Source organism: Citrobacter sp. wls716 (genome assembly GCF_005280975.1).
Lineage (GTDB): Bacteria > Pseudomonadota > Gammaproteobacteria > Enterobacterales > Enterobacteriaceae > Citrobacter > Citrobacter youngae.
Genome location: NZ_SZWX01000025.1, coordinates 1 through 115,343, shown reverse-complemented (window position 1 = coordinate 115,343; position 115,343 = coordinate 1). Strand labels below are relative to the sequence as shown.

General features: G+C 53.4%; 105 protein-coding genes (1 of these 105 running past the window's edge). 70 read left to right on the top strand and 35 right to left on the bottom strand.

What is annotated here, in order from left to right:
* The 5 genes from ftsY to livJ form a co-directional block, all read left to right on the top strand.
* Positions 1–1,523: the 3' portion of a signal recognition particle-docking protein FtsY gene (ftsY, locus tag FDX24_RS08455; RefSeq protein ID WP_137364129.1), read on the top strand. Its footprint begins 4 nt before the window's first position; 1,523 of the gene's 1,527 nt are visible here — the last part of the coding sequence; its start codon lies off the left edge, out of view; it ends in the stop codon at positions 1,521–1,523.
* A gap of 2 nt (positions 1,524–1,525) precedes the next feature.
* Positions 1,526–2,194, top strand: a complete 669-nt coding sequence (gene ftsE, locus FDX24_RS08450) for a cell division ATP-binding protein FtsE (protein WP_006687468.1) — start codon at positions 1,526–1,528, stop codon at positions 2,192–2,194.
* Positions 2,187–3,245, top strand: coding sequence for a permease-like cell division protein FtsX (gene ftsX / locus FDX24_RS08445; protein ID WP_048213585.1), 1,059 nt, complete (start codon positions 2,187–2,189; stop codon positions 3,243–3,245). Before ftsE ends, ftsX begins: the two co-directional genes overlap by 8 nt.
* Before the next feature lie 253 nt (positions 3,246–3,498).
* Complete coding sequence (gene rpoH / locus FDX24_RS08440; RefSeq protein ID WP_003023425.1) at positions 3,499–4,353, top strand: RNA polymerase sigma factor RpoH; 855 nt, start codon at positions 3,499–3,501, stop codon at positions 4,351–4,353.
* A gap of 271 nt (positions 4,354–4,624) precedes the next feature.
* Complete coding sequence (gene livJ / locus FDX24_RS08435; protein ID WP_140168316.1) at positions 4,625–5,728, top strand: branched chain amino acid ABC transporter substrate-binding protein LivJ; 1,104 nt, start codon at positions 4,625–4,627, stop codon at positions 5,726–5,728.
* Positions 5,729–5,886: 158 nt separating this feature from the next.
* Here the strand turns inward: livJ and panM are convergent, their stop codons facing one another.
* Positions 5,887–6,270: an aspartate 1-decarboxylase autocleavage activator PanM gene (panM, locus tag FDX24_RS08430; protein ID WP_115602373.1), complete on the bottom strand. Its 384-nt coding sequence runs from the start codon at positions 6,268–6,270 to the stop codon at positions 5,887–5,889.
* 423 nt (positions 6,271–6,693) lie between these two features.
* On the opposite strand from panM, the gene livK reads away from it, so the two are divergent.
* The 12 genes from livK to ugpQ all read left to right on the top strand — a co-directional run bounded on the left by livK (position 6,694) and on the right by ugpQ (position 17,669).
* A complete protein-coding gene (gene livK / locus FDX24_RS08425) occupies positions 6,694–7,803 on the top strand; it encodes a high-affinity branched-chain amino acid ABC transporter substrate-binding protein LivK (protein ID WP_086523487.1) in 1,110 nt (369 codons plus the stop codon).
* A gap of 61 nt (positions 7,804–7,864) precedes the next feature.
* Positions 7,865–8,791 (top strand): high-affinity branched-chain amino acid ABC transporter permease LivH, encoded by a 927-nt coding sequence (livH, locus tag FDX24_RS08420; RefSeq protein ID WP_003023435.1) that lies wholly within the window; start codon positions 7,865–7,867, stop codon positions 8,789–8,791.
* On the top strand, positions 8,788–10,065 hold the full coding sequence (gene livM, locus FDX24_RS08415) for a branched chain amino acid ABC transporter permease LivM (RefSeq protein WP_121585159.1): 1,278 nt from the start codon (positions 8,788–8,790) through the stop codon (positions 10,063–10,065). Before livH ends, livM begins: the two co-directional genes overlap by 4 nt.
* Positions 10,062–10,829: a high-affinity branched-chain amino acid ABC transporter ATP-binding protein LivG gene (gene livG / locus FDX24_RS08410; protein WP_048213581.1), complete on the top strand. Its 768-nt coding sequence runs from the start codon at positions 10,062–10,064 to the stop codon at positions 10,827–10,829. The genes livM and livG overlap by 4 nt, the downstream gene beginning before the upstream one ends.
* A 17-nt stretch (positions 10,830–10,846) precedes the next feature.
* Positions 10,847–11,560, top strand: a complete 714-nt coding sequence (gene livF, locus FDX24_RS08405) for a high-affinity branched-chain amino acid ABC transporter ATP-binding protein LivF (protein ID WP_086523486.1) — start codon at positions 10,847–10,849, stop codon at positions 11,558–11,560.
* Positions 11,561–11,661: 101 nt separating this feature from the next.
* Positions 11,662–11,943 (top strand): hypothetical protein, encoded by a 282-nt coding sequence (locus FDX24_RS08400; protein WP_061068753.1) that lies wholly within the window; start codon positions 11,662–11,664, stop codon positions 11,941–11,943.
* Between the two features lie 115 nt (positions 11,944–12,058).
* Positions 12,059–12,466: a dTDP-glucose pyrophosphorylase gene (locus FDX24_RS08395; RefSeq protein WP_137364128.1), complete on the top strand. Its 408-nt coding sequence runs from the start codon at positions 12,059–12,061 to the stop codon at positions 12,464–12,466.
* Between the two features lie 243 nt (positions 12,467–12,709).
* Positions 12,710–14,026 carry a sn-glycerol-3-phosphate ABC transporter substrate-binding protein UgpB gene (gene ugpB, locus FDX24_RS08390; RefSeq protein WP_016151119.1) on the top strand — a complete coding sequence of 439 codons (1,317 nt, stop codon included), beginning with the start codon at positions 12,710–12,712 and terminating at the stop codon, positions 14,024–14,026.
* A 100-nt stretch (positions 14,027–14,126) separates the two neighbouring features.
* Entirely contained in the window at positions 14,127–15,014 is an 888-nt protein-coding gene (gene ugpA / locus FDX24_RS08385; RefSeq protein ID WP_003837841.1) for a sn-glycerol-3-phosphate ABC transporter permease UgpA, read from the top strand.
* Positions 15,011–15,856 (top strand): sn-glycerol-3-phosphate ABC transporter permease UgpE, encoded by an 846-nt coding sequence (gene ugpE / locus FDX24_RS08380; protein ID WP_003023450.1) that lies wholly within the window; start codon positions 15,011–15,013, stop codon positions 15,854–15,856. The genes ugpA and ugpE overlap by 4 nt, the downstream gene beginning before the upstream one ends.
* A 2-nt stretch (positions 15,857–15,858) precedes the next feature.
* The gene (locus FDX24_RS08375) at positions 15,859–16,929 is read left to right on the top strand and encodes a sn-glycerol-3-phosphate import ATP-binding protein UgpC (RefSeq protein ID WP_115642737.1); all 1,071 of its coding nucleotides are present in this window, start codon (positions 15,859–15,861) and stop codon (positions 16,927–16,929) included.
* The gene (gene ugpQ, locus FDX24_RS08370) at positions 16,926–17,669 is read left to right on the top strand and encodes a glycerophosphodiester phosphodiesterase (protein WP_137364127.1); all 744 of its coding nucleotides are present in this window, start codon (positions 16,926–16,928) and stop codon (positions 17,667–17,669) included. Before FDX24_RS08375 ends, ugpQ begins: the two co-directional genes overlap by 4 nt.
* Here ugpQ and FDX24_RS08365 read toward each other — a convergent pair.
* Positions 17,666–18,106, bottom strand: a complete 441-nt coding sequence (locus FDX24_RS08365; RefSeq protein ID WP_003023456.1) for a DUF2756 family protein — start codon at positions 18,104–18,106, stop codon at positions 17,666–17,668. The two genes, ugpQ and FDX24_RS08365, sit on opposite strands and share 4 nt — an antisense overlap.
* A 118-nt stretch (positions 18,107–18,224) precedes the next feature.
* Here FDX24_RS08365 and ggt point away from each other — a divergent pair, with 118 nt between their 5' ends.
* The gene (gene ggt, locus FDX24_RS08360) at positions 18,225–19,970 is read left to right on the top strand and encodes a gamma-glutamyltransferase (protein WP_170973061.1); all 1,746 of its coding nucleotides are present in this window, start codon (positions 18,225–18,227) and stop codon (positions 19,968–19,970) included.
* A 63-nt stretch (positions 19,971–20,033) separates the two neighbouring features.
* Here ggt and yhhY read toward each other — a convergent pair whose 3' ends face one another.
* A complete protein-coding gene (gene yhhY / locus FDX24_RS08355) occupies positions 20,034–20,522 on the bottom strand; it encodes an N-acetyltransferase (RefSeq protein ID WP_137364126.1) in 489 nt (162 codons plus the stop codon).
* Between the two features lie 415 nt (positions 20,523–20,937).
* Here yhhY and FDX24_RS08350 point away from each other — a divergent pair, with 415 nt between their 5' ends.
* The 5 genes from FDX24_RS08350 to gntU all read left to right on the top strand — a co-directional run bounded on the left by FDX24_RS08350 (position 20,938) and on the right by gntU (position 26,099).
* Positions 20,938–21,975 (top strand): oxidoreductase, encoded by a 1,038-nt coding sequence (locus FDX24_RS08350; protein ID WP_137364125.1) that lies wholly within the window; start codon positions 20,938–20,940, stop codon positions 21,973–21,975.
* 123 nt (positions 21,976–22,098) lie between these two features.
* On the top strand, positions 22,099–22,794 hold the full coding sequence (gene yhhW / locus FDX24_RS08345) for a quercetin 2,3-dioxygenase (protein ID WP_016151113.1): 696 nt from the start codon (positions 22,099–22,101) through the stop codon (positions 22,792–22,794).
* A 297-nt stretch (positions 22,795–23,091) separates the two neighbouring features.
* On the top strand, positions 23,092–24,087 hold the full coding sequence (gntR, locus tag FDX24_RS08340; protein WP_003023473.1) for a gluconate operon transcriptional repressor GntR: 996 nt from the start codon (positions 23,092–23,094) through the stop codon (positions 24,085–24,087).
* Between the two features lie 141 nt (positions 24,088–24,228).
* A complete protein-coding gene (gene gntK, locus FDX24_RS08335; RefSeq protein ID WP_048213572.1) occupies positions 24,229–24,759 on the top strand; it encodes a gluconokinase in 531 nt (176 codons plus the stop codon).
* A complete protein-coding gene (gntU, locus tag FDX24_RS08330) occupies positions 24,759–26,099 on the top strand; it encodes a gluconate transporter (protein ID WP_003023477.1) in 1,341 nt (446 codons plus the stop codon). The genes gntK and gntU overlap by 1 nt, the downstream gene beginning before the upstream one ends.
* Positions 26,100–26,194: 95 nt before the next feature.
* Here gntU and FDX24_RS08325 read toward each other — a convergent pair whose 3' ends face one another.
* Positions 26,195–26,641, bottom strand: a complete 447-nt coding sequence (locus FDX24_RS08325; protein WP_003837860.1) for a hypothetical protein — start codon at positions 26,639–26,641, stop codon at positions 26,195–26,197.
* Between the two features lie 1,033 nt (positions 26,642–27,674).
* Positions 27,675–28,268 carry an NAAT family transporter YhgN gene (gene yhgN, locus FDX24_RS08315; protein ID WP_003023480.1) on the bottom strand — a complete coding sequence of 198 codons (594 nt, stop codon included), beginning with the start codon at positions 28,266–28,268 and terminating at the stop codon, positions 27,675–27,677.
* Positions 28,269–28,585: 317 nt separating this feature from the next.
* Between yhgN and asd the strand changes: the two genes are divergently transcribed.
* The 6 genes from asd (at position 28,586) to glgP (ending at position 39,333) form a co-directional block, all read left to right on the top strand.
* Positions 28,586–29,692, top strand: coding sequence for an aspartate-semialdehyde dehydrogenase (asd, locus tag FDX24_RS08310; protein ID WP_003023482.1), 1,107 nt, complete (start codon positions 28,586–28,588; stop codon positions 29,690–29,692).
* Positions 29,693–29,964: 272 nt separating this feature from the next.
* The gene (gene glgB / locus FDX24_RS08305; RefSeq protein ID WP_137364124.1) at positions 29,965–32,151 is read left to right on the top strand and encodes a 1,4-alpha-glucan branching enzyme; all 2,187 of its coding nucleotides are present in this window, start codon (positions 29,965–29,967) and stop codon (positions 32,149–32,151) included.
* A complete protein-coding gene (gene glgX / locus FDX24_RS08300; RefSeq protein ID WP_137364123.1) occupies positions 32,148–34,124 on the top strand; it encodes a glycogen debranching protein GlgX in 1,977 nt (658 codons plus the stop codon). The genes glgB and glgX overlap by 4 nt, the downstream gene beginning before the upstream one ends.
* Positions 34,125–34,137: 13 nt before the next feature.
* Positions 34,138–35,433 carry a glucose-1-phosphate adenylyltransferase gene (gene glgC, locus FDX24_RS08295; protein WP_137364122.1) on the top strand — a complete coding sequence of 432 codons (1,296 nt, stop codon included), beginning with the start codon at positions 34,138–34,140 and terminating at the stop codon, positions 35,431–35,433.
* Positions 35,433–36,866, top strand: a complete 1,434-nt coding sequence (gene glgA / locus FDX24_RS08290) for a glycogen synthase GlgA (protein WP_061068744.1) — start codon at positions 35,433–35,435, stop codon at positions 36,864–36,866. The genes glgC and glgA overlap by 1 nt, the downstream gene beginning before the upstream one ends.
* 19 nt (positions 36,867–36,885) lie before the next feature.
* Entirely contained in the window at positions 36,886–39,333 is a 2,448-nt protein-coding gene (glgP, locus tag FDX24_RS08285; protein WP_048213566.1) for a glycogen phosphorylase, read from the top strand.
* A gap of 90 nt (positions 39,334–39,423) precedes the next feature.
* Here the strand turns inward: glgP and glpD are convergent, their stop codons facing one another.
* Complete coding sequence (gene glpD / locus FDX24_RS08280; RefSeq protein WP_137364121.1) at positions 39,424–40,932, bottom strand: glycerol-3-phosphate dehydrogenase; 1,509 nt, start codon at positions 40,930–40,932, stop codon at positions 39,424–39,426.
* 197 nt (positions 40,933–41,129) lie between these two features.
* On the opposite strand from glpD, the gene glpE reads away from it, so the two are divergent.
* The 3 genes from glpE to FDX24_RS08265 all read left to right on the top strand — a co-directional run bounded on the left by glpE (position 41,130) and on the right by FDX24_RS08265 (position 43,136).
* Positions 41,130–41,456 carry a thiosulfate sulfurtransferase GlpE gene (gene glpE, locus FDX24_RS08275; protein ID WP_061068742.1) on the top strand — a complete coding sequence of 109 codons (327 nt, stop codon included), beginning with the start codon at positions 41,130–41,132 and terminating at the stop codon, positions 41,454–41,456.
* 75 nt (positions 41,457–41,531) lie between these two features.
* On the top strand, positions 41,532–42,362 hold the full coding sequence (gene glpG / locus FDX24_RS08270) for a rhomboid family intramembrane serine protease GlpG (protein ID WP_048213800.1): 831 nt from the start codon (positions 41,532–41,534) through the stop codon (positions 42,360–42,362).
* Positions 42,363–42,377: 15 nt separating this feature from the next.
* Entirely contained in the window at positions 42,378–43,136 is a 759-nt protein-coding gene (locus tag FDX24_RS08265) for a DeoR/GlpR family transcriptional regulator (protein ID WP_003023499.1), read from the top strand.
* 41 nt (positions 43,137–43,177) lie between these two features.
* Here FDX24_RS08265 and malT read toward each other — a convergent pair whose 3' ends face one another.
* Positions 43,178–45,883: an HTH-type transcriptional regulator MalT gene (gene malT / locus FDX24_RS08260; protein WP_048213563.1), complete on the bottom strand. Its 2,706-nt coding sequence runs from the start codon at positions 45,881–45,883 to the stop codon at positions 43,178–43,180.
* Positions 45,884–46,511: 628 nt separating this feature from the next.
* On the opposite strand from malT, the gene malP reads away from it, so the two are divergent.
* Together malP and malQ are read left to right on the top strand one after the other, a co-directional pair.
* Positions 46,512–48,905, top strand: coding sequence for a maltodextrin phosphorylase (malP, locus tag FDX24_RS08255; protein WP_137364120.1), 2,394 nt, complete (start codon positions 46,512–46,514; stop codon positions 48,903–48,905).
* Positions 48,906–48,914: 9 nt separating this feature from the next.
* Positions 48,915–51,002 carry a 4-alpha-glucanotransferase gene (gene malQ / locus FDX24_RS08250; RefSeq protein WP_137364119.1) on the top strand — a complete coding sequence of 696 codons (2,088 nt, stop codon included), beginning with the start codon at positions 48,915–48,917 and terminating at the stop codon, positions 51,000–51,002.
* 45 nt (positions 51,003–51,047) lie between these two features.
* On the opposite strand, the gene gntT is transcribed toward malQ, so the two are convergent.
* From gntT to gntX, 3 genes are all read right to left on the bottom strand, one after another.
* The gene (gntT, locus tag FDX24_RS08245) at positions 51,048–52,364 is read right to left on the bottom strand and encodes a gluconate transporter (RefSeq protein WP_032950402.1); all 1,317 of its coding nucleotides are present in this window, start codon (positions 52,362–52,364) and stop codon (positions 51,048–51,050) included.
* Between the two features lie 368 nt (positions 52,365–52,732).
* Entirely contained in the window at positions 52,733–53,308 is a 576-nt protein-coding gene (nfuA, locus tag FDX24_RS08240) for a Fe-S biogenesis protein NfuA (protein WP_003023509.1), read from the bottom strand.
* Between the two features lie 58 nt (positions 53,309–53,366).
* Positions 53,367–54,050, bottom strand: coding sequence for a DNA utilization protein GntX (gntX, locus tag FDX24_RS08235; RefSeq protein ID WP_137364118.1), 684 nt, complete (start codon positions 54,048–54,050; stop codon positions 53,367–53,369).
* 37 nt (positions 54,051–54,087) lie between these two features.
* Here gntX and bioH point away from each other — a divergent pair, with 37 nt between their 5' ends.
* Entirely contained in the window at positions 54,088–54,858 is a 771-nt protein-coding gene (bioH, locus tag FDX24_RS08230; protein WP_137364117.1) for a pimeloyl-ACP methyl ester esterase BioH, read from the top strand.
* A gap of 43 nt (positions 54,859–54,901) precedes the next feature.
* Here bioH and FDX24_RS08225 read toward each other — a convergent pair whose 3' ends face one another.
* From FDX24_RS08225 to greB, 6 genes are all read right to left on the bottom strand, one after another.
* Positions 54,902–55,864 carry an Rpn family recombination-promoting nuclease/putative transposase gene (locus FDX24_RS08225; RefSeq protein ID WP_101742600.1) on the bottom strand — a complete coding sequence of 321 codons (963 nt, stop codon included), beginning with the start codon at positions 55,862–55,864 and terminating at the stop codon, positions 54,902–54,904.
* Between the two features lie 194 nt (positions 55,865–56,058).
* Entirely contained in the window at positions 56,059–56,295 is a 237-nt protein-coding gene (gene feoC / locus FDX24_RS08220) for a [Fe-S]-dependent transcriptional repressor FeoC (protein WP_137364116.1), read from the bottom strand.
* A gap of 11 nt (positions 56,296–56,306) precedes the next feature.
* Entirely contained in the window at positions 56,307–58,625 is a 2,319-nt protein-coding gene (gene feoB / locus FDX24_RS08215; RefSeq protein ID WP_137364115.1) for a Fe(2+) transporter permease subunit FeoB, read from the bottom strand.
* A gap of 18 nt (positions 58,626–58,643) precedes the next feature.
* Complete coding sequence (gene feoA, locus FDX24_RS08210) at positions 58,644–58,871, bottom strand: ferrous iron transporter A (RefSeq protein WP_003023519.1); 228 nt, start codon at positions 58,869–58,871, stop codon at positions 58,644–58,646.
* 374 nt (positions 58,872–59,245) lie between these two features.
* Positions 59,246–61,579, bottom strand: coding sequence for a Tex family protein (locus FDX24_RS08205; protein WP_137364114.1), 2,334 nt, complete (start codon positions 61,577–61,579; stop codon positions 59,246–59,248).
* A gap of 98 nt (positions 61,580–61,677) precedes the next feature.
* Positions 61,678–62,151, bottom strand: coding sequence for a transcription elongation factor GreB (gene greB / locus FDX24_RS08200; protein WP_003023524.1), 474 nt, complete (start codon positions 62,149–62,151; stop codon positions 61,678–61,680).
* 225 nt (positions 62,152–62,376) lie between these two features.
* On the opposite strand from greB, the gene ompR reads away from it, so the two are divergent.
* Both ompR and envZ read left to right on the top strand, forming a co-directional pair.
* On the top strand, positions 62,377–63,096 hold the full coding sequence (ompR, locus tag FDX24_RS08195) for a two-component system response regulator OmpR (protein ID WP_001157751.1): 720 nt from the start codon (positions 62,377–62,379) through the stop codon (positions 63,094–63,096).
* Positions 63,093–64,445 carry a two-component system sensor histidine kinase EnvZ gene (gene envZ, locus FDX24_RS08190; protein ID WP_048213556.1) on the top strand — a complete coding sequence of 451 codons (1,353 nt, stop codon included), beginning with the start codon at positions 63,093–63,095 and terminating at the stop codon, positions 64,443–64,445. Before ompR ends, envZ begins: the two co-directional genes overlap by 4 nt.
* A gap of 111 nt (positions 64,446–64,556) precedes the next feature.
* Here the strand turns inward: envZ and pckA are convergent, their stop codons facing one another.
* Positions 64,557–66,179 carry a phosphoenolpyruvate carboxykinase (ATP) gene (gene pckA, locus FDX24_RS08185; protein ID WP_048213555.1) on the bottom strand — a complete coding sequence of 541 codons (1,623 nt, stop codon included), beginning with the start codon at positions 66,177–66,179 and terminating at the stop codon, positions 64,557–64,559.
* Between the two features lie 378 nt (positions 66,180–66,557).
* Between pckA and FDX24_RS08180 the strand changes: the two genes are divergently transcribed.
* Positions 66,558–68,276: a DUF4153 domain-containing protein gene (locus FDX24_RS08180; RefSeq protein ID WP_137364113.1), complete on the top strand. Its 1,719-nt coding sequence runs from the start codon at positions 66,558–66,560 to the stop codon at positions 68,274–68,276.
* 94 nt (positions 68,277–68,370) lie between these two features.
* On the opposite strand, the gene hslO is transcribed toward FDX24_RS08180, so the two are convergent.
* From hslO to igaA, 4 genes are all read right to left on the bottom strand, one after another.
* Positions 68,371–69,249, bottom strand: a complete 879-nt coding sequence (hslO, locus tag FDX24_RS08175) for an Hsp33 family molecular chaperone HslO (RefSeq protein ID WP_061068864.1) — start codon at positions 69,247–69,249, stop codon at positions 68,371–68,373.
* 24 nt (positions 69,250–69,273) lie between these two features.
* Positions 69,274–69,675 carry a ribosome-associated heat shock protein Hsp15 gene (gene hslR / locus FDX24_RS08170; RefSeq protein ID WP_048213553.1) on the bottom strand — a complete coding sequence of 134 codons (402 nt, stop codon included), beginning with the start codon at positions 69,673–69,675 and terminating at the stop codon, positions 69,274–69,276.
* 10 nt (positions 69,676–69,685) lie between these two features.
* A complete protein-coding gene (yrfG, locus tag FDX24_RS08165) occupies positions 69,686–70,354 on the bottom strand; it encodes a GMP/IMP nucleotidase (RefSeq protein ID WP_048213552.1) in 669 nt (222 codons plus the stop codon).
* Between the two features lie 62 nt (positions 70,355–70,416).
* The gene (gene igaA / locus FDX24_RS08160) at positions 70,417–72,552 is read right to left on the bottom strand and encodes an intracellular growth attenuator protein IgaA (protein WP_137364112.1); all 2,136 of its coding nucleotides are present in this window, start codon (positions 72,550–72,552) and stop codon (positions 70,417–70,419) included.
* A gap of 322 nt (positions 72,553–72,874) precedes the next feature.
* Here igaA and nudE point away from each other — a divergent pair, with 322 nt between their 5' ends.
* A complete protein-coding gene (nudE, locus tag FDX24_RS08155; RefSeq protein ID WP_048213799.1) occupies positions 72,875–73,435 on the top strand; it encodes an ADP compounds hydrolase NudE in 561 nt (186 codons plus the stop codon).
* Positions 73,436–73,547: 112 nt separating this feature from the next.
* Here the strand turns inward: nudE and mrcA are convergent, their stop codons facing one another.
* Positions 73,548–76,100: a peptidoglycan glycosyltransferase/peptidoglycan DD-transpeptidase MrcA gene (gene mrcA / locus FDX24_RS08150; protein ID WP_170971300.1), complete on the bottom strand. Its 2,553-nt coding sequence runs from the start codon at positions 76,098–76,100 to the stop codon at positions 73,548–73,550.
* Between the two features lie 120 nt (positions 76,101–76,220).
* Here mrcA and FDX24_RS08145 point away from each other — a divergent pair, with 120 nt between their 5' ends.
* The 12 genes from FDX24_RS08145 to trpS all read left to right on the top strand — a co-directional run bounded on the left by FDX24_RS08145 (position 76,221) and on the right by trpS (position 86,392).
* The gene (locus tag FDX24_RS08145; protein ID WP_048213549.1) at positions 76,221–77,000 is read left to right on the top strand and encodes a hypothetical protein; all 780 of its coding nucleotides are present in this window, start codon (positions 76,221–76,223) and stop codon (positions 76,998–77,000) included.
* Positions 77,000–77,539, top strand: coding sequence for a PilN domain-containing protein (locus FDX24_RS08140; protein ID WP_101742609.1), 540 nt, complete (start codon positions 77,000–77,002; stop codon positions 77,537–77,539). The genes FDX24_RS08145 and FDX24_RS08140 overlap by 1 nt, the downstream gene beginning before the upstream one ends.
* Positions 77,523–77,990: a hypothetical protein gene (locus FDX24_RS08135; RefSeq protein ID WP_137364111.1), complete on the top strand. Its 468-nt coding sequence runs from the start codon at positions 77,523–77,525 to the stop codon at positions 77,988–77,990. Before FDX24_RS08140 ends, FDX24_RS08135 begins: the two co-directional genes overlap by 17 nt.
* Entirely contained in the window at positions 77,980–78,384 is a 405-nt protein-coding gene (locus tag FDX24_RS08130; RefSeq protein WP_075551437.1) for a HofP DNA utilization family protein, read from the top strand. Before FDX24_RS08135 ends, FDX24_RS08130 begins: the two co-directional genes overlap by 11 nt.
* The gene (gene hofQ, locus FDX24_RS08125; protein WP_137364110.1) at positions 78,296–79,534 is read left to right on the top strand and encodes a DNA uptake porin HofQ; all 1,239 of its coding nucleotides are present in this window, start codon (positions 78,296–78,298) and stop codon (positions 79,532–79,534) included. The genes FDX24_RS08130 and hofQ overlap by 89 nt, the downstream gene beginning before the upstream one ends.
* A gap of 404 nt (positions 79,535–79,938) precedes the next feature.
* Positions 79,939–80,460: a shikimate kinase AroK gene (aroK, locus tag FDX24_RS08120; RefSeq protein WP_003023552.1), complete on the top strand. Its 522-nt coding sequence runs from the start codon at positions 79,939–79,941 to the stop codon at positions 80,458–80,460.
* Positions 80,461–80,517: 57 nt separating this feature from the next.
* Positions 80,518–81,606 carry a 3-dehydroquinate synthase gene (aroB, locus tag FDX24_RS08115; protein ID WP_048213545.1) on the top strand — a complete coding sequence of 363 codons (1,089 nt, stop codon included), beginning with the start codon at positions 80,518–80,520 and terminating at the stop codon, positions 81,604–81,606.
* 96 nt (positions 81,607–81,702) lie between these two features.
* Complete coding sequence (damX, locus tag FDX24_RS08110) at positions 81,703–82,995, top strand: cell division protein DamX (RefSeq protein ID WP_061068727.1); 1,293 nt, start codon at positions 81,703–81,705, stop codon at positions 82,993–82,995.
* 117 nt (positions 82,996–83,112) lie between these two features.
* The gene (gene dam, locus FDX24_RS08105) at positions 83,113–83,949 is read left to right on the top strand and encodes an adenine-specific DNA-methyltransferase (RefSeq protein ID WP_048213543.1); all 837 of its coding nucleotides are present in this window, start codon (positions 83,113–83,115) and stop codon (positions 83,947–83,949) included.
* A gap of 17 nt (positions 83,950–83,966) precedes the next feature.
* Positions 83,967–84,644 carry a ribulose-phosphate 3-epimerase gene (gene rpe, locus FDX24_RS08100; protein WP_040231743.1) on the top strand — a complete coding sequence of 226 codons (678 nt, stop codon included), beginning with the start codon at positions 83,967–83,969 and terminating at the stop codon, positions 84,642–84,644.
* On the top strand, positions 84,637–85,395 hold the full coding sequence (gph, locus tag FDX24_RS08095) for a phosphoglycolate phosphatase (protein WP_115642758.1): 759 nt from the start codon (positions 84,637–84,639) through the stop codon (positions 85,393–85,395). The genes rpe and gph overlap by 8 nt, the downstream gene beginning before the upstream one ends.
* The gene (trpS, locus tag FDX24_RS08090) at positions 85,388–86,392 is read left to right on the top strand and encodes a tryptophan--tRNA ligase (protein ID WP_061068725.1); all 1,005 of its coding nucleotides are present in this window, start codon (positions 85,388–85,390) and stop codon (positions 86,390–86,392) included. The genes gph and trpS overlap by 8 nt, the downstream gene beginning before the upstream one ends.
* A gap of 70 nt (positions 86,393–86,462) precedes the next feature.
* Here trpS and FDX24_RS08085 read toward each other — a convergent pair whose 3' ends face one another.
* The 6 genes from FDX24_RS08085 to tsgA form a co-directional block, all read right to left on the bottom strand.
* Entirely contained in the window at positions 86,463–86,630 is a 168-nt protein-coding gene (locus tag FDX24_RS08085; protein WP_115601369.1) for a YhfL family protein, read from the bottom strand.
* A 256-nt stretch (positions 86,631–86,886) separates the two neighbouring features.
* Positions 86,887–88,260: a siroheme synthase CysG gene (gene cysG, locus FDX24_RS08080; RefSeq protein WP_137364109.1), complete on the bottom strand. Its 1,374-nt coding sequence runs from the start codon at positions 88,258–88,260 to the stop codon at positions 86,887–86,889.
* A gap of 15 nt (positions 88,261–88,275) precedes the next feature.
* Positions 88,276–89,085 carry a nitrite transporter NirC gene (gene nirC, locus FDX24_RS08075; RefSeq protein ID WP_005121658.1) on the bottom strand — a complete coding sequence of 270 codons (810 nt, stop codon included), beginning with the start codon at positions 89,083–89,085 and terminating at the stop codon, positions 88,276–88,278.
* Between the two features lie 275 nt (positions 89,086–89,360).
* On the bottom strand, positions 89,361–89,687 hold the full coding sequence (gene nirD / locus FDX24_RS08070; RefSeq protein ID WP_005121659.1) for a nitrite reductase small subunit NirD: 327 nt from the start codon (positions 89,685–89,687) through the stop codon (positions 89,361–89,363).
* Positions 89,684–92,227 carry an NADPH-nitrite reductase large subunit gene (nirB, locus tag FDX24_RS08065; protein WP_137364108.1) on the bottom strand — a complete coding sequence of 848 codons (2,544 nt, stop codon included), beginning with the start codon at positions 92,225–92,227 and terminating at the stop codon, positions 89,684–89,686. Before nirB ends, nirD begins: the two co-directional genes overlap by 4 nt.
* A gap of 271 nt (positions 92,228–92,498) precedes the next feature.
* Positions 92,499–93,680 carry an MFS transporter TsgA gene (gene tsgA, locus FDX24_RS08060; RefSeq protein ID WP_048213538.1) on the bottom strand — a complete coding sequence of 394 codons (1,182 nt, stop codon included), beginning with the start codon at positions 93,678–93,680 and terminating at the stop codon, positions 92,499–92,501.
* A 264-nt stretch (positions 93,681–93,944) separates the two neighbouring features.
* Here tsgA and ppiA point away from each other — a divergent pair, with 264 nt between their 5' ends.
* The 5 genes from ppiA to FDX24_RS08035 all read left to right on the top strand — a co-directional run bounded on the left by ppiA (position 93,945) and on the right by FDX24_RS08035 (position 97,281).
* On the top strand, positions 93,945–94,517 hold the full coding sequence (gene ppiA, locus FDX24_RS08055; RefSeq protein WP_003023595.1) for a peptidylprolyl isomerase A: 573 nt from the start codon (positions 93,945–93,947) through the stop codon (positions 94,515–94,517).
* Between the two features lie 106 nt (positions 94,518–94,623).
* Complete coding sequence (locus FDX24_RS08050; RefSeq protein ID WP_137364107.1) at positions 94,624–94,791, top strand: YhfG family protein; 168 nt, start codon at positions 94,624–94,626, stop codon at positions 94,789–94,791.
* The gene (locus FDX24_RS08045) at positions 94,781–95,383 is read left to right on the top strand and encodes a putative adenosine monophosphate-protein transferase Fic (RefSeq protein ID WP_137364106.1); all 603 of its coding nucleotides are present in this window, start codon (positions 94,781–94,783) and stop codon (positions 95,381–95,383) included. Before FDX24_RS08050 ends, FDX24_RS08045 begins: the two co-directional genes overlap by 11 nt.
* A 31-nt stretch (positions 95,384–95,414) precedes the next feature.
* Entirely contained in the window at positions 95,415–95,978 is a 564-nt protein-coding gene (pabA, locus tag FDX24_RS08040; RefSeq protein ID WP_137364105.1) for an aminodeoxychorismate synthase component 2, read from the top strand.
* A gap of 85 nt (positions 95,979–96,063) precedes the next feature.
* Positions 96,064–97,281, top strand: coding sequence for an aspartate aminotransferase family protein (locus FDX24_RS08035; protein WP_115642762.1), 1,218 nt, complete (start codon positions 96,064–96,066; stop codon positions 97,279–97,281).
* Positions 97,282–97,320: 39 nt separating this feature from the next.
* Here the strand turns inward: FDX24_RS08035 and FDX24_RS08030 are convergent, their stop codons facing one another.
* Both FDX24_RS08030 and crp read right to left on the bottom strand, forming a co-directional pair.
* The gene (locus FDX24_RS08030) at positions 97,321–99,408 is read right to left on the bottom strand and encodes a YccS/YhfK family putative transporter (protein ID WP_101743238.1); all 2,088 of its coding nucleotides are present in this window, start codon (positions 99,406–99,408) and stop codon (positions 97,321–97,323) included.
* 51 nt (positions 99,409–99,459) lie between these two features.
* The gene (gene crp / locus FDX24_RS08025; RefSeq protein ID WP_000242758.1) at positions 99,460–100,092 is read right to left on the bottom strand and encodes a cAMP-activated global transcriptional regulator CRP; all 633 of its coding nucleotides are present in this window, start codon (positions 100,090–100,092) and stop codon (positions 99,460–99,462) included.
* A 306-nt stretch (positions 100,093–100,398) separates the two neighbouring features.
* Between crp and FDX24_RS08020 the strand changes: the two genes are divergently transcribed.
* Positions 100,399–100,803: an OsmC family protein gene (locus FDX24_RS08020; protein ID WP_043018552.1), complete on the top strand. Its 405-nt coding sequence runs from the start codon at positions 100,399–100,401 to the stop codon at positions 100,801–100,803.
* 98 nt (positions 100,804–100,901) lie between these two features.
* Here FDX24_RS08020 and FDX24_RS08015 read toward each other — a convergent pair whose 3' ends face one another.
* The 4 genes from FDX24_RS08015 to FDX24_RS08000 all read right to left on the bottom strand — a co-directional run bounded on the left by FDX24_RS08015 (position 100,902) and on the right by FDX24_RS08000 (position 105,045).
* Positions 100,902–101,771 (bottom strand): phosphoribulokinase, encoded by an 870-nt coding sequence (locus FDX24_RS08015; protein ID WP_048213534.1) that lies wholly within the window; start codon positions 101,769–101,771, stop codon positions 100,902–100,904.
* 53 nt (positions 101,772–101,824) lie between these two features.
* The gene (locus FDX24_RS08010) at positions 101,825–102,043 is read right to left on the bottom strand and encodes a YheU family protein (protein ID WP_003023615.1); all 219 of its coding nucleotides are present in this window, start codon (positions 102,041–102,043) and stop codon (positions 101,825–101,827) included.
* Positions 102,040–103,062, bottom strand: coding sequence for a hydrolase (locus FDX24_RS08005; protein WP_048213532.1), 1,023 nt, complete (start codon positions 103,060–103,062; stop codon positions 102,040–102,042). Before FDX24_RS08005 ends, FDX24_RS08010 begins: the two co-directional genes overlap by 4 nt.
* 81 nt (positions 103,063–103,143) lie before the next feature.
* Positions 103,144–105,045: an ABC transporter ATP-binding protein gene (locus tag FDX24_RS08000; protein WP_048213531.1), complete on the bottom strand. Its 1,902-nt coding sequence runs from the start codon at positions 105,043–105,045 to the stop codon at positions 103,144–103,146.
* Positions 105,046–105,177: 132 nt separating this feature from the next.
* On the opposite strand from FDX24_RS08000, the gene kefG reads away from it, so the two are divergent.
* The 4 genes from kefG to slyD all read left to right on the top strand — a co-directional run bounded on the left by kefG (position 105,178) and on the right by slyD (position 108,438).
* Positions 105,178–105,729: a glutathione-regulated potassium-efflux system ancillary protein KefG gene (gene kefG, locus FDX24_RS07995; protein WP_048213530.1), complete on the top strand. Its 552-nt coding sequence runs from the start codon at positions 105,178–105,180 to the stop codon at positions 105,727–105,729.
* Positions 105,729–107,534, top strand: coding sequence for a glutathione-regulated potassium-efflux system protein KefB (kefB, locus tag FDX24_RS07990; protein ID WP_048213529.1), 1,806 nt, complete (start codon positions 105,729–105,731; stop codon positions 107,532–107,534). The genes kefG and kefB overlap by 1 nt, the downstream gene beginning before the upstream one ends.
* A 9-nt stretch (positions 107,535–107,543) precedes the next feature.
* Entirely contained in the window at positions 107,544–107,744 is a 201-nt protein-coding gene (locus tag FDX24_RS07985; RefSeq protein ID WP_048213528.1) for a YheV family putative zinc ribbon protein, read from the top strand.
* A gap of 94 nt (positions 107,745–107,838) precedes the next feature.
* Complete coding sequence (slyD, locus tag FDX24_RS07980) at positions 107,839–108,438, top strand: peptidylprolyl isomerase (protein WP_137364104.1); 600 nt, start codon at positions 107,839–107,841, stop codon at positions 108,436–108,438.
* A gap of 198 nt (positions 108,439–108,636) precedes the next feature.
* On the opposite strand, the gene FDX24_RS07975 is transcribed toward slyD, so the two are convergent.
* Positions 108,637–108,855: a protein SlyX gene (locus FDX24_RS07975; RefSeq protein ID WP_003023639.1), complete on the bottom strand. Its 219-nt coding sequence runs from the start codon at positions 108,853–108,855 to the stop codon at positions 108,637–108,639.
* A 232-nt stretch (positions 108,856–109,087) separates the two neighbouring features.
* Between FDX24_RS07975 and fkpA the strand changes: the two genes are divergently transcribed.
* The 9 genes from fkpA to FDX24_RS07930 form a co-directional block, all read left to right on the top strand.
* Positions 109,088–109,918 carry an FKBP-type peptidyl-prolyl cis-trans isomerase gene (gene fkpA, locus FDX24_RS07970; RefSeq protein WP_252362816.1) on the top strand — a complete coding sequence of 277 codons (831 nt, stop codon included), beginning with the start codon at positions 109,088–109,090 and terminating at the stop codon, positions 109,916–109,918.
* Between the two features lie 111 nt (positions 109,919–110,029).
* On the top strand, positions 110,030–110,752 hold the full coding sequence (locus FDX24_RS07965) for a transcriptional regulator (RefSeq protein ID WP_003023643.1): 723 nt from the start codon (positions 110,030–110,032) through the stop codon (positions 110,750–110,752).
* Positions 110,752–111,138: a sulfurtransferase complex subunit TusD gene (tusD, locus tag FDX24_RS07960; RefSeq protein ID WP_005121677.1), complete on the top strand. Its 387-nt coding sequence runs from the start codon at positions 110,752–110,754 to the stop codon at positions 111,136–111,138. The genes FDX24_RS07965 and tusD overlap by 1 nt, the downstream gene beginning before the upstream one ends.
* Positions 111,138–111,497 carry a sulfurtransferase complex subunit TusC gene (tusC, locus tag FDX24_RS07955; RefSeq protein ID WP_048213526.1) on the top strand — a complete coding sequence of 120 codons (360 nt, stop codon included), beginning with the start codon at positions 111,138–111,140 and terminating at the stop codon, positions 111,495–111,497. The genes tusD and tusC overlap by 1 nt, the downstream gene beginning before the upstream one ends.
* 7 nt (positions 111,498–111,504) lie before the next feature.
* Complete coding sequence (gene tusB, locus FDX24_RS07950; RefSeq protein ID WP_003023651.1) at positions 111,505–111,792, top strand: sulfurtransferase complex subunit TusB; 288 nt, start codon at positions 111,505–111,507, stop codon at positions 111,790–111,792.
* A gap of 125 nt (positions 111,793–111,917) precedes the next feature.
* On the top strand, positions 111,918–112,292 hold the full coding sequence (gene rpsL, locus FDX24_RS07945; RefSeq protein WP_003023654.1) for a 30S ribosomal protein S12: 375 nt from the start codon (positions 111,918–111,920) through the stop codon (positions 112,290–112,292).
* Positions 112,293–112,387: 95 nt separating this feature from the next.
* Positions 112,388–112,858, top strand: coding sequence for a 30S ribosomal protein S7 (gene rpsG, locus FDX24_RS07940; protein ID WP_003023657.1), 471 nt, complete (start codon positions 112,388–112,390; stop codon positions 112,856–112,858).
* A gap of 96 nt (positions 112,859–112,954) precedes the next feature.
* The gene (gene fusA, locus FDX24_RS07935; RefSeq protein WP_003023659.1) at positions 112,955–115,069 is read left to right on the top strand and encodes an elongation factor G; all 2,115 of its coding nucleotides are present in this window, start codon (positions 112,955–112,957) and stop codon (positions 115,067–115,069) included.
* Between the two features lie 69 nt (positions 115,070–115,138).
* The coding region (locus FDX24_RS07930) for a GTP-binding protein (protein WP_000031659.1) at positions 115,139–115,343 on the top strand (205 nt) is incomplete at its 3' end.

The window sequence follows — 115,343 nt, the reverse complement described above, 5'->3', positions numbered from 1 at the left end:
CGAAAGAGAAAAAACGTGGCTTTTTTTCCTGGCTGGGCTTTGGTCAAAAAGAGCAGGCACCGGAAAACGAGACAGAAGTAAAAAACGAAGAACAACAACCGGTTACTGAAGAAGCTACCGTCGTTGATGAGCCGTCACGCGCGCAGGAAACGCATAGCGAGGCGGAAACAGAAGCCTTTGCAGCTGAAGTCGTTGAAGTCACTGAACAGGTTGCGGAAATCGAAAAACTGCAGCCGGAAGAAGAACCTGTCGCCGAACAAGCGCAGCCGGAAATTGAGCCGGTTGTTGAACCCGTTGCTGAAACTGTAGTGGAAACGCCAGCGGCGGTGGTTATCGAACACGAAGAATTACCGCTGCCGGAAGAGGTGAAAGCCGAAGACGTTTCTGCCGAAGAGTGGCAGGCCGAAGCGGAAACCGTAGAAATCGTTGAGGCGGTTGAAGAAGAAGCTGAAAACGAGCCGCAACTGACCGACGAAGAACTGGAAGCACAGGCGCTGGCCGCTGAGGCTGCTGAAGAAGCGGTTATGGTGGAGCCGCCAGAAGAACCTGCTGTAGAAGAATCGGCAGAAGAAGAGGTGGTTCAGGAGCAGGAAAAACCAACCAAAGAAGGTTTCTTTGCGCGCCTGAAGCGTAGCCTGCTGAAAACAAAAGAAAACCTCGGTTCCGGATTTATCAGTCTGTTCCGTGGTAAAAAGATCGACGATGATCTGTTTGAAGAGTTGGAAGAGCAACTGCTGATCGCCGATGTGGGCGTAGAAACAACCCGCAAGATCATTGCAAATCTGACAGAAGGCGCCAGCCGCAAGCAGCTCAAAGATGCAGAAGCGTTGTACGGCCTGCTGAAAGATGAGATGGGTGAGATTCTGGCGAAGGTTGACGAACCACTGAATGTTGAGGGTAAGACGCCATTTGTTATCTTAATGGTTGGCGTTAACGGCGTGGGTAAAACCACCACTATCGGTAAGCTGGCGCGTCAGTTTGAGCAGCAGGGTAAATCGGTGATGCTGGCGGCGGGCGATACTTTCCGTGCGGCGGCGGTAGAACAGCTGCAGGTCTGGGGTCAGCGTAACAATATTCCGGTGATTGCTCAGCACACCGGCGCAGATTCTGCGTCCGTTATCTTTGACGCCATCCAGGCGGCGAAGGCGCGTAACGTAGACGTGCTGATCGCTGATACCGCAGGGCGTTTGCAGAATAAATCGCACCTGATGGAAGAATTGAAAAAAATCGTTCGCGTGATGAAGAAGCTGGACGTTGATGCGCCGCATGAAGTTATGCTGACTATCGACGCCAGCACCGGGCAGAATGCGATAAGCCAGGCCAAACTGTTCCATGAAGCGGTGGGCTTAACCGGTATCACTCTGACCAAGCTGGATGGTACGGCGAAGGGCGGGGTCATTTTCTCGGTTGCCGATCAGTTTGGCATCCCTATCCGCTATATCGGTGTGGGCGAACGTATCGAGGATTTACGTCCGTTTAAAGCGGGCGATTTTATAGAGGCACTTTTTGCCCGAGAGGATTAACAATGATTCGCTTTGAACATGTCAGCAAGGCCTATCTCGGTGGGAGACAAGCGCTGCAGGGAGTCACATTCCATATGCAGCCTGGCGAGATGGCGTTTCTGACCGGCCACTCTGGCGCGGGTAAAAGTACCCTGCTGAAGCTGATCTGTGGAATTGAACGGCCCAGTGCCGGGAAAATCTACTTCAGCGGGCATGACATTAGCCGTTTGAAAAACCGTGAAGTGCCGTTTCTGCGTCGTCAGATTGGCATGATTTTTCAGGATCACCACCTGTTGATGGACAGAACCGTCTTCGACAACGTGGCAATCCCACTGATCATTGCGGGTGCCAGCGGGGACGATATTCGTCGTCGCGTGTCAGCGGCACTGGATAAGGTCGGGCTGTTGGACAAAGCGAAGAACTTCCCGATTCAACTCTCCGGCGGTGAACAGCAGCGTGTGGGCATCGCCCGCGCGGTGGTGAACAAGCCTGCGGTACTGCTGGCGGATGAACCGACGGGGAACCTGGATGACGCGCTGTCAGAAGGGATCCTGCGTCTGTTCGAAGAGTTTAATCGCGTCGGGGTAACGGTATTAATGGCGACGCACGATATTGGGCTGATCTCCCGTCGTTCTTATCGCCAGCTTGTCCTGAGTGACGGACACCTGCATGGAGGCCTGGCGCATGAATAGGCGTGACGCTATCAATCAAATCAAACAGTTCGGTGGACGACTGGATCGCTTTCGTAAATCGGGCGGCGCGCCGGGTGATGGCGGTCGCAACGCGCCAAAACGTGCGAAAGCGTCGCCAAAACCGAACTCGCGTAAAACCAACGTCTTTAACGAGCAGGTACGTTATGCGTTTCAGGGGGCGTTACAGGACCTGAAAAGTAAACCGTTGGCGACATTTCTGACGGTGATGGTTATCGCTATCTCACTGACGTTGCCAAGTGTTTGTTACATGGTCTACAAGAACGTGAACCAGGCGGCAAGCCAGTATTACCCGTCCCCGCAGATCACCGTATATCTGCAAAAAACGCTGGATGATGATGCGGCGGCACGTGTGGTGGGGCAGTTACAGGCCGAACAGGGCGTGGAGAAAGTGAATTACCTCTCCCGTGACGATGCGCTGGGCGAATTCCGTAACTGGTCTGGCTTTGGCGGCGCGCTGGATATGCTGGAAGAGAACCCGCTGCCCGCCGTGGCGGTGGTGATCCCGAAACTGGACTTCCAGGGTACGGAGTCGCTAAACACGCTGCGTGACCGCATCGCACAAATCAACGGTATTGATGAAGTGCGGATGGATGACAGCTGGTTTGCACGACTGGCGGCGTTAACGGGCCTGGTCGGGCGCGTTTCCGCGATGATTGGCGTGCTGATGGTGGCGGCGGTCTTCCTCGTCATCGGTAACAGCGTGCGTCTGAGCATTTTTGCGCGTCGCGATACCATTAACGTACAGAAACTGATTGGTGCGACGGATGGATTTATCCTGCGTCCGTTCCTTTACGGCGGCGCGCTGCTGGGTTTTTCCGGCGCATTTCTTTCACTGATTTTGTCAGAAATTTTGGTGATGCGCCTGTCATCAGCGGTGACTGAAGTGGCACAGGTTTTCGGAACGAAGTTTGATATCAACGGCTTATCATTCGATGAGTGCTTGCTACTCCTGCTGGTATGCTCAATGATTGGCTGGGTGGCAGCCTGGCTTGCCACGGTTCAACATTTACGCCACTTTACCCCCGATTAAAAAATCTCTGGTATAATCTTTCCCTGCACTGAGTAGTTCGCTCTGCAGGGAAAGAGCCCTGTTTTCTCTTCCCGGCGCATTCATCGTGATGTCACATTTTGTGCGTAATTTATACACATTACGACATGGAACTTGTGGATAAAATCACTGTCTGATAAAAGATTGAATGATATTCTCGTTGCTCATAAGCTCTGGCATGGTTGTTGCTATTGGTTTTTACCAACGCCAGATGACAAAGATTGAGAGGATTTGAATGACCAAAGAAATGCAAAATTTAGCTTTAGCCCCTGTTGGTAACCTGGAGTCTTACATCCGGGCTGCGAACGCGTGGCCGATGTTGTCGGCTGACGAGGAGCGGGCGCTGGCTGAAAAGCTGCATTACCAGGGCGATCTGGAAGCAGCTAAAACGCTGATCCTGTCTCACCTGCGCTTTGTTGTTCATGTTGCTCGTAACTACGCGGGCTATGGCCTGCCGCAGGCGGATCTGATTCAGGAAGGTAATATCGGCCTGATGAAAGCCGTGCGCCGTTTCAACCCGGAAGTGGGTGTGCGTCTGGTCTCCTTCGCCGTGCATTGGATCAAAGCCGAGATCCACGAATACGTTCTGCGTAACTGGCGTATCGTGAAAGTCGCGACCACCAAAGCACAGCGTAAGCTGTTCTTTAACCTGCGCAAAACCAAGCAGCGTCTGGGCTGGTTTAACCAGGACGAAGTTGAAATGGTTGCTCGTGAGCTGGGTGTTTCCAGCAAAGACGTGCGCGAAATGGAATCCCGTATGGCGGCGCAAGACATGACGTTTGACATGTCTTCGGACGACGAGTCCGACAGCCAGCCGATGGCCCCGGTGCTGTATCTGCAGGATAAATCTTCTAACTTTGCCGACGGCATTGAAGAAGACAACTGGGAAGATCAGGCTGCGAACAAACTGACCCACGCCATGGAAGGTCTGGACGAGCGTAGCCAGGACATCATTCGTGCCCGCTGGCTGGACGAAGACAACAAGTCGACGTTGCAGGAACTGGCCGATCGCTACGGCGTTTCCGCTGAACGTGTTCGTCAGCTTGAAAAGAACGCGATGAAAAAACTGCGTGCGGCGATCGAAGCGTAAACTTTCTGCCAAACTGAAAATGCTGATAAACCCTGGATGAAAATCCGGGGTTTTTTGTTTTTATCTCTCCTGCTCTCTCCTGACGTTCTATGCTTTTTGTCATCAAGTTGTTATCTGCATGTCAAATTTAGCTATTCCAAAATAATAAAAATCGGGTATGTTTTAGCAGAGTATGCTGCTAAAGCACGGGCAGCTATCCAATAATTGAAATAAAGTGCTGAACAACAACATCACAACACACGTAATAACCACAATAATGGGGATTGTCAGGATGAATATGAAGGGTAAAGCGTTATTGGCAGGATGTATCGCCCTGTCTTTGAGCAATATGGCGTTTGCTAAGGATATTAAAGTTGCTGTCGTCGGCGCGATGTCCGGTCCGGTAGCGCAGTATGGCGATCAGGAATTTACTGGCGCAGAGCAGGCGATTGCAGATATCAATGCCAAAGGCGGCGTGAAAGGCGACAAACTGGTCATGGTGAAATATGACGATGCCTGTGACCCGAAACAAGCGGTAGCGGTTGCTAACAAAGTGGTCAACGACGGGATTAAATACGTTATCGGCCACCTGTGTTCTTCCTCCACTCAGCCTGCGTCAGATATCTATGAAGACGAAGGCATTCTGATGATTACCCCAGCGGCAACGGCGCCAGAGCTGACCGCACGCGGCTATAACCTGGTGTTACGTACCACTGGTCTGGATTCCGATCAGGGCCCAACGGCCGCCAAATATATCGTTGAAAAAGTGAAGCCGAAGCGCATTGCGATCGTTCACGACAAACAACAGTACGGTGAAGGCCTGGCGCGTTCCGTGCAGGACAACCTCAAGAAGGCTAACGCTGACGTGGTGTTCTTTGACGGGATCACCGCCGGTGAGAAAGATTTCTCTACGCTGGTGGCGCGTTTGAAGAAAGAGAATATCGATTTCGTTTACTACGGCGGTTACCATCCGGAAATGGGGCAGATCCTGCGCCAGTCTCGCGCCGCGGGTCTGAAAACTCAGTTTATGGGACCTGAAGGGGTAGCGAACGTGTCGCTGTCTAACATCGCGGGTGAGTCTGCAGAAGGCTTACTGGTAACGAAACCGAAGAACTACGATCAGGTTCCGGCAAACAAACCGATTGTGGATGCGATCAAAGCCAAGAAACAGGATCCGAGCGGTGCATTCGTATGGACCACCTACGCCGCGCTGCAATCCTTGCAGGCCGGTCTGAACCAGTCTGACGACCCGGCTGAAATTGCCAAATACCTGAAAGCAAACTCAGTGGAAACCGTAATGGGGCCTCTGTCATGGGATGCGAAGGGCGACCTGAAAGGCTTCGAATTTGGCGTGTTTGACTGGCATGCCAACGGGACGGCGACAGACGCCAAGTAATTTTCCCGGCGCCTTTTGCGCTGCAGGTGCGTTGGCTGTGTTATTCAACCCCGGTCACTTACTTATGTAAGCTCCCGGGGATTTCATAACTTGCCGCCTTCCTGCAACACAAAATTCTTGGGAAAATGCGAGTAATACAACTGGCTGGGGACTGTTTTTTAGCGCTTCTCCCAGCCATTTTCCTGGGCCGTAAACCCTAACGCCTGCATAAACGCGGCCATCACGCTGCGGTCTTCAACGCCGACGTCGGCCATCCACCATGAACTCACGTCAGGGTTTTCCCGGATCACTTCTTCGATCAAATACTGGCCCACACCGCGACGGCGGGTGATATCGCGTACGCGCAATGAATCTAATGCGCCTTGCGTGCCGCTCAGGGTGACACGTACTGCGCCAAGCAGGCGCTCGTTAAAGCGTGCTGCATAGATCCGGTGCGTTTCATCTACGCTTAATGATGAGGCGGAATATTCCGGCCAGATTTTGCCAAGATCGATGAGATCCTGATCACTGAAGTTTTCTAAACGAACGATGGTCAGCTTCATTAACAGCATGTCCAAATCACAAAAGATGGAATGAGTGTACCGAAATAATTCGTCCGGATGCTTTCTCTTTTTTATGTGAATAACCAGATTAATAATTTTGTAACAACAGTAATGACAGTTTGAAACCGTAGAGATTGAAAAACAGGCAGAATAATACCCTGGAATGCAGCATTTTATTCGGCTCTTTGTACCGTTATTTTATGCTGACAAACGTGCTTTTTTTTGTTTATCTATAGCGAAAAGCAGAATATTATCTTTTCTTAATCGACTGAAAAATAGAGATTTTAGCCTGATTTTGCTTAAATGACTGCGCTAAACCATTAATGAGACTGGTAAAAATAGTGCAGTTCAAAAAAAGCACAGACTGCTTTTTAACCACATAAATACAAAATATTAATTACGTCACGAATGGGGATTCAGGTAATGAAACGGAATGCGAAAACAATCATCGCAGGGGTGATAGCACTGGCAATGTCGCACGCTGTCATGGCGGAGGATATCAAGGTCGCTGTTGTTGGCGCGATGTCAGGTCCGGTCGCGCAGTGGGGCGATATGGAATTTAATGGCGCACGTCAGGCGATTAAAGATATCAATGCCAAAGGTGGGATCAAAGGCGACAAGCTGGTCGCCGTGGAATATGACGATGCCTGCGATCCGAAACAGGCTGTTGCGGTAGCGAACAAAATCGTCAACGACGGCATTCAGTACGTTATTGGACATCTGTGCTCATCTTCCACGCAGCCCGCATCAGATATCTATGAAGATGAAGGCATTCTGATGATTTCTCCGGGCGCCACAAACCCGGAACTGACCCAGCGCGGTTACGCTCACATTATGCGTACAGCGGGCCTGGACTCCTCTCAGGGGCCGACTGCCGCGAAATACATCCTGGAGCAGGTGAAGCCACAGCGTATCGCCATCATTCATGACAAACAGCAGTACGGTGAAGGCCTGGCGCGTTCGGTGCAGGACAGCCTGAAAGCAGGTAAAGCCAACATCGTTTTCTTTGACGGTATCACCGCCGGGGAAAAAGATTTCTCTGCGCTGATCGCTCGCCTGAAAAAAGAAAATATCGACTTTGTTTATTACGGCGGCTACTACCCGGAAATGGGGCAAATGCTGCGCCAGGCACGTTCCGTCGGGCTGAAAACCCAGTTTATGGGACCAGAGGGCGTCGGCAATGCGTCGCTGTCTAACATTGCCGGTGATGCCGCTGAAGGCATGCTGGTGACCATGCCAAAACGCTATGACCAGGATCCGGCGAATAAAGCTATCGTCGATGCGCTCAAAGCTGACAAGAAAGATCCAACTGGACCGTACGTGTGGATCACTTATGCAGCCGTCCAGTCATTGGCGACCGCAATGGATCGTAGCGGTAGCAAAGAGCCGCTGGACCTGGTGAAAGATCTGAAAGCACACGGGGCTGATACCGTGATTGGGCCGCTGAAATGGGACGAAAAAGGCGATTTGAAGGGATTTGAGTTTGGTGTCTTCCAGTGGCACGCGGATGGTTCATCGACCGTCGCGAAGTAATACCTGAAGACGAGTTATCCCACCGCCCGTGTAAAACGGGCGGGTTAAGAAAGGTTACCTTATGTCCGAGCAGTTCCTCTATTTCTTGCAGCAGATGTTTAACGGCGTCACGCTGGGAAGCACCTACGCGCTGATCGCCATCGGCTACACGATGGTGTACGGCATTATCGGCATGATCAACTTCGCCCACGGCGAGGTGTATATGATCGGCAGTTATGTCTCCTTTATGATCATCGCCGCGCTAATGATGATGGGCATTGATTCCAGTTGGCTACTGGTCGCGGCGGGCTTCGTCGGCGCGATTGTGATTGCCAGCGCCTACGGCTGGAGCATTGAACGCGTGGCGTATCGGCCCGTGCGCAGCTCCAAGCGCCTGATTGCGCTAATTTCCGCTATCGGGATGTCCATCTTCCTGCAAAACTACGTCAGCCTGACGGAAGGTTCGCGCGATGTGGCACTGCCCAGCCTGTTTAATGGCCAGTGGACCGTTGGCAGTAGCGAAAACTTCTCTGCTTCCATCACCACCATGCAGCTGGTTATCTGGATTGTAACCTTCCTGGCGATGCTGGCGCTGACGCTGTTTATCCGTTATTCCCGTATGGGGCGCGCCTGCCGTGCCTGCGCGGAAGACCTGAAAATGGCCAGCCTGCTCGGCATCAACACCGATCGCGTGATTGCGCTGACCTTTGTGATTGGCGCGGCAATGGCGGCGGTCGCGGGCGTGCTGCTCGGTCAATTCTATGGCGTAATTAACCCGTACATCGGCTTTATGGCCGGGATGAAGGCCTTTACCGCAGCGGTACTGGGCGGCATCGGCAGCATTCCTGGGGCGATGATCGGCGGCCTGATTCTGGGCGTCGCGGAAGCGCTCTCCTCTGCTTATCTGAGTACTGAATACAAAGACGTGGTGTCGTTCGCGCTGCTGATTCTGGTGCTGCTGGTGATGCCGACCGGTATTCTGGGTCGCCCGGAGGTAGAGAAAGTATGAAACCGATGCATTTTGCAATGGCGCTGCTTTCTGCCGCCATGTTCTTTGTCCTGGCGGGCGTCTTTATGGGCGTTCAGTTAGAGCTTGACGGCACCAAACTGGTGGTGGATTCCGCGGCGGATATTCGCTGGCAGTGGGTGTTTATTGGTACTGGCGTGGTCTTCCTCTTCCAGTTGCTGCGTCCCGTTTTCCAGAAGAGCCTGAAGAGCGTCTCCGGGCCGAAGTTTATTCTGCCGGCGATTGACGGCTCCACCGTTAAACAGAAGCTGTTCCTGGTGGCGCTGCTGGTGATTGCTGTCGCATGGCCATTTATGGTGTCGCGCGGCACGGTGGATATCGCCACGCTGACGATGATTTATATCATCCTTGGCCTCGGTTTAAACGTGGTGGTCGGCCTTTCCGGCTTGCTGGTGCTGGGCTATGGCGGCTTCTATGCCATTGGTGCGTACACCTTTGCGCTGCTGAACCACTATTACGGTCTTGGTTTCTGGACCTGTTTGCCGCTGGCGGGATTGGTATCGGCGGCGGCAGGATTCCTGCTTGGCTTCCCGGTTCTGCGTCTGCGCGGCGACTACCTGGCAATAGTGACCTTAGGCTTTGGCGAAATCGTGCGTATCCTGTTGCTCAATAATACTGAAGTCACCGGTGGCCCGAACGGTATCAGCCAGATCCCGAAACCGACCTTTTTCGGTCTTGAATTCAGCCGTAGCGCCCGTGAGGGCGGCTGGGATACCTTCAGCAACTTCTTTGGCGTGAAATACGATCCCTCTGACCGTGTGATTTTCCTCTACCTGGTGGCGCTGCTGCTAGTGGTCTTCTCGCTGTTTGTCATCAACCGCCTGTTGCGTATGCCGCTGGGCCGTGCATGGGAAGCGTTGCGTGAAGATGAAATCGCCTGCCGTTCACTGGGCTTAAACCCTACGCGCATCAAGCTGACCGCCTTTACCATCAGCGCCGCGTTCGCCGGTTTTGCCGGTACGTTGTTTGCCGCGCGCCAGGGCTTTGTCAGCCCGGAATCCTTCACCTTTGCCGAGTCGGCCTTTGTGCTGGCGATTGTGGTACTGGGCGGAATGGGCTCACAGTTTGCGGTGATCCTGGCGGCCATCCTGCTGGTGGTGTCACGCGAGCTGATGCGTGATTTCAATGAATACAGCATGTTAATGCTGGGTGGTTTAATGGTACTGATGATGATCTGGCGTCCGCAGGGCTTGCTGCCGATGACCCGTCCACAGTTGAAGCTGAAAAACGGGGAAGCAAAAGGAGAGCAGGCATGAGTCAGCCATTATTATCGGTTAGCGGCCTGATGATGCGTTTTGGCGGCCTGCTGGCAGTCAACAATGTGTCTCTGGATTTGCATAAAAAAGAGATAGTCTCCCTGATTGGCCCGAACGGCGCGGGGAAAACCACGGTCTTCAACTGCCTGACCGGGTTCTATAAGCCGACCGGCGGGACGATTAAGCTGCGCGACCAGCACCTGGAAGGACTACCGGGTCAGCAAATCGCGCGTATGGGCGTGGTGCGTACCTTCCAGCACGTACGTCTGTTTCGCGAAATGACGGTGATTGAAAATCTGCTGGTGGCGCAGCATCAGCAACTGAAAGCTGGGGTTTTCTCCGGGCTGCTAAAAACCCCTGCTTTTCGCCGCGCGCAGGATGAAGCGCTGGACCGCGCCGCCACCTGGCTTGATCGTATCGGCCTGCTGCAGCATGCTAACCGACAGGCGAGCAACCTGGCCTATGGCGACCAGCGCCGTCTTGAGATTATCCGTTGCATGGTCACTCAGCCGGAAATTCTGATGCTTGATGAACCTGCTGCGGGTCTTAACCCGAAAGAAACCAAAGAGCTGGATGAGCTGATTGCTGAGCTGCGCGATCATCACGACACCACCATCCTGCTCATTGAGCACGACATGAAGCTGGTGATGGGTATTTCAGACCGTATTTACGTGGTGAACCAGGGTACGCCGCTGGCGAACGGGACACCGGAGCAGATTCGTAACAACCCGGACGTGATCCGCGCCTATTTAGGCGAAGCATAATGGTGGTGAGGCATAAGATGGAAAAAGTCATGTTGTCTTTTGACAACGTCAACGCCCACTACGGCAAGATCCAGGCTCTGCACGATGTCAGCTTGTATATCAACCAGGGTGAAATCGTGACGCTTATCGGTGCCAACGGTGCGGGGAAAACCACGCTGCTCGGAACGCTGTGCGGCGATCCTCGGGCAACAAGTGGGCGTATTGTCTTTGATGGTAAAGATATTACCGACTGGCAGACGGCAAAAATCATGCGTGAAGCGGTGGCGATTGTCCCGGAAGGGCGTCGCGTGTTTTCCCGTATGACGGTGGAAGAGAACCTGGCGATGGGTGGTTTCTTTGCCGAGAAAGGCCAGTTTCAGGAACGTATCAAGTGGGTGTATGACCTGTTTCCTCGCCTGCATGAGCGCCGTATTCAACGTGCGGGAACCATGTCCGGCGGCGAACAGCAGATGCTGGCGATAGGCCGTGCGCTGATGAGCCAGCCGAGGCTGCTACTGCTTGATGAACCGTCGCTGGGTCTGGCGCCGATTATCATCCAGCAGATCTTTAACACCATTGAGCAACTGCGCGAGCAGGGGATGACGATTTTCCTCGTCGAACAAAACGCCAACCAGGCACTGAAACTCGCCGACCGTGGGTACGTGCTGGAAAACGGCCACGTGGTGCTGGAAGATACCGGTGATGCATTGCTGGCTAACGAAGCGGTGCGTAGCGCTTATTTGGGCGGTTAACAGTTATCTAAATAGACAAGGGGCTCATCAGGCCCCTTTTTTATTGCGCTATGTTATTATTGATAATGATTATCAATAATAAAAATGAACATGGAGAAAGGATGACACGTTCAGGTGCCTGTATGGCTATTGGAAGTCTACTATTGGCCGGCTCATTCAGTGCGCAGGCAGTGAAAGAGCAAACTTTCGATCCGCGCGATCCTGCAATCTGGCAAGAAAAGCCGGTCAACCCGTCAGCACAATCCAACTCACCCTGCGAGGTATTCAGCAGTTCTGTGTGTCCGGGCTGGGAAGACGAAAAATCGGATATCCAGCGTGACCGTGAGCGGCGGGAACAGCAGCGTTTACAGAACGAATATGAACGCCGCTGGCGAAGAGAGTAAGACTGGAAACGCAATCATTCATACCTGCAAGGATTGCGAGTTCTGTCCCAGCATTTGTGCACTATATTCTGTATAATCAATAGCTTGATTTATATTTTATATCAATGGTAATTGCATGAATGATTCACCGCATCAAACTAATGTGCAGCCCATGCCCGCAATTGATGGCGTCACGGTTTCCTTTAATGGGCTGAACTATCTGCGTCCAGAACCCCTGCTGGATTTTGTCAGTATTAGTCCATCACCATTGCTCGCCGTAACGCCTGTAGCGCTGCTGTATTCCTCTGTGGGCGTGCTTCAGCAAGTCGATTTGCGCAAGCTGCCGGTGGAAGTCTGTGGGCGCGTGGTTTATCCCATCTCTTCGCTGAAGCTTCCTGCATTACGGGGAAAACTCATCATCAACGCCCAGTCACGGCGACTCAAGTTTCTGGAAAGCCTGGTGGCGATATCTCCGGAAGATAACATTCATGGTATGCAGATCCTGGGTCTGGCGCTGGAATTCACGTTTGCACAGCCTGCCTGATCTTACCAGGGTGACAAAACCTTCTTTATTCACCGGGTAAAGCATACCGCTACCCGGCTTTGTTGTGCACCACCCCGCATTTTCCTGTCACTACGCTTTCACCGCCTTGCCATCTGTTTGTCGCCTTACTATCTTTTTTTTGTAATAAAAAAGTTATTTTTCTGTCATTCGAGCATGTCATGTTACCCCCGCGAGCATAAAACGCGTGATATCGCGCATCCGGCACAACAAGAGAGATAACCGATGATATCGTTACGACATACAGCTTTAGGACTGGCACTTAGCCTGGCGTTTGCAGGTCAGGCACTGGCGGTCACCACCATCCCATTCTGGCACTCAATGGAAGGCGAACTGGGTAAAGAAGTTGACTCACTGGCGCAACGTTTTAATGCCGCCAATCCCGACTACAAAATTGTTCCGCAGTACAAAGGCAACTACGAGCAGAGCCTGAGCGCAGGTATTGCCGCTTTCCGTACCGGAAACGCGCCTGCGCTGCTGCAGGTTTATGAAGTGGGTACGGCAACAATGATGGCTTCGAAAGCCATTAAACCGGTCTATGAAGTATTCAAAGAGGCTGGCATTAACTTCGATGAATCTCAGTTCGTCCCGACGGTTTCCGGGTATTACACCGACTCTAAAAGTGGACATCTGCTCTCCCAGCCGTTTAACAGCTCCACGCCGGTGCTGTACTACAACAAAGATGCCTTCAAAAAAGCCGGTTTAGACCCTGAGCAGCCGCCGAAAACCTGGCAGGACCTGGCGGAATACACCGCGAAACTGAAAGCGGCAGGCATGAAGTGCGGCTACGCCAGCGGCTGGCAGGGATGGATTCAGATTGAAAACTTCAGTGCCTGGAACGGTCTGCCGGTAGCAACCAAAAACAATGGCTTTGACGGTACTGACGCGGTGCTGGAGTTCAATAAACCGGAACAGGTGAAGCATATCGCTCTGCTGGAAGAGCTGAACAAAAAAGGCGATTTCAGCTACTTCGGGCGTAAAGATGAGTCGACCGAGAAGTTCTACAACGGGGATTGCGCCATTACCACCGCGTCTTCCGGTTCTCTGGCTGACATCCGCCATTACGCGAAATTCAACTATGGCGTCGGGATGATGCCGTACGATGCCGATGTGAAGGGCGCGCCGCAGAACGCCATTATCGGTGGAGCCAGCCTGTGGGTGATGCAGGGTAAAGACAAACCCACCTACGAAGGCGTGGCGAAGTTCCTCAACTTCCTGGCGAAGCCTGAAATTGCTGCCGAATGGCACCAGAAGACTGGCTATCTGCCGATCACCACCGCGGCCTACGATTTGACCCGTGAGCAGGGCTTCTATGAGAAGAATCCGGGGGCTGATATCGCTACGCGTCAAATGCTCAACAAGCCGCCGTTGCCGTACACCAAAGGGCTGCGTCTGGGCAATATGCCGCAGATCCGTACCATTGTGGATGAAGAGCTGGAAAGCGTCTGGACCGGGAAGAAAACCCCGCAGCAGGCGCTGGATGCCGCCGTTGAGCGTGGTAATCAGTTACTGCGTCGCTTTGAGCAATCGACCAAATCGTAATGTGAAATGCCGGGTGGCGGCTGCGCCTTACCCGGCCTACAAATGCGCGTAGGCCGGATAAGCGTAGCGCCATCCGGCGCTGTTCAGGAATCAAACCTCCATGTCTTCATCCCGTCCGGTGTTCCGTTCGCGCTGGCTTCCCTATTTACTGGTGGCTCCGCAGCTGGTTATCACCGTTATTTTCTTTATCTGGCCTGCCGGTGAAGCGCTGTGGTACTCGCTACAATCCGTTGATCCGTTTGGTCTTTCCAGCCAGTTTGTCGGACTGGAAAACTTTGTTGCGCTGTTTCATGACCCGTACTACCTCGACTCATTCTGGACCACCATTAAGTTCAGTACGTTAGTCACGGTAAGCGGTCTGCTGGTGTCGTTATTTTTTGCGGCGTTGGTGAATTACGTGGTGCGCGGCAGCCGTTTTTACCAAACGCTGATGCTGTTGCCTTACGCCGTTGCGCCCGCCGTTGCCGCCGTATTGTGGATCTTCCTGTTTAACCCCGGGCGCGGGTTGATTACCCATTTTCTCGGTGAGTTTGGCTATGACTGGAACCATGCGCAAAACAGCGGTCAGGCAATGTTCCTGGTGGTGTTCGCGTCGGTCTGGAAGCAGATTAGTTACAACTTCCTGTTCTTCTTTGCCGCATTGCAGTCTATTCCTCGCTCGCTGATCGAAGCCGCCGCGATTGACGGTGCGGGGCCGGTTCGCCGCTTCTTTAAGCTGGCGCTGCCGCTCATTGCCCCGGTGAGCTTCTTCCTGCTGGTGGTGAATCTGGTGTATGCCTTCTTTGACACCTTCCCGGTGATTGATGCTGCCACTGCAGGCGGGCCGGTACAGGCGACCACGACGCTGATTTATAAGATCTATCGCGAAGGTTTTGTCGGGCTGGATCTGGCTTCTTCCGCTGCACAATCTGTGGTGCTGATGTTCCTGGTCATTATTTTGACGGTGGTGCAGTTCCGCTATGTGGAAAGTAAGGTGCGTTACCAATGATTGAGAACCGTCGTGGGCTGACAATATTCAGCCATGCCATGTTGATTATGGGGATCATGGTGATCCTGTTTCCGCTGTACGTCGCGTTTGTCGCGGCGACGCTGGACAATAAAGCGGTGTTTGAGACGCCGATGACGCTGGTTCCCGGTACACAGCTGCTGGAAAACATGAAATACATCTGGGTCAACGGCGTGGGCGTCAACAGCGCACCGTTCTGGCTGATGATGCTCAACAGTTTCATCATGGCGTTCAGCATTACGGTAGGGAAAATTACCGTTTCTATGCTCTCCGCATTCGCCATCGTCTGGTTCCGCTTTCCGTTGCGCAACCTGTTCTTCTGGATGATTTTTATCACCCTGATGCTACCGGTTGAGGTGCGTATTTTCCCGACGGTAGAAGTGATCGCCAACCTGAAGATGCTCGACAGCTATGCGGGTCTGACGCTGCCGTTGATGGCATCTGCGACAGCGACTTTCCTGTTCCGTCAGTTCTTTATGACCCTACCGGATGAACTGGTTGAGGCGGCGCGTATTGACGGCGCGTCACCGATGCGTTTTTTCCGCGATATCGTACTACCGTTGTCAAAAACCAATCTGGCGGCGCTGTTCGTGATCACCTTTATCTACGGCTGGAACCAGTATCTGTGGCCGTTGTTAATTATTACCGACGTCAATTTGGGCACTGCGGTGGCGGGTATCAAAGGCATGATTGCCACCGGTGAAGGCACCACGCAGTGGAACCAGGTAATGGCAGCCATGCTGCTGACGCTCATCCCTCCGGTAATCATCGTGTTAGCCATGCAGCGCGCGTTTGTGCGTGGTTTAGTGGACAGTGAGAAATAAAAATGGCTGGTTTAAAACTACAGGCAGTAACCAAAAGCTGGGACGGCAAAACCCAGGTGATTAAACCGCTGACGCTGGACGTCGCGGACGGGGAATTTATTGTGATGGTTGGCCCATCCGGCTGCGGAAAGTCTACGCTGTTGCGGATGGTGGCCGGGCTTGAACGGGTAAGCGGCGGCGATATCTGGATTGATAATAAACGCGTCACCGAGATGGAGCCGAAGGATCGCGGCATTGCGATGGTCTTTCAAAACTATGCTCTCTACCCGCATATGAGCGTGGAAGAAAACATGGCCTGGGGGCTGAAAATCCGCGGGATGGGCAAGGAGCATATTGCTGAGCGGGTGAAAGAGGCGGCGCGTATTCTCGAGCTGGGTGAGCTGCTCAAACGTCGTCCGCGCGAACTTTCCGGCGGCCAGCGCCAGCGCGTAGCGATGGGACGAGCGATTGTGCGTGACCCGGCGGTATTCCTGTTCGATGAGCCGCTTTCTAACCTTGACGCCAAGCTGCGCGTACAGATGCGTCTGGAGTTACAACATCTGCATCGCCGACTGAAAACCACCTCGCTGTACGTGACGCACGATCAGGTTGAAGCGATGACCCTCGCCCAGCGGGTTATGGTGATGAACAAAGGCATTGCCGAGCAGGTAGGGACGCCGGTTGAGGTGTATGAAAAGCCTGCCAGTCGCTTTGTGGCAAGCTTTATCGGCAGCCCGGCGATGAATCTGCTCGATGGGCGCATCAGCTCTACGGGTACCCATTTTGAGCTGGAGGGCGGCATGACGTTGCCCATTGGCAGAAGCGCCAGGGAGTGTATTGGGCGTAACATGACGCTGGGTATCCGCCCGGAGCATATTGCGCTAAGCTCGCAGGCCGAAGGTGGCGTGCCGCTGGTCGTCGACACGCTGGAAATGCTGGGTGCAGATAACCTGGCACACGGACGCTGGGGCGAGCAAAAGCTGGTGGTGCGACTGGCGCATCAGCATCGCCCGACGGCAGGCAGCACGCTGTGGCTGCATCTGCCGGAAAATCATCTGCATCTTTTTGATGGCGAAACAGGACAACGCGTATGAATAACTGGCCTTACCCCCATATTGTCGCCCATCGCGGCGGCGGTAAGTTAGCCCCGGAAAACACCCTGGCGGCAATCGACATGGGGGCGCAATATGGGCATACCATGATCGAGTTTGACGCTAAATTGTCGAAAGACGGTGAGATCTTCTTACTGCATGACGACAACCTGGAACGCACCAGCAACGGCTGGGGCGTGGCTGGCGAGCTGAACTGGCAGGATTTATTGCGCGTGGATGCCGGCGGCTGGTTTAGCGGTGAGTTTAAAGGCGAACCGTTGCCGCTGCTCTCGCAAGTTGCTGAGCGCTGTCGCCAGCACGGCATGATGGCAAATATTGAGATCAAACCCACCACCGGGACGGGGGCGCTCACCGGGAAGGTCGTGGCGCTGGCCGCGCGGGAACTGTGGGCGGGAATGACGCCACCACTGTTGTCATCCTTTGAAATTGATGCGCTAGAAGCGGCGCAGCAGGCGGTGCCTGAACTGCCGAGAGGTTTGCTGCTGGATGAATGGCGCGAAGACTGGCGCGAGCTGACCACGCGGCTTGGCTGCGTCTCTATTCATCTTAATCATAAGCTGCTGGATGAGGCGCGCGTGGATGCGCTGCGCGATGCGGGGCTACGTATTCTGGTGTATACCGTCAACCGACCCCAGCGCGCGGCGGAACTGCTGCGCTGGGGTGTGGACTGCATCTGTACCGATGCCATTGATACGATTGGCCCGGATTTCCAGCCCTGTTAAGGCCCAATCGTTTTTAACGGAACGTTAGGCTGCGGCGTGCTGGAGGGCTTCAGCATGTCGCCGTTCTTTTTCTCCGACAGCATATGTTGCTTATTGAGCGAGCTGTCCGGATTACGGGTTCCACTCAACATCCCACCGTTACTGTTAGGCAGCATTTGCTGCTGTCCAGGATTCAACTCGCCCGGCTGAGACTGCAGCACGCGCTGGGTGTTCGTGTTGATTTGGTTTTCCATATGCTGTTGCTGCATGCGCGTCTGCGTTTGCAACTGCTGGTTGAGCATCCCTTTCTGCTGAATCTGCTGTGATTGCATTTGGGTTTGCATACGCTGCTGACTCGGGATCTGATAACCGGGTTGATTCGGGTTATTCATGGTGTTGATGGGCTGTGCAAAGCCAGCAAACGGCAAGAGCATGGCTAAAAGTAAGAGTCGTTTCATCGCTTTTCTCCTCTCGGGGATCGTTTAAGTTTACTCCTTTCTCGCCGTTACGATGATTATTTCAGAGTTATGCACCAGGCTTAGTGGGGGCCGACCCCTGTACATCTGGAGAATAACGATGATAAAACCGACGTTTTTACGCCGGGTAGCCATTGCTGCTCTGCTCTCAGGAAGTTGTTTTAGCGTGGCTGCCGCGCCGGCTGAGCCACCGCCGGTATCCTACGGTGTCGAGGAAGATGTGTTCCATCCCGTTCGCGCGCAACAGGGGATGGTGGCTTCCGTAGATGCTTTAGCCACCCAGGTTGGGGTGGATATTCTGAAACAGGGCGGGAATGCCGTTGATGCCGCTGTTGCCGTGGGCTACGCGCTGGCGGTGACGCATCCGCAGGCGGGTAATCTGGGCGGTGGTGGGTTTATGCTGCTGCGTACCAAAGACGGTAACACCACGGCGATCGATTTTCGTGAAATGGCCCCTGCTGGCGCGACCCGCGACATGTTCCTCGATGAGCAGGGCAACGCCGATGCGAAAAAGTCGCTGACATCGCATCTGGCATCCGGTACGCCGGGTACCGTGGCGGGTTTCTCGCTGGCGCTGGAAAAATACGGCACGATGCCGCTGAACAAAGTCGTGCGCCCGGCAATGAAGCTGGCGGAAGAAGGCTTTGTGGTTAACGACGCGCTGGCCGACGATCTGAAAACCTATGGCAGCGAAGTGCTCCCTAATCACGAGAACAGTAAAGCCATTTTCTGGAAAGACGGCGAGCCGCTGAAAAAGGGCGACAAGCTGGTGCAAACGAACCTGGCGAAAAGCCTCGAGATGATTGCCGAAAATGGTCCGGATGCGTTTTATAAAGGGGCGATTGCCGATCAGATTGCGGAGGAAATGCAGAAAAACGGCGGGCTGATGACGAAAGAGGACTTAGCCGCCTATAAAGCCGTTGAGCGTACGCCGATTAGCGGTGACTATCGCGGATATCAGGTCTTCTCCATGCCGCCGCCGTCCTCTGGCGGTATTCACATCGTGCAGATCCTCAATATTCTTGAAAACTTCGATATGAAGAAGTACGGGTTTGGCAGCGCCGATACCATGCAGGTAATGGCTGAAGCGGAGAAATATGCCTACGCCGACCGCTCGGAGTATCTGGGCGACCCGGATTTTGTGAAAGTGCCGTGGCAGGCGCTGACCAACAAAGCCTATGCCAAATCACTTGCCGATCAGATTGATATCAACAAGGCGAAGCCTTCCAGCCAGATCAAGCCCGGCAAGCTCGCGCCGTATGAAAGCAATCAGACCACCCATTTCTCGGTGGTGGATAAAGACGGCAATGCCGTGGCGGTAACGTATACCCTGAATACCACCTTCGGAACCGGCATCGTGGCGGGTAACACCGGCATTCTGCTTAATAACGAAATGGACGATTTCTCCGCCAAGCCGGGCGTGCCGAACGTTTACGGGCTGGTGGGCGGCGATGCCAACGCGGTTGGGCCGAAGAAGCGTCCACTGTCATCAATGTCGCCGACTATCGTGGTAAAAGACGGGAAAACCTGGCTGGTTACCGGCAGCCCTGGCGGGAGCCGAATCATCACTACTGTGCTGCAAATGGTGGTTAACAGCATTGATTTTGGAATGAACGTCGCCGAAGCGACCAACGCGCCGCGTTTCCACCATCAGTGGTTGCCCGATGAACTGCGCGTTGAGAAAGGGTTTAGCCCGGACACCATTAAGCTGCTGGAGCAGAAAGGGCAGAAAGTTGCGCTGAAGGAAGCGATGGGCAGCACGCAGAGCATTATGGTAGGACCGGATGGCGCACTGTATGGCGCGTCCGACCCACGTTCCGTGGATGATTTAACGGCGGGGTACTGATGGTATTGCCGGGTCTGCCGTTGATGCAGGCCCGGCGAGTGCTTCCTGACGGTTTCTTACCCGTTATTTCACGCGCGCCATAAAGTACGCATCCACGTACTCGCCGTTGCGCAGGCCGTATTTCTTACCGGTGCCTTCGATCTCAAAGCCATGCTTTTTATAGACCGCAACAGCAGGTTCGTTATCCACAAACACTGTTAACTCGATACGGTCGACGCGCAGCCAGTTGTCGCACATGTCGATCATCGTACGGAGAAGCGCGCTGGCAACGCCGCGATTCTGCCAGCGGGCATCAACGCAGATACCAAAATCGGCGACATGGCTGCGGCGCGGGCGCTGCGCGACCTCAATACAGAGGTGCCCCACGACGATATCGTCAATGCACGCGACCAGTTGTTTGATTCCGACCCGTTCGGTTAGTCGTTCTTGCCACATCTCCATGGAAGGATGAGGAACCTGTAGCGTGTTGTGATACACCTCCGGCTGGGCATGGATCTGACGAATTGCGTCGTAATCTTTCTGTTCAGCGTGGCGTATCACTATCTCACTCATTCCTTATCTCCTTCAGGGTTAATTGAGTCTTTACCCTCGCTGAGAAAGAAAATTCCGTCAACTGCATTTTTTTGCAAAAAGAAGTAGACAAGTGCGAATGAGAATGATTATTATTGCTCTGCGTTCAGGGGAACCCCTACGGAGAACCTGAAAGCACGACATTGCTCACATTGCTTCCAGTATTACTTTAGCCAGCTTTTGCTGGCTTTTTTTTTGGGGTTTTGTTTCAGCCTGGCTTACTTGTCATTTTGTCCCCGGGATGATGCCGGATGGCGCTTGCGCTTATCCGGCCTACGGCTGAGACCTGGGTTTTGTAGGCCGGATAAGGCAACGCCGCATCCGGCAAAGATCCAACATTCAGTCTCCAGCCGCTTTGCGCTATGGTGTAGATAATCATCTTCAAAAGGACTGTCTCATGACCTTACACTGCGCATTTATTGGTTTTGGTAAAAGTACCACTCGCTACCATTTGCCGTACGTCCTCAACCGCAAAAATAGCTGGCATGTCGCGCACATTTTCCGCCGTAACGCCAGGCCGGAAGAGCAGGCGCCGCAGTATTCGCATGTTCACTTCACCAGCGACCTCGACGAGATCTTAAACGATCCGCAGGTGAAGTTAGTGATCGTCTGTACCCATGCTGACAGCCATTTTGACTACGCCAAACGTGCGCTGGAGGCGGGTAAAAACGTGCTGGTTGAGAAACCGTTCACGCCGACGCTGGCAGAAGCAAAAGTATTGTTCGAACTGGCGCAAAGCAAAGGGCTGATCGTTACGCCGTATCAGAATCGTCGTTTTGACTCCTGCTTCCTTACCGCCAAAAAGGCGATTGAGAGCGGCAAACTCGGCAAGATTGTTGAGGTTGAAAGCCATTTTGATTATTACCGTCCCGAGGCGGAAACTAAGCCGGGATTGCCACAGGACGGCGCGTTTTATGGCCTGGGCGTACACACCATGGATCAGATTATTTCGCTGTTCGGACGCCCCGATCATGTGGCTTATGACATCCGCAGCCTGCGTAATAAAGCGAACCCGGACGATACCTTTGAAGCGCAACTGTTTTACGGCGACCTGAAAGCCATTGTTAAAACCAGTCATCTGGTGAAAATCGACTATCCGAAGTTTATCGTCCATGGCACCAAAGGCTCGTTTGTGAAGTACGGCATCGACCAGCAGGAAACCAGCCTGAAGGCCAATATCATGCCGGGTGAGCCCGGTTTCGCTGCTGACGATTCCACCGGGGTATTGGAGTACGTCAACGATGACGGCCTGACGGTGAGAGAAGAGATGAAACCGGAAGTCGGGGACTATGGTCGCGTCTATGATGCGCTATACCAGACGCTGAACGCCGGTACGCCTAATTACGTCAAGGAATCTGAAGTTCTAACCAACCTGGAGATCCTCGAACGCGCCTTCGAACAAGCAACGCCTGCCACGATAACCCTCGCCAAATAGCGTTAATCGACTCCTCTGGGCTTGTTCATATTTTTTGAACAGAGGAGTCAATTTTCACCCTCTATGATCCCAGGCAGATTGAGTCCACACTTACTCCATCGAAAACATCTGGGGGTGAACACAATGATCTATTTACGCAAAGCTAACGACCGCGGTCATGCGAATCATGGCTGGCTCGATTCCTGGCATACCTTCTCTTTTGCCAACTACTATGACCCGAACTTTATGGGGTTCTCGGCACTGCGTGTGATTAACGATGACGTGATTGACGCAGGTCAGGGCTTTGGCACTCACCCCCATAAAGACATGGAAATCCTGACCTACGTGCTGGAAGGCGCGGTAGAACATCAGGACAGCATGGGCAACAAAGAGCAGGTTCCTGCCGGTGAGTTCCAGATTATGAGCGCCGGGACGGGGATCCGTCACTCGGAGTACAACCCGAGTAATACTGAGAAGCTGCATCTGTATCAGATCTGGATCATGCCGCAGGAAAACGGTATTACGCCGCGCTATGAACAGCGCCGTTTCGATGCCGCTCAGGGTAAACAACTGGTGCTGTCGCCTGATGCCCGCGATGGCTCGCTGAAAGTGTACCAGGATATGGAGCTGTACCGCTGGGCGTTACTCAAAGATGAGCAGTCGGTACATCAGATTGCCGCTGAACGTCGCGTCTGGATCCAGGTCGTTAAAGGCAACGTCACCATTAACGGAACCAAAGCGACCACCAGTGATGGTCTGGCAATCTGGGATGAACAGGCAATTTCTATTCATGCCGACAGCGACAGCGAAGTGTTGTTGTTTGACCTGCCGCCTGTATAAAAATACACGGCATCCTTCAAGCCGCATCTGTGTTGGCTTTATTACTCGGCCCATCCATAGGCCTCGCCCCTTCGGGGCCGCTGCAAGCAGCGTTCAAATCTGCTCCCGGCAGATTTGTCGCTCACCCCGGTCGCGTACTTAATGTACGCTCCCGGGGATTCACTACGTCGCCGCCTTGATGCAACTCGAATGATTTTGTGTATTTCTCACAATAAAAACTCCTTTTTTTCTCTGCAAAGGTTCATGCACGTCCGTGGTAAACTGGGGGAATCTATCCCTTTTTAACGCTTCAGGACGATGAAAAAGAAAAGACCCGTACTTCAGGATGTAGCCGACCGCGTGGGCGTGACCAAAATGACGGTCAGTCGCTTTTTGCGTAACCCGGAGCAGGTCTCCGTGGCGCTGCGGGGCAAAATTGCCGCTGCACTTGATGAGCTGGGTTATATTCCCAATCGCGCTCCTGATATCCTTTCTAACGCTACCAGCCGCGCTATCGGCGTGTTGTTACCGTCTCTCACAAACCAGGTTTTTGCTGAAGTGTTACGCGGCATTGAGGCCGTTACCGACGCCCATGGGTATCAAACCATGCTGGCGCACTACGGCTATAAACCCGAGATGGAACAGGAGCGTCTGGAATCGATGCTGTCGTGGAATATCGATGGCCTGATCCTCACCGAACGTAGCCATACGCCTCGTACGCTGAAAATGATTGAGGTCGCCGGTATCCCGGTGGTTGAGCTGATGGACAGCCAGTCCCCGTGTCTGGATATCGCCGTCGGTTTCGACAACTTCGAAGCCGCGCGTCAAATGACCGCCGCTATCATCGCCCGCGGGCACCGTCATGTAGCCTATCTTGGCGCACGTCTTGATGAACGTACTATCATCAAACAGAGAGGCTACGAGCAGGCAATGCGCGATGCCAACCTGGTGCCGTACAGCGTGATGGTGGAACAGTCTTCTTCCTACTCCTCCGGTATTGAACTCATCCGTCAGGCGCGGCGCGAATATCCGCAGCTCGACGGCATTTTCTGTACCAACGATGACCTGGCGGTAGGGGCGGCCTTCGAATGCCAGCGTTTAGGGCTGAAAATCCCGGATGACATGGCGATTGCCGGATTCCACGGTCACGACATCGGGCAGGTGATGGAGCCGCGTCTGGCGAGCGTGCTCACGCCGCGTGAACGGATGGGCAGCATTGGTGCTGAACGTCTGCTGGCGCGCATCCGTGGTGAAGCAGTCACACCTAAAATGTTAGATTTAGGTTTCACCTTGTCACCGGGCGGATCTATTTAAGCCAACAAGTTTGAAGTAGCTCACACTTATACACTTCGAGCACGAATGGATATTGCTTCTCTATTTATCCGGCTGGACAATGTTACCGATAACAGTTACCCGTAACAATTTCCAGATTCTTGTACCAGTGGGGGCAACGCTTTGAGCACGACTAATCATGATCACCACGTTTACGTTCTGATGGGCGTATCGGGCAGCGGTAAATCTGCTGTCGCCAGCGAAGTGGCGCATCAACTGCAAGCCGCGTTTCTTGATGGCGATTTTCTCCATCCGCGCAGCAACATCATGAAAATGGCTTCCGGTGAGCCACTCAACGATGACGACCGTAAACCGTGGTTACAGGCGCTGAATGACGCCGCTTTTGCGATGCAGCGTACCAACAAGGTTTCGCTGATCGTCTGTTCCGCTCTGAAAAAAGTCTATCGCGACCAGCTGCGCGACGGTAACCCGAACCTCTCTTTCATCTATCTGAAAGGGGATTTTGACGTTATCGAAAGCCGCCTGAAAGCGCGTAAAGGCCACTTCTTCAAAACGCAGATGCTGGTGACCCAGTTTGAAGCGCTGGAAGAACCAGGTGCGAATGAAAGCGATGTACTGGTGGTCGATATCGATCAACCACTGGACGGTGTGGTCGCCAGCACCATTGAGGTTATTAACCAGGGCAGTAAGTAGTGAGTACATTAACGCTTGTTTTAACAGCAGTAGGGTCCGTTTTATTACTGCTGTTTTTAGTGATGAAGGCGCGTATGCACGCCTTCCTTGCTTTGATGGTGGTGTCTATTGGTGCAGGTCTCTTTTCCGGTATGCCGCTCGATAAAATCGCCGCGACTATGGAAAAAGGGATGGGAGGCACGCTCGGTTTCCTGGCGATTGTGGTGGCGCTGGGGGCGATGTTTGGCAAGATTTTGCATGAAACGGGTGCGGTCGATCAGATCGCCGTGAAAATGCTGAAATCCTTCGGCCACAGCCGCGCACATTACGCGATTGGCCTGGCCGGGCTTATCTGTGCGCTACCGCTGTTCTTTGAGGTGGCGATTGTGCTGCTGATCAGCGTGGCGTTCTCGATGGCGCGTCACACCGGTACCAACCTGGTTAAACTCGTCATTCCGCTGTTTGCCGGCGTAGCGGCTGCTGCGGCGTTTTTACTGCCGGGGCCAGCGCCGATGTTGCTGGCTTCGCAGATGCACGCTGACTTTGGCTGGATGATCCTGATTGGCCTGTGTGCCGCGATTCCGGGCATGATTATCGCCGGACCGCTGTGGGGTAATTTCATCAGCCGTTACGTTGAGCTGAACATTCCTGATGATATTACCGAGCCGCACCTGGGTGAAGGTAAAATGCCGTCCTTCGGCTTTAGCTTGTCGCTGATCCTGCTGCCGCTGGTATTGGTTGGTCTGAAAACCATCGCCGCGCGCTTTGTACCGGTTGGTTCTTCAACTTACGAATGGTTTGAGTTTATCGGTCACCCGTTTACCGCGATTCTGGTTGCATGTCTGGTGGCGATTTACGGTCTGGCGATTCGCCAGGGTATGCCAAAAGACAAAGTGATGGAGATCTGCGGTCATGCGCTGCAACCGGCGGGGATTATCCTGCTGGTGATTGGTGCAGGTGGCGTGTTTAAACAGGTGCTGGTTGATTCCGGCGTCGGTCCGGCGCTGGGCGAAGCGTTAACCGGAATGGGTCTGCCGATTGCCATTACCTGCTTCGTGCTGGCGGCAGCGGTGCGTATCATTCAGGGGTCAGCAACCGTAGCCTGCTTAACGGCGGTTGGTCTGGTGATGCCGGTGATTGAACAGCTGAACTTCTCCGGTGCGCAGATGGCGGCACTGTCTATTTGTATCGCGGGCGGCTCTATCGTCGTAAGCCACGTTAACGACGCTGGTTTCTGGTTGTTCGGTAAATTTACCGGCGCAACGGAAGCACAAACGCTGAAGACCTGGACGATGATGGAAACCATCCTCGGCACGGTCGGCGCAATTGTCGGTATGATTGCCTTCCAACTGTTGAGCTGAGTCCTGTTGCCCGGTGGCGCTTGCGCTTACCGGGCCTGGAAACGAGCTCACATCCACATCGTAGGCCGGGTAAGCGCAAGCGTCACCCGGCTTTTTTACAGCACCATCACGCCATCCTCGGTTTTCAACCAACGCGGCGCTTTCAGCGTGTCGGCGAAATAGCCCACCAAATCCTGCAGCAAATCACCCGCTACTCGCTCCATATCATCAGAAAGCGTTTTGCTCATCAGCAAATGCGTCAAAAGCTGGCAGTAACGCCCCATCTGGTCTGGCTCAGGCTCGAAAAGGGGAAAACGGGTCGGGAATGTATCTACCGTCAGACTGGCCTGCAGATGCTGCGGTACAGGCTCCGTTAAGGTCGGTTGCAATAATGCGAGACAGGCCGACAAACGTGCACAAATCGCCAGCTTTTCAACCGGGTCATGGCATTCAACCAGCCCTTCGACAAAACGCTCGCAGTTATCCGCCAGCTCGGTGAAATCCGTGGCATGGCTAAAGGGCAGGGTAAATAAAGAGTGTGAAAAGAGAGGGGTAGTCGCCATAGGGCAGCCTCCAATGAGTCAAATTTTACCGCCACCTTAAGGGACCAACCTTTTGGTGGCGGGCTGAACGGAGTTGGTCCTACCGGCCTCATTGGATACCGGCGCGTCTTACGACGCCCCCGCTCGGCCCACCATTGGAGTGTACCTAAGCGTGCGACACAAAAATACTTGCGTCACCGATGAAGGAGTTCAGAAGGCTAATTCTGGCACCTGATTTTGCAGGTGCAGCGAGAAGATAAGGCTTATCCACGATGCTGACAAGAGGGCATTCCGGAAGGCGCCTCGCAGAAATGAAAATACGCTATATCAGCGACTTAAAAGCATAAGGAATACCTGAAATTACAGCGCAATGCCGTTCAGTTAAGCATGTAGGGTGAACATGTGATTATTGCTCAGGTTTCCGTTCACCTCAGTGGTGTCATTTCTTTGAAGCGCTGATACCCGTGAACGTGCAAGGGAGGCTCACCGCCTCCTCCCTTGCAACCCAGGCTCCCGGCGGGAAAATCGTCGCTGCGCGAGTTATTCGTCTTATTCCATCTGCCTGTCGGGTCGGGGCCGAGCCTGCGTCCCTGCAGGCCGTCCCCTCTGCCCGCATCCCTGCGGGCAGACCCGGTCAGCCGTCAACGCCTCATCGATTTTCAGCCGGACCGGTGTCATCGCTTCAACGCTCTGACTTCCAGTTAAATTTGTTTTGCTGTCCAAACCTGTTCAAATAAAAACGCAGATGGTCAGGTGTGGGCTGGTCCGGCTGAAAATTGCCGACGTGTTTCCGTAAGGCCGGGGGAGCCAGCATGGATGCTGGCTCAGGGCGCGTTTTACAGGGACGTTTCCTCGCGCCCGGCCCGGTAGCCTGGAGGAATAAGCGGAGGGTATTGCGCAGCAACAATTTTCCTGCCGGAGAGCCGGGATTGTTAAGGGGGCTGCGTAGCCCCCTTAACACGTTCACCGATGAAGAAACTCCAGAGAAGCAACGAACATAACGTGAACGGAACCGTTCTCCGGGTAACATGTCATCCGGTTCAAAAAGGAGAAATTACCCCTTCATCCACATCCGTACGCCGTCGAGGAACATCTGGGTGGCCATCATCACCAGAATCAGCCCCATCAGGCGCTCCAGCGCGTTCACCCCTTTCTCCCCCAGCAGACGCAAAAACAGCGACGACTGCAACAGAATCACAAACGTACCGCCCCAGGCGATCAGCAGGGCGATTACCAGATGCCCCATCTGATTAGGATACTGATGCGACAACAGCATTAGTGAAGCCAGGATTGTTGGACCCGCTACCAGCGGGATCGCCAGCGGAACGATAAACGGCTCTTCACCCGCCGGAAGCCCGGTGCTATTCCCGGTGGCGCTGGGGAAAATCATCTTAATGGCGATCAGGAACAAAATGATGCCCCCGGAGATAGAAACGGTTTCCGCGCGCAGGTTAAGAAATGCCAGAATTTTCTCGCCCGCAAACAGGAATATCAGCATCACTAACAGCGCAATGAACAGCTCGCGAATCATAATCGCGCGGCGGCGTTTTGGTTCGGTATGTTTCAATACGGACATGAAAATGGGCAGATTTCCGAGTGGATCCATAATCAGGATCAATAAAACTGCCGCTGAAATGATTTCATTCATAACTCAAATTCCCTGATAATTACCACGGACTTTCTGCTTGCTTGCGCAGCGGGATAAGTCGCATTACTGATGGCTTCGCTATCATTGATTAATTTCACTTGCGACTTTGGCTGCATTTTGTATGGTGAAGGATATGCCACCAGGACACTGGCATACATATACGCATCATCCTTCAAACTGCCTCTTTGTTGGCTTCACTCAGAAACCCCAATCGCATAGTTTTCTATGCTCATGGGGATTTCTTCGCTTGCCGCCTCGATGCATTTTGAATGATTTTACGTATAAACACAGCACACATCTCTGCAGGAAAAAACGCTATGAAAAATGTTGGTTTTATCGGCTGGCGCGGTATGGTCGGCTCTGTTCTCATGCAACGCATGGTTGAGGAGCGTGACTTCGACGCCATTCGCCCTGTTTTCTTTTCTACTTCCCAGCTCGGGCAGGCGGCACCGACATTCGGTGGAACCGCGACCGGCACGCTTCAGGACGCTTTTGATCTGGATGCGCTGAAGGCGCTCGATATCATCGTGACCTGTCAGGGCGGCGATTATACCAACGAAATCTATCCAAAGCTTCGTGAAAGCGGTTGGCAGGGTTACTGGATTGACGCGGCCTCTTCGCTGCGTATGAAAGACGATGCCATCATTATTCTCGATCCGGTTAACCAGGATGTCATCACCGATGGCCTGAATAAAGGCATTAAGACCTTTGTCGGCGGTAACTGTACCGTTAGCCTGATGCTGATGTCCCTCGGTGGCCTGTTTGCCAACGACCTGGTCGACTGGGTCTCCGTGGCGACCTACCAGGCGGCTTCCGGCGGCGGCGCGCGTCATATGCGCGAGCTGTTGTCTCAGATGGGTCATCTGTATGGCCATGTGGCCGATGAACTGGCGACCCCATCCTCTGCTATTCTCGATATCGAACGTAAAGTAACGACCCTGTCCCGCAGCGGCGAACTGCCGGTTGATAACTTCGGCGTACCGCTGGCCGGTAGCCTGATTCCGTGGATCGACAAACAGCTCGATAACGGTCAGAGCCGTGAAGAGTGGAAGGGACAGGCGGAAACCAACAAAATTCTCAACACGTCTTCCGTGATCCCGGTTGATGGTCTGTGCGTGCGCGTCGGCGCGTTGCGCTGCCACAGCCAGGCTTTCACCATCAAACTGAAAAAAGATGTGTCTATTCCGACCGTGGAAGAACTGCTGGCGGCGCACAACCCGTGGGCGAAAGTAGTACCAAACGATCGTGAAATCACCATGCGTGAGTTAACCCCGGCGGCCGTTACCGGCACGTTGACCACGCCAGTAGGTCGTCTGCGTAAGTTGAATATGGGACCGGAGTTCCTGTCAGCCTTTACCGTAGGTGACCAGCTGCTTTGGGGTGCTGCGGAGCCATTGCGCCGCATGTTACGTCAACTGGCGTAATGGTTTGTTAATGATCAAAGGGTGCTGAGTCACCCTTTTTTTTGCGTAATACAGGAGTAAGCGCAGATGTTTCATTTTTTACCAGGAGTAAGATAAAGCATTGGCTATTCTTTAAGGGTGACTTAGTACCGGAGGTATTAAGTTGTTGCCTGAAGGTGGGACGACGCAGAGAGGATGCACAATTGTGCTGCGCCGTTCAGGTCAAAAAAAGTGTCGCTACCTGATGTCGAAAATCAGTTGGAAGGGGTGACACCATAAACAGGAAGACAACCATGTCCGTTCGTATCGATAGAGACGTGATTAATGCGCTAATTGCAGGCCATTTTGCGGATCCTTTTTCCGTACTCGGTATGCACCAAACTGACGCTGGACTTGAAGTCCGCGCCTTATTACCTGACGCCACCGAAGTGTGGGTGATCGAACCCAAAACCGGACGCAAAGTCGGCAAGCTGGATTGCCTCGACTCTCGCGGTTTTTTCTGTGCTGTACTTCCCCGCCGTAAAAATTTCTTTCGCTATCAGTTGGCCGTTGTCTGGCATGGACAGCAGAATCTGATTGATGACCCTTATCGTTTTGGCCCATTGATCCAGGATATGGATGCCTGGCTGTTATCTGAAGGTACGCACCTGCGACCTTACGAAACGCTGGGCGCGCATGCGGATACTATGGATGGCGTAACCGGTACGCGCTTCTCCGTCTGGGCACCTAACGCTCAACGCGTGTCAGTGGTTGGGCAGTTCAACTACTGGGATGGTCGACGCCACCCGATGCGCCTGCGCAAAGAAAGCGGTATCTGGGAGCTGTTTATCCCCGGTGCCCAGCAGGGTCAGCTGTATAAATATGAGATGATCGATGCCAACGGTAAGCTGCGAATCAAAGCGGACCCCTACGCGTTTGAAGCGCAAATGCGCCCGGAAACCGCATCGCTTATCTGTGGTTTGCCGGAAAAAGTGGTGCAAAGCGAGGAGCGCAAAAGAGCCAACCAGTTTGATGCGCCGATTTCTATCTATGAAGTGCATCTGGGCTCGTGGCGTCGTCATACCGACAACAACTTCTGGCTGAGCTATCGTGAGCTGGCAGATCAGCTGGTGCCTTACGCCAAGTGGATGGGCTTTACCCATCTCGAACTGTTGCCGATTAACGAACACCCGTTTGACGGTAGCTGGGGTTACCAACCTACCGGCATGTACGCGCCGACCCGCCGTTTCGGCACGCGCGATGACTTCCGCTATTTTGTCAATGCCGCGCATCAGGCGGGGCTGAACGTCATTCTTGACTGGGTGCCGGGCCATTTCCCGTCGGACGACTTTGGTCTGGCTCAGTTTGATGGCACCAGTTTGTATGAACACAGCGATCCGCGTGAAGGCTATCACCAGGACTGGAACACGCTGATCTACAACTATGGCCGCCGTGAAGTCAGCAACTATCTGGTGGGCAACGCCCTGTACTGGATTGAACGCTTTGGTATTGATGCGCTGCGCGTGGATGCCGTAGCATCGATGATTTATCGCGACTACAGCCGTAAAGAAGGGGAATGGGTTCCGAACGAATTTGGTGGTCGCGAAAACCTCGAAGCCATTGAGTTCTTGCGCAATACCAACCGTATTCTTGGCGAACAGGTGCCTGGTGCGGTGAGCATGGCGGAAGAGTCCACTGATTTTGCTGGCGTTTCAAGACCGCAGGACATGGGCGGTTTAGGGTTCTGGTATAAGTGGAACCTCGGCTGGATGCACGACACGCTGGACTACATGAAACTGGATCCGGTTTATCGCCAACATCACCACGATAAGCTGACCTTCGGCATGCTGTACAACTACACCGAGAACTTTGTCCTGCCGTTGTCGCACGATGAAGTGGTGCACGGTAAAAAATCCATTCTCGATCGCATGCCGGGCGATGCGTGGCAGAAGTTTGCCAACCTGCGCGCCTACTACGGCTGGATGTGGGCCTTCCCCGGTAAGAAACTGTTGTTTATGGGCAACGAGTTTGCGCAGGGACGCGAATGGAACCACGACGCCAGCCTCGACTGGCACCTGCTGGAAGGCGGCGACAACTGGCACCACGGCGTACAGCGTCTGGTGCGCGACCTGAACCACACCTACCGTCATCACAAAGCGCTGCACGAGCTCGACTTTGACGCCTATGGCTTTGAGTGGCTGGTGGTGGATGACAACGAACGTTCGGTGCTGGCTTTCGTGCGTCGTGACAAGGTCGGCAATGAAATCATCGTGGTTAGTAACTTTACGCCTGTGCCCCGCCACGGCTATCGCTTCGGTATCAATCAGCCGGGGAAATGGCGTGAGATCCTCAACACCGACTCGATGCATTACCACGGCAGCAATACCGGCAACGGCGGTGCGGTGCACAGTGATGAAATCGCCAGTCATGGTCGGCAGCATTCACTGAGCCTCACGTTGCCGCCGTTGGCAACGATCTGGCTGGTTCGGGAGGGGGAATGACGCAACTGGCAACCGGCAACGCCACCCCCCATGGTGCAACGTATGACGGCCATGGCGTTAATTTTACTCTCTTCTCAGCCCACGCTGAACGCGTTGAATTATGCGTATTTGACGAGGACGGTTGCGAACTCCGCTACGACCTGCCGGGGCGTAGCGGTGATATCTGGCACGGCTATCTGGCCAACGCCCGGCCCGGTCTGCGCTATGGCTATCGCGTACATGGCCCATGGCAACCGCAGCAGGGCCACCGGTTTAACCCAGCCAAGCTGCTGCTCGACCCTTGCGCCCGTCGGGTCGAGGGCGAGTTAAAAGATAACCCGCTGCTGCACGGCGGGCTAAATGAACCGGATCGTCATGATAACGCCGCCATCGCGCTGAAGGGCGTGGTGGTGTCCGACCATTATGACTGGGAGGATGATGCCCCGCCGCGCACGCCGTGGGGCAATACCGTGATTTACGAAGCGCATGTCAAAGGGTTGACGTATTTGCATCCTGACCTGCCGGAAGAGATTCGCGGAACCTACAAAGCGCTGGGTCATCCGGTGATGATCGATTACTTCAAGCGTCTCGGTATTACCGCGCTGGAGCTGCTGCCGGTGGCGCATTTTGCCAGCGAACCGCGACTTCAGCGGCTGGGCCTGTCGAACTACTGGGGCTACAACCCGGTGGCGATGTTCGCGCTGCATCCGGCCTATGCCTGCTCGCCGGAGAGTGCGCTTGATGATTTTCGCGACGCGGTAAAAGCGCTGCACAAAGCGGGGATTGAGGTCATTCTCGATATCGTTTTGAACCACAGTGCCGAGCTGGATCTCGAAGGGCCTGTCTTCTCGCTGCGCGGAATTGATAACCGTAGCTATTATTGGATCAGGGACGATGGTGATTACTACAACTGGACCGGTTGTGGGAACACCCTCAACCTGAGCCATCCTGGCGTTGTGGAATACGCATGTGAATGCCTGCGCTATTGGGTTGAAACCTGCCATGTAGATGGTTTTCGTTTTGATTTGGCTTCCGTCATGGGGCGTACACCTGCGTTTCGTCAGGATGCGCCGCTGTTTACCGCGATCCAAACCTGTCCGCTACTCTCACGCGTCAAACTGATTGCGGAACCGTGGGATATTGGTGAAGGCGGGTATCAGGTGGGGAATTTCCCCCCTCCGTTTGCCGAGTGGAATGACCATTTCCGCGATGCGACGCGACGCTTTTGGCTCCAGCGTAATCTCTCGTTGGGCGAGTTTGCCGGGCGTTTTGCCGCATCCAGCGATGTGTTTAAACGCAATGGCCGCAAACCCAGCGCCACGGTCAATCTGGTGACCGCGCACGACGGTTTTACGCTACGCGACTGTGTGTGCTTCACAAATAAGCACAATGAAGCGAATGGTGAGGAAAATCGCGACGGCACTAGCAATAACTACAGCGACAATCATGGTAAAGAAGGATTAGGCGGCACGCTGGACCTGATTGAACGGCGGCGCGACAGCATTCATGCGCTGTTAACCACGCTGTTGCTCTCCCAGGGGACGCCGATGTTGCTGGCGGGCGATGAGCATGGTCATAGCCAGCACGGCAACAATAACGCTTACTGTCAGGATAACGCCTTAACCTGGCTGGACTGGCAGCAGGCAAACAGTGGGCTAACCACATTTACTGCCGCGCTGATTCATCTGCGCCGGCAAATACCCGCATTAACGGGGGATTGCTGGTGGGAAGAGGGCGATGGCAATGTTCGTTGGCTGAATAAGTACGCACAACCCTTAAGTGCGGATGAGTGGCAAAACGGCCCGAGGCAGATGCAAATCCAGCTTTCAGACCGTTTCCTGATTGCAATAAACGCCACGCTTGAGGTGACAGATATCGTTTTACCTGAAGGGGAATGGCACGCCATTCCCCCATTTGCCGGAGAGGATAATCCGGTGCTTACGGCTGTCTGGCAGGGACCTGCGCACGGACTGTGTGTGTTCCAGAGAAGATAAAAAGGAGTTAGTCATGGTGAGTTTAGAGAAGAACGATCGTGTAATGTTGGCGCGCCAGCTGCCATTAAAATCTGTTGCCCTGATCCTGGCCGGTGGCCGCGGAACCCGTCTGAAAGATTTAACCAACAAACGAGCCAAGCCCGCCGTGCACTTTGGCGGTAAGTTCCGCATTATCGATTTTGCTTTATCCAACTGTATTAACTCCGGGATCCGCCGTATCGGCGTGATCACTCAGTACCAGTCCCACACGCTGGTGCAGCATATTCAGCGCGGCTGGTCGTTCTTTAGCGAAGAGATGAACGAGTTCGTCGATCTGCTGCCTGCCCAGCAGAGAATGCAGGGTGAAAACTGGTATCGCGGCACGGCGGACGCGGTGACCCAAAACCTGGATATCATTCGACGCTATAAAGCGGAATATGTGGTGATCCTCGCGGGCGATCATATTTATAAGCAGGACTACTCACGCATGCTGATCGACCACGTCGAGAAAGGCGCGCGCTGCACCGTGGCCTGTATGCCTGTGCCGATCGAAGAAGCCAGCGCGTTTGGCGTAATGGACGTGGACGACACCGATAAAATTATCGAGTTCGTTGAAAAACCTGCCAACCCGCCAGCTATGCCAGGCGATCCGACCAAATCTCTTGCCAGTATGGGGATCTACATTTTCAACGCCGATTATCTGTATGAACTGCTGGCGGAAGATGATCTCGATGAAAAATCCAGTCACGATTTTGGCAAAGACATCATTCCAAAAATCACCGAAGCTGGCATGGCGTATGCACATCCATTCCCGTTGTCCTGCGTGCAGTCTGACCCGGAATCCGAGCCGTACTGGCGCGATGTGGGGACGCTGGAAGCCTACTGGAAGGCGAACCTTGATCTGGCTTCGGTGACGCCTGAACTGGATATGTACGACCAGGACTGGCCAATCCGAACGCACATGGAATCGCTGCCACCGGCGAAATTTGTGCAGGACCGTTCCGGTAGCCACGGAATGACGCTGAACTCGCTGGTTTCCGGTGGCTGTATTATTTCGGGTTCGGTGGTGGTGCAGTCCGTACTGTTTCCGCGCGTGCGGGTGAATTCTTTCTGTAACATTGATTCGGCAGTGTTGTTACCTGAAGTGTGGGTGGGACGTTCGTGCCGCTTACGTCGTTGCATTATCGATCGCGCCTGCATCATTCCTGAGGGCATGGTGATTGGCGAAAATGCGGAAGAAGATGCTCGTCGCTTCTACCGCTCAGAGGAAGGCATTGTGCTGGTCACGCGTGAAATGCTACGCAAACTGCAAATCAAACAGGAGCGATAATGCAGGTTTTACACGTTTGTTCAGAGATGTTCCCCCTGTTAAAAACCGGGGGACTGGCGGATGTTATTGGGGCGTTACCTGCGGCACAAATTGCGGACGGTGTGGATGCCCGCGTATTGCTTCCGGCGTTTCCTGATATTCGTCGCGGCATTCCCGATGCGCAGGTCGTGACGCGTCGGGATACCTTCGCCGGACGGATAACGCTGTTGTTCGGACATTACAACGGCGTCGGCATTTATCTGATTGATGCGCCACATCTCTATGACCGTCCCGGGAGCCCGTATCACGATACGAACCTGTTTGCGTATACCGATAACGTGCTGCGTTTTGCGCTGTTGGGTTGGGTCGGCTGTGAAATGGCCTGCGGCCTTGATCCATTCTGGCGCCCGGATGTGGTGCATGCGCACGACTGGCACGCTGGCCTGGCGCCGGCATATCTGGCGGCGCGTGGCCATCCGGCGAAATCGGTGTTCACCGTACACAACCTGGCGTATCAAGGCATGTTTTATGCAAAGCATATGGATGACATCCAATTGCCATGGTCGTTCTTTAATGTGCACGGGTTGGAGTTTAACGGCCAGATTTCGTTCCTGAAGGCCGGGTTGTACTACGCCGACCACATTACGGCGGTCAGTCCGACCTACGCGCGGGAAATTACCGAGGCGCAGTTCGCCTACGGCATGGAAGGTTTGTTGCAGCAGCGCCATCGCGAAGGGCGTCTTTCCGGCGTGCTGAACGGCGTTGATGAAAAAATCTGGAGCCCGGAAACCGATCTGCTGCTGGCGTCGCGCTATACGCGTGACACGCTGGAAGATAAGGCGGAGAACAAACGGCAGCTACAGATCGCGATGGGACTTAAGGTTAACGATAAAGTGCCGCTGTTTGCTGTAGTCAGTCGCCTGACCAGCCAGAAAGGGTTGGATCTGGTGTTGGAAGCGCTGCCGGGGCTGTTAGAGCAGGGCGGACAACTGGCGTTGCTCGGCGCGGGCGATCCGGTATTGCAGGAAGGTTTCCTCGCCGCGGCGGCGGAACATCCGGGCCAGGTGGGCGTACAGATTGGCTATCATGAAGCCTTCTCGCATCGCATCATGGGCGGGGCTGATGTGATATTGGTGCCCAGCCGTTTTGAGCCGTGTGGCTTAACACAATTGTATGGACTGAAGTACGGCACGTTGCCGCTGGTGCGACGTACCGGTGGGCTGGCTGATACGGTGTCTGATAGTTCGCTGGAGAACCTGGCGGACGGTATCGCCAGTGGGTTTGTATTTGAAGATAGTAATGCCTGGTCGCTGCTACGGGCGATCCGGCGTGCTTTCGTATTGTGGTCCCGGCCTTCGCTGTGGCGGTTTGTACAACGTCAGGCCATGACCATGGATTTTAGCTGGCAAGTCGCGGCGAAGTCATACCGTGAGCTTTACTATCGCTTGAAATAGTTATCCAGGAATCACCTATATGAATGCTCCATTTACTTATGCATCGCCCACACTCAGCGTAGAGGCACTTAAGCATTCTATCGCCTACAAGCTGATGTTCACGATTGGTAAGGACCCGGTCATTGCCAATAAACATGAGTGGCTGAACGCCACATTGTTCGCGGTGCGCGATCGTCTCGTGGAGCGCTGGCTGCGTTCTAATCGTGCGCAATTATCCCAGGAAACTCGACAGGTCTATTACCTGTCTATGGAGTTCCTGATTGGCCGCACGCTTTCCAATGCACTGTTATCGTTGGGGATTTATGACGATGTCAAAAATGCGCTGGAAGGCATGGGGCTGGATCTTGAAGATCTGATCGACGAAGAAAACGACCCGGGTCTTGGCAACGGTGGCCTCGGGCGCCTGGCGGCCTGCTTCCTGGACTCACTGGCAACGCTGGGACTGCCGGGACGTGGCTACGGTATTCGCTATGACTACGGCATGTTCAAGCAAAACATTGTTGATGGCCGACAGAAAGAGTCGCCGGACTACTGGCTGGAATACGGTAACCCATGGGAGTTCAAACGCCACAATACGCGCTACAAAGTGCGTTTTGGCGGGCGTATTCAGCAGGAAGGCAAGAAAACGCGCTGGATAGAAACTGAAGAGATCCTCGCGGTTGCCTACGACCAGATTATCCCCGGTTACGACACTGATGCCACCAACACGCTGCGCCTGTGGAATGCGCAGGCCAGTAGCGAAATCAACCTTGGTAAATTCAATCAGGGCGATTACTTTGCGGCGGTGGAAGATAAAAACCACTCCGAGAACGTTTCCCGCGTGCTGTATCCGGATGACTCCACCTATTCGGGACGCGAGCTGCGCTTGCGTCAGGAGTATTTCCTGGTCTCCGCCACGGTGCAGGATATCCTGAGTCGTCATTACCAACTACACAAAACCTACGACAACCTGGCGGACAAAATTGCTATTCACCTCAATGACACCCATCCGGTGCTGTCGATCCCTGAGCTGATGCGTCTGCTGATTGATGAGCACAAGTTTAGCTGGGACGATGCCTTTGAGGTGTGCTGTCAGGTCTTCTCGTATACCAACCATACGCTGATGAGCGAGGCGCTGGAAACCTGGCCGGTGGATATGCTGGGTAAAATTCTGCCGCGCCACCTGCAAATTATCTTTGAGATTAACGATTACTTCCTGAAAACGCTGCAGGAGCAGTATCCGAGCGATACGGGTCTGTTGGGGCGGACGTCGATCATCGATGAATCCAACGGCCGCCGGGTGCGTATGGCATGGCTGGCGGTGGTGGTGAGCCACAAGGTTAACGGCGTGTCGGAACTGCACTCCAACCTGATGGTACAGTCGCTGTTTGCTGACTTTGCGAAGATCTTCCCGACCCGTTTTTGCAACGTTACCAACGGCGTGACGCCGCGTCGCTGGCTGGCGCTGGCGAATCCGGCGCTTTCCAATGTGCTGGATGAGAACATTGGCCGTACCTGGCGCACCGATCTCAGTCAGCTCAGCGAACTGGAACAACACTGCGATTACCCGCTGGTAAATCAGGCGGTGCGTCATGCGAAGCTGGAGAACAAAAAGCGACTGGCGACGCTCATCGCGCAGCAGTTGAATGTGGTGGTGAATCCGAAATCGCTGTTTGATGTGCAGATCAAGCGTATTCACGAGTACAAACGTCAGCTGATGAACGTGCTGCATGTGATCACCCGCTACAACCGCATTAAGGCCGATCCTGACGCCGAGTGGGTGCCGCGTGTGAATATCTTCGCCGGTAAAGCGGCTTCGGCCTATTACATGGCGAAGCACATCATTCACCTGATTAACGATGTCGCGAAAGTGATCAACAACGATCCACAGATTGGCGACAAGCTGAAGGTGGTGTTTATTCCTAACTACAGCGTCAGCCTGGCGCAGGTGATTATTCCTGCCGCCGACCTGTCTGAGCAGATTTCACTGGCCGGGACCGAAGCCTCCGGGACCAGTAACATGAAATTTGCGCTGAATGGCGCGTTGACCATCGGTACGCTGGATGGTGCCAACGTCGAGATGCTGGAACATGTGGGCGCAGAAAATATCTTTATCTTTGGTAATACGGCGGAAGAAGTGGAGGCGCTGCGTAGTCAGGGTTACAAGCCGCGTGAGTATTACGAGAAAGATGAAGAGCTGCATCAGGTGCTGACGCAGATCGGCAGTGGCGTATTCAGCCCTGAGGAGCCGGGACGCTACCGTGACCTGGTGGACTCATTGATTAACTTTGGCGACCACTATCAGGTGCTGGCGGATTATCGCAGCTACGTTGATTGCCAGGATAAGGTTGATGAACTGTATCGTCATCCGGAAGAGTGGACCACCAAGTCGATGATTAATATCGCCAACATGGGCTACTTCTCGTCGGACAGGACGATCAAAGAGTACGCCGAAAACATCTGGCATATTGATTCGGTGCGGTTGTAAAACACGAGGCCGGGGGCGCTTCGCTTGCCCGGCCTACGTTTATGCACTTTTGTAGGCCGGATAAGGCGTCGCCGCCATCCGGCATTTTTATCAGGACGCCAGCGACAGTTGGCGCTTCTCAATGTACTCCGCCAGCCACTGGGTCATGCGCGACTGCTGTTCTGCATTCAGCCACATCCCTTCTTTCGTACGGCGCCACAGCGCATCGTCCGCACGACGAACCCATTCGTGGTCGACCAGATACTTCAGTTCGGCCTCATAGAACTCGTGGCCGAAGTCTTCACCTAACTCGGCAAGCGAGGTGGCTTCGCCGATAATCCATTCGGTGTTGCTGCCGTAGGTGCGAGAATAATGGCGCGCCAGCGACTCGGTCAGGAACGGGTAGCGACGGCGCAGTTTGGCCGCGTAGTCTTCGCGATCGCCGCCAATGTCACCGCCTGGCAGAATGCACTCTTTCGTCCACGCCGGACCAATGCCCTGATAGTACGATGCCAGTTTTTCCATCGCGTGCTCAGCCAGCTTACGATAGGTCGTCAGCTTACCGCCAAAGACCGACAGCAGCGGCGCTTTGCCGTTTTCATCATGGATATCCAGCGTGTAATCACGGGTGATAGCCTGCGGCGAGTCGGACTCGTCGTCGCACAGCGGGCGCACGCCTGAGTAAGTCCAGACGATATCATCACGGCCCAGCTGTTTCTTAAAGTGCGCGTTGTAGACCTTCAGCAGGTAATTGATTTCACTCTCATCAATTTTCACCGCTTTTGGGTCGCCTTTGTATTCGACGTCGGTCGTCCCGATGATCGAGAATTCGTCCATCCATGGGATGACAAACACAATACGTTTATCTTCGTTTTGCAGGATGTAAGCCTGTTTCTGGGTATGGACGCGCGGCACCACGATGTGGCTGCCTTTAATCAGGCGAATACCGTACGGCGATGGCAGGTGCATGCCGTCGTCGAAGAACTCTTTCACCCACGGGCCGGTAGCGTTGACCAGACCGCGCGCCTGCCAGGTGTGCTTTTTGCCAGTATCGATATCTTCGGCTTCCACAATCCACAAACCGTTTTCACGGCGAGCGGAGGTGGCGCGCGTGCGGGTTAACACTTCTCCGCCTTTGCGTACGACCATTTGGGCATTTGCCAAAACCAGTCGTGCATCGTCTACCCAGCAGTCAGAATATTCGAAACCGCGCACAATCTCAGGTTTCATTACGGAATCTGCGCCAAAACGCAAACCGGTAGAACCTGGCAAACTGGTGCGTTTGCCCAGATGATCGTACATAAACAGACCAATACGGATCATCCACGCCGGACGCAGATGCGGGCGATGGGGCAGACGAAAGCGCATTGGGAAGGCGATATGCGGTGCCATTTTCAACAGCACTTCACGTTCGGCCAGCGCTTCGCTCACCAGACGAAATTCGTAGTGTTCCAGGTAGCGCAGGCCACCGTGGATGAGTTTGGAGCTGGCGGAGGAGGTCGCGCAGGCTAAATCCTGTGCTTCCAGCATCAGCACGGATAATCCGCGTCCAGCGGCATCTGCCGCGATACCGGCACCGTTGATGCCTCCACCTATCACAATCAGATCTTTGGTTTCCATGCTGGCCTCTCGCACTTTCGTTATAGCTCATTAATGTTCGTTATCGAGCATAATAGCAAAGAATCGCGCCATTGGTAACATCGGATAAACAATTTACAGTGATACATATAACATTATGGTGTTTAACTGCCGTCGGGACGTACACTAAGAAGTAACATGTTCGAAAAGCGTCACCTGCAAATAAAGAAGAGAGAGCAATGGATCAGTTTGAATGTATTAATGTCGAAGAAGCGCATCAGAAGCTGCATCAGGGAGCTGTGGTGTTAGTGGATATCCGCGATCCGCAAAGCTATGCGATGGGTCACGCCCCGCAGGCGTTTCATCTGACGAACGACACGCTGGGGTCATTTATGCGTGAGCATGATTTCGACACCACCGTGTTGGTGATGTGTTATCACGGCAACAGCAGTAAAGGCGCGGCGCAATATCTTCTGCAGCAGGGCTATGACGCGGTTTACAGCGTTGACGGCGGCTTCGATGCCTGGCATCGACATTTTCCGGCAGAAGTGGCATACGGTTCGTAAGCTAACAAAGATGCAGCCTGAAACGGGCAGGATATATATACTGTCCTCTTTTGTGTGGATGAAGCGACAGCAACCATGTTGATGATTACCTCTTTTGCTAACCCCCGCGTGGCGCAGGCATTTGTTGATTATATGGCGACACAGGGCGTTATCCTGACGATTCAACAACATCAGCAAACGGATGTCTGGTTGGCGGATGAGTCCCAGGCTGAGCGCGTGCATGCTGAACTGGCGCGATTTCTGGAGAACCCGGGCGATCCGCGCTATCTGGCGGCAAGCTGGCAGTCAGGGCAGACCGACAGCGGTTTGCGCTATCAACGCTATCCGTTTCTTGCCACGTTGCGCGAACGTGCGGGTCCGGTGACCTGGGCGGTGATGGCCGCGTGTGTGCTGGTGTTTATCGCAATGAATGTGATGGGTGACCAGGCGGTTATGCTCTGGCTGGCATGGCCGTTTGATCCTACGCTGAAATTTGAATTCTGGCGTTATTTCACCCACGCGTTTATGCACTTCTCACTGATGCACATTCTGTTCAACCTGTTGTGGTGGTGGTATCTCGGCGGCGCGGTTGAAAAACGACTCGGCAGCGGAAAACTAATCGTCATTACCGTAATTAGCGCGCTGTTGAGCGGCTATGTGCAGCAGAAATTTAGCGGCCCGTGGTTCGGTGGACTTTCCGGCGTAGTGTATGCCCTGATGGGCTACGTGTGGTTGCGCGGTGAGCGCGATCCGCAAAGCGGCATTTTCCTGCAGCGTGGTTTGATTATCTTTGCGTTGATGTGGATTGTTGCCGGCTGGTTTGATTTGTTCGGCATGTCGATGGCGAACGGCGCGCATATCGCCGGGCTGGCCGTCGGTCTGGCAATGGCATTTGCTGATACTATTCATGTGCGAAAACGAACGTAATTTCAGGGAACCATAATGAAGCAAACACAACGACATGACGCGATCATCGAACTGGTAAAAAAACAGGGATACGTCAGCACCGAGGAGCTGGTGGAGCATTTCTCCGTCAGCCCACAGACGATTCGCCGCGATCTCAACGATCTGGCCGATCAGAACATGATTTTGCGCCATCACGGCGGCGCGGCGCTGCCCTCCAGCTCGGTCAACACGCCGTGGCATGACCGTAAAGCGACGCAGACGGCGGAAAAAGAGCGCATTGCCCGCAAAGTCGCCACGCAGATCCCGAACGGCTCCACGCTGTTTATTGATATCGGCACCACGCCGGAAGCGGTCGCTCATGCGCTGCTTAATCACAGCAACCTGCGCATTGTGACCAACAACCTCAATGTGGCGAATACGCTGATGGCAAAAGAGGATTTCCGCATTATTCTGGCCGGTGGCGAACTGCGTAGCCGTGACGGCGGTATTATGGGCGAAGCGACCCTCGACTTTATTTCACAGTTCCGTCTGGACTTTGGCATCTTAGGGATAAGCGGTATCGACAGCGATGGTTCGCTGCTGGAATTTGATTATCACGAAGTTCGCACCAAACGCGCCATTATTGAGAATTCACGTCATGTGATGCTGGTGGTGGATCATTCGAAGTTTGGGCGTAATGCGATGGTGAACATGGGCAGTATCAGCATGGTGGATGCAGTATATACCGACACGCTACCGCCTGCTGGCGTGATGCAGGTCATTGCTGACCATCATATCCAGTTAGAGTTGTGCTAAGCGGGTTCCAGGCCTGATACGCATAGCGCATCAGGCGTTAACTAAACGCCATACCCCATCATCTTCAGCAGTTTCTGCGCATGTTGCACCGCATCCTGGCGGTGCGCCACGCCGAGCTTTTGGTACAAATTGCGGATGTGCGTCTTAATGGTCGTCGCGGCAACAGCCAGCTCACCGGCAATCTGCTCGTTGCTGTAGCCAGAATAAATCAGACCGAGAACCTGCCATTCACGCTGGGTCAGCGGGCTGGTACGGATCAGCTCCGGGACGTCCGGGTGGGTGAGCAGGCGTTCAACGAATCCTTCATCAAAGTGGGCGAATTTGTGGCGGTGATGCTGGTTAATCTCGCGCAAAATACGCTGCGCACGATGCTGTTCAAGTTCCGGTAATGTGTTGAGCTGAATCAGCTGGCGTAACTGCTGCGCCATGGCCTCGCCTTCGATCACAAAGTGGCTGATGAACCCGGTGCGGTTCGCCAGTTGCAGGGCGTCGAGCAACACCCGCTGTGCGTCATTTTTGCGCCCCGCCTGCCAGTACAACTGATTAAGCAGCAGCAGGTTACGGTTCAGATCGCTCATCAGGCGCAGATTGCGCGCATTTTCATTCAACTCTTCCAGCACAATCTCAGCCGGTTCAAACTCGCCCAGCAGGATCTGCGCACGGGCGATGTTGCGCCATTGTCCTTGCAGGAAGTGGTTATTGGCGAATTCCGGTTTCGGCGTGTGGCGCAGCCAGTTGGCGGCTGAATTTTTGTCGCCGACCATTTGCCAGTAAATCACCCGGACTTTATCAGCGTTGGAGATCCAGTCGCTGTGATAGTGGCCATTACCCAGCAGGTTTTCCAGACGGTTGAGCAGGCTACGGGCGTTGTCCAGATCGCCACGCGCCAGCGAACACTGAACCTGCAGCGCCAGACACTGTAGCTGCTGCTGCGGCTGGAAGGTGGAAAGTAGTTCAATACCCGAGCGGGCAGACGCTTCCGCTTCGTCCAGGCGCGCCCATGCCCACAGGAGCTGCGCACGAATGCGCACCAGGAACTCGTGCATCGGCAGCTGTTCGAGGTGCTGCTCTTTGATCAGCTGGAACGCTTTTTCCTGGATTTCCCAGGCGGCCTGCAAAAAGCCCTGGGCAAACAAGATTTCACTTTGCTGAATAAGACTCCACAGGGCGTAATGCCAGACGTCATGATGGCGCGCCATTTGTTCGGTTTGCTGCATCAACGCCAGAGAACGCGTGAGGTCGCCCTTACAGTGCAGAACTTCGCCGTGTACCGAGGTGGCGACAATTCGGCTATAGAACCAGGCGATGGGTAATTCATCCAGCGCCAGTTTCGCCAGACGCTCGGCTTCATCAGGATTTCCGTCGTTAATCGCGACCTGCGCTCGCAGGGCGTTAAATTCAGCATGTAGCGTCTGTTCCATATCGCCTTTCATTTCCTGCTCAGCGCGCGCCAGCAGGGTATTCACCTCGCCGTAGCGATGCTGGCTTTGCATCAGCCAGGCTTGCAGCAGAACCAGACGCGGATTTTCCAGCAGGCTTTCCCACGGCAGAGCTTTCAATGACTCTTCAAGTAATGCCAGTTCGCTGTGGTTAAACAGCCCCCACGCATGATTGAGCAGAATGTCGCGCAGCATATGGGCGTCGCCTGCCGCCAGCGCGTGGTGGATGGCTTCGGTCGGAAAACCTTGCGCCATCCAGCTTTCAGCGGCGGCGCGGTGTATTTCGGGAAGTTCGGTAGCTAACTCCCACTGGCAACGCTGGCGTAAAAAGCTGCCAAATAGCGGGTGATAGCTAAACCATTCGCCGACATCATCCATCCGCTGCAGGAATAATCCCTGGCGCTCAATTTCCTCCAGCCGCATTTGGCCGTTTTCTTCGCCCGTGACCCGAACAATCAGCGCATCGTTCATCGAGCGCAGGATGGCGCTTTTTAGCAGGAAATGGCGGGTTCCGATATCGACGCTGTCCAGGACTTCATCGACCAGATAATCGGATAAATGGCTGGCGTTGATACCGGCCAGACGTCGTGCCGACTGGTGGGCGGAATGGTTGTTCTGACGGGCAGATAAGGCGATCAGCTGTAACGCCGTGGCCCAGCCTGCAACGTCATCGCACATGCGGCTACTTTCCGCAGCCTCAATCGGGGAGGACAGGCGACGGTCAAAGAATTGTTTGGCTTCCTGGTGGTTAAACGCCAACTGCTGACTGCCGATTTCCAGCAGTTGATCGCGTACGCGCAGGTTGGCAATGCCCAGTTGCGGTAGGTTTCGCGACAGCACGACTAATGTCAGATTCTCCGGCTGATGGCGCAGGAAAAAACGCATCGCTTCGTGGATGGCTGGATTGGAGATCAGATGATAATCATCCACGACCAGATAGAGTGGACGATGCCACTCTGCCAGTTCAATGAACAACTGGGCAAACAGTGAAGTCAGGCTGGCATACTGGCGTTTTTGCACCATGGCTTCGCTGGTGGTGCAGTGCCCACCGGTCGCCTGTTGGATTGCCGCAATCAAATAGCTGGCGAAGCGCTCTTGCTGGTTATCGCCTTCATCCAGGGAATACCAGCCTAATTCGTTCTTCCCCGCCGCCCATTGTGAAACAAGCGTTGTTTTTCCATAACCAGCAGGACTTGTTATCAGGGCAAGCCTGAAATTGTTCGCGCCGGAAAGTTTAGCCAACAGGCGCTCACGAACCACCGTATGGTCGAGTCGAACCGGACGACTTAATTTAGACGGAATCAACATAAGTTAGTCACTTCACTGTGTGAATATGGGGGAAAACGATTTTTTTTGCGCTTCGTAATTAATAGATATAAGGTCGGCCAGAACGGGATTTATTGCAAGCTAAGCGGACTTTTTGTGTGTCTGATTTTGCACTATGTCACAAATCTATACATCTATTGCAATAATTGTTTTAAAGAGTCGCAACAGGCATGGTGACTGGATCCAGCGTTATTTTTACGGGGCGGAATAACTCCTCTTCTTTTATATGGTTACTGTGGTGATGAATAAAAGTCGATGAATTTTGTGCTCGACTTAAAACTTTCATGTGAAATATCTTAAGCAGAATGTGTATTTCAGGTTAGAAACTATTTCTCCGTTTACATATTTTTTCTAAATGTCATCTTCCTGTTTGATATTGTCTGGATAATCTCATTTTGATTAATGCGAAAACCGCGATGCATTTCAGGGGTATGCGCAGAGCCTGCGTATTTATCAGCCATAATACCCCTCGTAAAGTGGCGGCGATCACATTTTAACGCTCATCCCCGCTCCTCCTCCCTACCTAATCCCTGGCAGGATGAGGAAGGTCAACAACGAGCCTGGCAAACTAGCGATAACGTTGTTTATTACCTAAGGACCTGGAATCCCTATGTCACAGCCTACTTTCAACAAAGATCAATTTCAGGCTGCCCTGACGCGTCAGTGGCAGCGCTTCGGTTTATCGTCGGCTCACGAAATGACGTCGCGCCAGTGGTGGCAGGCCGTGAGTGGGGCGTTGGCTGAGTTACTCAGCGCCCAGCCTGCGGTGAAACCGGCAAAAAATCAGCGCCATGTTAACTATATCTCAATGGAGTTTTTGATTGGCCGTCTGACGGGGAACAACTTGCTCAACCTGGGCTGGTATCAGGCGGTGAGCGACGAGCTGAAAGCACACGACATCAACCTGACCGACTTGCTGGAAGAAGAAACCGATCCGGCGTTGGGGAACGGGGGGCTGGGCCGTCTGGCTGCGTGTTTCCTCGACTCGATGGCAACGGTTGGCCAGTCGGCGACGGGCTATGGCCTCAACTATCAGTACGGCTTATTCCGTCAGTCATTTGCTGATGGGCAACAGATGGAAGCTCCGGATGACTGGCATCGCGGCAGCTACCCGTGGTTCCGCCACAATGAAGCACTGGATGTGCAAGTCGGCATTGGCGGCAAGGTCAGCAAACAAGGCCACTGGGAGCCGGGATTCATCATCACCGGTCAGGCCTGGGATCTACCGGTTCTCGGCTACCGCAACGGCGTGGCGCAGCCGCTGCGTTTGTGGCAGGCCAGCCATGCGCATCCGTTTAACCTGACCAAATTTAACGACGGTGATTTCCTGCGTGCCGAGCAGCAGGGTATCGACGCTGAAAAACTGACCAAAGTGCTGTACCCGAACGACAACCACACGGCGGGTAAAAAGCTGCGCCTGATGCAGCAGTACTTCCAGTGCGCCTGCTCCGTAGCCGATATTCTGCGCCGCCATCATCTGGCGGGACGTAAACTGCACGAACTGGCCGACTACGAAGTTATTCAACTGAACGACACCCACCCGACTATTGCGATCCCTGAACTGCTGCGCGTGCTGATCGATGAGCACCAGATGAGCTGGGACGATGCATGGACGATCACCAGCAAGACGTTTGCGTATACCAACCACACTTTGATGCCAGAGGCGCTGGAGTGCTGGGATGAGAAGCTGGTGAAAGCGCTATTACCGCGCCATATGCAAATCATCAAAGAGATTAACGAGCGCTTTAAGACATTGGTCGATAAAACCTGGCCGGGTGATGCTGAAGTCTGGGCGAAGCTGGCTGTGGTGCACAACAAACAGGTGCGCATGGCTAACATGTGCGTGGTCAGCGGCTTTGCGGTTAACGGTGTGGCGGCGCTGCACTCCGATCTGGTGGTGAAAGATCTGTTCCCGGAATATCACCAACTGTGGCCGAACAAATTCCACAACGTCACCAATGGGATTACCCCACGTCGCTGGATTAAGCAGTGCAACCCGGCGCTGGCTGCGCTGCTGGATAAATCGCTGAAAAAAGAGTGGGCTAACGACCTCGACCAGTTGATTAACCTGGAAAAATACGCCGACGACGCGAAGTTCCGTCAGCAGTATCGTGACATCAAGCTGGAGAACAAAGCGCGTCTGGTGAAGTTTATTAAAGCGCGAACCGGTATTGAGATAACGACTAACGCGATTTTTGATATTCAGATTAAACGTCTGCATGAGTACAAGCGTCAGCACCTGAACCTGCTGCATATTCTGGCGTTGTACAAAGAAATCCGTGAGAACCCGCAGGCCGATCGCGTGCCGCGCGTATTCCTGTTTGGGGCGAAAGCGGCTCCGGGTTACTACCTGGCGAAAAATATCATCTTCGCCATTAACAAGGTGGCGGAAACCATCAATAACGACCCGAAAGTTGGCGATAAGTTGAAGATCGTGTTCCTGCCGGATTACTGTGTCTCAGCGGCGGAAATGCTGATCCCGGCGGCGGATATCTCTGAGCAGATCTCAACCGCAGGGAAAGAGGCTTCCGGCACCGGCAACATGAAGCTGGCGCTGAATGGCGCCTTAACTGTCGGTACGCTGGATGGCGCAAACGTCGAAATCGCCGAAAAAGTGGGCGACGAGAATATCTTTATCTTTGGTCATACCGTGGAAGAGGTGAAGGCGCTCAAGGCCAAAGGTTACGATCCGGTGAAATGGCGTAAGAAAGACAAAGTGCTGGATGCGGTCCTGAAAGAGCTGGAAAGCGGGAAATACAGCGACGGCGACAAGCATGCCTTTGACCAGATGCTGCACAGTATCGGCAAGCAGGGCGGCGACCCGTATCTGGTGATGGCGGACTTCGCGGCCTACGTTGAAGCTCAGAAGCAGGTTGACGTGTTGTATCGTGACCAGGAAGCCTGGACCCGGGCGGCGATTCTGAATACCGCACGTTGCGGCATGTTCAGCTCGGATCGCTCCATCCGCGATTATCAGGCCCGTATCTGGCAGGCGAAACGTTAAGGAATCGCGATGGAAAGCAAACGTCTGGATAATGCCGCGCTGGCGGCGGGGATCAGCCCCAATTACATTAACGCTCACGGCAAACCGCAGTCTATTGGCGCCGAAACCAAGCGGCGTTTGCTTGAAGCCATGCATCGCACCACCGCCGCCACGCAGGTGGCGGTGACGCCAGTGCCGAATGTCATGGTTTATACCGCCGGTAAGAAAATGTCGCTGGCGGTTGAGGGAAGCGGAGAGTTTAGCTGGCTGCTGACCACTGAAGATGGCGTACAGCACAAAGGGCATGCCATCGGCGGCAAATCTTTTCACCTTCCGACGAAACTGTCGGAGGGCTATCACTCGCTGACATTGACGCAGGGCGAGCTGCGCACCCACTGTCGTGTCATCGTGGCGCCAAAGCGCTGCTATGAACCGCAGGCGCTGCTGGAGGGGCAAAAACTGTGGGGCGCATGCGTTCAGCTCTACACCCTGCGTTCAGAGAAAAACTGGGGGATTGGCGACTTTGGCGATCTCCGCGCCATGCTGGTAGATGTGGCGCAACGCGGCGGCGCGTTTATCGGGCTTAATCCTATTCACGCGCTGTATCCGGCGAACCCGGAAAGCGCCAGCCCGTACAGCCCGTCATCACGTCGCTGGTTGAACGTCATATATATCGACGTCAACGCAGTGGAAGATTTTCATCTGAGCAAAGAGGCGCAAAGCTGGTGGCAGAAACCCGCGACTCAGCAAACCCTGCAACGTGCGCGGGATGCCGAGTGGGTTGATTATTCTGCTGTTACCGCACTGAAGATGACCGCGCTGCGCATGGCGTGGAAAAATTTCTCTGCACGTGACGATGAGCAGATGGCGGCATTTCGCCAGTTTGTGGCTCAGGAAGGAGATAGCCTGTACTGGCAGGCAGCCTTTGACGCGTTGCATGCGCATCAGGTGCAAGAGGATGCGTTGCGCTGGGGATGGCCGGTGTGGCCGGAAGCTTTTCAGTCGGTAGATTCGCCGGAGGTCAAACAGTTCTGCGCAGAGCATCGTGATGAGGTGGATTTCTACCTGTGGCTGCAGTGGCTGGCGTATACCCAGTTTGCTGACTGCTGGAAAACCAGCCAGAGTTTTGCGATGCCGATTGGACTGTATCGCGACCTGGCGGTTGGTGTGGCAGAAGGTGGGTCAGAGACCTGGTGTGACCGTGAACTGTATTGTCTGAAAGCCTCAGTTGGCGCGCCGCCGGATATTCTTGGGCCGCTTGGGCAAAACTGGGGGCTGCCGCCGATGGATCCGCACATCATCACGTCACGGGCCTACGAACCCTTTATCGAACTGCTGCGCGCCAATATGCAGAACTGCGGCGCGCTGCGTATCGACCATGTTATGTCGATGCTGCGTCTGTGGTGGATCCCCTACGGTGAAACTGCCGATCACGGCGCTTACGTGCACTATCCGGTCGATGACCTGCTTTCAATTCTGGCGCTGGAGAGTAAACGTCATCACTGCATGGTAATTGGTGAGGATCTGGGTACCGTTCCCGTGGAGATCGTCAGCAAGCTGCGCGACAGCGGCGTGTACTCCTACAAAGTGCTTTATTTCGAGAATGACCATGAGAAAAACTTCCGTGCGCCGAAAGCGTACCCGGAACAATCAATGGCAGTCGCGGCGACGCATGACCTTCCTACGCTTAAAGGTTATTGGGATAGCGGCGATTTGACGCTGGGTAAGGCGCTGGGCCTGTACCCGGATGAAGTCGTGCTGCGGGGGTTGTATCAGGACCGGGAGCTGGCGAAACAGGGGCTGCTGGACGCGCTGCACAAATACGGCTGCCTGCCAAAACGTGCTGGTCACAAGGCATCCCTGATGTCGATGACGCCGATTCTTAATCGCGGCATGCAACGCTACATCGCTGACAGCAACAGCGCGTTGCTGGGCCTGCAACCGGAAGACTGGCTGGATATGGCTGAACCGGTCAACATTCCGGGGACCAGCGACCAGTACAAAAACTGGCGGCGTAAGCTCACCGCCACGCTGGAGCAGATGTTTGCAGATGAGGGCGTGAACAAGCTGATTAAGGATTTGGATAAGCGGCGAAAAGCAGCGGCGAAGAAGAAGTAAAGAAATTAAGCCGGGTAGGCGCTAGCGCCACCCGGCTTTTTTACATCAGATTGCCATATTTAACAGCAGGCACCCTACCAGGCCGCATACTGAAATAATGGTTTCCAGCATTGACCATGACTTGATGGTTTCACCGATAGTCAGGTTGAAGTACTCCTTGAACAGCCAGAAGCCTGGATCGTTCACGTGGGAGAAAATGACGGAACCAGAACCGACTGCAATAACCATTAGCTCAGGGCTTACGCCGGTCGTTGCAATCAGTGGTGCCACAATCCCGCCAGCGGTGATTGCCGCAACAGTTGCAGAACCCAGTGCGATACGCAGTACTGCAGCGATAGACCATGCCATCAGCAGTGGAGACACGTTAGAGCCGTGCATCATTGAAGCGATGTATTTGTCGACGCCGCTATCAACCAGGACCTGTTTGAAGGCACCGCCACCACCGATAATCAACAGCATCATCGCGATGATTTTGATTGAGGACACCAGCGTGTCGTTAATCTGATCCATCGAACGTCCACGGTTCAGACCAAACGTGAACATCGCAATCAGCACCGCGATAAGCGTTGCCATAACCGGGTCACCGAGGAATTCTGCAACCGTCAGGAAAGCATGTCCTTTCGGCAGGATCATCTCTGCCACGGCGCGCATTGCCATCAGAATAACCGGGACCAGAGAGGTCCAGACGCTGACGCCAAAGCCAGGCATCTCTTCTTCAGTGAAGGTTTTCGCGCTGTACAGACCTTCCGGGATCGGCTTATCGATACCTTTCAGGAAACGTGCGTAAACAGGACCGGCGAGAATAACGGTCGGGATTGCCAGAATCGTACCAAACAGCAGGGTTTTACCCATATCTGCATGGAAAATAGTGGCGATAGCAGTCGGACCCGGGTGCGGCGGCAGGAAGCCGTGCGTTACGGACAGCGCGGCAGCCATCGGCACGCCAACGTACAGCAGCGGGATGTTGGCAGCAGCGGCAATGGTGAACACCAGCGGCAGCATCAGTACGAAACCAACTTCGTAGAACAGGGCAAAACCAACGGTGAAGCCGGTTAATACCACCGCCCACTGAATATGTTTTTTGCCGAATTTAGCAATCAGGGTGGTTGCGATGCGCTGTGCGCCGCCGCAGTCCGCCAGCATTTTGCCCAGCATGGCGCCAAAACCCATAATCAGGGCGAGGCTGCCAAGGGTTCCGCCGACACCGGCTTTAATCGAACCAATGACTTTATCCAGTGGCATCCCTTGCATCAATCCGACAGCAAGCGCCACCAGGACGAGAGCGATGAAACCGTTCATTTTGAAACGGATCATCAGGAGGAGTAACAAGATTACACCGATAGCAACGATGACTAATGGCATGATTTACCTGGCCTTTACTTTGTTATGGGTAACGTCAGTGTTTAGATGACAAATTCCGATTGTCCCGACCGGGAACAGCGTATTTACAGCACCAATGCTGATTGCCCGTAAAACTAATCAGTTTCGCTGGCTGTTATGTGCGTCTTGGGTGCTGATACGAATGATACGGGTAACATACTGCGCTTGAGAATCACCTGGACAGGCAAAATTTAAATTATGAGAGGCTGGTCAAATTATGAGGGGGATTGTTGCAGGGTACATGCAGAGAAATGTAAGGACGTAGGCCGGATAAAGCGTTTACGCTGCCATCCGGCATCAATGTCCGATGGCGACGCGGATGCGTCTTACCGGGCCTACAAGTCTGGTCGCTAGTAGTAAGAGTGCTCGCCACGCTGGTGTTCGGTTAAATCGCGAACGCCTTTCAGTTCCGGGAATTCAGCCAGCAGCTGCTTCTCGATACCTTCTTTCAGCGTCACATCGACCATTGAACAACCGTTACAGCCGCCGCCAAACTGCAGAATGGCGTAGCCTTCATCGGTGATTTCCATCAGAGAGACGCGACCACCGTGGCCTGCCAGCTGCGGGTTGATCTGCGATTGCAGCATGTACTCCACGCGTTCCATCAGCGGTGCATCATCGGCAACTTTACGCATTTTGGCGTTTGGCGCTTTCAGGGTCAGCTGGGAGCCTAACTGGTCGGTAACGAAATCGATTTCTGCATCTTCCAGATACGGTGCGCTCAGTTCATCAACATATGCGGTCAGCAGGTCAAATTTAATGGCGGTGTCGGTTGCTTCCACGGCGTCCGGCGGACAATAAGAAACGCCGCATTCAGCGTTAGGCGTGCCGGGATTAATCACAAATACGCGGATTTGTGTCCCTTCTTCCTGATTTGCCAGCAGTTTGGCAAAGTGCGCTTGTGCAGCATCGGAAATATGGATCATAGTAATGGCCTAATAGTTGACTATTTTACTTGGTTATAATACGCCCATCATCGAGGCTCTACAAGGTTCGACACAGGCACCATACCTGGACAGTCGCCGCGCCGTTGCGTAAAAGCAGCTGCGCGATTTCCGCGACGGTACTTCCGGTAGTGACGACATCATCCACAATAACCATATGGAGTCCCTGCACCGGCAATTCAAGGCGAAAGGCGTTTTTCAGGTTACGTTTACGCAATCGGGCGCTGAGATGGTGCTGCGTGGCGGTTGCCCGAACCCGCGATATGGTCCGGCTGTCCCAGTCGCAGCCCAGCCAGCGCGCCAGTGGGCGACACAGTAATTCGCTCTGATTAAACCCCCTGCGCCAGTGCCGTCGCTGCCAGAGCGGTACGCTGATGAGCCTGTCTGGCAGAGGAAGACCGCTGACGCGCCGTGCCTGCAATACCTCCAGCAACAGCAGACGTGCCAGCGCAGGGGCTATTTCGCTGTACCGTGAAAATTTAAGCTGGTGGATAAGCCCGCTTACTGGCGGAACATAATCGCTGACTGAAACCAGGCGCTGCCACGGCGGTGGTTTTTGTAGGCAACGACCACAGGGAAGCGAGGTGTAAATGGCCGGTAGCCCGCACTGTGGGCACAGGCTGTCATGCTGGCGTACTACCCGTGTGCAGACAGAGCAAATTCCCCAATGCCCCAACCTCAGCGGCATTCGGCATAGCCAGCATAATCCTGGTACTGTTAGCATAGAGACATCCTTGTTAGCTAAAAGAGAACAGTAACTGATGAATGACATCTGGTGGCAGACCCAGGGTTCGGGAAATTGCCATCTTGTGCTGCTGCACGGATGGGGACTGAATGCAGAGGTGTGGCATTGCATAAGCGAGGAACTGAGCTCGCATTTCACGCTGCATCTTGTCGACTTACCGGGATTTGGCCGCAGCCAGGGTTTCGGCGCGATGTCGCTGGAAGAGATGGCTGAGCGAGTATTAAAACAGGCACCGGAGAAAGCCATTTGGCTCGGCTGGAGCCTGGGCGGGCTGGTTGCAAGCCAGGTGGCGTTAACCCATCCTGAGCGTGTTCAGGCGCTGGTGACCGTGGCCTCTTCCCCTTGCTTTAGCGCGCGCGAGGAGTGGCCAGGCATCAAGCCAGAAGTGCTGGCAGGCTTCCAGCAGCAGCTGAGCGAAGATTTCCAGCGTACAGTGGAGCGTTTTCTGGCATTGCAAACGATGGGTACGGAAACCGCGCGTCAGGATGCGCGAGCGTTGAAGAAAACGGTGCTGGCTTTACCCATGCCGGACGTCGAGGTGCTTAATGGCGGGCTGGAGATCCTGAAAACGGTCGATTTGCGTGAGTCGCTGCGTTCGGTGGAAATGCCATTCCTGCGGTTGTACGGCTATCTTGACGGGCTGGTTCCGCGCAAAGTCGTCCCGATGTTGGATGCCCTCTGGCCGCAGAGCGAGTCGTTGGTGTTTGCTAAGGCGGCGCATGCGCCGTTTATCTCGCATCCGGCGGAGTTCTGCTCAGCGCTGGTGGCGTTAAAACAGCGGCTATAAATCCGCTGTTTTGCCCGGTAGAATCATGCTGCCGGGCTGGGGATTAATGGCTGCACGTAGCCAGATCCTCAGCAGTCAGGCCGGTGATTCTGCAGATAGTCAGCGGGTCTATGCCATCAACCTGCATGGTTGTTGCAATGCGCAGAGCTTCCTCACGTTTGCCTTGTTGCAAACCCTCTCGTAACCCCTCTTGTAATCCCTCTCGTAACCCTTTCCTGTGACCTTCCTGAAGACCATTAAGGTGCCCTTCCTGACGTAATCTTTCGGCAATAGTCATCAACTTTTCCTTGTGTTGAGGTAAACGTTCGGCGACCTGGTGAATAAATTCGCTAAAACGCGCGGTGTCCCCGGCCTGCATCAGGTAATTAAACAGGGCTTTCAACTGGTTGTCATTAGCGTGTCCTTTAACAAGCAGGATGGCGAGTTTTTCTACTAACCCCATCAAATCGCGTTTACGTATATGTTTTTGGATGAGCTCCAGCAGCGCCATCCGGCGGTGCTGCATAATCTCGTCATCGGGTACAACGGTGATATCGATCAGTGGAAACGCGGTGCTATAAAGTTGTCTGGCGGACTCCGGGTCATCAAACTCGTCCAGCCAACAAAGTGAATAGGGATATGGGCTGACGGTACCATGATAAAAAAGTAGGGGGATCACCAACGGTAGTTGCTTATGGCCCGCGTCCAGATGCCTCTGCATTACGGCAATGGCATAGCGCATGAGGCGAAATGCCATATGAGCATCCGCGGTACTCTGATGTTCAATGATGGTGTAAATGTAGCCATCACCTTCACGAGTTTTCAGCGACCACAACACGTCTGAATAGTACGCGCGCAAATCATCTTCAATAAAGCTGCCCGATTCCAGTTGTAGTGTGTTCAGATCGCAAAGTGCACGCAAAGAGTCGGGTAGATGAAGTTGCAGAAAATCGCGGGCGGTCGCTGGGTGGTTCAAAAACGTTTTGAAAATCGCGTCATGCGGCGTAGCTGTCGTGTCAGTATTCATGGCGATCCGTCACCTGGGAAATAAGATGACGAGACTCTACTTGCTCGATCGACAGTAATCATCCACGAGTTGATAGTTCTGCGCGGAAGGCTGAGGGATAGATCTGTTTTGCTGAAACAGTGAAATCGTTGTGGGAGCCGTTACGCAAAAAGCCGAATATCAGCATAAACGCTGAATCCGGCAGGAGCGGCACACTAGCGTAAAGCCCACCATTCGCGCAGGCAGGCTTTACCTTCCGGGCAACTTTTGCAGCTTCCGGAAAGACACCCGTCGGCATCTTCCTGAATCCGCACCACTTTGCCCATCTTTTCTAACTGATTCAGCATGGCGTCAATCATCGGCTGCGGGGTGTGCAGCGTGTGGCTAATTTGTGTTGCCTCCATGCGCCCCCGCAAAGCCAATAAATCACGAACCTGAATAAGCGATGCCATTGTCGATAACCTTAGTGGCAATCGCCAGTGGTGCTGGAGCAGCAGGAACTTGCTGTTCTGTTGGTCGCCAGCAGTGCGAGGTCCACGCGGCTACGTGCTCGACGCAGCAGGCCCAGTAACACGATGTTAAACAGGATGACCGCTAAAATGCACACCAGGCTGTAGGTCGGGTGCTCTTTGTAGCTGACCGTCTGATAAAACAGCGTTGACATTGAATAAGCGATATTCAGCCCCCACAAAACCGAGAAGCCCATCCAGCCACGGCTGGATTCACGTGCGATAGCGCCCATCACTGAAATGCACGGTACATATAGCAGAACAAAGATCAGGTAGCTGTACGCGGCGGCGGCGCTGCCAAATTTCTCACCCATCACGCCCATTGCGCCCGTCGCCATTTCTCCGTCGCCCTTGCTGGCTTCGATAGGGTTGGCCAGTACGCTCAGGCTGAAGGTGTCTTTCAGGCTTTGCCAGGTTTCATCCACCGCACCGAGCAGCTCGTCGCCAAGGTGGAAATCTGCCGGATTGAACTCTTCTTCCTGAATGTTTTCTGCGGTATAGAGCGTGTTCAGTGTACCAACTACCACTTCTTTCGCCATCGCGCCGGTGAACAAACCTACGGTTGCCTGCCAGTTATCTTCGTGAACGCCAATCGGTTTAAACACTGGAGTAATAACACGGCTAACGGAGGCCAGCGCAGAGTCGTTGATGTTATCGACGATTTTCCCGCTCAGCGAGAAGCTGTTAAACGCGCTGAGGAAAATGCTGACGATGATGATGACTTTACCCGCACGCAGAACAAAGCCTTTCAGGCGTTGCCAGGTCTGAATAATCAGACTCTTGATGTGCGGCACGTGGTATACCGGCAGCTCCATCACGAACGGCGTTGCTTCACCACGCATGATGGTGTGTTTGAGCATCAGGCCGGTCAACACCGCCATCACGATACCCAGTACGTACAGCGAGAAGACCGCCAGTGCACCGTTCTGACCAAAGAACGCCGCGGCAAAGACGGCGAAAATCGCCAGACGTGCGCCGCAGGACATAAACGGCGCCATCATGATGGTCATCAGACGCTCACGCGGGGCGTCCAGCGTACGTGCGCCCATCACGGACGGTACGTTACAGCCAAAGCCGACGATCAGCGGGACAAACGATTTGCCCGGCAGTCCCAGCGCCTGCATCAGACGGTCCATCACAAATGCGGCGCGCGCCATGTAGCCGGAGTCTTCAAGGAAGGAGAGGAACAGGTACATCATGCCGATTTGCGGTACCAGCGGTAGCACGGTGTTAATCCCGCCGCCAAGGCCCTGGGCCAGGAAGATGGTTAGCCAGTCCGGGAAGTGCAGCGTGTAGCCAATCCACTGAATACCATGGATAAAGAGTGCTACGGAGCCGACGTCAAACAACGGTTGCAGCGCGCCGCCGATGTTAATGGCGAGCAGGAACATCAGGTACATCACGAACAGGAAAATCGGCAGTCCGAGGAAGCGGTTAAGGACGATTTTATCTACCGCGGTGGTGAAACGGCTCGGTTCTGCCGTCAGAGTATTGCTGACGGTATCGCAGATAGCGGCAATGCACTGATAGCGCGCATCGGCGATGTGCAGCGCCGGATCGTCCATAGTCTCGCTCAGGCGTGCGATGGAAGCATCGAGATTTTGCGCGGCATCACCCGCATAGGCGCGGCTGTAGATATCGCCTTCCAGCATCTGCAGACCCAGCCAGCGGCGCTGTTTCAGTGGCATGTCTTTGGCCATCGCGTCGGCGAGGGAATCCGCTTCCTGCAACAGCGGCTGGGCATAATGGACCAGCTCGACGGTGTCGTTTTCTTTGTAGCGGTCGATCGCCAGTTTCAGCGCTTCAATGCCGCGGGCGCGGGTGGAAACCAGCGGAACCACCGGGCAGCCAAGACGTGCTGAGAGGGCGTCGATATCGATACGGATTTGCTGCTTTTCTGCGATATCCAGCATATTCAACGCGACGATGCAGGGGATGCCCAACTCAAGCAGTTGCAACGTCAGGTAGAGGTTGCGTTCAAGGTTTGAAGCATCGACCACGTTGATCAACAGATCTGCGTCGCCGCTCAAAATATAGTGACAGGCAATTTGCTCATCGAGAGAGGTCTGGGATGAGATTGTCGTCAGAGAATAGGTGCCGGGTAAATCTACCAGCGTGACCTGATGGTCCGTTGTGGCGAAATGACCTTCTTTACGCTCAACGGTAACGCCAGCCCAGTTACCTACACGCTGGCGCGCGCCGGTGAGCTGGTTGAATAAGGTTGTCTTGCCGGAATTAGGATTACCAATTAAACCAATGGTTAGTTTTTTCATTTTTATAGACTCACTGTATTAACAGGAAACCGCTTCCACTTCTAATAACGCCAGATCTTTCTTACGCAATACCAGGCTTACGCGACGCGTTTCGATATGGATAGGATCGCCGAGCGGGGCGACGCGTACCACGTTGAAGGAGGAGCCGGGCAGCATGCCAAGTGACAACAGTTTCTGACGATAAGCTGGGCTGATTTCACGGGCAAAGCCGGTAATTTTCCACGCACTGTCAGGAGTGAATTGCATAGGGACCTACTTATATCTCGCTAACTGGATGATTACCTCATGGGGCGACAGGGCGGCATGAGACCAGATGATTAGCCAACGTAAGGAAAGAGTAAATAATCAACAAAACAATGATAATGAGAATGGTTTCTATCATCAATAGAATAAATGTGACGGAATGTAGAATTGAACAATAATTTGAGCCAATTTTGATATTTCTCAACATTTATTCCGCTTTGGAATGAATGTTTCTGCAGTGTCATTATTGACTTTCTTAATGTTTAATTAAGGTTTTATTTGTTAATGAGGTGATAAATATAAGGGGCGGAGAGAAGATAATATATTAAATATGCCGGACAGGGTGTTTACACCGCCATCCGGCACATGATCCAAACTTAGCGTTTTTTACCCATTGCCGCCGCCAGCGCATCCATCATGGCGCTGTTGCCCGCATGCTGAGTGTCACGACCGCGAGGTTTCGCGGCTTTAGGGGCCGGGCGATTGCCCTGAGCGCGATCGTTGTTCCCGCCGCCGCGACGCGCATTGGTTTCACCCGGCTGCTCGTCCAGGCGCATGGTCAGCGCGATACGCTTGCGTTGCAGGTCAACTTCCAGCACTTTCACCTTCACGATGTCGCCCGCTTTCACCACGGTGTGTGGATCGTCGACGAACTTATTCGACAATGAAGAGATATGCACCAGTCCATCCTGATGAACGCCGATATCCACAAACGCGCCGAAGTTGGTGACGTTGGTGACCGCCCCTTCCAGGATCATCCCCGGCAGCAGATCGTTCATGGTTTCTACACCATCGGCAAACTGTGCGGTTTTAAATTCAGGACGCGGGTCGCGGCCCGGTTTTTCCAGCTCTTTGATGATGTCGGTGACGGTCGGCACCCCGAAACGTTCATCGGTGAAATCGGCAGCTTTCAGATTGCGCAGTTCGTCGCTGTTGCCCATCAGGTCACGCAGCGATTGCTCGGTGGCGGCCAGAATGCGTTCCACGATCGGGTAGGCTTCCGGGTGAACGGTGGAGGCATCCAGTGGGTTATCGCCATGGTTGATGCGCAGGAAGCCCGCGCACTGTTCAAAGGCTTTTGGCCCCAGACGGCTGACTTTCAGCAGTTGCTGACGGTTCTGGAACTGACCGTTCTCATCGCGCCAGGCGACGATGTTTTGCGCCATCATGCGCGTCAGGCCGGCCACGCGGGTCAACAGCGGAACGGAGGCGGTATTGAGATCGACGCCGACGGCGTTTACGCAGTCTTCCACCACCGCATCCAGCTTACGCGCCAGCTGCGTCTGGCTAACGTCGTGCTGATACTGGCCCACGCCGATCGATTTCGGATCGATTTTCACCAGCTCAGCCAGCGGGTCCTGCAGACGACGGGCGATAGACACCGCGCCACGCAATGAAACGTCGAGATCCGGGAATTCCTGCGCCGCCAGCTCGGAAGCAGAGTAAACTGATGCCCCGGCTTCGCTGACGATCACTTTCTGTGCGGTGACTTTCGGGAACTGTTTCTGCACGTCGAGGAAGAAACGTTCGGTTTCACGCGACGCCGTACCATTACCAATCGCCACCAGTTCAACGTTGTATTTTTCACACAGCGCCGCTACAGCAACGGCGGCTTTGGCGGCCTGACCGGTGTGTGGATAAATGGTGTCGGTCGCGACCAGCTTGCCGGTGCCGTCAACAACCGCCACCTTCACGCCGGTACGCAGACCGGGATCGAGGCCCATGGTGGCACGCAGACCCGCAGGCGCGGCCATCAGCAGATCGTGCAGGTTACGGGCGAAGACGTTAATCGCTTCATCTTCGGCACGTTCACGCACGGTGCCCATCAGCTCGGTTTCGAGGTGCATCAGCACCTTAATTCGCCATGTCCAACTGACCACGCCTTTACGCCAACTGTCGGCAGGGGCGTTGTTCAGGCGCAGTCCCAGGTGGTTCTGGATAATCTGTTCGCCGTGGCTCTCTTTTGGCGGCTCATCGAATTGCGGATCGGCATTCAGCGAAAGCTGAAGCACGCCTTCGTTACGGCCACGGAACATGGCCAGCGCACGGTGAGACGGCACGGTAGAGATCGGTTCGTGGTGATCGAAGTAGTCGCGGAACTTCGCGCCTTCCTCTTCTTTACCGCTTACCACGGTGGAGACCAGGTGGGCGTTTTTCCACAGGTAATCACGCACTTTCGCCAGCAGGGCGGCGTCTTCTGCGAAGCGCTCCATCAGAATGTAGCGTGCGCCGTCGAGTGCGGCTTTGGTATCCGTCACGCCGTTGTCGGCGTTGAGGTATTTAGCGGCTTCCGTTTCCGGGTCGTGAGACGGTTCGTTCCACAACAGGTCTGCCAGCGGCTCCAGTCCGGCCTCAATGGCGATTTGCCCACGGGTACGGCGTTTAGGTTTGTACGGCAGATAGAGATCTTCGAGTTCGGTCTTACTTAACGTGCCGTTGATCGCTTTCGCCAGATCGTCGGTCAGTTTGCCTTGCTCGCCGATAGATTTCAGGATTGCCTGACGGCGGTCTTCCAGTTCACGCAGATATCCCAGACGGGTTTCCAGATTACGCAGTTGCGTATCATCCAGACCGCCGGTGATTTCCTTACGATAACGTGCGATAAACGGCACGGTGTTCCCTTCGTCAAGCAAGCGAACGGCAGCTTCTACCTGTTCAGCACGAGCCTGAATTTCACCTGCGATAATGCGGCAGAAAGAATCATTCATCATGGATAGCTTCGTCTATAGGATAAAAAATCAGGGGATAGTTATACGGATTGACTGGCAAAAATGCCAGTCATCTACGGGGGCTTCGGATTGTTCCGGTCTCACTTAACGTATTCAATCTCATTCACGTACCAGCTGGCTTCCCCGCCAGGGGTGTTCACCACCGCGAGATCGCCGACCTCTTTTTTCAGCAGCGCCCGCGCCATCGGCGAATCGATAGAGATGTAATCTTTACGGCCGAAGATCTCATCGTAGCCAACAATACGGAATTTGCGGATGTCTCCATCGTCATTTTCAATCTCAACCCATGCGCCAAAGAAGACTTTGCCTTCCTGCTGCGGGGAGTAATCGACGATTTTCAGATTCTCCATGCACTTGGTCAAATATCGGACGCGGCGGTCGATCTCACGCAGGCGCTTTTTATTATACTGGTAGTCGGCATTTTCGCTGCGGTCACCCAGACTTGCGGCCCAGGTAACTTTTTTGGTGACTTCCGGGCGCTCTTCACGCCAGAGATAATTCAGCTCTTGTTTGAGTTTTTCATACCCTTCACGGGTTATCAGGGGCGTTTTCATCTTATTGTTTTACCTTCGACTCTGTGATGATGCGCACAATTAGTATTACGCGAGCATATCAACAGAATAAATAATGTATTGCGAGAAACATTGTATACTTAAGCTGCTGTTTAATATGCTTTGTAACAATTTAGCCTGGAATTCATACCAGAATTCGCTGGTGACTCACGCTAGCTTTCTTAAGAATATACACTTAATTGTTGCGAACCTTTGGGAGTAATAACAATGCAAGAGAACTATAAGATTCTGGTGGTCGATGACGACATGCGCTTGCGTGCGCTTCTGGAACGTTATTTGACCGAGCAGGGCTTCCAGGTTCGAAGCGTCGCAAACGCTGAGCAGATGGATCGTCTGCTGACCCGTGAGTCTTTCCACCTGATGGTGCTCGATTTAATGCTGCCGGGAGAAGATGGCCTGTCTATTTGCCGTCGCCTGCGCAGCCAAAGCAACCCGATGCCGATCATTATGGTCACGGCGAAGGGCGAAGAAGTGGACCGTATCGTTGGACTGGAAATCGGCGCTGACGATTACATTCCGAAACCGTTTAACCCGCGTGAACTGCTGGCGCGTATCCGCGCTGTACTGCGTCGCCAGGCGAACGAACTGCCGGGCGCGCCTTCCCAGGAAGAAGCGGTCATTGCGTTTGGTAAGTTCAAACTGAACCTCGGTACGCGTGAAATGTTCCGCGAAGATGAGCCTATGCCGCTCACCAGCGGTGAATTTGCGGTGCTGAAAGCGTTGGTAAGCCACCCACGTGAACCGCTGTCCCGCGACAAGTTGATGAACCTGGCCCGTGGTCGTGAATATTCGGCGATGGAGCGGTCCATCGACGTGCAGATTTCTCGTCTGCGTCGTATGGTGGAAGAAGACCCGGCGCACCCTCGTTATATTCAGACCGTATGGGGTCTGGGCTACGTCTTTGTTCCGGACGGTTCTAAAGCATGAGGCGAATGCGCTTCTCGCCACGAAGTTCGTTTGCTCGCACGTTATTGCTTATCGTCACCTTGCTGTTTGCAAGCCTGGTGACGACCTACCTTGTGGTGCTGAACTTCGCGATTCTGCCGAGCCTCCAGCAGTTTAATAAGGTCCTGGCCTACGAAGTCCGTATGCTGATGACTGATAAACTGCAACTGGAGGACGGTACGCAACTGGTAGTGCCACCTGCATTTCGTCGGGAAATTTACCGTGAGCTCGGTATTTCCCTCTATTCCAACGAGGCCGCTGAAGAAGCCGGTCTGCGTTGGGCGCAACACTATGAATTCTTAAGCCACCAGATGGCGCAGCAACTGGGCGGCCCGACGGAAGTCCGCGTTGAGGTGAACAAGAGCTCGCCGGTCGTGTGGCTGAAAACCTGGCTGTCCCCCAACATATGGGTACGCGTGCCGCTTACGGAAATCCATCAGGGTGATTTCTCACCGCTGTTCCGCTATACGCTGGCGATTATGCTGCTGGCTATCGGTGGCGCGTGGCTGTTTATCCGTATTCAGAACCGACCGTTGGTGGATCTTGAACATGCGGCGTTACAGGTGGGGAAAGGCATTATTCCGCCGCCGCTGCGCGAGTATGGTGCCTCTGAGGTACGCTCTGTTACCCGAGCCTTCAACCATATGGCCGCCGGCGTAAAACAGCTGGCCGATGACCGTACGCTGTTAATGGCGGGCGTGAGCCATGATTTACGCACCCCGCTTACGCGTATCCGTCTGGCGACGGAAATGATGGGCGAAGAAGACGGATACCTCGCGGAGTCCATCAATAAGGACATTGAAGAGTGTAATGCCATTATCGAACAGTTCATCGATTATCTGCGGACGGGTCAGGAGATGCCGATGGAGATGGCCGATCTGAACTCGGTATTAGGTGAAGTGATCGCGGCAGAAAGTGGTTACGAGCGTGAAATTGATACTGCATTACGCCCAGGCGTCATTCAGGTGAAGATGCACCCACTGTCTATCAAGCGCGCGGTTGCTAATATGGTGGTTAACGCCGCTCGCTACGGTAATGGCTGGATTAAGGTCAGTAGCGGTATGGAAGCGCATCGCGCCTGGTTCCAGGTCGAAGATGACGGGCCGGGTATCAAACCGGAACAGCGTCAACACCTGTTCCAGCCGTTTGTGCGCGGTGACAGCGCGCGTAGCACCAGCGGCACGGGCCTGGGTCTGGCGATTGTACAGCGTATTATCGATAACCATAACGGTATGCTGGAAATTGGGACCAGTGAGCGAGGCGGGCTGTCGATACGCGCCTGGCTTCCGGTTCCATTCACGCGCACGCAGGGGACAACGAAAGACGCGTAGAAAAAAGGGAGGCTAAATGCCTCCCTTTTTATTTCGCTAACCGACTGATGTCGCTGCGCTTATCAGTTGCAGTAGGCCGGATAAGGCAAAGCCGCCATCCGGCACTTTTCGTTACAGCTTCGGTCCGGCGCTAACCAGCGCTTCGCCCGCAGGGGTGTCGGTGTACTTCTCGAAGTTCTCGATAAACAGTTTCGCCAGTGCGTTGGCTTTTTCTTGCCACTGCTCCGGGGATGCGTAGGTATTACGCGGATCGAGAATACGCGTATCCACACCCGGCAGCTCGGTTGGGATTGCCAGGTCAAACATCGGCAGACGGAACGTTTCCGCGTTATCCAGAGATCCGTTCAGGATGGCGTCGATAATCGCACGGGTATCTTTGATTGAGATACGCTTGCCGGTGCCGTTCCAGCCGGTATTCACCAGATAAGCCTGTGCACCAGCCGCCTGCATGCGTTTCACCAGTACTTCTGCGTACTGCGTTGGGTGCAGCGACAGGAATGCCGCGCCGAAACAGGCAGAGAAGGTTGGCGTAGGCTCAGTGACGCCACGCTCGGTGCCAGCCAGTTTGGCGGTAAAGCCAGACAGGAAGTGGTACTGGGTTTGGTCCGCCGTCAGGCGAGAAACCGGTGGCAGTACGCCAAATGCGTCGGCGGTCAGGAAGATGACTTTGGTTGCATGACCCGCTTTTGACACCGGCTTAACGATATTGTCGATGTGATAAATCGGGTAGGACACGCGGGTGTTCTCGGTTTTGGAACCATCATCGAAGTCGATAGAACCATCTTCGCGCACGGTGACGTTTTCCAGCAGGGCATCACGGCGGATTGCGTTGTAGATTTCCGGCTCAGCATCTTTAGACAGTTTGATGGTCTTCGCGTAGCAACCGCCTTCGAAGTTAAATACGCCGTCGTCATCCCAGCCGTGTTCGTCATCGCCAATCAGGCGGCGTTTCGGGTCGGTGGACAGCGTGGTTTTACCGGTACCGGACAGGCCAAAGAAGACCGCCACATCCCCTTTTTCACCGACGTTTGCCGAGCAGTGCATGGATGCAATGCCTTTCAGCGGCAGCAGGTAGTTCATGACGGAGAACATACCTTTCTTCATCTCGCCGCCGTACCAGGTGCCGCCAATTAACTGAATGCGTTCAGTCAGGTTAAACGCCACGAAGTTTTCGGAGTTCAGACCTTGTTCTTTCCACTGTGGGTTAGTGCATTTTGCACCGTTCATCACGATGAAATCAGGTTTGAAATCAACCAGTTCTTCGTCGCTCGGGCGGATGAACATATTTTTGACAAAATGTGCCTGCCAGGCGACTTCGGTAATGAAGCGCACGGAAAGACGGGTATCCGCATTAGCACCGCAGAAAGCATCAATGATAAACAGACGTTTGCCGGAGAGTTGATGGGTGACTAACCCTTTCAAATGCTGCCAGGTTTCCTGGGAAAGCGGTTTGTTGTCGTTCTTACCTTTACCTTTGTCGGACCACCAGAGTGTATCTCGTGTGGTGTCGTCACGGACAATGTACTTATCCTTTGGCGAACGTCCGGTAAAGATACCGGTATCAACTGCAACGGCGCCCAGATTCGTTAACACGCCACGCTCATAACCTTCCAGGTTTGGATCAAGTTCTTCCTGATAAAGCGTGTCGTAGTCTGGATTGTAAACGATATCCTGAACGTCATTGATACCATAAGCCTTGAGATCTTGCGGGGTTAAACTGTTGTTCACACGCATTTCACTGCTCCTTAGCCAATATGTATTACCTGGAATAGTAAGGTTTTTTAGGGATTGCTAACCGCGACAAGGCTCATAGATTTACGCATCCGGTGATTCCACGAATAACCGAATACGCTGCGACTCCTGTCACAAAGAGGCGGATATTATGGCAGGAAACCCTTTTTTGTTGTGGAAAATGTTCTTAAAACGTTAATAGAGAGTGTTTTTGGCGGGAATCTTGTGAGTGTAATCGCATTCATGTAAGAAAAAAACGTAACTCAAACATAAACAATATCGATTCACCTCGCGCAGTTGGGTTCCGAAATGGACCGACAAATACTCATATTTGTGAAGTTGATGCGATAATTAGATTTTCTCTTCTTTCTGGAAAACGACATGGACAGTGTTGAGCTTTCACCAACGACCCGCTGGGGCATGATCTTTATCGGACTGCTACAAGGGTGTGTGTGCTACCTGCTGATGGCGTATCTTGCGCCGCAGAACAGTGACTGGCTGTTCTACGGGATGCCCGTAACGATTGCGCTCTCCTCTGCGCTTTTGCTGACTGTCGTCTCATTTAAGCAACGTGCTCTATGGTGCTGGATGGCGTTGATCTGTGTGGTTGTGCTGGCGATGAGTGTGTGGCTGAAATGGAGTGTGGCAGACAGTGACAGATGGCGGCAGGATGACATTTTTTTTGTCTACGGCTGGCGCTTACTGTTGATGGCGATGCTGGCTTTGTCGTGGATTCAATATCAACTTCATGCCCGTCGTGAACAGGCTCGCTATCCGCAGTTTTATACCTACCTGTGGCTTAACTCGCTGACGCTGCTGATCGCTTTTGTGGCCAACGGCCTGTTCTGGCTGGTGCTCCTGCTGTGGAGTGAAATGTTTCAACTGGTCGGAATCACCTTCTTCAACATGCTTTTCTTTGAGACTGACTGGTTTGTTTATTTGGCTTTAGGTCTGATCACCGCACTGGCAGTAGTGCTGGCACGTACGCAGTCGCGTCTGGTTGCTGCGGTGCAAAAGTTGCTGACGTTCCTTGCCACAGGTTTACTCCCGCTGGTTGCACTGTTAGCGCTGATGTTTATGCTGACCCTGCCTTTTAGCGGACTGGACGCTATCTCACAGCGCGTGTCAGCGGCTGGCCTGATGTCCACGTTGACGCTGATCTTCCTGTTGCTGATGGCCATTGTGCGCGAGCCGCACAAAGAGGCGTTACCTTATCCTGGCGCATTACGTTACTTGATTAACGCTTCACTGGTTGTTGCTCCTCTCTATATGCTGATTGCCGGTTGGGCAATGTGGCTGAGAATTCATCAGTATGGCTGGACGCCTGAGCGTTTGTATGGCGCATTGGTGGTCTTTGTATTACTGGTGTGGTCCCTCGGCTATCTGGTCAGTATTTTGCGCGCTGGAGGCAACCCGCTCGATATTCAGGGAAAGGTCATTCTTGGCGTTTCGCTCCTGACATTGGGCCTGTTGATTCTGCTGACGTCGCCGGTCATTGATGTTTGGCGTATTAGCGTCAACAGCCATATGGGGCGCTACTACAGCGGGAAAATTACGGCTGACCAGGTCAGTCTGTATATGCTGGATCACAGCGGAAAACCCGGTCGCGCCGCACTGGAAGCATTGCAAAAAGACGATGCATTCAACAAAGACAGCAAGCGCAGGCGTGATTTAAATGCCATCCTGCGGGGGCATCGCGATCCGGTAAATGAGCTGACAGCAACGCAGTTAGCGCCGAAGGTGATGATTGCACCGGGAAGCAAGAAGCCCGATGACGCGTTTTGGACGTTTTTAAAGGGGCAGCGCTACCGGATCGCCTCCTGTATTGAGCAGGATGCGTGTGTGTTGGTGGATCAGGATCTCAACGCGGATGGGCAGCCCGAGCAAGTATTGTATGCTTTTGGCGATGGGGAGAGCCTGGTCTTTGGCGTTAAGGAAAACAAATGGGTGTTGATCGCGACAGCCCGGCTACCGGAGGGATTCAATAAGGATCAACTGCTGCAGGCGCTGGCGAATCATCAACTGGATTCGGCTTCAAGAGTCTGGCGGGATATCACCATTAATGGCAAACGACTGCCGATGACTTATTACAATGAGTGAATCTGTTGCCGGATGGCGGCGCGAGCGCCTCATCCGGCCGACAAAAGTTTTACCGTAGGCCCGATAAGCGTTGCGCCACCGGGCAAAACGGGGATTAATGCACCTGTGGATCGGCAGGGGAGGCGTTGCTGCGGATCTCTGCAATATCCATGGCGTTAAACAGATAGTGGCTACCGCAATAATCGCAGTGCATATCGATTTCACCTTCTTCTGCCAGAATGCTGTCAACTTCTTCATCCGGCAGCGTTTTCAGAGCGCCCGCGCAGCGTTCGCGTGAACAGGTGCATTTGAACTCAACATCCTGAGGATCGTAGAGGGTGACTTCTTCTTCGTGGTACAAACGCCACAGAACTTCGTTGGCTGGCAGCGTCAGCAACTCTTCGGCTTTGATGGTTTCTGTCAGTGCGGCAAGGTGATCGAAATCATCTGCCTGTGCGTTTTGCGCTGGCATGACCTGCAACAGCATACCGCCAGCAGCAGGTTTACCGTCGACGTCGCCAGTGCGGATAAACAGACGCGTCGGCAGCTGTTCCGAACGCATGAAGTAATCTTCCAGGCAGGCCGCCAGCGTGTCACCTTCCAGACCGACCACGCCCTGATAGCGTTCGCCTTCTTCCGGTGTAATAGTGATCACCAGATAGCCGTTGCCAACCAGTGTTTTCAGATCGGCATCTTCAGGGATATCGCCTTGTATACGAGCCACGCCGCGCATCTGCTGGTTGTTGTTGCCGTTAATGACCGCCAGGCTCAACGGACCGTCGCCCTGCAGCTGTACGGTGATATCACCGTCAAACTTCAGCGTCGCGGTCAGCAGGCTGGTGGCAACCAGCAGCTCCGCCAGCACGGTTTTGACCGGCTGTGGGTAAGTATGATTTTCGAGGATCTGTTGCAGGGTTTGCGAAACGGTTACCAGTTCGCCGCGCACGGCAAAGTTTTCAAACAGATAACGATGTAATTGGTCATGTTGCGGCATAATCATCTCTCTTGCAGGTGACAGTCACTCGCTGTCGCCATGTTTAAATCGTAACAGGTCGCGGCGCTCTTTTTTGTCCGGTCGCCTGTCCGGGTGCGGCATGGTTAACGCGTTAAGTTTACGCGCCAGCGCCATTTTTTCGCGTTTTTCCACGCTTTCTGCGGTTTCTTCATACAGCATAACGGCTTCAGTTGCCGGGCGGCGCTGCTCGCTAATGGCTTTAATAATGACCGTTCGTTCGTCATTCCCCTGGCGCAGGGTGAGGGTGGCATTTAGCTCGACAATCTTACTCGGCTTGCTGCGCTGCCCGTTGTAATGCACCTTACCGCCTTCAACCATTTCGCGGGCGACTGCGCGCGTTTTATAAAAGCGTGCTGCCCACAGCCATTTATCCAGCCTGACTTCGACAGGGGGCTTCTCTTTCATGGCGTCTCCTTCACATCAGTGAGGGGATCAGTCGGCGGTAGTCATTCAGTGACGGATGGCGTGCGTACTGTTTTTCCGCTGTACCTGAGTCGGGATTGGTTACGCCGAGGCAGTAACGAATGCCGAATTGAGCAGCGGCGTCGAGAATTGGTTCGCTGTCGTCAATAAACAACGTCTTCTCTGCACTCATTCCCGTTTCTTCAGCGACAGCGTGCCATAACCGCTGATCCTCTTTGGGATAACCAAATGTGTGGGTGGAAAGTAATAAATCAAGGTGTGAGGCCAGACCGGTATGCTGAAGCTTCACCGCCAGGTTATGCGGATGCGCATTGGTAAGCAAAATACGACGTTTGCCGCTCGCTTTTAGGGCATCAAGGAACGGTACCGTATCTTCACGCAGTACGGCGCGTGGTCCCTGTGCGGTTGTCATGGCGCATATATCCAGACCCAGACGTTCGCTCCAGTAATCCAGGCAGTACCAGTTTAGCGTATGCTGTACGGCATGATACTGCTGACGAATAAATTCCTGGGCTTCCTGGGGAGAGATACCCTGCTGCGCGCCGTAGGTTTCCGGCACCAGTTTTTGCCAGAAATAGTTATCGAATGCCAGATCGAGCAGCGTACCGTCCATATCCAGCAGAACGGTGTCGACGTCCTGCCAGGCAATATCTATGTGCATGGAAACTCCCCAGAGGAAAATAAGATGCGCGACAGGGTAGCATATTCCGTCGCGCGGGCGTGTTATCGAATCAGGCTTTCTGGGTCTTCAAGCAGCGTTGGATTCAGGCAACTCTCGTAATATTCCTGAATTTCCGCGATGCGCGAACGGTGACGCTGGTAGCGTCTGAATGCCTGAACGCTGTTGTAGATAGCGCATCCCAGCATGGAGATCATCAGCAGCGTGGTGCCAAGGTAACGCCATAAACCTGAACGATCCGGGATCCGGTGCAGGCCAATGTGCTGGGTACCGTTGGCGTCGGTCGAGATGTTGGTGACAATCCCTTCAGCGCGAAATGGCGTTTGCATCAGCATCTGGGCAAGGCGCTGGAAAGCGTTCCATTGCTCTTGTGGCGGATAGTCGTACAACGAGGTCGCCGGCCAGGGCTGATCAACCAGGTCGCTGCCTTCGTCACTGATAATCAGGAAACCACCGGGGGCAGGGCTATTCAGTGCCTGAGCCGCCCGGGCGGTCTCGCGTGAAATGAACGGTGCCGTAGAAGTATTCACCAGGTTATCCAGTGATTCGGCGCTTACCGGGCGCAACAGCACATTCACACCATCCAGTTTCCCGGCGTTTGCTCGCTTAACCAGAGCGTTCCAGTCCTTACTGTTACCCAGGTTAACCAGGGCATTTTTCAGGCGTACGCATTCATCTTCGGCGGCACACAAATCGGCGGTTTTCAGGACAATATCGCCAAAATCATCCAGCAATACCATGCCGGACTTCTGAATGGCTGAGCGTAATGATGAGCTGACGCGAGAGTCATCGTCGGGTTTGGGATGCAGTTGGCGGCTAACGCTTTGGGTCAGTGCGGTAGCCTTATTGACCAGGTCGGACTCAGGCAGCGGCAGGGCGCGCGCGTCATTCCAGATAATCTGCGAACAATCAAATGGCATAAAAGGTGTCGCGGGTTGTGCGTTCCAGCTCCCCTGAGTGTGGATGTTACACATCCCCGTGCCACTCAGATGCAGCGTGTCGCCCACGCGAACGCCTGCCTTTTCCAGTTGCTTAACGCTGGTGGCCTCAACAGTTTGCGCCCCTTTCATCCAGGAAAGCGTAAGTTTAATTGGCATATCCAACGGGACCCAAAACAGCAGCATTAGCAATACCAGCAACGAACCGCCGGCAATGACGGCGCTGCGTAGCCAGTGTTGCAACGGGAAGTTTTTCACCTCGTCATGCAAAGATAAAAAACGCCCCTGGCGGACAACATGGCGATCCAGATAGATATCAATATCCGTTTGCTGGCCAAGGTCCTGTGCAATGTAAGGTTGCCAGTGTGGTGGATAAATCAGGTCAATAATACCCAGGGAGATATTATTAATTTGCTCCTGATCGTTTTCACCAAACAGCCCCCAGCGACGTGGAGTGCCACGCAGACAGTGGATTTCTCGTAGAGCCGTTTTAGACGGTGGTGCAAACAGGCCCCACAGACCCGCAGCCAGCAGCAACACCGCGCCACCGGCGGTCCACGGTACGAACGTGTCTGGCATGATTAAACAGAAAAAGAACAGCAGGAATGAGGCAGCAATCAGTAACGCTTCGCGCAATCCCGACGGGCGGCTGAGAGCATATTCTTCATGCGTTTCCTGACGAATATTCAGCAGTTCAATCTGCTCGCTTTCTTCACCACGAATAGATGCCTGAGTAGACGCGGTGTGCTGTAGGGCGTAGCCGCGCGCTTCCTGCATATACTCTTTCAACGTATGACCGTTCAACGAGATAACCAGCGGCAGCGTATTGGTGTGGATCAGCTCAACGCTGTTTTCGTCATTGATGTATTGTTCCCAGAAGGGAGGCAAATGCACTTCGACGGAGTCGAGATAATAGCGCCATTTATTCGGATCGTCGGTGGTGATGCCATAGCGCGTAATTGAATGCGTCAGTACGATGACGCTATTACTTTGGGCATTCAGGGTTAACGATACCGGTGCCGAACTGGCACCTGTTGGGCCAGGTACCTGCTGAATTTGACTGAGGTTTTCGAGATAGTTTTCGACCGCGCCACGTTCTTCGGGTGTTAGTTTACGCTTAGAGGCGTCAGAGAAGACGTTGCTCAACGGTAATTTTTGTTGTCTGAATTTTGATCTGAATCGCCACCCTGCAAGCAATGAGCAGGCCAGCAAAGCAGCTAAAAAAATCAGAATGGTGCTCATGCTTTCCCCATCTTACTTAGTCTGTCAGGCGTGGTCAGTCGCACCCTGTTCAATATTCGTGATTCTGTGGTTGGCTATCGGCAAGTGTGGAGTTGAACTTGAGCATCTTTAAGTACAGCCCAATAAATGCGAATAATAGCAAAATCACCAAAAACGGAATATCAGCAAATTCCTGGAGTTATTTCAACCTATTGACTTTTAATTTGAAATAGGGATTAACTTTTAGTACGTTACATAAATGTAAATAAACGGCAATTCACATTGCCGAAACCGTGCTGTATATCGCACAATAACCCCAGATTTCACAGCAAAGATCCTCATGATGAGCAAATCATTACAAAAGCCCACGATTTTGAAAGTGGAAACCGTCGCACAATCCCGGCTATTTAAAGTCGAAAGCGTGGACCTTGAGTTCAGCAACGGCGTACGTCGTGTTTATGAGCGTATGCGCCCATCCACGCGCGAAGCGGTAATGATTGTGCCGATTGTGGATGACCACCTGATCCTCATTCGCGAATATGCGGTCGGAACCGAATCTTACGAGCTTGGTTTTTCCAAAGGGTTAATCGATCCGGGTGAAAGCGTGTTTGAAGCGGCTAACCGGGAACTGAAAGAAGAAGTGGGATACGGTGCGAAGGACCTGACGTTTTTGAAAAAACTCAGCATGGCGCCTTCCTATTTCTCCAGCAAGATGAATATTGTGGTCGCTGAGGATCTTTATCCTGAGTCGCTGGAAGGTGATGAGCCCGAGCCATTGCCACAGGTGCGCTGGCCGCTGGCGCATTTGATGGATCTGTTAGAAGACCCTGACTTCCACGAAGCGCGTAATGTCAGTGCGCTGTTCCTGGTACGCGAATGGCTGAAAGGGCAGGGGCGGTTTTAATCGACATTGCCGGATGGTGGATGTCGCCTTATCCGGCCTACAAAATCCAGCAATATCAAACAATTGTGCCGAAAATGTAGGCCGGATAAGCGAAGCGTCATCCGGCAAAAGATTAGAACAACTCGTGCGTCTCACCATTATCAATAATGGTTGTCCCCACCTCATGTACCGCCTGTTGCGTTGGCTGAGTACCTTCAATGAAATACTCTGCACGGCTGTTACCGCCGTTTGCCAGTTGGCCGGTGCTACGATCGATATTGACGGTAACGATACCCGGTGGTGGTGTCAGCGGCTGCTCAGGGACACCTTCTAATACACTCTTCATGTAGGCATCCCATGCAGGCTGCGCACTCTTGGCACCGCCTTCGTAGCCGGAGATTTGGTCTTTGATCGCGCCGGATGCCGTCGTATGTCCGAGATCGCGGCGATGATCATCAAAGCCGATCCATACCGAGGTCACCACCCCTGGGCCGTAGCCGGAGAACCATGCATCTTTCGAGCTGTTGGTTGTCCCGGTTTTCCCGCCGATGTCATGGCGCTGTAAATCGCGTCCTGCACGCCAGCCGGTTCCCATCCAGCCTGGTTCACCAAAGATATTGGTGTTCAACGCGCTCTTGATCAGGAAGGCCAGCGGCGTGTTGATGACGTGCGGTGCGTATTCTTGCGTGCCGCTTTGTGCGACCAGCGCCTGGTTAGCTTGCTCAAGCTGTGGCATTGGCACGGCGGCGTTTTGTTGTTCCTGAGATACCGCAACATCTTCAACGTTACTGTTTTCCAGCACGTTAGACTTCTGCGTATCGCCGTAAATTACCGGGATATCACATTCCGGGCAGGCAATTTTTGGCTTCGCCTCAAAGATAACGCCACCCATATCGCTTTCAATCTTACTGATGAAATACGGGTCGACCAGGAACCCGCCGTTTGCCATTACCGCGTAACCGCGAGCAACCTGCAGCGGAGTGAACGAGGCTGAGCCCAGCGCCAGTGATTCAGTATGCACAATATTCTGTGCCGGAAAGCCGAAACGCTGCAGATACTCTGCCGCGTAATCCACACCCATTGCGCGCATGGCACGAACCATCACCACGTTTTTCGACTGGCCGAGCCCCTGACGTAAGCGGATAGGGCCAGCATATTGCGGCGGTGAGTTTTTTGGCTGCCAGTCAGAACCTGCACCGGCATCCCAACGGGAAATCGGTACGTCATTCAGCATACTTGCCAGCGTCAGGCCTTTATCCATCGCGGCGGTATACAGGAAAGGTTTGATGTTAGAACCCACCTGGCGTAACGCCTGGGTGGCACGGTTAAACTTGCTCTGGTTGAAATCAAAACCCCCCACCAGTGCCAGCACTGCGCCGTTTTGCGGGTTAATCGAAACCAGTGCGGAGTTAACGTCCGGCACTTGCGCCAGCCACCAGGCATCTCCCACCTGGCGTACCCAGATTTGCTGGCCAGTCTGTACTACGTCGGTCACTTTACGCGGTGTTGGGCCTTGTTGAGTATCCGAACGATAAGGACGCGCCCAGCGCATACCTTCCATACGTAATGACACCGATGTTCCATCCGCCAACGCAGCGGTCGCTTCCTGTGGGTTGGCGCTGGTGACAACCGCGGGCAGCAGCGGGCCGTAGGTCGGTAGCGCTTTTAGCGTATCGGTGATTTTTTTGCTGTCCCAACTGCTTTCGCCCACTTTCCACAGCACGTTCGACGGGCCGCGGTAGCCGTGGCGCATGTCGTAATCCATCACGTTGTTACGTACTGCCTGCTGAGCCGCCTGCTGTACTTTGCGCGTAATGGTGGTGGTGATGCGATACCCGTCTTCATAGGCTTTCTCGCCATAACGGTTATACATCTCCTGGCGCACCATCTCAGACAGATAAGGGGCTGAGAAAGCGATTTCCGGCGCGTGATAGTTGGCATCGATCGCTTCACTACGTGCCTGATCGTATTGGGCCTGGGTGATGTAGTTTTCGCTCAACATACGCGACAGTACAACGTTACGGCGCGCAGTTGCCCGGTCCATCGAATAGAGCGGGTTGAATGTTGACGGCGCTTTTGGCAGACCGGCGATCACCGCGATTTCACTTAAGCTGAGTTGATCAACTGTCTTGCCGAAATAGACCTGCGCGGCAGCACCCACGCCATAGGCGCGATACCCCAGATAGATCTTGTTCAGATAAAGCTCGAGGATCTCGTCTTTACTCAGCAATTGCTCAATACGGATAGCCAGGAACACTTCTTTGATCTTACGCATCAGCGTACGTTCCGGACTCAGGAAGAAGTTTCTCGCCAACTGTTGGGTAATGGTACTGGCCCCTTGTGAGGCGTGGCCGGAGAACAACGCGACGCTGGCCGCACGGAAGATCCCCACCGGGTCCACCCCGTGGTGCTCATAGAAGCGGCTGTCTTCTGTGGCGATAAAGGCTTTAACCATTACCGGCGGCATTTGATCCAGCGTAACCGGAATTCGACGTTTCTCGCCATATTGCGCGATGAGTTCGCCGTCAGCACTGTAAACCTGCATTGGGATCTGCAGACGCACATCTTTTAGCGTCGCGACGTCAGGTAATTGTGGCTCGATATAGCGATAAAGGCCATAGATCGAGCCTGCTCCCAGCAGGATGCAACATACTGCAAGGATTAATAAATACTTTACGAACTTCACTGGAGATTTCCCATTTAGTGGCATTTGGGCAGTTTATAAACAAACGCGCGGTAGTATAAAGGCAAGCCAGACGCATTGATATACCCGTTGAAGGAACGGGTGATAAGGAGATCATCAGCAATGGCTTTTCGTATATGGAAAATTGGTCTGCATATTCAGCAACATGATGCGCTGGCTGTCGCTATCGTTCGTGACGCATCCGGTTGGGTCCTACAACGCTGGTGGCGTATGCCGCTGGCACATCAGGTTGTCGTCGATGGGCACATTCGTGAGCCGGAACAGCTTACTGCGGTGCTCCTGCCGTGGAGCCGTGAACTACCGCACAGGCACCATATTCACCTTTCTTTTCCTGCCAACAGGACGTTACAAAAAAAGTTACCCCGTCCAGCAATGACCCTACGCGAACCAGAGCAAACGGCATGGTTGTCTGGGGCAATGGCTCGCGAACTGGATATGGAGCCGGATGCGCTGCAGTTTGATTATAGCGAAGACACGCTAAGCCCGGCGTTCAACGTGACGGCGGCACAAAGCAAAGAAATATCGGCACTCCTGACACTGATGCATCCCCTGAAAGTACAGGTTACGGCCATTACGCCGGATGCCAGCGCCTTGCAGCGATTAATTCCTTATTTACCCGTGCATCAATCGTGTCTGGCATGGCGTGACGATACCCAATGGCTCTGGGCGAGCCGCACGGCATGGGGACGTAAATCGACGGGGGAAATTGACGATATTGACGCGCTTGCCGCGGCATTATCTCTTTGCCCTGTGGATATTGCGCTATGTGACGCTGGTGGCTTTGATCCCTTTAATGCGGTGTCCGTCCGCCAGCCACCGATTCCAACGGAAAGCCACAACTTTGCTGTTGCGCTTGGGCTGGCGATGGGAGGTGTGTACTGATGACGGCGAACATCAATCTTTTGCCCTGGCGTCAGTCGCGGCGGTATGCCCGTCTGCAATGGTGGGGAGCATTATTGAGTGGATCTTTACTGGTTATTGTGGGTATCGCGTTGGGTTATTACGCGCTTTCTCGCGTAGATAATCGGGTCGATTTACTGCTGGCTGATGCCGAAAAAATGCGGGCTGAAACCCTGATAGCGCTCAAGCCGCGCCTGCAACAGCGTCAACAACAATGGCAGCAGGCGCAACAAAGAGAAAAACGGCGTGAACAGATGCGAAGCTGGCAGTCTGTTTTACAAGGGGTGGCCGAGTTGCTGCCAGAACAGGCGTGGTTAACAGGAATGACCTGGCAGCAGGATACGCTGGAGCTGACAGGGCTGACGCTGAACGTTGCTGCGCTTCATAGACTGGAGACGCAATTACGTAAACACCCTGGGTTTCAGTTGGGAAGCTCAGGGGAAACGCGACAAGATGCGCAGGGACACTGGCAGTTTCACTATCGTCTGATACGGAGCGTTATGCATGCAGGCGCTTTGTGATGGCTGGTTAGCGCAGACGCCGCGGTTTCGACTTTTGTGCTGGGGCGGCTGGATGTTGGTTCTGATCGCGGCTGCGCTGTTGTGCCTTTATCCTGTAGAGCAACAACGGAAAGTGCAGCAGGCAGCATTAGTCCGTCAACGCGTGGCGATTCAAGATCAATGGCGCAATCTGTATCTGCTGGCGTCATCGGTTGAACAACCCTTTTCTCCCTCTGAAGCGAGGCCGGTTCCTTTTTCCCCATTGGTATATCAAAGCTCTCTTACACGTCTGATCCACTGGCAGCCCTCCGTACGGGGAGGCGAACTGGCGCTGAAAACTGCGTGGGATGCAGTCCCACACGTGTTTGCCCTACTGGCGGAACAGGGAATGAGTACGAGTCAGTTTTCTCTTAGAGCAGAAGATGCTGATGTGTTGTTGACGATACACCTGGAGCGTCTGAATGATGACTAAGCGCTGGCTGTTCGCGTGTTTTAGCGTGCTGTTGTTGACCGGCATGCGCAATCCCTTTCAGCCGCCAGAGGATCTCTGCCGGATGGCTGAGTTGTCGGCATGGCGTTATCAGGGGGCGGTGATCCAGGGAGGGCGCTCAATTGGTTTTATGCAGGATGGTCAACACAAATGGCGGAGGGTCGAGCAGCGAGATGTTCTGAATGGCATCTGGAGGGTATCTCAGGTGACAGCCCAAAGCGTAACTATCGACACAGGGAATGATTGTGAGCCATCACGGTGGCAGTGGCAACGACAAGGAGAGGCGAATGAAGCGGTGGATAGTCATCGTGCTGATGACCGTAATACCCAGCGTGCTGGCTGGGAAAGCACAAAACGTGACGCTGGTGGTCGATGATGTGCCCGTTGTACAGGTGCTGCAGGCGCTGGCGGTGCAGGAGAAGAGAAATCTGGTGGTGTCACCGGATGTTAGCGGTGTGCTGTCATTGCATCTGACGAATGTGCCCTGGAAACAGGCATTGCAGACAGTTGTGAAAAGCGCCGGGCTGGTATTACGCCAGGAGGGTAATATTCTGCATGTGCATTCTGTTCAATGGCAGAGTGAAAATGCGGCCCGCCAGGAAAACGAGCAGGCACGGATTCAGGCCAGCTTGCCGCTGGAACATCGCCGCATCATTTTGCACTATGCCGATGCATCCGAGTTGGCCAAAGCCGGTGAAAAACTGCTGAGTACTAAAGGAAGTATAACGGTCGATAAACGTACCAACCGCTTACTGCTGCGAGACAATTCTGTTGCGCTAAACACACTGGAACAGTGGGTGGCGCAAATGGACTTGCCCGTTGAACAGGTCGAGCTGGCGGCGCATATCGTCACGATTAATGAAAAAAGTTTGCGTGAGCTGGGGGTTAAGTGGTCGCTGGCAGATGCACAATTGCCAGGGGCGGTGGGGAATGTCACCACGCTTGCCAGCGACCTTTCTGTGTCTACTGCAACATCGCGGGTGGGATTTAATATTGGCCGCATTAATGGTCGTTTGCTGGAGCTTGAGTTGTCCGCATTGGAGCAAAAACAGCAGCTCGACATCATTGCCAGTCCTCGATTACTGGCTTCTCATCTGCAACCTGCCAGTATTAAGCAGGGCAGTGAAATCCCGTATCAGGTCTCCAGCGGTGAAAGCGGCGCGACTTCCGTCGAATTTAAGGAAGCGGTGCTGGGGATGGAGGTAACGCCGACCGTGCTGCAGAAAGGGCGGATCAGACTGAAACTGCATATCAGCCAGAATGTTCCGGGACAGGTTCTACAGCAGGCAGATGGCGAAGTGTTGGCTATCGACAAGCAAGAGATTGAAACGCAGGTCGAGGTAAGAAGCGGCGAGACGATTGCGCTTGGCGGGATTTTTTCACATAAGAATAAATCCGCAGCCGACAGCGTGCCGCTATTAGGCGACATTCCCTGGCTTGGCTCTCTTTTTCGTCATGATGGTAAAGAAGATGAGCGGCGTGAGTTAGTGGTTTTTATCACGCCCAGACTGGTCCCAACAGAATAACTTATGCATGAAAACCCGTTGTTTTCGCGCTGAACACGTTTCAGGGATTTGACGTGCGGGTGTATTTAGCATACAAGGAGTACCGATTTGAGTGTCGGGACTTTTCTGTACTTATGCAGCAGTGAATACGCTTCGCCTTTCCGGTGGTGTGTCATAGGCTTATTTGGCGTCATTTGGCTACACGATACGTCATCAGGTCAGATGTTTGCAGGGTAGCATGCCTGCCACGACCAGAAATGCGTAAGGTTTGGTGATTTATTCAGTTGCCAAACCCGCTTGAGTATTGAGATAATTTTCAGTCTGACTCTCGCAATATCTTATGAGGTTTCAGTTCATGTCCTGCTGCGCTGGGTGTCTGCGAAGCGGGTTTACCATTAACGAATAGTCTTAGTAGTACCGAAAAAATGGCAGAGAAACGCAATATCTTTCTGGTTGGGCCTATGGGTGCCGGAAAAAGCACTATTGGGCGCCAGTTAGCTCAACAACTCAATATGGAATTTTACGATTCTGATCAAGAGATTGAGAAACGAACCGGAGCTGATGTGGGCTGGGTCTTCGATGTAGAAGGTGAAGACGGCTTCCGTGATCGCGAAGAAAAAGTCATCAACGAGTTGACGGAAAAACAGGGTATTGTGCTGGCAACTGGCGGTGGCTCTGTAAAATCACGTGAAACACGTAACCGTCTTTCCGCGCGTGGCGTCGTGGTCTATCTTGAAACGACAATTGAAAAACAACTTGCACGTACTCAACGTGACAAGAAACGCCCGCTGCTGCAGGTAGAATCGCCGCCGCGTGAAGTTCTGGAAGCATTGGCCGACGAACGCAACCCTCTGTATGAAGAGATTGCCGACGTGACCATTCGCACCGACGATCAGAGCGCGAAAGTCGTAGCAAACCAGATTATTCATATGCTGGAAAGCAACTAATTCTGGCTGAATACACACTCGTCTGCGGGTACAAGTAACTAAGGTGGATGTCGCGTAATGGAGAGGATTACAGTCACTCTCGGGGAACGTAGTTACCCTATCACCATCGCGGCTGGTTTGTTTGATGAGCCAGCTTCATTCTTGCCGCTGAAATCGGGCGATCAGGTTATGTTGGTGACCAACGAAACCCTGGCTCCCCTTTATCTCGATAAGGTTCGCGGCGTACTTGAACAGGCGGGTGTTAACGTTGATAGCGTTATCCTTCCCGATGGCGAGCAGTATAAAAGCCTGGCGGTGCTGGATACGGTCTTCACTGCGTTACTGCAAAAACCGCATGGTCGCGATACCACGCTGGTCGCACTTGGCGGCGGCGTGATTGGCGATCTTACCGGTTTTGCAGCAGCCAGCTATCAGCGTGGTGTTCGTTTTATTCAAGTCCCGACAACGCTGTTGTCGCAGGTTGACTCCTCCGTAGGCGGTAAAACCGCCGTAAACCATCCCCTCGGTAAAAACATGATTGGCGCGTTTTACCAACCTGCTTCCGTGGTGGTGGATCTCGACTGTCTGAAAACGCTTCCTGCGCGTGAATTGGCATCGGGCCTGGCGGAAGTGATCAAATACGGCATCATCCTTGACGGTGAATTTTTTAGCTGGCTGGAAGACAATCTGGATGCGTTGTTGCGTCTGGATGGTCCGGCAATGGCGTACTGTATTCGCCGTTGTTGTGAGCTGAAAGCAGAAGTTGTCGCAGCGGACGAGCGCGAAATGGGCTTACGTGCTTTACTGAATCTGGGACACACGTTTGGCCATGCTATCGAAGCTGAAATGGGTTATGGCAATTGGTTACATGGTGAAGCCGTCGCAGCAGGTATGGTAATGGCTGCCCGCACGTCAGAACGTTTGGGCCAGTTTACCTCCGCTGAAACGCAGCGCATTATTACGCTGTTGCAGCGCGCAGGTTTACCGGTGAATGGGCCGCGTGAAATGTCTACACAGGCTTATTTGCCGCACATGCTGCGAGATAAAAAAGTGTTGGCGGGAGAGATTCGTTTAGTGCTTCCGCAGGCGATAGGGAAGAGTGAAGTGCGCGGCGGAGTGTCGCACGAGGTGGTTCTTAACGCGATTGCTGATTGCCAGCAGGCGTAACAACAAGAAAGGTCAGGCTTGCGTTGTAAAGCGTAAGTCTTTTAGCTTCAGGTTATGTGCAAAGTCGTAAGCATTAACCTTTGAGTGGGGTGTTAAATGGATGAATTCAAACCAGAAGACGAGCTGAAACCCGATCCCAGCGATCGTCGTACTGGTCGTTCTCGTCAATCGTCTGAACGCGATAATGAGCCGCAAATCAATTTTGATGATGTTGATCTGGATGCCGACGATCGCCGTCCTGCGCGGGCACGTAAAGAGCGTGATGAAGAGCAGGACATTGAAGAAGACTATGAATCTGATGACGATGTTGTGGATGAAGAACGTGTAGAACGTCGCCCACGCAAGCGTAAAAAAGCGGTCAGTAAACCAGCCTCCCGTCAGTACATTATGATGGGTGTGGGTGTTCTGGTACTGCTGCTGCTAATTGTCGGTATCGGTTCTGCGCTGAAGGCCCCCTCATCTTCCTCTTCCAGCGAGCAGGCTGCGTCTGGTGAGAAGAGCATCGATCTTTCTGGCAGCAATGCGACGGATCAGGCGAACACCACAATGCCTGCGACGGGTGCTGAGCAGACCGCTGGCAATACGCAGCAGGATGTTTCTCTGCCGCCGATTTCCTCTACCCCGACTCAAGGCCAGGCACCTGCCACAGCGGAAGGTCAGCAGCGCGTCGAAGTTCAGGGCGATTTGAACAATGCACTGACGCAGCCGCAAGGTCAGGCACAGGTTAACAACGTCGTAGTCAACTCTACGCTGCCAACTGAACCTGCTACCGTAGCACCAGTTCGCAATGGCAATGCAGGGCGTCAGACTGCGAAGACTGAGCCAGCAGAACGTACTGCAGTTGCACATCAGGAACGCAAACAGGCTGTTATTGAGCCGAAGAGCAAGCCGCAGACCACGGTAAAAGCGACGCCGACAGAGCCGAAACCTGTTGCCCAGGCGAAACCAACCGCAACTGCGCCGACTACCACAACCAAAGCGCCTGTGGTAACCGCTACGCCGAAAGCGACTGTTGAGCCGAAAGCAACCGCGACGACGCCAGCCCAGACTGCAACACCTGCACCAACGACAGCAACACCGGTTGCGGGTGGTGCGAAAAGTGCAGGGAACGTTGGCGCGTTAAAATCAGCGCCATCCAGTCACTACACGCTGCAGCTCAGCAGTTCCTCTAACTACGACAACCTGAATGGTTGGGCGAAGAAAGAGAACCTGAAGAACTACGTGGTGTACCAGACGACGCGTAACGGTCAACCGTGGTATGTTCTGGTGACGGGCGTGTATGCGTCTAAAGAAGATGCAAAACGTGCAGTGTCTACGTTACCCGCCGACATTCAGGCGAAAAACCCGTGGGCAAAACCGCTGCACCAGGTTCAGGCCGATTTGAAGTAAGATAGGATATGTTCTGCAATGGTTTGCTGTTTCGCCCAATTGCGGGACAAAGACTAAAGCGCAGGATGCTGTCGGAGCTTTCTCCACAGCCGGAGAAGGTGTAATTAGTTAGTCAGCATGAAAAAAAATCGCGCTTTTTTGAAATGGGCAGGGGGGAAATATCCCCTGCTTGATGACATCAAACGGCATTTACCTCAGGGTGAATGCCTGATTGAACCCTTCGTGGGTGCCGGGTCGGTGTTTCTCAACACCGACTTTTCTCGTTATATTCTTGCCGATATCAACAGCGACCTTATCAGTCTCTATAACATCGTGAAGACGCGTACCGATGAGTATGTGCAGGCTTCACGTGAGCTGTTTATGCCTGAAACGAATCAGGCTGAGGTGTACTACCAGTTCCGGGAAGAATTTAATGCCTGCCAGGACCCGTTCCGACGTGCAGTGCTGTTCTTATATCTCAACCGTTTTGGCTATAACGGGTTATGCCGTTATAACCTGCGTGGTGAGTTTAACGTCCCCTTTGGTCGTTATAAAAAACCTTACTTCCCGGAAGCCGAGTTGTACCATTTTGCTGAAAAAGCGCAAAATGCAGAGTTCCATTGCCTCTCCTATGAAGAGTGCATGGATCGCGCGGATAGCAACTCTGTGGTCTACTGTGACCCGCCATATGCACCGCTCTCGGCGACGGCAAATTTCACCGCGTATCATACCAACAGCTTTAGCCCGAAAGAGCAGGCGCATCTGGCCGAGATGGCAGAAAAGCTGGTCAGTAAGCAGATCCCGGTGTTAATTTCGAATCATGACACGCCGGATACCCGCGAATGGTATCGAGCGGCGAAACATTTTCAGGTCAAAGTGCGGCGCAGTATAAGCAGCAACGGCGGCACACGTAAAAAGGTGAACGAACTGCTGGCACTATACAAACCAGGAGTCGCAACGCCTGCGAAAAAATAATTCTCAAGGAGAAGCGGATGAAACAGTATTTGATTGCCCCCTCAATTCTGTCGGCTGATTTTGCCCGCCTGGGTGAGGACACCGCGAAAGCACTGACCGCGGGTGCTGATGTCGTTCACTTCGACGTCATGGACAACCACTACGTGCCGAACCTGACCATCGGCCCGATGGTACTGAAATCGCTGCGTAAATATGGCATCACCGCTCCGATTGATGTTCATCTGATGGTGAAGCCCGTTGATCGTATTGTCCCGGACTTCGCCGCCGCTGGCGCCAGCATTATTACGTTTCACCCGGAAGCCTCCGAACACGTCGATCGCACTTTACAGCTGATCAAAGAGCATGGCTGTAAAGCGGGGCTGGTGTTCAACCCGGCAACACCGCTGAGTTATCTGGACTACGTCATGGATAAGCTCGACGTGATCCTGCTGATGTCCGTTAACCCAGGCTTTGGTGGACAGTCCTTTATCCCGCAAACGCTGGATAAGCTGCGCGAAGTGCGCCGTCGCATTGATGAATCTGGCTATGACATCCGTCTGGAAGTGGACGGCGGCGTTAAGGTGAACAACATTGGCGAAATCGCGGCTGCCGGTGCGGATATGTTTGTCGCAGGCTCTGCTATTTTCGACCAACCAGACTACAAAAAAGTCATTGATGAAATGCGCAATGAACTGGCGAAGGTAAGTCATGGATAAATTTCAGGACATTCGGGGCGTAGCATTTGACCTCGACGGTACGCTGGTTGACAGTGCGCCGGGATTAGCCGCAGCGGTGGATATGGCGCTGTATGCGCTGGAACTGCCGGTAGCCGGTGAAGAACGCGTTATCACCTGGATTGGCAATGGCGCAGACGTACTGATGGAGCGCGCGCTGGCGTGGTCTCGTCAGGAGCGCGCGACCTTACGCAAAACGATGGGTAAACCGCCCGTTGATGATGATATTCCCGCCGAGGAACAGGTGCGTATTTTGCGCAAGCTGTTCGACAGATACTACGGCGATGTCGCAGAAGAGGGGACATTCCTGTTCCCTGATGTTGCCGACACGCTGGGCGCGCTGCATGCGAAAGGATTACCGCTGGGTCTGGTAACCAACAAACCGACGCCGTTTGTCGCGCCATTGCTTGATGCGCTGGATATTGCCAAATATTTTAGCGTGGTCATCGGTGGTGATGACGTACAGAACAAAAAACCGCATCCGGATCCGCTGCTGCTGGTGGCAAGCAAGCTTGGCATCAAGCCTGAGCAAATGCTCTTCGTAGGGGATTCACGCAATGATATTCAGGCGGCAAAAGCTGCTGGCTGTCCGTCCGTTGGCCTGACCTATGGCTACAACTACGGTGAGTCGATCGCGCTGAGCCAGCCCGACGTTATTTACGACCGTATTAATGAACTACTGCCCGCTCTCGGGCTTCCGCATAGCGAAAATCAGGAATCAAAAAATGACTAAGCCCATCGTTTTTAGTGGCGCACAGCCCTCAGGTGAATTGACCATTGGCAACTATATGGGTGCGCTGCGTCAGTGGGTGAGCATGCAGGATGACTACCATTGCATCTACTGCATCGTTGACCAACATGCTATCACCGTTCGTCAGGACGCTCAGCAGTTGCGTAAAGCAACGCTGGATACGCTGGCGCTGTACCTGGCATGCGGTATCGATCCTGAAAAAAGCACCATTTTCGTCCAGTCTCATGTGCCGGAACACGCACAGTTAGGTTGGGCGCTGAACTGCTACACCTATTTCGGCGAGCTGAGCCGTATGACCCAGTTCAAAGATAAATCCGCACGCTATGCGGAGAACATCAACGCCGGGCTGTTTGATTACCCGGTGCTGATGGCGGCGGATATTCTGTTGTATCAGACCAACCAGGTACCGGTTGGTGAAGATCAGAAACAGCATCTGGAACTGAGCCGTGATATCGCTCAACGTTTTAACGCCCTGTACGGCGATATCTTTAAAGTGCCTGAGCCGTTTATTCCGAAATCCGGTGCGCGCGTCATGTCGCTGCTGGAACCGACGAAGAAAATGTCCAAGTCGGATGACAACCGCAATAACGTGATCGGCTTGCTGGAAGATCCGAAATCAGTGGTTAAGAAAATCAAACGCGCGATGACCGACTCGGAAGAGCCGCCGGTTGTGCGCTACGACGTGCAGAATAAAGCGGGTGTTTCCAACCTGCTGGATATCCTCTCTGCCGTTACTGGCCAGAGCATTCCTGAGCTGGAACAGCACTTTGAAGGCAAAATGTATGGTCATCTGAAAGGTGAAGTCGCAGAGGCCGTTTCCGGTATGCTGACCGAGCTTCAGGAGCGCTATCACCGTTTCCGTAACGATGAAGCCTTCCTGCAGAAAGTGATGAAGGAGGGCGCGGAAAAAGCCAGCGCGCGTGCCTCTGTTACGCTGAAAGCCGTGTATGAGGCTATTGGCTTTGTTGCCAAGCCGTAATACTTTTTGCATTGCTGAAAAAACCGGGAATTTCCCGGTTTTTTTGTATCTGCGCAAAGAGATTTATTGATTATTCAGCCGCTGCGCCGCAACCGCCAATCATTTTAGAAATTGAAATTGCCGGGTGCAGCAGGTAATCATACGAGCAGGTTTTATTACGGTTTTCAATATGACCCGTACAAGCGGTCAACGTCGTCAGAATCCCTGCCACAAGGGCAATTTTTGCAATCTTAAGCATAACGAAATCCTTGTAGATATAACTATTTATATATATGAAAAAAATGGAAAAAATCCATTTTCCGCCGGTGAAAATATCAAGTAATGGAACAGGGAGGTAGTCCAGATAAGGACTACTCAAAGACAAGGAAATATGCTTTGAAAAACAGGTTAGAAATAAAAACGGCAGTCAGGAAAGAGATTCCAGGACTGCCGTTTGTGTTAATTAGCGGAACGATTTCAGAACGGTATACCGTTGGTTATTTCGCTGATGTGAATCAATGGTTCGAGAACCAGTTCAGCTTATCGCGTAATCCCACTACACGACCCACGATAATCAGCGCCGGGCTTTCAACCTGTTTTGCCAGTTCACCGAGCTGTGTCAGCACACCTCTGACGACGCGCTGTGTTACGGCAGTACCATTCTCGACCAGGGCAACCGGCATATCGGCTTGCATACCAAACTCGATGAGTTTTTCCTGAATCGTTGCCGCCTGATTCAGTCCCATATAGAACACCAACGTTTGTTTCTCTGCTGCCAGGTTCTCCCAGTCCAGCTCACCGCCTGTTTTCAGGTGCCCGGTGACCAGGCGTACGCTCTGCGCATAATCGCGATGAGTCAGTGGGATACCGGAATAAGCAGAACAGCCAGAAGCCGCTGTAATGCCTGGCACGACAGAGAATGGAATACCGGCATGACACAGGGTTTCCAGCTCTTCGCCACCGCGGCCAAAGATGAACGGGTCACCGCCTTTCAGTCGCACTACGCGTTTACCTTGTTGCGCTTCACGCAGCAGGATCTGGTTGATCTCTTCCTGCGGAACGCAGTGATAACCCGCACGTTTGCCTACGAACACACGATCTGCATCGCGGCGTACGAGGTTCATGATGTCGTCAGAAACCAGACGGTCATATACCACAACATCAGCTTGCTGGATCTGCTGTAGCCCTTTCAGCGTCAGCAGCCCGGCATCACCAGGACCGGCACCTACCAATACCACTTCACCCCGGTGATCCAGCGGTTCGCTGAGCAACTGCTCGGTGGTTTCTTCTACGGCTTGCTGGTCGTTGTTCGCCAGTGACTGCGCCAGGCGGTCATTAACAAACAATTTTTCCCAGAAGCGGCGACGTTCACCCATGCTGGCAAACTGTTTTTTCACGCGGGAGCGCAGTTGTCCGGCATATTGTGCGACCTGGCCCAGATGCTGCGGCAACACGGATTCGAGTCTTTCACGCAGCAGGCGGGCAAGAACAGGGGATGTACCGCCTGAGGAGATCGCCACCATCAGCGGAGAGCGGTCGATAATGGAGGGCATGATAAAACTGGCCGCTTTTGGCGCATCGACCACGTTACAGAAAATACGGCGTGTCTCTGCGGCATTGCTGACGCTAAGATTAACGGCATCGTCGTCAGTAGCGGCGATAGCCAGCCAGCAAGAGTCGAGCAGGGCTTCATCGAATGGCCCCTCAACCAGCGTCAGCATGCCTTCATTTGCCCATACGGTGAACTGCGGAATAAACGCCAGCGCATTAACCGTTAAACGGGCGCCCGCTTCCAGCAGTAACCGCGCTTTGCGTTCTGCGACATCACCACCGCCGACGATCAAGCAGTCGCGGTCACGTAGTTGACAAAATATAGGCAAATGGTCCACGACATTACCCCTTAATTAATTATTGGCAGCAGCCTCTGGCTGGTTGATTTTTGCCGGAGCCGGACGCTCCGATTTTGGCGTAGCATACCAATAACCCAATCCCATGAATACGACACCGGACAAAGTATTACCGAGTGTCACCCACAGAAGGTTATGACCAATTCCGGACAGGGTATAAGCTTCGCTGTGATGACCGAACCAGGAAAGGGCAAACAGCGTCATGTTGGCCACCGAGTGCTCGTAGCCTGAAGCGATAAACGCCAGCAGACACCACCAGATAGCGAGGAATTTTGCCGCGCCTTCGGTGCGGATTGCCATCCATATTGCCAGACAAACCAACCAGTTACATAGCGCGCCTTTAAAGAACAGCACTGTTGCAGGTGCGGTAGTTTTCGCCAGCGCGACCGTATGCACTATGCTGGTATCAACCGGCAACAGGCTGCCGCCACCCCAGCTGTAAAGCAGGGCGACAAACACGGAGCCGACCAGGTTACCCAGCCAGGTTTGCGGCAGAATCGCCCACATTTGACCGTGGCTGATGGTGCCCGCTTTCACGCCGAGCGTCAGAAACATCGTATGGCCTGTGAATAGTTCGGAACCGGCAATAATAACCAGCGTTAAGGCAATACCAAAGGTTGCACCCATCACCAGCGGACGTACGGACGGGTCAAGCAAATTACCGAGAGTGAAAATAAGAATGATGCCGAGACCAACGTAGGCCCCCGCCATTGCCGAACTGACCCAGAACCCGAGTGGGTTATTTGCCGACAGGCGTGCGATGCGCGCAGCGTTAGCCGCACACTTATTGATAGTGTCTGTGAACATGTGTTGATTATCCTTTTCTCACTTCATCCTTTGCACTGCGTCTTTGTTGGCTACTGAGTTACTCGTCTCGTCCTGAGACTCGCCCTTACGGGCCGTCGCTGTGCGACGTTCAAATCTGTTCCTGACAGATTTGTCGCTCACCCCAGTCACATAGTGAACTATGCTCCTGGGGGTTTGCTCAGTTGCCGCCGCGATGCAGCACAAATGATTTTGTGATAACAATTACAATGAAAAAAATACAAAAAAGGGGAGGCGTTGCGCCTCCCAAAAATTAATTAACCGCGCAGTTGTACCGTGCCGTCTTTCACTCGCGCTTCGTAATGTTTCACGGAGAATTGTTCGTCTTCCATGCACAGCCCATCGCTTAAACGAAAGCGTTGTTTCTTCAGCGGACTAGCGACCCACAATTCGCCCTGATGTTCAGCAATCAACCCACGCGACAGTACGCTGGACTCAAAGAATGGGTCGATATTGCTGATCGCAAACACCTGATCGCTGTGATACGGGCGGAAAATAGCAACCTGCTCAGTACCTAACAGGGCGCAGACGCCTGTCGCAGGCAGAATGTCATCGATTTTGCAGATGTTTTTCCACTGGCTCATGCGTTTTCCTCCACCAGAGTCACCGGAATACGCTCATAAGGCGTAGCCGGACGATGTTGTTCGCGCTCAGGTACAACCTGAACATTCGGATCGCGTTGATCGCTGTTGATAAAGTGTTTAAAGCGAACCTGTGCGGATGGGGTGTTAACCGTTTCTGTCCACTCACACACTACCGCTTCACGCAGACGAGCCATCTCTTCTTCCAGGTGCTGGTTCAACCCCAGTTTGTCGTCGATGATGACTGATTTCAGATACTCGATGCCGCCTTCCAGGTTATCTAACCACGGTGCAGTACGGGTCAGTTTGTCCGCAGTACGGATGTAGAACATCATAAAGCGGTCAAGGTACTTGAGCAGCGTTTCACGATCGACATCGGCCGCCAGCAGGTCTGCATGACGCGGTTTCATCCCGCCGTTACCACAAACGTACAGGTTCCAGCCTTTCTCAGTGGCGATGATACCCACGTCTTTGCCCTGAGCTTCCGCACATTCGCGGGTACAACCGGAGACGCCGAATTTCATTTTGTGCGGGGTACGAATGCCTTTGTAGCGATTTTCCAGCTCCACGCCGAAGCCGACGCTATCGCCGACGCCGTAACGGCACCAGGTGCTACCTACGCAGGTTTTCGCCATACGCAGCGCTTTGGCATACGCGTGACCGGTTTCAAAACCGGCTTCAATCAGCTGACGCCAGATTTCCGGCAGGTCATCTTTCTGCGCGCCGAACAGGCCGATACGCTGAGAACCGGTAATTTTGGTGTACAGGTTAAATTCGCGCGCGATACGACCGACAGCCACCAGGCCTTCCGGGGTAATTTCACCTCCCGCAGAGCGCGGGATCACGGAGTAGGTACCGTCTTTTTGGATATTGGCCAGGAAGTTGTCGTTGGTGTCCTGCAGCGGCGTGTGCTGTGGTTTGAGGATGTACTCATTCCAGCAGGACGCCAGCAGGGAACCGACGGTAGGTTTGCACACTTCACAGCCGTAACCTTTACCGTGTTTAGCCAGCAACTCTTCGAAAGTTTTAATGGCTTCTACGCGGATCAGGTGGAACAGTTCCTGACGTGAATACGGGAAGTGTTCACACAGGTTGTTATTCACTTCGATACCCTGTTTCGCCAGTTCGGCGTTCAGGACCTGCGTTACCAGCGGGATACAACCGCCGCAGCCGGTACCGGCTTTGGTTTCGGCTTTCAGCGCCGCAACGGTGTGACAACCTTTGTTGATAGCGGCAATCAGCATGCCTTTGGTGACGTCAAAACAGGAACAAATCTGCGCGCTGTCCGGCAGTTTATCCACGCCGATAGACGGCTTACCGCTGCCCGCGTGTGCTGGCAGAATCAGTGAGTCCGGGTTTTCTGGCAGTTCGATGGCGTTCAGCACCAGCTGTAGCAGGTTGCCGTAATCGCTGGTATCACCGACCAGAACCGCACCCAGCAGGGTTTTGTTATCTTCACTAACGATGAGGCGTTTGTAGACTTCTTTGCTTTCGTCGAGGTAAACATAGCTACGCGCTCCCGGTGTACGACCGTGCGCATCGCCAATCCCGCCGACATCCACGCCGAGCAGCTTCAGCTTGGCGCTCAGGTCCGCGCCTTCAAAAGCGTTTTCGGTTTCGATAATATGGTCAACGGCAACCTGTGCCATTTTGTAGCCCGGGGCCACCAGACCATACACGCGGTTGTTCCAACTGGCGCATTCGCCAATCGCATAGATATCCGGGTCAGAGGTCTGGCAAGAATCGTTGATCACGATCCCGCCGCGCGGCGCGACGTCCAGGCCGCACTGAGTTGCCAGTTTGTCGCGTGGACGAATACCGGTAGAGAAGACGATGAAATCAACTTCCAGTTCGCTACCGTCGGCAAAACGCATGGTTTTGCGCGCTTCGGTGCCTTCCTGGACGATCTCTTTGGTGTTTTTGCTGGTGTGCACACGCACGCCCATGCTTTCAATTTTGCGACGTAACTGCTCGCCACCCATATGATCCAGCTGTTCAGCCATCAGCATCGGGGCGAATTCAATGACGTGAGTTTCAACGCCGAGGTTTTTCAGGGCACCAGCGGCTTCCAGACCCAGCAGGCCGCCACCGACAACGGCGCCGCGTTTGCTACGGCGCGCGCAAGATTCAATGGCGTTGAGGTCTTCAATGGTACGGTAAACGAAGCAGTCCTGGGTTTCCGAACCTTTAATCGGTGGGATCCACGGGTAAGAGCCCGTCGCCATGATCAGCTTATCGTAATAGACCGTACGACCTGCGCTGGAGTGGATTACCTTCTCCTGGCGGTTGATGGTAATTGCGCGTTCGCCCACTAACACCTTAACGCCGTGCTTCTCATAGAATCCTTCACGCACCAGAGAAAGCTCTTCGGCGGTGTGGTGGGAGAAGTAGGAAGACAGGTGTACACGGTCGTACGCTTTGCGGGGTTCTTCACAGAAGACGGTAATATCAAAATTGGCAGCGTCGGATTTATCAAGAAGATCCTCAATAAAGCGATGGCCGACCATACCATTACCGATAATAGCGAGTCTGACTTTGCTCATTTTTGCCTCGATTTCTTTTCTATTACTGCCTACCTTAACGATTCAGCAACCGCACTTATTGATACAAATCAAATTCGGCCTTATATACTCCTTAAGGGGTATATGACTGATTTAACTGCATTTTTATAAGTTACGGAATTAACTGGCTTTTCGTGTTTGTATAAAAAGCGCACAATTTAAGGGGTTTTTGTAAGAATTGGCCTACATGACCAGTGAAAGGAAGAGGGCGCGAGAGTGTGCCGGATAGCACAGATACCATCCGGCAGTGAGATTAATGCGTGGCTGGCGCGTTATGCTGGCGATGACGCGTGACGAACCCAAGAATAAAGCACATCACGAATACGACGGCATACAAACCGTTCGCCGTCTGCAATGCCGCCAGCGGGCCGCTGTGCGCCACAATAGGACCGGTGACCACGAAGGTGAGCATAGTACCGATGGTGCCGCAGGTCAGAACGAAGTTAACCAGTTTTGGTGAGGCGACCTTCGTCTGCTGTGAGCCGAGGGTAATAATGGTGGTATAAATCGCGCTGGAGAAGAAGCCCAGCGTCAGAATGAACCACGGCATATGTTCCGGCGTGCCGGTGATGAACAGATACATCAGAACGGTGGCCAGACCTGCCAGTACGGTCAGGATGCGCTGCAGATCGAAGAATCGCAGGATAAAGCTAAACGCCCACATGCCAACCATATAAGACATCCAGAAGTCGCTGACCAGTTTACCTGCATCGTTCAGGCTCATGCCCAGGCTTTTGGCGTATTCCGGTACCCAGGAGATAAAGCCCAACTGACCGAGGATGTAGCACAGCGCGGCGATCGCCAGGAACAGCACGCCAATACCCCATTTTTCTTTCACTACCGGGGCGTCCGGTTGCTGCGCGTGTTTACCCAGCGCCGGGAATTCGCAGCCAAAGGTCAGCAGGAAAATGGCGACGTAGACCAGGCCGATGCAGGCATAGACCCAATACCATTCGATGCTGCGCGCTAACAGATACGCTGCCACCATCGGGAAAATCATCCCCGCCATGCTGAAGAAGGAGTCAGTAAACAGCAGGCGGGAACCGCGCTGTCGACCTTCGTACATCTGGGTCACCAGGAATGTACCAATCGACATGGTGATACCACTCACCACACCCAGCACAAACATGGCCGCAGAGAACAAGGCCAGGCTGTGGCTGAGCATCAGTCCGGCGACCGCCAGGACCATCAGGATGAAGCCAAAACGCAATTGCGTTTTCAGCGGCACGATTTCCATCAGCCAGGCATTCAGAAAAATAGAGATCAGGATACCTGCATTCAGGAAGGTGAAAGTGTTACTCATACTGGAAACGGGCAAATGGAAATAGTCTGCGATGTTTCCCATCACCATCCCGGTGACAATGACCAACGCACCTGTCAGGGCGTAGGAGAGAAAGCTAATCCATGTGAGCTTAATGCGATTGCTGTTAGTCATGACTGGCCTGTATAGAAGTGTAAGGCGCATTAACGGCGCCGTGAGCGGGCAGATTTTAGGCGTTTTAGTGATGTATTTAAATGTTTTTTGGTAATTACTGAGCCTGTTACATTTTTGTATGTGATCGTGATCACATAGACATTTACGGCTATGAGGTTACATTTGTTTCAAGTACGTAAAATTAGGTAAAGGGATGGCCTTGTTCATGAAGGCTCTTTAGAATCAATCCACTTGCTTCATTTCTGCTCTTGTTAAGGAATTCTCATGCTCAAATCGACTCTGGCGGCTGTTGCAGCTGTTCTCGCTCTTTCTGCTCTCTCTCCCGCAGCGCTGGCAGCGAAAGGGGATCCGCATGTCCTGCTGACAACTTCTGCCGGTAACATTGAGCTGGAGCTGAACAGTCAGAAAGCCCCAGTTTCAGTGCAAAACTTTGTCGATTATGTCAACAGCGGTTTCTATAACAACACCACGTTTCATCGTGTGATCCCAGGATTTATGGTGCAGGGTGGTGGTTTTACCGAGCAGATGCAGCAGAAGAAACCTAACCCGCCAATCAAGAATGAAGCCGATAACGGACTGCGTAACACCCGTGGCACGATTGCTATGGCGCGCACTGCGGATAAAGACAGCGCGACCAGCCAGTTCTTTATCAACATTGCGGACAATGCATTCCTCGATCACGGCCAGCGTGATTTTGGCTACGCTGTCTTTGGTAAAGTTGTGAAAGGTATGGATGTCGCGGATAAGATCTCTCAGGTTCAGACCCACGATGTCGGTCCTTACCAGAATGTTCCGTCAAAACCGATTGTTATCCTTTCAGCCAAAGTCCTGCCGTAATCGTATTTTGCGCGGGCAGCGCTTGCCCGCGTTCTCTCCCTTCTCTGCGTAACCCGAAATTGCTGCTTATACTTGTGGCAAGTGTCGGCTCATTCAGGGAGGTCACGTGAAAAAACTCACCGATAAACAAAAGTCCAGGATCTGGGAACAACGGCGAAATGCCAATTTCCAGGCAAGCCGGCGACTGGAAGGCGTAGATATTCTACGGGTTACTCTGAGTGCTGAAGACGCTCTGGCGCGTCTTGAAGAATTGCGGAGGCACTATGAGCGATAAATTCGGTGATGGTCGCGACCCGTATTTATATCCGGGCCTGAATGTCATGCGTAACCGTCTGGGGATTCATCAGGCGCAGCGTTTGGCGCAGGCGGCTTATGAACTGACGGCGCTGCGCGCGGCAACTATCGAATTGGGCCCGCTTAAACGGGGTTTGCCGCATCTGTGTGCTATTCATCGCCAACTCTATCAGGATATTTTTGACTGGGCGGGACATCTGCGAGAAGTCGATATCTACCAGGGCGATACCCGCTTTTGCCATTTCGCTTATATCGAGAAAGAGGGCAATGCGCTGATGCAGGACCTGGAAGACGAGTCCTGGCTGGTGGGGTTGTCGCAAGAAAAGTTTGTCGACCGCCTCGCACACTACTACTGTGAAATTAATGTGCTGCACCCGTTTCGCATCGGCAGTGGTCTGGCGCAGCGTATTTTCTTCGAACAGTTGGCGATTCATGCCGGGTATATACTCAACTGGGAGGGCATCCAGGTTGAGGAGTGGAACCAGGCAAATCAAAGCGGTGCCATGGGGGACCTGTCCGCACTGCAGGCGATATTTCGTAAAGTGGTAAGCGAAGCCCTGGAAACTGAGTAGAATAGCGCGGTTCTTCTGTACCGGAGCCGCCATGATCCTGCTTATCGATAACTATGATTCTTTCACCTGGAACCTGTACCAATACTTCTGCGAACTGGGGGCTGATGTCCTTGTCAGGCGCAACGACGCGCTGACGCTGGCGCAAATTGATGCGCTGAGCCCGCAAAAAATCGTCATTTCCCCGGGACCCTGTACGCCGGATGACGCCGGTATTTCGCTGGAGGTTATTCGCTATTTCGCAGGGAAGATCCCTCTGCTGGGTGTTTGTCTGGGCCATCAGGCGATGGCGCAGGCCTTTGGCGCGACCGTGGTGCGGGCGGCGAAAGTGATGCATGGTAAAACGTCGCCGATTACGCATAACGGGCAGGGCGTTTTTCAGGGGCTCGCCAATCCATTAACGGTAACGCGCTACCATTCTCTGGTGGTCGCACCTGAGACGTTGCCTGAGTGCTTTGAGGTGACCGCCTGGAGTGAAACGCAGGAGATCATGGGTATTCGCCACCGGGAGTGGGATATGGAAGGGGTGCAGTTTCACCCGGAGAGTATTCTCAGCGAACAGGGGCATCAGCTGCTGGCTAATTTCCTCAACCGATGATTTGTGGTTGCTATTCAGTGATTTTTTATTCATATTTTGTGATTATAATTTCACTAGCATTTCTGCTTAACAGGGTGGTAATGACATGGCAACTGAACAAACTGCAATTACACGCGCGACATTCGATGAAGTGATTCTGCCGATTTATGCACCGGCTGAGTTTATCCCTGTAAAAGGGAAAGGGAGTCGAGTATGGGATCAACAGGGTAAAGAGTACGTTGATTTCGCGGGTGGTATTGCAGTTACCGCGTTAGGGCATTGCCATCCGGCGCTGGTTGAGGCGTTAAAAGCTCAGGGCGAAACCCTGTGGCATACCAGCAATGTTTTTACCAACGAACCTGCGTTGCGCTTAGGCCGTAAAATCATTGATGCAACCTTCGCCGAACGCGTACTGTTCATGAACTCCGGTACCGAAGCTAACGAAACCGCCTTTAAGCTGGCGCGCCACTATGCCTGCGTGCGCCATAGCCCGTTCAAAACCAAGATTATTGCCTTCCATAACGCGTTTCACGGTCGTTCGCTGTTTACCGTATCCGTCGGCGGGCAGCCGAAATACTCCGACGGCTTTGGACCCAAACCGGCGGATATCATCCATGTACCGTTTAACGATCTCCATGCAGTCAAAGCGGTAATGGACGATCACACCTGTGCGGTGGTGATCGAACCTATTCAGGGCGAGGGTGGCGTTACTGCGGCAACGCCGGCATTCCTGCAAGGCTTGCGTGAACTTTGTGATCAGCACCAGGCACTGTTGGTATTTGATGAAGTTCAGAGCGGAATGGGGCGTACCGGCTCACTGTTTGCCTATATGCACTACGGCGTGACGCCGGATATCCTGACCAGCGCCAAGGCGCTCGGCGGCGGCTTCCCGGTGAGCGCGGTACTAACCACCCAGGAGATTGCCTCGGCGTTCCACGTGGGTTCACACGGCTCCACATACGGCGGTAACCCGCTGGCCTGCGCGGTTGCGGGAGCTGCGTTTGATATCATCAACACGCCGGAAGTGCTGGAAGGTATTCAGGCCAAACGCCAGGCGTTTGTTCAGCATTTGCAGAAAATTGACCAGCAGTTTGACATTTTCAGCGACATTCGCGGTATGGGACTGCTGATCGGCGCCGAACTGAAGCCGCAGTTTAAAGGCCGGGCGCGTGATTTCTTGTACGCCGCGGCGAATGAAGGCGTGATGGTACTGAATGCCGGGCCGGACGTGATGCGTTTTGCACCGTCGCTGGTGGTGGAGCAGGCTGATATTGATGAAGGGATGCAGCGCTTCGCGCAGGCCGTGGCGAAAGTGGTGGGTTGATGGATTGCCGGATGGCGCTACGCTTATCCGGCAACTCTCTTAACCCTTCATATCCCGCAGTCGGCGGCTCAGCCAGATCCCATGGTGCGGTCGCTGACGCCATGCTACCGACGAAATGGTGTGCATGGTATTCAGATGCCCCAATATCCGCTGTAGGTGCTGCTCAAGGGTGCTTAAAGGCCCATGGGACAGCATCTCTGGCGCCTCGAGAATATTCACATCGCCGGAGCTTCCGGGGCCGTCATATTCCAGCCGCTGCTGGCAGCGTTGGATCGCAATTTCGCAGGATTCCAGATACCGCTGCGCCAAATCCGGCGTCAGCATCGTATGTTCCCTTGCCAGCGTAGTCATTGCGTTGATGTGTTCGACGATGAACTGGCTATGCGTAACCCACAGTTTCATGTCCGCCAGATAGTGCGAGTTGAACCCAGGCTCCTGCATCGCCTGGTTAAGTGAGTTGAACAGCGTGTTATGCGCCTGGTTGACCCGCATGCGTTGATACGCCAGCGGTGTGGCCTGGGGATCGTTGCTCAGGATCAGGCGAATAGCCTCCTGATCGGCTTCTAACGCATCGTGGGCGTTTTTACGCAGCAAACCGCTCTGCCACTGCGGCCACAGCCAGAGCATTCCGCCAAAGGCGATCAGGCAGCCAGTGACCGTATCGATAAACCGCGGCACGATAAACTGTTCCCCGTTCAGCGTCAGCAGTTGCAGGGTATATACCGCGGTGACCGTAAAGCCGACGGTAGCCCAGCCGTAGTTTTTGCGGATGGTCAGATAACTCACCAGGGTTATCAGCAGCATGCCTGCCAGCGTGTAACCTTCCTGAATATGAAAGTGCAGTGTGACGCCGGCGATCACCAGGCCGACGAGCGTCCCTACTGAACGGTGTAAAATACGTACCCGGGTCGCCCCATAGCCATTTTGCGTGACGAACAGGATTGTCATCAAAATCCAGTAGGGTTTTGGCAGGTGTAAGGCGCTGCCCATCAGGCTGGCAATGCTCAACATGACGCTGATGCGTCCGGCATTACGCAGCGCCGGGGATTTCAACGACAGATAGCTTTTCAGGGCAGGGATCAGCGGCAGTCGACGCTGCTTGTCAGCCATTAAATCCCGGGCATACAGTGGTCGCTGGGTGCGTAGCACACGGGCAATACGGCTGAAGTGCCAGTAGCAAAATTGACCCACCGGATTGTCCGGATGCTGGTTGGCGATTTTTTCCAGCGTGCCAATTTGTTTATCCATTGAAAAACGCGTCGGCAAACGGTGATACAAAATGTCATCGGCCAGAACGCGAAGGCGTTCGGCGACGGTGCGCGCATTCCAGCGAATCACCTGTTCGGCGTGGCTGCGTTCGACCAGCTTTTGCACCTCTTCCGGCTGGTGGAGGCTAACGGAAATATGTTCCTGTAAATCGAGCGCCTCCTGAAATGCACGTAGCAGGCGTTTATAATCGTTGTTGCGATGCGCCGACAGCATATGCATTTGCTGATAGCACTGGGTAATTAAATCCACCGCTTTTTGCTGGCGCACCAGCAGGGGAGGAAGCGCTTTTTCGGGATCGGCATGCTGGGTCAGCATGCTGTACTTGGCTTCACAGTAATCGGCTAATTCGCGGTACAACAAACTGAGCGATTCACGCAGCGGCTGCTCGCGCCACATCCAGAACCAGAACCAGTTGAACAGGCCGTACCACAATGTGCCCAGCGCGTAGATTAGCAGCGGCTCCCAGACGGGCATGTTACCTGCCAGACTGAGTGTGAAAATTGCCGCGATAAGCGAGGCAGGTAGTAGTCGCGCATGCAGAGGGCCTAATTCTGCGGTTACACCAAGAATCAGCGTCAGGCCGGTGAGGATCAGCGGCAGCGGTATATCTTTTGCCAGCAGTAACTGCATGATCAGACTGCATCCGGCAAACAAAGACGCGCCAATCACTAAGCGTTTGAAAAAGCGCTTATGCGGGGTATCAAGACCGGCAATATTGCAGCAGGCAGGGACGAGGGAGAATAAGAGCCCCAGATGAAGCTGACCAATGATAAGGCCGACAGCCACAGGTAAACATAGCACCAGCGTCTGTCGTAGTGCGTAGTTGATCTCGGGGTGATAAATCAGTCTTCGCCACATCGGAGCAAACAAAAATGGCGCATTACTACGTAACACGCCATGTCGATGGGATTAACGCGTGCCGTAGACGACGATGGTCTTACCATGCGCGGAGATCAGATTCTGATCTTCCAGCATTTTCAGGATACGACCAACGGTTTCACGGGAACAGCCAACGATCTGGCCAATTTCCTGGCGGGTAATTTTAATCTGCATGCCGTCCGGGTGAGTCATTGCGTCAGGCTGTTTCGCCAGATTCAGCAGAGTCTGGGCGATACGACCAGTTACGTCGAGGAAGGCAAGGTTGCCTACTTTTTCAGACGTTACCTGCAGACGACGAGCCATCTGAGAAGACAGACGCATCAGAATATCTGGGTTGACCTGGATTAATTGGCGAAATTTTTTGTAGGAAATTTCAGCGACTTCACATGCGGTTTTGGCACGTACCCAGGCGCTACGTTCCTGGCCTTCTTCGAAGAGGCCTAATTCACCAATAAAATCGCCCTGATTCAGATAAGAGAGGATCATTTCTTTCCCTTCTTCATCTTTGATCAGCACTGCCACTGAGCCTTTAACGATGTAATACAACGTTTCCGCTTTTTCACCCTGGTGAATCAGCGTGCTCTTCGATGGGTACTTATGAATATGGCAATGAGACAAGAACCATTCGAGAGTCGGGTCTGTTTGCGGTTTGCCAAGCACCATGCGCGGTTATCCTCTGTTATAAGCTGTCTCCAGAGCCAAAAAACAACCTGTCTCTGGGTTTGCAAAAATGTGCTTCCCGCTACCTGGGAAGGGGGCTGTCAATACGTGCGACGGCCTGTAATGTGATGTCCTCTGCATACATGCAGTACGTCAATGTATTACTGTAGCATCCTGACTGTTTTAGCATAGCTTTCGCCGTGTGTCTCCTGGTGTCTCGCTTCAGCATGACGCAGGTCGCCTTCCATTGCGAGAATTGTTATGTACGCGTAATCTGTCAGGAAAATTGAAACATTGGAGTTACGAAATATGCAAGCGCGTGTAAAGTGGGTTGAGGGGTTAACCTTCCTCGGTGAGTCCGCCTCAGGCCACCAAATTTTGATGGACGGTAACTCTGGTGATAAAGCGCCGAGCCCGATGGAAATGGTCTTAATGGCTGCGGGCGGTTGCAGCGCAATTGATGTGGTGTCGATCCTGCAAAAGGGGCGTCAGGATGTGACCAACTGCGAAGTGAAGCTGACCTCCGAGCGTCGTGATGAAGCGCCGCGCCTGTTCACCCATATCAACCTGCATTTCATTGTAACGGGTAACGACCTGAAAGATGCGTCTGTGTCTCGCGCAGTTGACCTCTCGGCGGAGAAGTATTGTTCCGTAGCGCTGATGCTGGAAAAGGCGGTGAACATTACCCATTCTTATGAAGTCGTTGCCGCGTAATTGCTGATGCCGGATGGCGGCGTTGCCTTATCCGGCCTACAGGATGATGTTGAGTCGTAGGCCGGATAAGCGAAGCGCCATCCGGCGCTTTCCACATCTCACTCTATCTTTTTACCTTCCATCAGTCGCTGGACCAGCGGTAGCATAATCAATTCCATCGCCAGACCCATCTTGCCGCCCGGCACGACCAACGTATTGATATGCGAAATGAATGAGCCCTGCAGCATCGCCAGTAGCCAGGGATAATCGATGCCTTCCAGATTACGAAAATGAATCACGACAAAGCTTTCATCCAGTGACGGAATGCTCCTGGCGGCAAAGGGATTAGAGGTATCGACGGTCGGTACGCGTTGGAAGTTAATATGCGTGCGGGAAAACTGTGGTGTGATGTAATTGATGTAATCGTCCATTGAGCGCACCACCGAGTCCATCACCGCTTCACGTGAATGCCCGCGTTCGCTGGTATCGCGGGTCAGCTTCTGGATCCACTCCAGGTTTACGATCGGCACCACGCCAACCAGCAGATCGACATGCCGGGCCACGTTTTGCTGTGGGGTGACAACGCCACCGTGAAGTCCCTCATAGAACAGGACATCCGTCGGTTCAGGCAGCGGCTGCCAGGGCGTAAATGTCCCCGGAACCTGATTCCACGGTACGGCCTCATCGTAGGTGTGCAGATATTTACGCGACTGACCTTTGCCCGTCTGGCCGTATTCAATGAAGGTTTGCTCCAGCAGACCGAAGTCGTTAGCTTCGGGGCCGAAATAGCTGATATGCCGCCCGGCATCGCGTGCTTTGCGAATCGCCATGTCCATTTCCGGACGGGTATAGCGATGAAAACTGTCACCTTCCACCTCGGCGGCGCGCAGATTTAACTGCGCGAAAATTTTACGAAACGCAAGGCTGGTGGTGGTGGTCCCCGCGCCGCTGGATCCTGTTACCGCAATCACCGGATGTTTGGCAGACATAACAACTCCATGAAATGGTTGTAATTATAGTAAAGTCGGCCGGCGGCTACGGGTTACTCGTGAATCTGCTTCCTCGGCATAATGTTGACCGTTTCATGCAGTTCGGACCACACCAGCACGGCCTCACCTGATTGTAGTTGGCGTTTGACGTCGGCGACTTTTTGTTCGAGCGAGCGTTCATGTTCACCATAATCGGTGCCTTCGCGCAAGACAAAGCTTTCAATCAGATTGTCCAGCGCGTCCGGGGAGATGTCTTGCCAGGGGATGATCATGATGACGCCTCCAGATACGTTGTCAGCCAGTCCGGGATTCTGGATTCCAGCCACATCTCCGGATGGCGTATCGTACCGCCAATGAATCCGACATGGCCGCCGTGTTCGGTGAGTTGATATTCCACCTGTGAGGGCAGATTTTCCGGTTCAGGGATCACATGACTATCCATAAACGGATCGTCCTTGGCATGAATAATCAGCGTGGGTTTGGCTATCTGATTAAGCAGCGGCATGGCGCTACACTGACGGTAATAGTCTATCGCATCGGCGAAACCGTGAATTTTGGCGGTGATCAGATCGTCAAAATCGCGAATGCGACGCAGAGATTTCAACTGGGCCAGACTCACCGGCAGCGAGCCAGGATAAGCCTCAAGCTTACGCGAGGCATTGGCTTTCAACAGGTTAAGCAGGTAGCGCTGATAGACCTTGGAGAATCCTTTGTCCATATGGTAACTACAGGCTTCCAGCACGAAAGGCGCGGAGACGATAACCGCGGCATCAATGGGGATCGTGTTCCCTTCTTTTGCCAGCAGGCAGGCCAGCATGTTTCCACCGAGCGAATAGCCAACCGCAGCGGTGGGTACACGACCGAACTCACGCTCCAGCCAGTGTAAAAACCAGGTGCCGTCTTCTGTTTCACCGGAGTGATAAATTCGGTTCAGACGATTGGGTTCACCGCTGCAGCCGCGAAAATGCATCACCACGCCCAGCCAGCCGCGCTTTTGTGCTGCTTCAATCAGGCCGTGGGCGTAGGGGCTGTTCAGGCTGCCTTCCAGACCGTGAAAAACCACCAGGCGCGGCTTGTGTTTCGCCTGTTGCGGATCTTCGCTCCATGCCAGATCGACAAAGTCACCGTCAGGCAATTCCAGACGCTGCCAGTGGGCATCGAACTTCACCTTGCGGCGAATTAAACGCGGCAGCATCGTCTGTAAATGACGGTTACTGATACCGCGCATCGGGCGGAATTCTCGCGAATCGTCGGTAGGTGGGGTCATTTCTGTGGACGTGATTTCAACCATAACACCAGAGCAATTAATAATCGGAAAGAATAACTATACCGTGCGCAGCGCGTGCGGGTTAGCCAATATGTGATTTTGTGCTTACTCGGCCAGCATCTGCTCAAGCTGCTCCTGCGCGTCCAGCCAGGCCATTTCACACTCTTCCAGCCCGGATTTCGCGCTGGCTTGTTGCTGCAAGCATGCCGTGAGTTCAGCCTTGCGGCTTTGGTCGTACAGTTCGCTGTCGCCGAGTTTCTCTTCCGCCTGTGCCAGCTGTGCGTGCAGTTTCTCCATCTCTTTTTCCAGACGAGTAATCTCTTTACGCAGCGGTTGCGTCAGGGTGCGCAGCTCCGCTTCGCGACGCTTCTGGTCTTTACGCGCCTGGGCGCTGTTAACGCTCTCTTTCGCCGGTTCGTCGCCCTGGCTTTCCTGTTTTTGCACATCGCTCAGCCACTGCTGATAATCCTCCAGATCGCCGTCAAACGGCTCGACTTTCTTGTCGTGTACCAGATAGAGGTCGTCGGTGGTGGAGCGAATCAGGTGACGGTCGTGCGAAACCACGACCAGCGCGCCTTCGAAATCGATCAGCGCTTCGGTCAGCGCCTGACGCATATCTAAATCCAGGTGGTTGGTCGGTTCATCGAGCAGCAGTAGGTTCGGGCGCTGCCAGACGATCAACGCCAGCACCAGACGCGCTTTTTCGCCACCGGAGAAGCGACGGGTTTCTTCGCTGACTTTATCGCCCTGGAAGCCGAATCCGCCGAGGTAGTCTCGCAGTTTCTGCTCAAGCTCCTGCGGCGCCATGCGCGCCAGGTGCTGGATAGGCGATTCATCGGCGCGTAAAAACTCCAGCTGGTGCTGAGCGAAGTAGCCCAGCTTGATGCCTTTCGCCAGGCCAATCTCGCCGCTGATGGGGGCCAGTTCGCCGGCCAGCAGCTTAATCAGCGTTGATTTACCCGCACCGTTGCGGCCTAACAGGCCGATGCGAGAACCCGGCACCAGATTCAGTTTGATGGAGTCGAGGATTGTGCGATCGCCGTAGCCAGCACTCACTTTTTCCATTTTCAGCAGCGGATTAGGCAGGCTTTCAGGTTCACGGAAGCTGAAATGGAACGGGTTATCGACATGGGCTGGAGCGATAAGCTCCATACGCTCCAGCATTTTGATACGGCTCTGCGCCTGCTTTGCTTTGGTGGCTTTAGCACGGAAACGATCGATATAGCTTTGCAGATGCGCCACACGCTCCTGCTGGCTTTCGTACATGGCCTGTTGCTGCGCGAGGCGGGTCGCACGCTGGATTTCAAACGCGCTGTAGTTGCCGGTGTACTCGAACATGGTTTGTTGTTCGATATGGATAATTTTATCCACCACCGGATCGAGGAAGTCGCGGTCGTGGGAGATCAAAATCAGCGTGCCCTGATAGCTTTTCAGCCATCTTTCCAGCCAGATCACCGCGTCGAGATCGAGGTGGTTGGTCGGTTCATCGAGCAGCAGCAGGTCTGAACGGCAAATCAGCGCCTGTGCCAGGTTGAGACGCATACGCCAGCCACCTGAGAAGTCGCTGACCGGACGCTCGAGCTGCTCGTTAGAGAAACCGAGGCCGTGCAGCAGGCTGGCGGCGCGTGAACGTACGGTCCAGGCGTCAATGGCATCCAGTTTTCCATGGACGGTGGCAATGGCGTGTCCATCGTTACGTTCATTGGCATCGTTTAACTGGGCTTCCAGTTGGCGATATTCGCGGTCGCCATCAATCACGTATTCCAGCGCAGGCTGTGGTAACGCAGGCGTTTCCTGATTCACCCATGCGAGCTGCCAGTTTCCCGGGAACGTAAATCCGCCGGCGTCAGCGCTGATTTCATTTTTCAGCAATGCCAGCAGGGTAGATTTACCGCAGCCATTTTTACCCACCAGGCCAACCTTCTGCCCGGGATTAATGGTGGCCGTGGCATTGTCCAGCAAGACGCGCACGCCGCGACGAATTTGTAACGATGAGAAAACAATCATAAGGCGCCGTATGTTCAGACTATGTTAATTTATCATTATGATAATGTAATGTGTGGGCCGTTTGCCGCACCGAGGCGCAATGGTAGCCCAAAACGCCGAAAATAGACAAAAGACAAAACCGGGAGGGGGATGATGTCCCAGCCAGCGAAAGTGTTGCTGCTGTATGCCCATCCGGAATCTCAGGACTCGGTCGCGAACCGGGTTCTGCTTAAACCGGCCATACAGCTCAGTAATGTTACCGTGCACGACCTATACGCGCACTATCCCGATTTTTTTATCGATATTTCTCACGAGCAGGAACTGCTGCGTGAGCATGATGTGATTGTTTTTCAACATCCGCTCTATACCTATAGCTGCCCGGCCCTGCTAAAGGAGTGGCTTGACCGCGTACTGAGCCGCGGGTTTGCCAGTGGCCCCGGAGGGAATCAACTGGCGGGAAAGTACTGGCGGAGTGTGATCACTACCGGCGAACCGGAAAGCGCCTACCGCTATGACGCGCTAAACCGCTATCCGATGAGTGATGTGCTGCGCCCTTTCGAGCTAACGGCAGGAATGTGCCGGATGCACTGGATGAGCCCCATCATCGTTTACTGGGCCAGACGGCAAACGAAGCAGGAGCTGGACAGCCATGCGAAAGCGTATGGTGACTGGCTGGCGAATCCGATCCCTGTGGGAGGCCGCTGATGGAAGGTTCTGATTTATTGACTGCAGGAGTGCTGTTCCTTTTCGCGGCGGTGGCTGCGGTGCCGTTGGCATCGCGGCTGGGTATTGGACCGGTGTTGGGGTATTTGCTGGCGGGGATCGCTATTGGCCCATGGGGACTTGGATTCATCAGCGATGTGGATGAAATTCTGCACTTCTCCGAGCTGGGCGTGGTCTTCCTGATGTTCATCATCGGGCTGGAACTTAACCCGGCCAAACTATGGCAATTGCGGCGTTCAATTTTTGGTGTCGGTGCCGCGCAGGTGTTACTTAGCGCGCTTGTCCTGGCAGGGTTATTGATGCTCACTGACTTTTCCTGGCAGGCGGCAGTGGTTGGCGGCATTGGTCTGGCGATGTCATCGACCGCAATGGCGTTACAGCTGATGCGGGAAAAAGGGATGAACCGCAGCGAATCCGGACAACTGGGCTTTTCGGTGCTGTTGTTCCAGGATCTGGCGGTGATCCCGGCGTTGGCGCTGGTTCCGCTGTTAGCAGGATCAGCCGATGAACATTTTGACTGGATCAAAGTGGGCATGAAAGTGTTGGCTTTTGCTGGCATGTTGATTGGCGGACGCTATCTGCTGCGTCCTGTATTTCGCTTTATTGCGGGGTCCGGCGTGCGGGAAGTGTTCACCGCTGCGACGCTGCTGTTGGTGCTGGGTTCTGCTTTATTTATGGATGCGCTGGGGCTGTCGATGGCGCTGGGAACGTTTATCGCTGGCGTGCTGCTGGCGGAAAGCGAATACCGACATGAACTGGAAACGGCGATTGATCCCTTTAAAGGGCTTTTGCTCGGGTTATTTTTCATCTCTGTGGGGATGTCACTTAACCTTGGCGTGCTTTATACCCATATTTTGTGGGTAGTGGCGAGCGTGATAGTACTGGTCATCGTGAAGACGCTGGTGCTCTATGTGTTGGCGCGGCTGAACGGCATGAGAAGCTCGGAGCGGATGCAATTTGCGGGGGTGCTAAGCCAGGGCGGAGAATTTGCCTTCGTGCTTTTTTCAACAGCATCTTCCCAGCGGCTGTTTCAGGGCGATCAAATGGCACTTTTGCTGGTAACCGTCACGCTGTCGATGATGACCACGCCACTGCTGATGAAGCTGATTGATAAATGGCTCTCCCGCCAGTTTAACGGCCCGGATGAAGAAGATGAAAAACCCTGGGTGGAAGACGATAAGCCGCAGGTGATTGTGGTGGGGTTTGGGCGCTTTGGTCAGGTCATCGGTCGCCTGTTAATGGCCAATAAGATGCGTATTACCGTTCTGGAACGGGATATTAGTGCGGTGAATCTGATGCGTAAATATGGCTATAAAGTCTATTACGGCGATGCCACACAGGTGGAGCTTTTACGTTCCGCTGGCGCAGAGGCGGCGCAGTCTATTGTGATCACCTGCAATGAACCTGAAGACACGATGAAGCTGGTGGAATTGTGCCAACAACATTTTCCGCATTTGCATATTCTTGCGCGAGCGCGCGGACGTGTAGAGGCGCATGAGTTATTACAGGCAGGTGTCACGCAGTTTTCCCGTGAAACTTTCTCGAGCGCACTGGAACTGGGGCGCAAAGCGCTGGTGTCGTTGGGGATGCATCCGCATCAGGCGCAGCGTGCCCAGTTGCATTTTCGTCGACTCGATATGCACATGCTACGGGAATTGATCCCAATGCACACCGATACGGTGCAAATCTCTCGTGCCAGAGAGGCCCGACGCGAGCTGGAGGAGATTTTCCAGCGGGAGATGCAGAAAGAACGGCGCCAGCTGGATGGCTGGGATGAATTTGAGTAGAGGATAACCATGGCAATTCGTAAACGTTTTATTGCAGGCGCAAAATGTCCGTCCTGCCAGGCGCAGGATTCGCTGGCGATGTGGCGTGAAAATAATATCGATATTGTTGAGTGTGTTAAGTGCGGTCATCAGATGCGCGAGGCCGATAAACAGGCCCGCGAGCACGTTCGCAAAGAAGAGCAAGTGATCGGGATTTTTCATCCGGACTAGCGATATGCCGCAGCTTTTTTTAAGCTAGAGGGTACACGGGTGCAGAATTCCGCTACAATCTGCGCCACTATTCTTTCCATGCTCAGGAGATATCATGAAAGTAGCAAAGGACCTGGTGGTCAGCCTGGCCTATCAGGTACGTACAGAAGACGGTGTGTTGGTTGATGAGTCTCCGGTGAGTGCACCGCTGGACTACCTGCATGGTCACGGTTCCCTGATTTCTGGCCTGGAAACAGCGCTGGACGGTCATGAAGTTGGCGACAAATTCGATGTTGCTGTTGGCGCAAACGACGCATACGGTCAGTACGACGAAAACCTGGTGCAGCGTGTTCCTAAAGACGTCTTCATGGGCGTTGACGAACTGCAGGTTGGCATGCGTTTCCTGGCTGAAACTGACCAGGGGCCGGTACCGGTAGAAATTACCGAAGTGGAAGACGACCACGTTGTGGTTGACGGTAACCACATGCTGGCTGGCCAGAATCTGAAATTCAACGTCGAAGTTGTCGCGATCCGCGAAGCGACCGAAGAAGAACTGGCTCATGGCCACGTTCACGGCGCGCACGGCCACGACCACGATCATGACCACGGTCATGACGGTTGCTGCGGTGGTCACGGCCACGACCATGGTCACGAGCACGGCGGCGAAGGCTGCTGCGGCGGTGGTGGTAAAGGTAACGGCTGCGGTTGCCACTAATACCCTTCGTCTTTCAACCCACAGCGGTGTTGGCTGCGCTTTCGAATCCTGGTCACATAGTTATCTATGCTCCCAGGACTTCCTCAAGCTTGCCGCCTTGCTGTGATTTGAAATCCTTTGGGTATATGTGAGTAGATCCGATAAGTGTTAGCGCTTTCGGACACAAAAAAAGCGGGAATATCCCGCTTTTTTTACGTCTCAATAATGTGGCGGAGGGGTCTCTTCAGACTGTGACGCGATATGAGACGGCTGAGTGGCTTTGAGCTTTTCTGTCAGCAGACGCAGATGGTCGCGCAGTTTGGCCATTTCCAGTTCATGTGCGGTCACGGTTACGTTCAGCTCTTCAATGGTTATCTCCTGAAACGCCAGGCGACTCTCCAGCTCAGCCAGGCGAGTTTCCATCGTTGTATCCTGCATGATTCACCTCTTCTGTTTTTCTCCGGCAGATCGCGGACTGCGGCGAATTCTACTTAACTTTGCCTGTTTGCACAGCACACAATCTTCGGTCACGAAACTAATTTAAACAAAAAGAGTCTGAAAAGTGGTGATAATAGGGCGTGCCTGTATGTTGATTTGTTCTGCAACGCTTTATAGTACATTTTTATGTTAGTTAACCCTGGGGTGAGATGCCCCGGCCCTGGAGAGATGGATGAAATCACTGTTTAAAGTAACGCTGCTGGCGACCACAATGGCCGTTGCACTGCATGCCCCGATCACCTTCGCTGCTGATGCCGCGAAACCAGCCGCTACTGCTGACAGCAAAGCAGCATTCAAAAATGACGACCAAAAAGCCGCTTACGCGCTGGGCGCGTCCCTGGGTCGTTATATGGAAAACTCCCTGAAAGAACAGGAAAAACTGGGCATCAAACTGGATAAAGATCAGTTGATCGCGGGTGTTCAGGATGCGTTTGCAGACAAGAGCAAACTGTCTGACCAGGAAATCGAACAAACTCTGCAGGCATTTGAAGCGCGCGTGAAGAGCTCCGCTCAGGCAAAAATGGAAAAAGACGCGGCTGACAACGAAGCCAAAGGTAAAGTATACCGCGAGAAATTTGCTAAAGAGAAAGGCGTTAAAACCTCTGCCACTGGCCTGGTCTACAAAGTAGAGAAAGAAGGTACCGGTGCCGCTCCGAAAGACAGCGATACTGTAGTCGTAAACTACAAAGGTACGCTGATCGATGGTAAAGAGTTTGATAACTCTTACACCCGTGGTGAGCCGCTCTCTTTCCGTCTTGACGGTGTTATTCCAGGCTGGACTGAAGGCCTGAAAAACATCAAGAAAGGCGGCAAAATCCAGTTGGTTATCCCACCGGATCTGGCATACGGTAAAACTGGCGTTCCGGGCATCCCGGCAAACTCCACGCTGGTCTTTGATGTTGAGCTGTTAGATATCAAACCGGCACCAAAAGCCGATGCGCAGCCAGAAGCTGCACCGGCTGATAAAGCTGCAGACAGGTTTTTTATTATCGACAGGATATAATTAATACTGGAAAGCGCCTTGTGCGCTGTATTACTTTAGATGCCCCTATAATAGTGATGAGCCTGCCCTGACAACATAACGACAGGCTCCTGAAAAGGAGTGCTTTTTTTCATGTCCAGGTCGCTTTTAACCAACGAAACCAGTGAGCTAGATTTGCTGGATCAACGTCCTTTCGATCAAACCGACTTCGATATCCTCAAATCCTACGAAGCGGTAGTGGACGGGTTGGCGATGCTCATTGGTTCCCATTGTGAAATCGTATTGCACTCTTTGCAGGATTTGAAATGCTCGGCCATTCGCATCGCTAACGGTGAACACACGGGCCGTAAAATTGGCTCGCCGATTACCGACCTTGCGTTGCGTATGCTGCATGATATGACGGGTGCGGATAGCAGCGTGTCGAAGTGTTATTTCACACGCGCGAAAAGCGGTGTCTTGATGAAGTCGGTGACGATTGCCATTCGCAACCGTGAGCATCGCGTGATTGGTCTGCTGTGCATCAACATGAACCTTGATGTTCCTTTCTCGCAGATAATGAATACCTTTATCCCGCCGGAGACCCCGGAAGTGGGATCAGCCGTGAACTTCGCGTCCTCAGTCGAAGATCTGGTGACGCAGACGCTGGAGTTCACCATTGAAGAAGTGAACGCCGATCGTAATGTCTCCAACAATGCCAAGAATCGTCAGATTGTCCTGAACCTGTATGAGAAAGGGATCTTCGATATTAAAGATGCGATCAATCAGGTCGCCGATCGTCTGAACATCTCTAAGCACACGGTCTACCTCTATATTCGCCAGTTCAAAAGCGGTGATTTCCAGGGGCAAGATAAGTAATGCGTTTTGCCATCATGGTAACCGGGCCCGCCTACGGCACACAGCAAGCGAGTAGCGCATTGCAATTTGCGCATGCGCTACTCGAAGAAGGACACGAGTTGTGTAGCGTTTTCTTTTATCGTGAGGGCGTGTATAACGCGAACGTTCTGACATCGCCCGCCAGTGATGAATTTGATTTAGTTCGAGCCTGGCAAAAGCTTCACCAACAGCATGGTGTGGCGCTGAATATCTGTGTTGCGGCAGCCTTGCGGCGTGGTGTTGTTGATGAGACTGAAGCAACACGCCTAGGGTTGTCTGGTGCTAATTTACAATCAGGATTTACTCTCAGCGGTCTTGGATCGCTGGCTGAAGCATCCCTGACGTGCGATCGCGTGGTGCAGTTTTAATGAAACGTGTTGCCTTTGTTTTTTCTACTGTGCCGCACGGCAGCGCATCCGGCCGCGAAGGACTGGATGCTTTACTGGCGACATCTGCATTAACGGAAGATCTCGGTGTGTTCTTTATCGGTGATGGTGTCTTCCAGATCCTCCAGGGGCAACAACCGGATGTCGTTCTGGCGAGAGACTATATTGCTACTTTCAAACTGTTAGGATTGTACGATATAGAACAATGCTGGCTTTGTGCGGCCTCATTGCGTGAGCGAGGCCTGGCAGAGGGAGCGAATTTTGTGGTTGATGCGACGGCGCTTGAACCGGAAGATTTACGCCGTGAGTTAGGCAACTTTGACGTCATTTTAAGGTTTTGAAACTCTCATGCTGCACACACTACATCGCTCCGCGTGGCTTACCGATTTCTCCTCTCTTCTTCGTCTGATTGATAAAGACGATGAGCTTTTATTGCTCCAGGATGGCGTGACGGCAGCAATCGAAGGAAGCCGTTTCCTTGAAAGTCTGCAAAATGCCTCCATTAAGGTCTATGTACTGGAAGAAGACATTAAGGCTCGCGGGTTGAGTGGTCAAATTTCAGACAGTGTCGTCAGGGTTAGCTATACTGACTTCGTCAGACTTACGGTGAAGCATCCCAGCCAGATGTCCTGGTAATTGTGGGATCGTTGTATATTTCTTGACACCTTTTCGACACCGACCTAAAATTCTGCGTCCTCATATTGTATGAGGTCGTTTTATTACGTGTTTACGAAGCAAAAGCTAAAACCAGGAGCTATTTAATGGCAACAGTTAACCAGCTGGTACGCAAACCACGTGCACGCAAAGTTGCAAAAAGCAACGTGCCTGCGCTGGAAGCATGCCCGCAGAAACGTGGCGTATGTACTCGTGTATATACTACCACTCCTAAAAAACCGAACTCCGCACTGCGTAAAGTTTGCCGTGTTCGTCTGACTAACGGTTTTGAAGTGACTTCCTACATCGGTGGTGAAGGTCACAACCTGCAGGAGCACTCCGTGATCCTGATCCGTGGCGGTCGTGTAAAAGACCTCCCGGGTGTTCGTTACCACACCGTTCGTGGTGCGCTTGACTGCTCCGGCGTTAAAGACCGTAAGCAATCACGCTCCAAGTATGGCGTGAAACGTCCTAAGGCTTAATGGTTCTCCGTTAAGTAAGGCCAAACGTTTTATATTAATGTCAAACTAAACTCTTAGAGTTTTGGACAATCCTGAATTAACAACGGAGTATTTCCATGCCACGTCGTCGCGTCATTGGTCAGCGTAAAATTCTGCCGGATCCGAAGTTCGGATCAGAACTGCTGGCTAAATTTGTAAATATCCTGATGGTAGATGGTAAAAAATCTACTGCCGAAACTATCGTATACAGCGCGCTGGAGACCCTGGCTCAGCGTTCTGGTAAAAACGAACTGGAAGCTTTCGAAGTAGCTCTCGAAAACGTGCGCCCGACTGTCGAAGTTAAGTCTCGCCGCGTTGGTGGTTCTACTTATCAGGTACCAGTTGAAGTCCGTCCGGTCCGTCGTAATGCTCTGGCAATGCGTTGGATCGTTGAAGCTGCTCGTAAACGCGGTGATAAATCCATGGCTCTGCGCCTGGCGAACGAACTTTCTGATGCTGCAGAAAACAAAGGTACTGCAGTTAAGAAACGTGAAGACGTTCACCGTATGGCAGAAGCCAACAAGGCGTTCGCACACTACCGTTGGTAATCCCTTCGGAGTTTTAGTCACCAGGCGGGCGCTTCTAGTAAGCAGCCCGCTTTGGGCTACTTAAATTGAACGCCTAAAAGATAAACGAGGAATCAAATGGCTCGTACAACACCCATCGCGCGCTACCGTAACATCGGTATCAGTGCGCACATCGACGCCGGTAAAACCACTACTACCGAACGTATTCTGTTCTACACCGGTGTAAACCATAAAATCGGTGAAGTTCATGACGGCGCAGCCACCATGGACTGGATGGAGCAGGAGCAGGAGCGTGGTATTACTATCACCTCCGCAGCGACTACTGCATTCTGGTCTGGTATGGCTAAGCAGTACGAACCGCATCGCGTAAACATCATCGACACCCCGGGGCACGTTGACTTCACAATCGAAGTAGAACGTTCCATGCGTGTGCTTGATGGTGCAGTAATGGTTTACTGCGCAGTTGGTGGTGTTCAGCCTCAGTCTGAAACCGTATGGCGTCAGGCAAACAAATATAAAGTTCCGCGCATTGCGTTCGTTAACAAAATGGACCGTATGGGTGCGAACTTCCTGAAAGTTGTTGGTCAGATCAAAACCCGTCTGGGCGCGAACCCTGTTCCGCTGCAGCTGGCAATTGGCGCTGAAGAAGCGTTCACCGGTGTTGTTGACCTGGTGAAAATGAAAGCCATCAACTGGAACGAAGAAGATGCAGGCGTAACCTTCACTTATGAAGATATCCCGGCTGACATGCAGGAACTGGCTGAAGAATGGCACCAGAACCTGATCGAGTCCGCTGCGGAAGCTTCAGAAGAGCTGATGGAGAAATACCTGGGTGGTGAAGAACTGACTGAAGAAGAGATCAAAAAAGCTCTGCGTCAGCGTGTTCTGAACAACGAAATCATCCTGGTAACCTGTGGTTCTGCGTTCAAGAACAAAGGTGTTCAGGCGATGCTGGATGCGGTAATTGATTACCTGCCATCCCCAGTCGACGTACCTGCGATCAACGGTATTCTGGACGACGGTAAAGATACTCCTGCTGAGCGTCATGCTAGCGATGACGAGCCGTTTGCTGCTCTGGCATTCAAAATCGCTACCGACCCGTTCGTGGGTAACCTGACCTTCTTCCGCGTGTACTCTGGTGTGGTTAACTCCGGTGACACCATCCTGAACTCCGTGAAAACTGCACGTGAACGTTTCGGCCGTATCGTACAGATGCACGCTAACAAACGTGAAGAGATCAAAGAAGTTCGCGCGGGCGATATCGCTGCTGCTATCGGTCTGAAAGACGTGACCACTGGTGACACTCTGTGTGACCCGGATCACCCGATCATTCTGGAACGTATGGAATTCCCTGAGCCGGTAATTTCCATCGCGGTAGAACCGAAAACCAAAGCTGACCAGGAAAAAATGGGTCTGGCTCTGGGCCGTCTGGCTAAAGAAGACCCGTCATTCCGCGTATGGACTGACGAAGAATCTAACCAGACCATTATCGCTGGTATGGGTGAGCTGCACCTCGACATCATCGTTGACCGTATGAAGCGTGAATTCAACGTTGAAGCGAACGTCGGTAAACCTCAGGTTGCTTACCGTGAAGCGATTCGCGCGAAAGTTACCGATATCGAAGGTAAACACGCTAAGCAGTCTGGTGGTCGCGGTCAGTACGGTCATGTTGTTATCGACATGTACCCGCTGGAGCCGGGTTCAAACCCGAAAGGCTACGAGTTCATCAACGACATCAAAGGTGGTGTAATTCCTGGCGAATACATCCCGGCCGTTGATAAAGGCATCCAGGAACAGCTGAAATCTGGCCCGCTGGCTGGTTACCCGGTTGTTGATCTGGGCGTGCGTCTGCACTTCGGTTCTTACCATGACGTTGACTCCTCTGAGCTGGCGTTTAAACTGGCCGCTTCTATCGCCTTCAAAGATGGCTTTAAGAAAGCGAAACCAGTTCTGCTTGAGCCTATCATGAAGGTTGAAGTAGAGACTCCGGAAGAGAACACCGGTGACGTAATCGGTGACTTGAGCCGCCGTCGTGGTATGCTTCGTGGTCAGGAATCCAACGTCACTGGCGTTGTTATCCATGCTGAAGTTCCGCTGTCTGAAATGTTCGGATATGCAACCCAGCTGCGTTCTCTGACCAAAGGCCGTGCTTCTTACTCCATGGAGTTCCTGAAGTACGACGATGCGCCGAACAACGTTGCTCAGGCCGTTATTGAAGCCCGTGGTAAATAATCCACAGGATTAAAACCTAAGTCCCGTGCTCTCTCCATAGGGGAGAGCACTATAGTAAGGAATATAGCCGTGTCTAAAGAAAAATTTGAACGTACAAAACCGCACGTTAACGTCGGCACCATCGGCCACGTTGACCACGGTAAAACTACCCTGACCGCTGCAATCACTACCGTACTGGCTAAAACCTACGGCGGTGCTGCTCGTGCATTCGACCAGATCGATAACGCGCCGGAAGAAAAAGCTCGTGGTATCACCATCAACACTTCTCACGTTG

Bases quoted from the DNA above. Each gene is read 5' to 3' on its own strand.
- livJ (WP_140168316.1), top strand. From the start codon at position 4,625: ATGAATATGAAGGGTAAAGCGTTATTGGCAGGATGTATCGCCCTGTCT.
- glgA (WP_061068744.1), top strand. From the start codon at position 35,433: ATGCAGGTTTTACACGTTTGTTCAGAGATGTTCCCCCTGTTAAAAACC.
- FDX24_RS08045 (WP_137364106.1), top strand. From the start codon at position 94,781: ATGAGCGATAAATTCGGTGATGGTCGCGACCCGTATTTATATCCGGGC.
- asd (WP_003023482.1), top strand. From the start codon at position 28,586: ATGAAAAATGTTGGTTTTATCGGCTGGCGCGGTATGGTCGGCTCTGTT.
- FDX24_RS08135 (WP_137364111.1), top strand. From the start codon at position 77,523: ATGCAGGCGCTTTGTGATGGCTGGTTAGCGCAGACGCCGCGGTTTCGA.
- FDX24_RS08130 (WP_075551437.1), top strand. From the start codon at position 77,980: ATGATGACTAAGCGCTGGCTGTTCGCGTGTTTTAGCGTGCTGTTGTTG.
- FDX24_RS08180 (WP_137364113.1), top strand. From the start codon at position 66,558: ATGGACAGTGTTGAGCTTTCACCAACGACCCGCTGGGGCATGATCTTT.
- greB (WP_003023524.1), bottom strand. From the start codon at position 62,151: ATGAAAACGCCCCTGATAACCCGTGAAGGGTATGAAAAACTCAAACAA.
- ompR (WP_001157751.1), top strand. From the start codon at position 62,377: ATGCAAGAGAACTATAAGATTCTGGTGGTCGATGACGACATGCGCTTG.
- glpG (WP_048213800.1), top strand. From the start codon at position 41,532: ATGTTGATGATTACCTCTTTTGCTAACCCCCGCGTGGCGCAGGCATTT.
- FDX24_RS08205 (WP_137364114.1), bottom strand. From the start codon at position 61,579: ATGATGAATGATTCTTTCTGCCGCATTATCGCAGGTGAAATTCAGGCT.
- FDX24_RS08085 (WP_115601369.1), bottom strand. From the start codon at position 86,630: ATGCTTAAGATTGCAAAAATTGCCCTTGTGGCAGGGATTCTGACGACG.
- glpE (WP_061068742.1), top strand. From the start codon at position 41,130: ATGGATCAGTTTGAATGTATTAATGTCGAAGAAGCGCATCAGAAGCTG.
- ftsX (WP_048213585.1), top strand. From the start codon at position 2,187: ATGAATAGGCGTGACGCTATCAATCAAATCAAACAGTTCGGTGGACGA.
- aroK (WP_003023552.1), top strand. From the start codon at position 79,939: ATGGCAGAGAAACGCAATATCTTTCTGGTTGGGCCTATGGGTGCCGGA.
- tusD (WP_005121677.1), top strand. From the start codon at position 110,752: ATGCGTTTTGCCATCATGGTAACCGGGCCCGCCTACGGCACACAGCAA.
- nirD (WP_005121659.1), bottom strand. From the start codon at position 89,687: ATGAGCCAGTGGAAAAACATCTGCAAAATCGATGACATTCTGCCTGCG.
- FDX24_RS08140 (WP_101742609.1), top strand. From the start codon at position 77,000: ATGACGGCGAACATCAATCTTTTGCCCTGGCGTCAGTCGCGGCGGTAT.
- gntR (WP_003023473.1), top strand. From the start codon at position 23,092: ATGAAAAAGAAAAGACCCGTACTTCAGGATGTAGCCGACCGCGTGGGC.
- glpD (WP_137364121.1), bottom strand. From the start codon at position 40,932: ATGGAAACCAAAGATCTGATTGTGATAGGTGGAGGCATCAACGGTGCC.
- gntX (WP_137364118.1), bottom strand. From the start codon at position 54,050: ATGCTAACAGTACCAGGATTATGCTGGCTATGCCGAATGCCGCTGAGG.
- yhhW (WP_016151113.1), top strand. From the start codon at position 22,099: ATGATCTATTTACGCAAAGCTAACGACCGCGGTCATGCGAATCATGGC.
- glgB (WP_137364124.1), top strand. From the start codon at position 29,965: ATGTCCGTTCGTATCGATAGAGACGTGATTAATGCGCTAATTGCAGGC.
- glgX (WP_137364123.1), top strand. From the start codon at position 32,148: ATGACGCAACTGGCAACCGGCAACGCCACCCCCCATGGTGCAACGTAT.
- ugpB (WP_016151119.1), top strand. From the start codon at position 12,710: ATGATATCGTTACGACATACAGCTTTAGGACTGGCACTTAGCCTGGCG.
- pabA (WP_137364105.1), top strand. From the start codon at position 95,415: ATGATCCTGCTTATCGATAACTATGATTCTTTCACCTGGAACCTGTAC.
- FDX24_RS08030 (WP_101743238.1), bottom strand. From the start codon at position 99,408: ATGTGGCGAAGACTGATTTATCACCCCGAGATCAACTACGCACTACGA.
- kefB (WP_048213529.1), top strand. From the start codon at position 105,729: ATGGAAGGTTCTGATTTATTGACTGCAGGAGTGCTGTTCCTTTTCGCG.
- FDX24_RS08375 (WP_115642737.1), top strand. From the start codon at position 15,859: ATGGCTGGTTTAAAACTACAGGCAGTAACCAAAAGCTGGGACGGCAAA.
- nudE (WP_048213799.1), top strand. From the start codon at position 72,875: ATGAGCAAATCATTACAAAAGCCCACGATTTTGAAAGTGGAAACCGTC.
- hofQ (WP_137364110.1), top strand. From the start codon at position 78,296: ATGAAGCGGTGGATAGTCATCGTGCTGATGACCGTAATACCCAGCGTG.
- bioH (WP_137364117.1), top strand. From the start codon at position 54,088: ATGAATGACATCTGGTGGCAGACCCAGGGTTCGGGAAATTGCCATCTT.
- panM (WP_115602373.1), bottom strand. From the start codon at position 6,270: ATGAAGCTGACCATCGTTCGTTTAGAAAACTTCAGTGATCAGGATCTC.
- FDX24_RS07975 (WP_003023639.1), bottom strand. From the start codon at position 108,855: ATGCAGGATACAACGATGGAAACTCGCCTGGCTGAGCTGGAGAGTCGC.
- ppiA (WP_003023595.1), top strand. From the start codon at position 93,945: ATGCTCAAATCGACTCTGGCGGCTGTTGCAGCTGTTCTCGCTCTTTCT.
- pckA (WP_048213555.1), bottom strand. From the start codon at position 66,179: ATGCGTGTGAACAACAGTTTAACCCCGCAAGATCTCAAGGCTTATGGT.
- FDX24_RS08015 (WP_048213534.1), bottom strand. From the start codon at position 101,771: ATGTCTGCCAAACATCCGGTGATTGCGGTAACAGGATCCAGCGGCGCG.
- yrfG (WP_048213552.1), bottom strand. From the start codon at position 70,354: ATGCACATAGATATTGCCTGGCAGGACGTCGACACCGTTCTGCTGGAT.
- feoC (WP_137364116.1), bottom strand. From the start codon at position 56,295: ATGGCATCGCTTATTCAGGTTCGTGATTTATTGGCTTTGCGGGGGCGC.
- damX (WP_061068727.1), top strand. From the start codon at position 81,703: ATGGATGAATTCAAACCAGAAGACGAGCTGAAACCCGATCCCAGCGAT.
- FDX24_RS08365 (WP_003023456.1), bottom strand. From the start codon at position 18,106: ATGAAACGACTCTTACTTTTAGCCATGCTCTTGCCGTTTGCTGGCTTT.
- glgC (WP_137364122.1), top strand. From the start codon at position 34,138: ATGGTGAGTTTAGAGAAGAACGATCGTGTAATGTTGGCGCGCCAGCTG.
- yhgN (WP_003023480.1), bottom strand. From the start codon at position 28,268: ATGAATGAAATCATTTCAGCGGCAGTTTTATTGATCCTGATTATGGAT.
- livG (WP_048213581.1), top strand. From the start codon at position 10,062: ATGAGTCAGCCATTATTATCGGTTAGCGGCCTGATGATGCGTTTTGGC.
- tusC (WP_048213526.1), top strand. From the start codon at position 111,138: ATGAAACGTGTTGCCTTTGTTTTTTCTACTGTGCCGCACGGCAGCGCA.
- FDX24_RS08000 (WP_048213531.1), bottom strand. From the start codon at position 105,045: ATGATTGTTTTCTCATCGTTACAAATTCGTCGCGGCGTGCGCGTCTTG.
- FDX24_RS08020 (WP_043018552.1), top strand. From the start codon at position 100,399: ATGCAAGCGCGTGTAAAGTGGGTTGAGGGGTTAACCTTCCTCGGTGAG.
- ggt (WP_170973061.1), top strand. From the start codon at position 18,225: ATGATAAAACCGACGTTTTTACGCCGGGTAGCCATTGCTGCTCTGCTC.
- crp (WP_000242758.1), bottom strand. From the start codon at position 100,092: ATGGTGCTTGGCAAACCGCAAACAGACCCGACTCTCGAATGGTTCTTG.
- hslR (WP_048213553.1), bottom strand. From the start codon at position 69,675: ATGAAAGAGAAGCCCCCTGTCGAAGTCAGGCTGGATAAATGGCTGTGG.
- FDX24_RS08145 (WP_048213549.1), top strand. From the start codon at position 76,221: ATGGCTTTTCGTATATGGAAAATTGGTCTGCATATTCAGCAACATGAT.
- igaA (WP_137364112.1), bottom strand. From the start codon at position 72,552: ATGAGCACCATTCTGATTTTTTTAGCTGCTTTGCTGGCCTGCTCATTG.
- yhhY (WP_137364126.1), bottom strand. From the start codon at position 20,522: ATGAGTGAGATAGTGATACGCCACGCTGAACAGAAAGATTACGACGCA.
- FDX24_RS08225 (WP_101742600.1), bottom strand. From the start codon at position 55,864: ATGAATACTGACACGACAGCTACGCCGCATGACGCGATTTTCAAAACG.
- livK (WP_086523487.1), top strand. From the start codon at position 6,694: ATGAAACGGAATGCGAAAACAATCATCGCAGGGGTGATAGCACTGGCA.
- FDX24_RS08325 (WP_003837860.1), bottom strand. From the start codon at position 26,641: ATGGCGACTACCCCTCTCTTTTCACACTCTTTATTTACCCTGCCCTTT.
- malQ (WP_137364119.1), top strand. From the start codon at position 48,915: ATGGAAAGCAAACGTCTGGATAATGCCGCGCTGGCGGCGGGGATCAGC.
- rpe (WP_040231743.1), top strand. From the start codon at position 83,967: ATGAAACAGTATTTGATTGCCCCCTCAATTCTGTCGGCTGATTTTGCC.
- dam (WP_048213543.1), top strand. From the start codon at position 83,113: ATGAAAAAAAATCGCGCTTTTTTGAAATGGGCAGGGGGGAAATATCCC.
- FDX24_RS07965 (WP_003023643.1), top strand. From the start codon at position 110,030: ATGTCCAGGTCGCTTTTAACCAACGAAACCAGTGAGCTAGATTTGCTG.
- gph (WP_115642758.1), top strand. From the start codon at position 84,637: ATGGATAAATTTCAGGACATTCGGGGCGTAGCATTTGACCTCGACGGT.
- rpsL (WP_003023654.1), top strand. From the start codon at position 111,918: ATGGCAACAGTTAACCAGCTGGTACGCAAACCACGTGCACGCAAAGTT.
- FDX24_RS08395 (WP_137364128.1), top strand. From the start codon at position 12,059: ATGAATGATTCACCGCATCAAACTAATGTGCAGCCCATGCCCGCAATT.
- livF (WP_086523486.1), top strand. From the start codon at position 10,847: ATGGAAAAAGTCATGTTGTCTTTTGACAACGTCAACGCCCACTACGGC.
- slyD (WP_137364104.1), top strand. From the start codon at position 107,839: ATGAAAGTAGCAAAGGACCTGGTGGTCAGCCTGGCCTATCAGGTACGT.
- FDX24_RS08010 (WP_003023615.1), bottom strand. From the start codon at position 102,043: ATGATCATCCCCTGGCAAGACATCTCCCCGGACGCGCTGGACAATCTG.
- tsgA (WP_048213538.1), bottom strand. From the start codon at position 93,680: ATGACTAACAGCAATCGCATTAAGCTCACATGGATTAGCTTTCTCTCC.
- fusA (WP_003023659.1), top strand. From the start codon at position 112,955: ATGGCTCGTACAACACCCATCGCGCGCTACCGTAACATCGGTATCAGT.
- nirC (WP_005121658.1), bottom strand. From the start codon at position 89,085: ATGTTCACAGACACTATCAATAAGTGTGCGGCTAACGCTGCGCGCATC.
- FDX24_RS08005 (WP_048213532.1), bottom strand. From the start codon at position 103,062: ATGGTTGAAATCACGTCCACAGAAATGACCCCACCTACCGACGATTCG.
- ugpA (WP_003837841.1), top strand. From the start codon at position 14,127: ATGTCTTCATCCCGTCCGGTGTTCCGTTCGCGCTGGCTTCCCTATTTA.
- livH (WP_003023435.1), top strand. From the start codon at position 7,865: ATGTCCGAGCAGTTCCTCTATTTCTTGCAGCAGATGTTTAACGGCGTC.
- FDX24_RS07985 (WP_048213528.1), top strand. From the start codon at position 107,544: ATGGCAATTCGTAAACGTTTTATTGCAGGCGCAAAATGTCCGTCCTGC.
- aroB (WP_048213545.1), top strand. From the start codon at position 80,518: ATGGAGAGGATTACAGTCACTCTCGGGGAACGTAGTTACCCTATCACC.
- nfuA (WP_003023509.1), bottom strand. From the start codon at position 53,308: ATGATCCATATTTCCGATGCTGCACAAGCGCACTTTGCCAAACTGCTG.
- FDX24_RS08400 (WP_061068753.1), top strand. From the start codon at position 11,662: ATGACACGTTCAGGTGCCTGTATGGCTATTGGAAGTCTACTATTGGCC.
- ftsE (WP_006687468.1), top strand. From the start codon at position 1,526: ATGATTCGCTTTGAACATGTCAGCAAGGCCTATCTCGGTGGGAGACAA.
- tusB (WP_003023651.1), top strand. From the start codon at position 111,505: ATGCTGCACACACTACATCGCTCCGCGTGGCTTACCGATTTCTCCTCT.
- gntT (WP_032950402.1), bottom strand. From the start codon at position 52,364: ATGCCATTAGTCATCGTTGCTATCGGTGTAATCTTGTTACTCCTCCTG.
- malP (WP_137364120.1), top strand. From the start codon at position 46,512: ATGTCACAGCCTACTTTCAACAAAGATCAATTTCAGGCTGCCCTGACG.
- rpoH (WP_003023425.1), top strand. From the start codon at position 3,499: ATGACCAAAGAAATGCAAAATTTAGCTTTAGCCCCTGTTGGTAACCTG.
- ugpE (WP_003023450.1), top strand. From the start codon at position 15,011: ATGATTGAGAACCGTCGTGGGCTGACAATATTCAGCCATGCCATGTTG.
- nirB (WP_137364108.1), bottom strand. From the start codon at position 92,227: ATGAGCAAAGTCAGACTCGCTATTATCGGTAATGGTATGGTCGGCCAT.
- fkpA (WP_252362816.1), top strand. From the start codon at position 109,088: ATGAAATCACTGTTTAAAGTAACGCTGCTGGCGACCACAATGGCCGTT.
- FDX24_RS08265 (WP_003023499.1), top strand. From the start codon at position 42,378: ATGAAGCAAACACAACGACATGACGCGATCATCGAACTGGTAAAAAAA.
- kefG (WP_048213530.1), top strand. From the start codon at position 105,178: ATGTCCCAGCCAGCGAAAGTGTTGCTGCTGTATGCCCATCCGGAATCT.
- feoA (WP_003023519.1), bottom strand. From the start codon at position 58,871: ATGCAATTCACTCCTGACAGTGCGTGGAAAATTACCGGCTTTGCCCGT.
- malT (WP_048213563.1), bottom strand. From the start codon at position 45,883: ATGTTGATTCCGTCTAAATTAAGTCGTCCGGTTCGACTCGACCATACG.
- hslO (WP_061068864.1), bottom strand. From the start codon at position 69,249: ATGCCGCAACATGACCAATTACATCGTTATCTGTTTGAAAACTTTGCC.
- ugpQ (WP_137364127.1), top strand. From the start codon at position 16,926: ATGAATAACTGGCCTTACCCCCATATTGTCGCCCATCGCGGCGGCGGT.
- livM (WP_121585159.1), top strand. From the start codon at position 8,788: ATGAAACCGATGCATTTTGCAATGGCGCTGCTTTCTGCCGCCATGTTC.
- feoB (WP_137364115.1), bottom strand. From the start codon at position 58,625: ATGAAAAAACTAACCATTGGTTTAATTGGTAATCCTAATTCCGGCAAG.
- FDX24_RS08350 (WP_137364125.1), top strand. From the start codon at position 20,938: ATGACCTTACACTGCGCATTTATTGGTTTTGGTAAAAGTACCACTCGC.
- trpS (WP_061068725.1), top strand. From the start codon at position 85,388: ATGACTAAGCCCATCGTTTTTAGTGGCGCACAGCCCTCAGGTGAATTG.
- glgP (WP_048213566.1), top strand. From the start codon at position 36,886: ATGAATGCTCCATTTACTTATGCATCGCCCACACTCAGCGTAGAGGCA.
- FDX24_RS08035 (WP_115642762.1), top strand. From the start codon at position 96,064: ATGGCAACTGAACAAACTGCAATTACACGCGCGACATTCGATGAAGTG.
- rpsG (WP_003023657.1), top strand. From the start codon at position 112,388: ATGCCACGTCGTCGCGTCATTGGTCAGCGTAAAATTCTGCCGGATCCG.
- envZ (WP_048213556.1), top strand. From the start codon at position 63,093: ATGAGGCGAATGCGCTTCTCGCCACGAAGTTCGTTTGCTCGCACGTTA.